At 59.6% G+C, this 112,732-nt stretch carries 101 protein-coding genes, 4 tRNA genes, 2 pseudogenes and 1 riboswitch (2 of these 108 cut by a window edge); of the genes and pseudogenes, 61 read left to right on the top strand and 46 right to left on the bottom strand.

Annotation, left to right across the window (positions count from 1 at the left end; translation table 11 throughout):
- Positions 1-504: the 3' portion of a methyl-accepting chemotaxis protein gene (locus ACEN8Z_RS25395; protein ID WP_495598195.1), read on the top strand. Its footprint begins 36 nt before the window's first position; the window shows 504 of its 540 coding nt (coding positions 37-540); its start codon lies off the left edge, out of view; the stop codon is at positions 502-504.
- Between the two features lie 237 nt (positions 505-741).
- On the opposite strand, the gene ACEN8Z_RS25390 is transcribed toward ACEN8Z_RS25395, so the two are convergent.
- Positions 742-1,380, bottom strand: a complete 639-nt coding sequence (locus tag ACEN8Z_RS25390) for a glutathione S-transferase family protein (protein ID WP_007996180.1) — start codon at positions 1,378-1,380, stop codon at positions 742-744.
- A gap of 386 nt (positions 1,381-1,766) precedes the next feature.
- Here ACEN8Z_RS25390 and ACEN8Z_RS25385 point away from each other — a divergent pair, with 386 nt between their 5' ends.
- Positions 1,767-2,015 (top strand): DUF6124 family protein, encoded by a 249-nt coding sequence (locus tag ACEN8Z_RS25385; protein ID WP_007974480.1) that lies wholly within the window; start codon positions 1,767-1,769, stop codon positions 2,013-2,015.
- A gap of 192 nt (positions 2,016-2,207) precedes the next feature.
- Here the strand turns inward: ACEN8Z_RS25385 and gntR are convergent, their stop codons facing one another.
- Positions 2,208-3,239, bottom strand: a complete 1,032-nt coding sequence (gene gntR, locus ACEN8Z_RS25380; RefSeq protein WP_495596033.1) for an HTH-type transcriptional regulator GntR — start codon at positions 3,237-3,239, stop codon at positions 2,208-2,210.
- Between the two features lie 216 nt (positions 3,240-3,455).
- On the opposite strand from gntR, the gene ACEN8Z_RS25375 reads away from it, so the two are divergent.
- The gene (locus ACEN8Z_RS25375; RefSeq protein ID WP_007985173.1) at positions 3,456-3,989 is read left to right on the top strand and encodes a gluconokinase; all 534 of its coding nucleotides are present in this window, start codon (positions 3,456-3,458) and stop codon (positions 3,987-3,989) included.
- An 81-nt stretch (positions 3,990-4,070) separates the two neighbouring features.
- Positions 4,071-5,423 (top strand): GntP family permease, encoded by a 1,353-nt coding sequence (locus ACEN8Z_RS25370; protein ID WP_111279930.1) that lies wholly within the window; start codon positions 4,071-4,073, stop codon positions 5,421-5,423.
- Positions 5,424-6,057: 634 nt separating this feature from the next.
- On the opposite strand, the gene alaC is transcribed toward ACEN8Z_RS25370, so the two are convergent.
- Entirely contained in the window at positions 6,058-7,275 is a 1,218-nt protein-coding gene (alaC, locus tag ACEN8Z_RS25365; RefSeq protein WP_495596032.1) for an alanine transaminase, read from the bottom strand.
- Positions 7,276-7,412: 137 nt separating this feature from the next.
- On the opposite strand from alaC, the gene ACEN8Z_RS25360 reads away from it, so the two are divergent.
- The 3 genes from ACEN8Z_RS25360 to ACEN8Z_RS25350 all read left to right on the top strand — a co-directional run bounded on the left by ACEN8Z_RS25360 (position 7,413) and on the right by ACEN8Z_RS25350 (position 9,214).
- A complete protein-coding gene (locus tag ACEN8Z_RS25360; RefSeq protein ID WP_108228687.1) occupies positions 7,413-8,075 on the top strand; it encodes a LysE family transporter in 663 nt (220 codons plus the stop codon).
- Positions 8,076-8,141: 66 nt separating this feature from the next.
- On the top strand, positions 8,142-8,627 hold the full coding sequence (locus tag ACEN8Z_RS25355; RefSeq protein ID WP_495596031.1) for a GyrI-like domain-containing protein: 486 nt from the start codon (positions 8,142-8,144) through the stop codon (positions 8,625-8,627).
- 98 nt (positions 8,628-8,725) lie between these two features.
- Entirely contained in the window at positions 8,726-9,214 is a 489-nt protein-coding gene (locus ACEN8Z_RS25350; protein WP_495596030.1) for a GNAT family N-acetyltransferase, read from the top strand.
- A 136-nt stretch (positions 9,215-9,350) separates the two neighbouring features.
- Here ACEN8Z_RS25350 and ACEN8Z_RS25345 read toward each other — a convergent pair whose 3' ends face one another.
- A complete protein-coding gene (locus ACEN8Z_RS25345; RefSeq protein ID WP_495596029.1) occupies positions 9,351-9,836 on the bottom strand; it encodes a GNAT family N-acetyltransferase in 486 nt (161 codons plus the stop codon).
- 141 nt (positions 9,837-9,977) lie between these two features.
- Between ACEN8Z_RS25345 and ACEN8Z_RS25340 the strand changes: the two genes are divergently transcribed.
- The 3 genes from ACEN8Z_RS25340 (at position 9,978) to ACEN8Z_RS25330 (ending at position 12,051) form a co-directional block, all read left to right on the top strand.
- Positions 9,978-10,403, top strand: coding sequence for a YybH family protein (locus ACEN8Z_RS25340; RefSeq protein WP_007985193.1), 426 nt, complete (start codon positions 9,978-9,980; stop codon positions 10,401-10,403).
- A 66-nt stretch (positions 10,404-10,469) separates the two neighbouring features.
- A complete protein-coding gene (locus tag ACEN8Z_RS25335) occupies positions 10,470-10,814 on the top strand; it encodes a YciI family protein (RefSeq protein WP_007985194.1) in 345 nt (114 codons plus the stop codon).
- Position 10,815: 1 nt separating this feature from the next.
- A complete protein-coding gene (locus ACEN8Z_RS25330) occupies positions 10,816-12,051 on the top strand; it encodes an RNA polymerase sigma factor (protein WP_495596028.1) in 1,236 nt (411 codons plus the stop codon).
- Positions 12,052-12,154: 103 nt separating this feature from the next.
- Here ACEN8Z_RS25330 and ACEN8Z_RS25325 read toward each other — a convergent pair whose 3' ends face one another.
- Positions 12,155-13,009, bottom strand: a complete 855-nt coding sequence (locus ACEN8Z_RS25325; RefSeq protein WP_007997760.1) for a LysR family transcriptional regulator — start codon at positions 13,007-13,009, stop codon at positions 12,155-12,157.
- A 90-nt stretch (positions 13,010-13,099) separates the two neighbouring features.
- Between ACEN8Z_RS25325 and ACEN8Z_RS25320 the strand changes: the two genes are divergently transcribed.
- A complete protein-coding gene (locus ACEN8Z_RS25320) occupies positions 13,100-13,534 on the top strand; it encodes a multidrug/biocide efflux PACE transporter (protein WP_495596027.1) in 435 nt (144 codons plus the stop codon).
- Between the two features lie 69 nt (positions 13,535-13,603).
- On the opposite strand, the gene ACEN8Z_RS25315 is transcribed toward ACEN8Z_RS25320, so the two are convergent.
- The gene (locus ACEN8Z_RS25315) at positions 13,604-14,362 is read right to left on the bottom strand and encodes an SDR family NAD(P)-dependent oxidoreductase (protein ID WP_495596026.1); all 759 of its coding nucleotides are present in this window, start codon (positions 14,360-14,362) and stop codon (positions 13,604-13,606) included.
- 122 nt (positions 14,363-14,484) lie between these two features.
- Here ACEN8Z_RS25315 and ACEN8Z_RS25310 point away from each other — a divergent pair, with 122 nt between their 5' ends.
- Complete coding sequence (locus tag ACEN8Z_RS25310) at positions 14,485-15,381, top strand: LysR family transcriptional regulator (protein ID WP_495596025.1); 897 nt, start codon at positions 14,485-14,487, stop codon at positions 15,379-15,381.
- Positions 15,382-15,484: 103 nt separating this feature from the next.
- Here the strand turns inward: ACEN8Z_RS25310 and ACEN8Z_RS25305 are convergent, their stop codons facing one another.
- Together ACEN8Z_RS25305 and ACEN8Z_RS25300 are read right to left on the bottom strand one after the other, a co-directional pair.
- Complete coding sequence (locus ACEN8Z_RS25305; RefSeq protein WP_495596024.1) at positions 15,485-17,098, bottom strand: inorganic phosphate transporter; 1,614 nt, start codon at positions 17,096-17,098, stop codon at positions 15,485-15,487.
- Positions 17,099-17,341: 243 nt separating this feature from the next.
- Positions 17,342-18,364, bottom strand: a complete 1,023-nt coding sequence (locus ACEN8Z_RS25300; RefSeq protein ID WP_007985207.1) for a transporter — start codon at positions 18,362-18,364, stop codon at positions 17,342-17,344.
- A 422-nt stretch (positions 18,365-18,786) separates the two neighbouring features.
- On the opposite strand from ACEN8Z_RS25300, the pseudogene ACEN8Z_RS25295 reads away from it, so the two are divergent.
- Together ACEN8Z_RS25295 and ACEN8Z_RS25290 are read left to right on the top strand one after the other, a co-directional pair.
- A pseudogene (locus ACEN8Z_RS25295) lies at positions 18,787-19,479 on the top strand (methyl-accepting chemotaxis protein); the annotation flags it as partial.
- A 54-nt stretch (positions 19,480-19,533) separates the two neighbouring features.
- Positions 19,534-20,412 (top strand): methyl-accepting chemotaxis protein, encoded by an 879-nt coding sequence (locus ACEN8Z_RS25290; RefSeq protein ID WP_495598194.1) that lies wholly within the window; start codon positions 19,534-19,536, stop codon positions 20,410-20,412.
- A gap of 60 nt (positions 20,413-20,472) precedes the next feature.
- On the opposite strand, the gene ACEN8Z_RS25285 is transcribed toward ACEN8Z_RS25290, so the two are convergent.
- Together ACEN8Z_RS25285 and ACEN8Z_RS25280 are read right to left on the bottom strand one after the other, a co-directional pair.
- On the bottom strand, positions 20,473-20,778 hold the full coding sequence (locus ACEN8Z_RS25285; protein WP_007998894.1) for a PepSY domain-containing protein: 306 nt from the start codon (positions 20,776-20,778) through the stop codon (positions 20,473-20,475).
- Positions 20,779-20,985: 207 nt separating this feature from the next.
- Positions 20,986-22,110 (bottom strand): glycerophosphodiester phosphodiesterase, encoded by a 1,125-nt coding sequence (locus tag ACEN8Z_RS25280; protein WP_495596023.1) that lies wholly within the window; start codon positions 22,108-22,110, stop codon positions 20,986-20,988.
- A 211-nt stretch (positions 22,111-22,321) separates the two neighbouring features.
- Between ACEN8Z_RS25280 and ACEN8Z_RS25275 the strand changes: the two genes are divergently transcribed.
- The gene (locus ACEN8Z_RS25275) at positions 22,322-22,648 is read left to right on the top strand and encodes a DUF2025 family protein (RefSeq protein ID WP_495596022.1); all 327 of its coding nucleotides are present in this window, start codon (positions 22,322-22,324) and stop codon (positions 22,646-22,648) included.
- Positions 22,649-22,793: 145 nt separating this feature from the next.
- Here ACEN8Z_RS25275 and ACEN8Z_RS25270 read toward each other — a convergent pair whose 3' ends face one another.
- The 4 genes and pseudogenes from ACEN8Z_RS25270 to ACEN8Z_RS25255 form a co-directional block, all read right to left on the bottom strand.
- Positions 22,794-23,117, bottom strand: coding sequence for an antibiotic biosynthesis monooxygenase family protein (locus ACEN8Z_RS25270; RefSeq protein WP_495596021.1), 324 nt, complete (start codon positions 23,115-23,117; stop codon positions 22,794-22,796).
- Positions 23,114-23,362 (bottom strand): annotated as a pseudogene (locus tag ACEN8Z_RS25265) (hypothetical protein); the annotation flags it as partial. The gene ACEN8Z_RS25270 and the pseudogene ACEN8Z_RS25265, both read right to left, overlap by 4 nt.
- Before the next feature lie 27 nt (positions 23,363-23,389).
- Complete coding sequence (locus ACEN8Z_RS25260) at positions 23,390-23,923, bottom strand: DUF1003 domain-containing protein (protein ID WP_495596020.1); 534 nt, start codon at positions 23,921-23,923, stop codon at positions 23,390-23,392.
- A gap of 127 nt (positions 23,924-24,050) precedes the next feature.
- Positions 24,051-24,659, bottom strand: coding sequence for a TetR/AcrR family transcriptional regulator (locus ACEN8Z_RS25255; RefSeq protein WP_008052662.1), 609 nt, complete (start codon positions 24,657-24,659; stop codon positions 24,051-24,053).
- Positions 24,660-24,875: 216 nt separating this feature from the next.
- Between ACEN8Z_RS25255 and ACEN8Z_RS25250 the strand changes: the two genes are divergently transcribed.
- Positions 24,876-25,934: an MBL fold metallo-hydrolase gene (locus ACEN8Z_RS25250; protein WP_495596019.1), complete on the top strand. Its 1,059-nt coding sequence runs from the start codon at positions 24,876-24,878 to the stop codon at positions 25,932-25,934.
- A gap of 180 nt (positions 25,935-26,114) precedes the next feature.
- Here the strand turns inward: ACEN8Z_RS25250 and ACEN8Z_RS25245 are convergent, their stop codons facing one another.
- Together ACEN8Z_RS25245 and ACEN8Z_RS25240 are read right to left on the bottom strand one after the other, a co-directional pair.
- A complete protein-coding gene (locus ACEN8Z_RS25245; RefSeq protein ID WP_007998876.1) occupies positions 26,115-26,432 on the bottom strand; it encodes a helix-turn-helix domain-containing protein in 318 nt (105 codons plus the stop codon).
- A 119-nt stretch (positions 26,433-26,551) separates the two neighbouring features.
- The gene (locus tag ACEN8Z_RS25240; protein ID WP_495596018.1) at positions 26,552-27,517 is read right to left on the bottom strand and encodes a hypothetical protein; all 966 of its coding nucleotides are present in this window, start codon (positions 27,515-27,517) and stop codon (positions 26,552-26,554) included.
- 277 nt (positions 27,518-27,794) lie between these two features.
- On the opposite strand from ACEN8Z_RS25240, the gene ACEN8Z_RS25235 reads away from it, so the two are divergent.
- Both ACEN8Z_RS25235 and ACEN8Z_RS25230 read left to right on the top strand, forming a co-directional pair.
- Entirely contained in the window at positions 27,795-29,561 is a 1,767-nt protein-coding gene (locus ACEN8Z_RS25235) for a SulP family inorganic anion transporter (RefSeq protein WP_495596017.1), read from the top strand.
- A 173-nt stretch (positions 29,562-29,734) separates the two neighbouring features.
- Positions 29,735-33,238, top strand: a complete 3,504-nt coding sequence (locus ACEN8Z_RS25230; protein WP_495596016.1) for an alkaline phosphatase family protein — start codon at positions 29,735-29,737, stop codon at positions 33,236-33,238.
- Positions 33,239-33,559: 321 nt separating this feature from the next.
- Here ACEN8Z_RS25230 and ACEN8Z_RS25225 read toward each other — a convergent pair whose 3' ends face one another.
- From ACEN8Z_RS25225 to ACEN8Z_RS25200, 6 genes are all read right to left on the bottom strand, one after another.
- Entirely contained in the window at positions 33,560-34,273 is a 714-nt protein-coding gene (locus tag ACEN8Z_RS25225; protein WP_495596015.1) for an HNH endonuclease, read from the bottom strand.
- A gap of 116 nt (positions 34,274-34,389) precedes the next feature.
- Positions 34,390-34,923 (bottom strand): BRO-N domain-containing protein, encoded by a 534-nt coding sequence (locus ACEN8Z_RS25220; RefSeq protein WP_495596014.1) that lies wholly within the window; start codon positions 34,921-34,923, stop codon positions 34,390-34,392.
- Positions 34,924-35,329: 406 nt separating this feature from the next.
- A complete protein-coding gene (locus tag ACEN8Z_RS25215) occupies positions 35,330-36,577 on the bottom strand; it encodes a ribonucleotide-diphosphate reductase subunit beta (RefSeq protein ID WP_007992761.1) in 1,248 nt (415 codons plus the stop codon).
- Positions 36,578-37,103: 526 nt separating this feature from the next.
- Positions 37,104-37,379, bottom strand: a complete 276-nt coding sequence (locus ACEN8Z_RS25210) for a hypothetical protein (protein ID WP_495596013.1) — start codon at positions 37,377-37,379, stop codon at positions 37,104-37,106.
- A 189-nt stretch (positions 37,380-37,568) separates the two neighbouring features.
- Positions 37,569-37,832, bottom strand: a complete 264-nt coding sequence (locus tag ACEN8Z_RS25205) for a DUF2790 domain-containing protein (RefSeq protein WP_495596012.1) — start codon at positions 37,830-37,832, stop codon at positions 37,569-37,571.
- 164 nt (positions 37,833-37,996) lie between these two features.
- Positions 37,997-38,635: a hypothetical protein gene (locus ACEN8Z_RS25200; RefSeq protein WP_495596011.1), complete on the bottom strand. Its 639-nt coding sequence runs from the start codon at positions 38,633-38,635 to the stop codon at positions 37,997-37,999.
- Positions 38,636-38,972: 337 nt separating this feature from the next.
- Between ACEN8Z_RS25200 and acs the strand changes: the two genes are divergently transcribed.
- The 6 genes from acs to argR all read left to right on the top strand — a co-directional run bounded on the left by acs (position 38,973) and on the right by argR (position 45,912).
- On the top strand, positions 38,973-40,928 hold the full coding sequence (acs, locus tag ACEN8Z_RS25195; RefSeq protein WP_007992764.1) for an acetate--CoA ligase: 1,956 nt from the start codon (positions 38,973-38,975) through the stop codon (positions 40,926-40,928).
- 702 nt (positions 40,929-41,630) lie between these two features.
- Positions 41,631-42,407 (top strand): ABC transporter substrate-binding protein, encoded by a 777-nt coding sequence (locus tag ACEN8Z_RS25190; RefSeq protein ID WP_007992765.1) that lies wholly within the window; start codon positions 41,631-41,633, stop codon positions 42,405-42,407.
- A 91-nt stretch (positions 42,408-42,498) separates the two neighbouring features.
- A complete protein-coding gene (locus ACEN8Z_RS25185) occupies positions 42,499-43,188 on the top strand; it encodes an ABC transporter permease (protein WP_007992766.1) in 690 nt (229 codons plus the stop codon).
- Positions 43,185-43,883: an ABC transporter permease gene (locus ACEN8Z_RS25180; protein ID WP_008004231.1), complete on the top strand. Its 699-nt coding sequence runs from the start codon at positions 43,185-43,187 to the stop codon at positions 43,881-43,883. Before ACEN8Z_RS25185 ends, ACEN8Z_RS25180 begins: the two co-directional genes overlap by 4 nt.
- Before the next feature lie 37 nt (positions 43,884-43,920).
- Positions 43,921-44,685: an ABC transporter ATP-binding protein gene (locus ACEN8Z_RS25175; protein ID WP_007971015.1), complete on the top strand. Its 765-nt coding sequence runs from the start codon at positions 43,921-43,923 to the stop codon at positions 44,683-44,685.
- Positions 44,686-44,931: 246 nt separating this feature from the next.
- On the top strand, positions 44,932-45,912 hold the full coding sequence (gene argR, locus ACEN8Z_RS25170) for a transcriptional regulator ArgR (protein WP_008004229.1): 981 nt from the start codon (positions 44,932-44,934) through the stop codon (positions 45,910-45,912).
- Positions 45,913-45,915: 3 nt separating this feature from the next.
- Here the strand turns inward: argR and ACEN8Z_RS25165 are convergent, their stop codons facing one another.
- The gene (locus tag ACEN8Z_RS25165) at positions 45,916-50,937 is read right to left on the bottom strand and encodes a dermonecrotic toxin domain-containing protein (RefSeq protein ID WP_495596010.1); all 5,022 of its coding nucleotides are present in this window, start codon (positions 50,935-50,937) and stop codon (positions 45,916-45,918) included.
- A gap of 308 nt (positions 50,938-51,245) precedes the next feature.
- On the opposite strand from ACEN8Z_RS25165, the gene ACEN8Z_RS25160 reads away from it, so the two are divergent.
- The 7 genes from ACEN8Z_RS25160 to astE all read left to right on the top strand — a co-directional run bounded on the left by ACEN8Z_RS25160 (position 51,246) and on the right by astE (position 59,131).
- Positions 51,246-52,466, top strand: a complete 1,221-nt coding sequence (locus ACEN8Z_RS25160) for an aspartate aminotransferase family protein (RefSeq protein ID WP_008004227.1) — start codon at positions 51,246-51,248, stop codon at positions 52,464-52,466.
- A 196-nt stretch (positions 52,467-52,662) separates the two neighbouring features.
- Positions 52,663-53,682: an arginine/ornithine succinyltransferase subunit alpha gene (gene aruF, locus ACEN8Z_RS25155; protein ID WP_007992774.1), complete on the top strand. Its 1,020-nt coding sequence runs from the start codon at positions 52,663-52,665 to the stop codon at positions 53,680-53,682.
- A 73-nt stretch (positions 53,683-53,755) separates the two neighbouring features.
- Positions 53,756-54,781 (top strand): arginine N-succinyltransferase, encoded by a 1,026-nt coding sequence (astA, locus tag ACEN8Z_RS25150; RefSeq protein ID WP_008004226.1) that lies wholly within the window; start codon positions 53,756-53,758, stop codon positions 54,779-54,781.
- On the top strand, positions 54,778-56,247 hold the full coding sequence (gene astD / locus ACEN8Z_RS25145; protein WP_495598193.1) for a succinylglutamate-semialdehyde dehydrogenase: 1,470 nt from the start codon (positions 54,778-54,780) through the stop codon (positions 56,245-56,247). Before astA ends, astD begins: the two co-directional genes overlap by 4 nt.
- Positions 56,248-56,409: 162 nt before the next feature.
- On the top strand, positions 56,410-57,756 hold the full coding sequence (gene astB, locus ACEN8Z_RS25140; RefSeq protein WP_218427269.1) for an N-succinylarginine dihydrolase: 1,347 nt from the start codon (positions 56,410-56,412) through the stop codon (positions 57,754-57,756).
- Between the two features lie 61 nt (positions 57,757-57,817).
- A complete protein-coding gene (locus tag ACEN8Z_RS25135) occupies positions 57,818-58,108 on the top strand; it encodes a hypothetical protein (RefSeq protein WP_007992779.1) in 291 nt (96 codons plus the stop codon).
- Between the two features lie 12 nt (positions 58,109-58,120).
- Entirely contained in the window at positions 58,121-59,131 is a 1,011-nt protein-coding gene (gene astE, locus ACEN8Z_RS25130) for a succinylglutamate desuccinylase (RefSeq protein WP_008004223.1), read from the top strand.
- Between the two features lie 131 nt (positions 59,132-59,262).
- On the opposite strand, the gene ACEN8Z_RS25125 is transcribed toward astE, so the two are convergent.
- On the bottom strand, positions 59,263-59,772 hold the full coding sequence (locus ACEN8Z_RS25125) for a 6,7-dimethyl-8-ribityllumazine synthase (protein ID WP_008004222.1): 510 nt from the start codon (positions 59,770-59,772) through the stop codon (positions 59,263-59,265).
- Positions 59,773-59,875: 103 nt separating this feature from the next.
- A riboswitch (FMN riboswitch) is annotated at positions 59,876-60,046 on the bottom strand.
- Positions 60,047-60,242: 196 nt separating this feature from the next.
- On the opposite strand from ACEN8Z_RS25125, the gene ltaE reads away from it, so the two are divergent.
- From ltaE to ACEN8Z_RS25090, 7 genes are all read left to right on the top strand, one after another.
- Positions 60,243-61,247, top strand: a complete 1,005-nt coding sequence (ltaE, locus tag ACEN8Z_RS25120; protein WP_495596009.1) for a low-specificity L-threonine aldolase — start codon at positions 60,243-60,245, stop codon at positions 61,245-61,247.
- Positions 61,248-61,393: 146 nt separating this feature from the next.
- Positions 61,394-64,015: an alanine--tRNA ligase gene (gene alaS, locus ACEN8Z_RS25115; RefSeq protein WP_495596008.1), complete on the top strand. Its 2,622-nt coding sequence runs from the start codon at positions 61,394-61,396 to the stop codon at positions 64,013-64,015.
- A gap of 91 nt (positions 64,016-64,106) precedes the next feature.
- Entirely contained in the window at positions 64,107-65,348 is a 1,242-nt protein-coding gene (locus tag ACEN8Z_RS25110) for an aspartate kinase (RefSeq protein WP_007971040.1), read from the top strand.
- Positions 65,349-65,536: 188 nt separating this feature from the next.
- Complete coding sequence (gene csrA, locus ACEN8Z_RS25105) at positions 65,537-65,725, top strand: carbon storage regulator CsrA (RefSeq protein WP_002554426.1); 189 nt, start codon at positions 65,537-65,539, stop codon at positions 65,723-65,725.
- A 62-nt stretch (positions 65,726-65,787) separates the two neighbouring features.
- Positions 65,788-65,878 (top strand) — tRNA-Ser (locus ACEN8Z_RS25100).
- A 107-nt stretch (positions 65,879-65,985) separates the two neighbouring features.
- Positions 65,986-66,062: transfer RNA gene (locus ACEN8Z_RS25095), tRNA-Arg, on the top strand.
- 72 nt (positions 66,063-66,134) lie between these two features.
- A tRNA-Arg gene (locus ACEN8Z_RS25090) sits at positions 66,135-66,211 on the top strand.
- Between the two features lie 19 nt (positions 66,212-66,230).
- On the opposite strand, the gene ACEN8Z_RS25085 is transcribed toward ACEN8Z_RS25090, so the two are convergent.
- Positions 66,231-66,749 (bottom strand): cell envelope protein SmpA, encoded by a 519-nt coding sequence (locus tag ACEN8Z_RS25085; protein ID WP_495598192.1) that lies wholly within the window; start codon positions 66,747-66,749, stop codon positions 66,231-66,233.
- A gap of 321 nt (positions 66,750-67,070) precedes the next feature.
- On the opposite strand from ACEN8Z_RS25085, the gene mgtE reads away from it, so the two are divergent.
- Positions 67,071-68,513 (top strand): magnesium transporter, encoded by a 1,443-nt coding sequence (gene mgtE / locus ACEN8Z_RS25080; protein WP_007971042.1) that lies wholly within the window; start codon positions 67,071-67,073, stop codon positions 68,511-68,513.
- A 521-nt stretch (positions 68,514-69,034) separates the two neighbouring features.
- On the opposite strand, the gene ACEN8Z_RS25075 is transcribed toward mgtE, so the two are convergent.
- Positions 69,035-69,361, bottom strand: a complete 327-nt coding sequence (locus tag ACEN8Z_RS25075; protein ID WP_003178899.1) for an Arc family DNA-binding protein — start codon at positions 69,359-69,361, stop codon at positions 69,035-69,037.
- 109 nt (positions 69,362-69,470) lie between these two features.
- On the opposite strand from ACEN8Z_RS25075, the gene ACEN8Z_RS25070 reads away from it, so the two are divergent.
- The gene (locus tag ACEN8Z_RS25070; RefSeq protein WP_495598208.1) at positions 69,471-69,680 is read left to right on the top strand and encodes a hypothetical protein; all 210 of its coding nucleotides are present in this window, start codon (positions 69,471-69,473) and stop codon (positions 69,678-69,680) included.
- Positions 69,681-69,771: 91 nt separating this feature from the next.
- On the opposite strand, the gene ACEN8Z_RS25065 is transcribed toward ACEN8Z_RS25070, so the two are convergent.
- Positions 69,772-69,951 carry a PA3371 family protein gene (locus ACEN8Z_RS25065; RefSeq protein ID WP_008004211.1) on the bottom strand — a complete coding sequence of 60 codons (180 nt, stop codon included), beginning with the start codon at positions 69,949-69,951 and terminating at the stop codon, positions 69,772-69,774.
- 23 nt (positions 69,952-69,974) lie between these two features.
- The gene (locus ACEN8Z_RS25060; RefSeq protein ID WP_495596007.1) at positions 69,975-70,196 is read right to left on the bottom strand and encodes a hypothetical protein; all 222 of its coding nucleotides are present in this window, start codon (positions 70,194-70,196) and stop codon (positions 69,975-69,977) included.
- A 291-nt stretch (positions 70,197-70,487) separates the two neighbouring features.
- Between ACEN8Z_RS25060 and ACEN8Z_RS25055 the strand changes: the two genes are divergently transcribed.
- Positions 70,488-70,564, top strand: a tRNA-Arg gene (locus ACEN8Z_RS25055).
- A 750-nt stretch (positions 70,565-71,314) separates the two neighbouring features.
- Entirely contained in the window at positions 71,315-76,831 is a 5,517-nt protein-coding gene (locus tag ACEN8Z_RS25050) for a DUF5801 repeats-in-toxin domain-containing protein (RefSeq protein ID WP_495598191.1), read from the top strand.
- Positions 76,832-77,124: 293 nt separating this feature from the next.
- On the opposite strand, the gene ACEN8Z_RS25045 is transcribed toward ACEN8Z_RS25050, so the two are convergent.
- Both ACEN8Z_RS25045 and ACEN8Z_RS25040 read right to left on the bottom strand, forming a co-directional pair.
- Positions 77,125-77,838: a response regulator transcription factor gene (locus tag ACEN8Z_RS25045; protein ID WP_495598190.1), complete on the bottom strand. Its 714-nt coding sequence runs from the start codon at positions 77,836-77,838 to the stop codon at positions 77,125-77,127.
- Complete coding sequence (locus ACEN8Z_RS25040) at positions 77,838-78,101, bottom strand: hypothetical protein (protein ID WP_495596006.1); 264 nt, start codon at positions 78,099-78,101, stop codon at positions 77,838-77,840. The genes ACEN8Z_RS25045 and ACEN8Z_RS25040 overlap by 1 nt, the downstream gene beginning before the upstream one ends.
- 595 nt (positions 78,102-78,696) lie before the next feature.
- Between ACEN8Z_RS25040 and ACEN8Z_RS25035 the strand changes: the two genes are divergently transcribed.
- The 4 genes from ACEN8Z_RS25035 to ACEN8Z_RS25020 all read left to right on the top strand — a co-directional run bounded on the left by ACEN8Z_RS25035 (position 78,697) and on the right by ACEN8Z_RS25020 (position 83,889).
- A complete protein-coding gene (locus ACEN8Z_RS25035; RefSeq protein WP_495596005.1) occupies positions 78,697-80,301 on the top strand; it encodes a response regulator in 1,605 nt (534 codons plus the stop codon).
- Complete coding sequence (locus ACEN8Z_RS25030; RefSeq protein ID WP_495596004.1) at positions 80,298-80,990, top strand: sensor histidine kinase; 693 nt, start codon at positions 80,298-80,300, stop codon at positions 80,988-80,990. The genes ACEN8Z_RS25035 and ACEN8Z_RS25030 overlap by 4 nt, the downstream gene beginning before the upstream one ends.
- A 201-nt stretch (positions 80,991-81,191) precedes the next feature.
- Positions 81,192-82,436, top strand: a complete 1,245-nt coding sequence (locus ACEN8Z_RS25025) for a glutamine synthetase family protein (RefSeq protein ID WP_495598189.1) — start codon at positions 81,192-81,194, stop codon at positions 82,434-82,436.
- Positions 82,437-82,506: 70 nt separating this feature from the next.
- On the top strand, positions 82,507-83,889 hold the full coding sequence (locus tag ACEN8Z_RS25020; RefSeq protein WP_495596003.1) for an MFS transporter: 1,383 nt from the start codon (positions 82,507-82,509) through the stop codon (positions 83,887-83,889).
- Positions 83,890-83,952: 63 nt separating this feature from the next.
- Here the strand turns inward: ACEN8Z_RS25020 and ACEN8Z_RS25015 are convergent, their stop codons facing one another.
- The 4 genes from ACEN8Z_RS25015 to flgA all read right to left on the bottom strand — a co-directional run bounded on the left by ACEN8Z_RS25015 (position 83,953) and on the right by flgA (position 86,561).
- Entirely contained in the window at positions 83,953-84,699 is a 747-nt protein-coding gene (locus ACEN8Z_RS25015; RefSeq protein WP_007994895.1) for a flagellar brake protein, read from the bottom strand.
- Between the two features lie 93 nt (positions 84,700-84,792).
- Positions 84,793-85,260: a flagella synthesis protein FlgN gene (locus ACEN8Z_RS25010; protein WP_495596002.1), complete on the bottom strand. Its 468-nt coding sequence runs from the start codon at positions 85,258-85,260 to the stop codon at positions 84,793-84,795.
- A gap of 48 nt (positions 85,261-85,308) precedes the next feature.
- Entirely contained in the window at positions 85,309-85,635 is a 327-nt protein-coding gene (gene flgM / locus ACEN8Z_RS25005; protein WP_007994591.1) for a flagellar biosynthesis anti-sigma factor FlgM, read from the bottom strand.
- Between the two features lie 167 nt (positions 85,636-85,802).
- Positions 85,803-86,561, bottom strand: a complete 759-nt coding sequence (gene flgA / locus ACEN8Z_RS25000; RefSeq protein WP_442096910.1) for a flagellar basal body P-ring formation chaperone FlgA — start codon at positions 86,559-86,561, stop codon at positions 85,803-85,805.
- An 83-nt stretch (positions 86,562-86,644) separates the two neighbouring features.
- Between flgA and ACEN8Z_RS24995 the strand changes: the two genes are divergently transcribed.
- From ACEN8Z_RS24995 to flgE, 6 genes are all read left to right on the top strand, one after another.
- Positions 86,645-87,610: a chemotaxis protein CheV gene (locus ACEN8Z_RS24995; protein ID WP_007994596.1), complete on the top strand. Its 966-nt coding sequence runs from the start codon at positions 86,645-86,647 to the stop codon at positions 87,608-87,610.
- 12 nt (positions 87,611-87,622) lie between these two features.
- Entirely contained in the window at positions 87,623-88,450 is an 828-nt protein-coding gene (gene cheR, locus ACEN8Z_RS24990) for a protein-glutamate O-methyltransferase CheR (RefSeq protein WP_007994597.1), read from the top strand.
- Between the two features lie 366 nt (positions 88,451-88,816).
- Positions 88,817-89,224, top strand: a complete 408-nt coding sequence (flgB, locus tag ACEN8Z_RS24985) for a flagellar basal body rod protein FlgB (protein ID WP_007988729.1) — start codon at positions 88,817-88,819, stop codon at positions 89,222-89,224.
- 3 nt (positions 89,225-89,227) lie between these two features.
- Positions 89,228-89,671, top strand: coding sequence for a flagellar basal body rod protein FlgC (gene flgC / locus ACEN8Z_RS24980; RefSeq protein WP_007980123.1), 444 nt, complete (start codon positions 89,228-89,230; stop codon positions 89,669-89,671).
- 15 nt (positions 89,672-89,686) lie between these two features.
- Positions 89,687-90,409: a flagellar hook assembly protein FlgD gene (flgD, locus tag ACEN8Z_RS24975; protein WP_495596001.1), complete on the top strand. Its 723-nt coding sequence runs from the start codon at positions 89,687-89,689 to the stop codon at positions 90,407-90,409.
- A gap of 31 nt (positions 90,410-90,440) precedes the next feature.
- Positions 90,441-91,784, top strand: coding sequence for a flagellar hook protein FlgE (gene flgE, locus ACEN8Z_RS24970; RefSeq protein ID WP_495596000.1), 1,344 nt, complete (start codon positions 90,441-90,443; stop codon positions 91,782-91,784).
- 116 nt (positions 91,785-91,900) lie between these two features.
- Here the strand turns inward: flgE and ACEN8Z_RS24965 are convergent, their stop codons facing one another.
- Entirely contained in the window at positions 91,901-93,511 is a 1,611-nt protein-coding gene (locus ACEN8Z_RS24965; protein ID WP_007994601.1) for an ATP-binding protein, read from the bottom strand.
- Positions 93,508-94,230: a response regulator gene (locus ACEN8Z_RS24960; RefSeq protein ID WP_495595999.1), complete on the bottom strand. Its 723-nt coding sequence runs from the start codon at positions 94,228-94,230 to the stop codon at positions 93,508-93,510. The genes ACEN8Z_RS24965 and ACEN8Z_RS24960 overlap by 4 nt, the downstream gene beginning before the upstream one ends.
- A gap of 740 nt (positions 94,231-94,970) precedes the next feature.
- Between ACEN8Z_RS24960 and ACEN8Z_RS24955 the strand changes: the two genes are divergently transcribed.
- Positions 94,971-97,862 carry a ribonucleoside-diphosphate reductase subunit alpha gene (locus tag ACEN8Z_RS24955; RefSeq protein ID WP_442096905.1) on the top strand — a complete coding sequence of 964 codons (2,892 nt, stop codon included), beginning with the start codon at positions 94,971-94,973 and terminating at the stop codon, positions 97,860-97,862.
- A 215-nt stretch (positions 97,863-98,077) separates the two neighbouring features.
- Here ACEN8Z_RS24955 and ACEN8Z_RS24950 read toward each other — a convergent pair whose 3' ends face one another.
- Both ACEN8Z_RS24950 and ACEN8Z_RS24945 read right to left on the bottom strand, forming a co-directional pair.
- Positions 98,078-98,803: a 4'-phosphopantetheinyl transferase family protein gene (locus tag ACEN8Z_RS24950; protein ID WP_495595998.1), complete on the bottom strand. Its 726-nt coding sequence runs from the start codon at positions 98,801-98,803 to the stop codon at positions 98,078-98,080.
- Between the two features lie 99 nt (positions 98,804-98,902).
- Positions 98,903-99,694 carry a dienelactone hydrolase family protein gene (locus ACEN8Z_RS24945; RefSeq protein WP_495595997.1) on the bottom strand — a complete coding sequence of 264 codons (792 nt, stop codon included), beginning with the start codon at positions 99,692-99,694 and terminating at the stop codon, positions 98,903-98,905.
- 144 nt (positions 99,695-99,838) lie between these two features.
- Here ACEN8Z_RS24945 and ACEN8Z_RS24940 point away from each other — a divergent pair, with 144 nt between their 5' ends.
- The 3 genes from ACEN8Z_RS24940 to ACEN8Z_RS24930 all read left to right on the top strand — a co-directional run bounded on the left by ACEN8Z_RS24940 (position 99,839) and on the right by ACEN8Z_RS24930 (position 102,582).
- Entirely contained in the window at positions 99,839-100,441 is a 603-nt protein-coding gene (locus tag ACEN8Z_RS24940; protein ID WP_495595996.1) for a hypothetical protein, read from the top strand.
- A 120-nt stretch (positions 100,442-100,561) separates the two neighbouring features.
- Positions 100,562-101,239 (top strand): response regulator, encoded by a 678-nt coding sequence (locus ACEN8Z_RS24935; protein WP_108231731.1) that lies wholly within the window; start codon positions 100,562-100,564, stop codon positions 101,237-101,239.
- The gene (locus ACEN8Z_RS24930; protein WP_495595995.1) at positions 101,236-102,582 is read left to right on the top strand and encodes an ATP-binding protein; all 1,347 of its coding nucleotides are present in this window, start codon (positions 101,236-101,238) and stop codon (positions 102,580-102,582) included. Before ACEN8Z_RS24935 ends, ACEN8Z_RS24930 begins: the two co-directional genes overlap by 4 nt.
- A gap of 123 nt (positions 102,583-102,705) precedes the next feature.
- Here the strand turns inward: ACEN8Z_RS24930 and ACEN8Z_RS24925 are convergent, their stop codons facing one another.
- Complete coding sequence (locus ACEN8Z_RS24925; protein WP_495595994.1) at positions 102,706-103,704, bottom strand: AraC family transcriptional regulator; 999 nt, start codon at positions 103,702-103,704, stop codon at positions 102,706-102,708.
- 338 nt (positions 103,705-104,042) lie between these two features.
- Between ACEN8Z_RS24925 and ACEN8Z_RS24920 the strand changes: the two genes are divergently transcribed.
- Together ACEN8Z_RS24920 and ACEN8Z_RS24915 are read left to right on the top strand one after the other, a co-directional pair.
- Positions 104,043-105,377 carry a dicarboxylate/amino acid:cation symporter gene (locus ACEN8Z_RS24920; protein WP_442096896.1) on the top strand — a complete coding sequence of 445 codons (1,335 nt, stop codon included), beginning with the start codon at positions 104,043-104,045 and terminating at the stop codon, positions 105,375-105,377.
- Between the two features lie 144 nt (positions 105,378-105,521).
- A complete protein-coding gene (locus ACEN8Z_RS24915) occupies positions 105,522-106,703 on the top strand; it encodes a CaiB/BaiF CoA transferase family protein (protein WP_495595993.1) in 1,182 nt (393 codons plus the stop codon).
- A gap of 42 nt (positions 106,704-106,745) precedes the next feature.
- On the opposite strand, the gene ACEN8Z_RS24910 is transcribed toward ACEN8Z_RS24915, so the two are convergent.
- Positions 106,746-107,240, bottom strand: coding sequence for a SprT family zinc-dependent metalloprotease (locus tag ACEN8Z_RS24910; RefSeq protein WP_108231725.1), 495 nt, complete (start codon positions 107,238-107,240; stop codon positions 106,746-106,748).
- 156 nt (positions 107,241-107,396) lie between these two features.
- Entirely contained in the window at positions 107,397-107,999 is a 603-nt protein-coding gene (locus ACEN8Z_RS24905; protein ID WP_008003560.1) for a Yip1 family protein, read from the bottom strand.
- A gap of 283 nt (positions 108,000-108,282) precedes the next feature.
- Here ACEN8Z_RS24905 and ttcA point away from each other — a divergent pair, with 283 nt between their 5' ends.
- Both ttcA and ACEN8Z_RS24895 read left to right on the top strand, forming a co-directional pair.
- The gene (gene ttcA / locus ACEN8Z_RS24900) at positions 108,283-109,107 is read left to right on the top strand and encodes a tRNA 2-thiocytidine(32) synthetase TtcA (RefSeq protein ID WP_015096458.1); all 825 of its coding nucleotides are present in this window, start codon (positions 108,283-108,285) and stop codon (positions 109,105-109,107) included.
- Between the two features lie 128 nt (positions 109,108-109,235).
- The gene (locus tag ACEN8Z_RS24895) at positions 109,236-109,910 is read left to right on the top strand and encodes a DNA-3-methyladenine glycosylase I (protein ID WP_495595992.1); all 675 of its coding nucleotides are present in this window, start codon (positions 109,236-109,238) and stop codon (positions 109,908-109,910) included.
- 118 nt (positions 109,911-110,028) lie between these two features.
- On the opposite strand, the gene ACEN8Z_RS24890 is transcribed toward ACEN8Z_RS24895, so the two are convergent.
- From ACEN8Z_RS24890 to arsC, 3 genes are read right to left on the bottom strand one after another with little or no spacing between them, the layout of a single operon-like run.
- Positions 110,029-110,454 carry a DUF2069 domain-containing protein gene (locus ACEN8Z_RS24890; RefSeq protein WP_008003643.1) on the bottom strand — a complete coding sequence of 142 codons (426 nt, stop codon included), beginning with the start codon at positions 110,452-110,454 and terminating at the stop codon, positions 110,029-110,031.
- A gap of 1 nt (position 110,455) precedes the next feature.
- Positions 110,456-111,052 (bottom strand): NAD(P)H:quinone oxidoreductase, encoded by a 597-nt coding sequence (gene wrbA / locus ACEN8Z_RS24885; protein ID WP_495595991.1) that lies wholly within the window; start codon positions 111,050-111,052, stop codon positions 110,456-110,458.
- Positions 111,049-111,402, bottom strand: a complete 354-nt coding sequence (gene arsC, locus ACEN8Z_RS24880) for an arsenate reductase (glutaredoxin) (protein ID WP_108231721.1) — start codon at positions 111,400-111,402, stop codon at positions 111,049-111,051. Before arsC ends, wrbA begins: the two co-directional genes overlap by 4 nt.
- A gap of 114 nt (positions 111,403-111,516) precedes the next feature.
- On the opposite strand from arsC, the gene ACEN8Z_RS24875 reads away from it, so the two are divergent.
- On the top strand, positions 111,517-111,984 hold the full coding sequence (locus tag ACEN8Z_RS24875; protein ID WP_008003648.1) for a TlpA disulfide reductase family protein: 468 nt from the start codon (positions 111,517-111,519) through the stop codon (positions 111,982-111,984).
- A gap of 92 nt (positions 111,985-112,076) precedes the next feature.
- On the opposite strand, the gene ACEN8Z_RS24870 is transcribed toward ACEN8Z_RS24875, so the two are convergent.
- Positions 112,077-112,481: an META domain-containing protein gene (locus tag ACEN8Z_RS24870; protein WP_116261868.1), complete on the bottom strand. Its 405-nt coding sequence runs from the start codon at positions 112,479-112,481 to the stop codon at positions 112,077-112,079.
- Positions 112,481-112,732, bottom strand: partial view of a hypothetical protein gene (locus ACEN8Z_RS24865; RefSeq protein WP_007988765.1) — the 3' portion only. Its footprint extends 183 nt past the window's final position; 252 of the gene's 435 nt are visible here — the last part of the coding sequence; its start codon lies beyond the right edge, outside the window; its stop codon occupies positions 112,481-112,483. Before ACEN8Z_RS24865 ends, ACEN8Z_RS24870 begins: the two co-directional genes overlap by 1 nt.

Genomic DNA, 112,732 nt, shown 5'->3' with positions numbered 1-112,732 from the left:
AGCACCTCGGTGCAAAACGACGACTGTGCGCGCAAAGGTTCCGAGGTGGTGCAGCAGACCGTGCAGATCATCCAGGACATTTCCCGGGACCTGAATGAAGCGGCACTGAGCATCGATGCCGTGAGCAAACAGTCCGACATCATCGGCACCATCGTGCAGACCATTCGCGGCATTGCCGATCAGACCAACCTGCTGGCGCTCAACGCGGCGATTGAAGCGGCACGGGCCGGTGAGCATGGGCGCGGGTTTGCGGTGGTGGCCGATGAAGTGCGCAGCCTCGCGGCGCGCACCAGTCAGGCGACGCTGGAGATTGTCGAGGTGGTGCGCAAGAACCACGATTTGTCACTCAGCGCGGTATCGAGCATGCAATCGAGTTTGAGTCGAACCGGCCTCGGCGTGGAACTGGCGAACGAGGCGGGGGAGGTGATCCTGGAAATCCAGCAGGGTTCGCGGCATGTGGTGGATGCGATCAGTCAGTTCAACTCGACGTTGCAACTGAACTAGTCGTGGCAAATGAAAAAAGAGGGTAACGCCAGCCAGTCAAGCGCTAATGCGATCTGTAGCAGCTGCCGAGCCCGCGAGGCTGCGTTCGGCTGCGAAGCAGTCGTGAGTCCTGCTAACGCGGCCTGCCTGACGTACCGCAATGACTGATTTTACGACTGCTTCGCAGCCGAACGCAGCCTCGCGGGCTCGGCAGCTGCTACAAAGGGTGTCGCGGCTGAAATTGCTTAACTGACTGGTTCAAGGCAAGCCGTTGCAGCAATGCTTCAGGAAACCGGGGTGTTGCGCCAGGCGTTTGAAATACTCATCGACGGCGGGGTAGTCCGGACGCTCGATCGGGGTCATCAGCCAGCGGTTGACCGACAGGCCGATGACGATGTCGGCCAGGGTAAACCGCGGTCCGGCGACATAGGCCTTGGTGGTCGCAAGTTGATGTTCGAGGATGCCCATCTTCTGGTTCCAGCCGCGGATGCCGACTTCAAGGCTATGCGGGTCCTGGAATTCCGGGTCCTTGCGCACCAGTGCCATGAACGGGTATCTCCAGGACGGATTGAGTTCGGTGGCTTGCCAATCCATCCACTGCTCCACCCGAGCGCGGGCGGCCGGTTCAGTAGGCAGCAGCTCGGTATGATGGTGATGGTGTTTGCCGACCAGGTAGCGGCAGATGGTATTGGACTCCCATAACACCCCGGCTTCATCGATGATCACCGGCACCTGCGCGTTGGGATTGAACCGGAGGAACTCCGGGCTGTGGGTCGAGGCAAAGCCGCTGCCCCAGTCCTCGCGCTCGTAGGTTATGCCCAGTTCCTCGCAGGTCCACAGGACTTTTCTGACGTTGATGGACGAAGCTTTGCCGAGAATCTTCAGTGCATGTTCCATGGTCTGCTCCAGCGAGAATGACGTACAGGCAATTGTAGGTGGTGGCATATAGGAAGGCGCTGTAGGAGAGCGGCTTCAGATGAGTTTCGCAGATTACGGTTTCTTGCACCCTTGCCTACAACTACGCCAGAATCCGCCGACTTGTGCGCCTGGTATCCGGACTCTATCGTTCCGTGTCGCTGCAAATTCAGCGATCGGGTTTCGCAGCCCGGGTATCTCTAGACGCATAGCGTCCACCATTCGTGATCAGTTCACATTATGGCGGCTGTGCGTGGGAGACCTTCGGGTCTACCGGGTTCTAGAGTCCCGGTCTGCGACCCGCGTACAGCTGCCACCCTTCGTATCGCAGCGAGACTTGGCAGCTCCATCACTCTAGGAGCATCACCATGTTCAAACCCACGCCCAACCCCCCACGCAATCCCAGCCCGATGTTCTCCATCTCACCCGGCATCAATAACGAAACGCTGTTGGCTCACGCCTGCGAGTCGCTGGCCTCGGCGAGTGTGATGACCAATGACTTTGCTACGTTTCTGGAAGGCAGCCAGCGCAACACGGCATTGGCGATCGCACAGATCATCATGCTGGCCGAGCTGGCGGTGAATCGGGTGCTGGATAACCTCGATCCGCAGGATTAATCGCCGAACCTGTAAAGAAACGCGGTCTGTAGCAGCTGGCGAAGCCTGCGTTCGGCTGCGAAGCAGTCGTAAAATCAGCCGACGCGGTCATTCAGGAAGATCGAGTGCCCGGGTTTTACGACTGCTTCGCAGCCGAACGCAGGCTTCGCCAGCTGCTACACAACAGTGTGTTCAGCGAGCCTGCTCGCTACATCAGGTACTCTCGCGCACCTTCAACTCAAACCCCATGTCCTGCACCGGTATGGCCACGGTATTGCCGGCCATCAGCGTCAGCATCTGTTCCGCGGCGCGACGGCCAATGGCTTCGCGCGGGGTGTTGATGCTGCTCAGGCGCGGGACCATGTGTTCTGACATGGGCAAGTCGTTGAAGCCGAGAATCGCCACTTGCTCGGGGATCTTGATTCCGTGTCGCATCGCTTCGAGCAGCGCGCCCTGGGCCAGGTCGTCGTTGCCGAAGAAGATCGCATCGACATCCGGGTGGCTGGCGATCATCTGCAAGAACAATTCGCCGCCCAGGCCAACCGAGGAAGAGCGGGGCGTCAGCACTTCCAGCGCCGGGTCATACAAACCGGCTTTTTGCAGGGCTTTGCGGAAGCCTTCGCCGCGCAGCAACGTACGCTGATCCAGCTGTGCGCCGATGTAGGCCAGGCGTTTGCGACCGCGAGACAGCAAGTGTTCGGCTGCCGTTTCGCCGGCGGCCAGTTGCGAGAAACCCACGCAATTGAGCCCGGCCGCACTGTCCAGCTCCATCATGTACACGCAAGGAATGTTGCTGGCTTCGATCATCCGCCGCGAACTTTCGGTGCGGTCGAAACCGGTCAGCAACAAACCGCGCGGCTGATACGCCATGTAATTGCGCAGCAGGTTTTCTTCTTCATCGCGCGAATAGTGGTAGTTGCCGATCAGCACTTCGAAGCCCTTGGGCCGCAGGACCTGATGAATGGCTTCCAGGGTATCGATGAACAGCAAATTGGATAATGAAGGCACCAGCACCACGACTGACTGGCTCTGGGCCGAGGCCAGGGCACGGGCGGCGGGGTTGACCACATAGTTGAGTTCCAGCGCCGCTTTCTGGACTTTTTCCACCAGTTCAGTGGCCACCGTGCTGACGCCACGCAGGGCGCGGGACGCGGTAATCGGACTGACGCCGGCCAGGCGGGCCACTTCGTTCAGGGTAGGGCGGCCAGTGGTGCGGGTATTTTTATCGTTCTTGGTTGGGTTCATCGACGGCTTGCCAAACAAAATTCAAGGCACTAAGGTAGCGCTGTCTCGATGCAGCTGCAAATGCGTGAGCGGGGGTTCGCCTGATCCTCGCTTTTTGGCATTGGGAAACGAACCTGCTGCAACCCTTAAAATGACAAGAAAGGCGTCGGCAACTTCTGCTTTTGGTCTAGTGTCATAACTGGCAAAGGTAGCGCTGTCTGCGCGCTGAGGTGTTACATGAATCATCCCATCACCGCCCTGGTCATCATGGGCGTTGCCGGTTGCGGCAAAACGTGCGTCAGCGAGGCCCTGTGCCAACTGAGCGGCGCCACGGCCATTGAAGGCGACTCTTTCCACCCTGCCGCCAATATCGAAAAGATGAGCGCGGGGATCCCCCTGAACGACGAAGACCGCGCCGGCTGGCTCGACAGCCTGTGCGATGAACTGCGCCGTGTCGACGCCAAGGGCCAGCGCCCGGTGCTGACCTGTTCGGCTCTCAAACACATCTACCGCGAACGCTTGCGCAGTGCCTTGCCGGGCCTGGGCTTCGTGTTCCTTGAGCTGACCCCCGAAGTGGCTGCCGACCGTGTGTCCCATCGGCCAGGCCACTTCATGCCGTCGACCCTGATCGCCAGCCAGTTCGCCACCCTCGAATCGCCCGTGGGCGAGCCGTTGACCCTGGCGCTGGATGCTTCGACCCATAGCGTCGAGCAACTGGCTGCGCAGGCTCATGTCTGGTGGCAGGCGCACGGCCTGAAGCAGGCGGTATGACTGTGTTTACAAAGACAGCGCTGTCCTCGCGGCTTCTGACTAACCCGCTTCAATAACAACAACAACCAGGAGACACCCCCAATGTTTGGCATGTCCCACGAGACGTTCCTGCTGCTCGATGCAGTGGTCACGGTGATCGGGCTTATCGTCCTGATCACCAAGTTCAAGTTCCACCCGTTCATTGCCCTGACCATTGCCGCCGCTTTCCTCGGGCTGACCTCCGGCATGCCGATCGGCACCATCATCAAGGCGTTCCAGGACGGCTTCGGTGGCGTACTCGGTTTTGTCGGCATCATCCTCGCGCTGGGCACGATGCTCGGCAAAATGATGGCCGAATCGGGCGGTGCGGATCAGATTGCGCAAACGTTGATCCGCGCCTTCGGCAAGGACAAGGTGCAGTGGGCGATGATGTTCGCCGCATTCCTGGTCGGCATCCCGTTGTTCTTCGAAATCGGCTTCGTGTTGCTGATTCCGCTGGTGTTCATCGTGGCCCGCCGCACCGGCGTGTCGATCATCAAGATCGGTATCCCGTTGCTGGCCGGTCTGTCCGCGGTACACGGCCTGGTGCCGCCGCACCCGGGGCCGTTGCTGGCCATCGGCGTGTTCGGTGCCGACATCGGCAAGACCATTCTGTACGGTCTGATCGTGGCGCTGCCGACCGCTATCATTGCCGGTCCGATCTTCGGTACGTTCATTGCCAAGCACATCCCCGGTCATCCGAATCAGGAACTGGTGGATCAACTGGCGCGCGAGTCGGATTCCGCCGATCTGCCGAGTTTTGGCATCACCCTGGTCACCGTGCTGTCGCCGGTGTTCCTGATGTTGCTCAAGACCTTTGCCGACGTAGTGCTGCCGGACGGCAACTTCTTCCGCACCTTCATGGACCTGATCGGTCACCCGATCTCGGCGCTGCTGCTGGCGTTGCTGCTGTCGCTGTACACCTTCGGCCACAAGCAGGGCATCGGTTCCCAACAGATCCTGAAATGGCTGGATGCGAGCCTGGCGCCGACCGCCGCGATCATCCTGATCATCGGTGCCGGTGGTGGCTTCAAGCAGATGCTGGTGACCAGCGGTGTGGGTGACGTGATCGGCCACATGGCAGTGGCCGCGCAGATCTCGCCGATCCTGCTGGCCTGGCTGGTGGCGGCGGTGATCCGTATCGCCACCGGTTCGGCGACCGTGGCGACCATTACCGGCGCCGGCATCGTGGTGCCGGTGGTGGGGATGATCCCGGGCGTGAACCGTGAGCTGCTGGTGCTGGCCACCGGTGCCGGTTCGTTGATCCTGTCCCACGTCAACGACGCCGGTTTCTGGCTGGTGAAGCAGTACTTCAACATGACCGTGGCCGAAACGTTCAAGACCTGGACCGCGATGGAAACCATCCTGTCGGTGGTAGGCCTGGGCTTTATTCTGTTGTTGTCGCTGTTCGTCTAAGCGATTCAGCAGGCACAAAAAAACCGCAGCGATGCGGTTTTTTTGTGGGTGATCGATTTAAAGACTGAACACAATTCAAATGTGGGAGCGGGCTTGCTCGCGAAGGGGGAGTGTCAGTCAACCAAGATGTTGTTTGATATACCGCATTCGCGAGCAAGCCCGCTCCCACAAAGTTATGTGTTGTCAGTTAGGCCTGGGCTTTATTCTGTTGTTGTCGCTGTTCGTTTAAGCGATTCGGCAGGCACAAAAAACCGCAGCGATGCGGTTTTTTTGTGGGTGATGATTTTAAGACTGAACATAGAACAAGTGTGGGAGCGGGCTTGCTCGCGAAAGCGTCGTGTCAGTCAACCAAATGTTTTTTGAAATACCGCATTCGCGAGCAAGCCCGCTCCCACAATGTTATGTGTTGTCAGTTAGGCCTGGGCTTTATTCTGTTGTTGTCGCTGTTCGTCTAAGCGATTCAGCAGGCACAAAAAAACCGCAGCGATGCGGTTTTTTTGTGGGTGATCGATTTAAAGGCTGAACACAGTTCACTGTGGGAGCGAGCTTGCTCGCGATGAGGGTATCAAATCCAACAACAATGTTTTCTGATCCACCGCCATCGCGAGCAAGCTCGCTCCCACAGGATTTTGTGTCAGGCGTTGGTTTTTGGTGCCAACCCATCCGCCCGAAACATCCCGCGAATCCCGCGGACGGCCTGGCGAATCCGGTCCTGGTTTTCGATCAGTGCAAAGCGCACATGATCATCGCCGTACTCGCCAAACCCGACACCCGGCGAGACACACACCTTGGCTTCGGCCAGCAGTTTCTTGGCGAACTCCAGCGACCCTAGATGTGCATAGGCCTCGGGAATCTTCGCCCAGACGTACATCGAGGCTTTCGGGTTTTCCACCATCCAGCCCAGTTCGTGTAAACCCTTGACCAGCACGTTGCGGCGCTGCCGATACTGCTCGGCGATGTCGCGCACGCATTGCTGATCGCCTTCCAGCGCCGCAATCGCCGCCACTTGCAGCGGGGTGAAGGTGCCGTAGTCGTGGTAGCTCTTGATCCGTGCCAGGGCGTTGACCAGTTCCGGGTTGCCGACCATGAAGCCGATGCGCCAGCCCGCCATGTTGTAGCTCTTGGACAGGGTGAAGAACTCCACCGCAATGTCCTTGGCCCCCGGCACCTGCATGATCGACGGGGCTTTCCAGCCGTCGTAGACGATGTCGGCGTAGGCCAGGTCGTGCACCACCAGCACGTCGTACTGCTTGGCGAGGGCGATGACGCGCTCGAAGAAATCCAGCTCCACGCACTGGGCGGTGGGGTTGGACGGGAAGCCGAGAATCATCATCTTCGGTTTCGGGATCGAGCCGCGAATGGCCCGTTCCAGTTCAGCGAAGAAGTCCACGCCAGGAATCAGCGGCACCGACCGCACCTGGGCGCCGGCAATCACGGCACCGTAGATGTGGATCGGGTAGCTCGGGTTCGGTACCAGTACGGTATCGCCCTGATCCAGGGTGGCCAGCATCAAATGCGCCAGGCCTTCCTTGGAACCGATGGTGACAATGGCTTCGCTTTCAGGGTCGATGTCGACCTCGTAGCGGTCCTTGTACCAGTTGGAAATCGCCCGGCGCAGGCGCGGAATACCCTTGGAGGTGGAGTAGCCGTGGGTGTCTTCGCGCTGGGCCACTGTGACGAGTTTGTCGACAATGTGCGGCGGCGTGGCGCCGTCGGGGTTGCCCATGCTCAAGTCGATGATGTCTTCGCCACGACGACGGGCGGCCATCTTCAGCTCGGCAGTGATGTTGAAAACGTAAGGGGGGAGTCGATCTATGCGCGCAAAGCGGCGCGGCGAACCTTGTTCGGCCATTGTTGCCTCGGATAACGTAAGCGCCCGGAACCGTCCGAGCGACGCAGGTCAGCGGTGACCTGTGGCGGAATGTACGGGCAGCTGTGGCAGACTGTCCAGCCTCAAAGTAAACAAATTTTTCCGAAGGATAGGGTTCGATGGAATTTACCAGCGGCTTCTTGCTGAGCCTCTCGCTGTGCCTGGATATCGGCGTGGCCAACATCGCGATGATCACCCTGGCCATGCAGCGCGGCTATTTCCAGGGCTTTGCCCTGGGCCTCGGGACCTGCGTCGGCGACCTGATCTACGCGGTGCTGGCGCTGGCCGGCATGACCGTGTTGCTGCAATACGAAAGCGTGCGTTGGGTGTTGTGGATCGGTGGTTCGGCGCTGCTGGTGTACTTCGCGGCGAAGATGATCTATTCGGCGATTCACCACGAGGCGGTGCTGGCGCAATCGGCCGAGGTGGGGCACAACTCCCATCGCAAAGAGTTCTTTCGCGGGATTTTCCTGGCCATGTCGTCGCCCAGTGCGATTCTCTGGTTCGCTGCGGTGGGCGGTACGCTGATCGCTCGTTCCGGTGGCGGTGGTGCCCTCAGTTCGGCGCTGTTTCTCGGCGGTTTTCTCTGCGCGGGGATTCTCTGGTGTGTCGGGCTGTGCTTTGCCGCGAGCCACGGCGGCAAGTTGCTCGGCGACAAATTGCTGCGTTACTCCTACATGGCATCGGCGGCGATCTTCTGCTATTTCGCGGTCTACGTGATTCTATCTGGCTATAACGAGTTCGTCGGTGCCGCTGCCGTCGAGCAATTGCACGCGCTGTAATTGGGCGAATCGGGTTTGGCTTCTATACTCCCAGCCGAACCCATTTTATGTGTCAGGAGTCGAGTCATGGATGAGTTAGCACGCGTCGAACTGACGCAACCGCGCTTCGAACACGGGCACTTCCTGCTGATTGCAGGGCTGGGCGGTCGATTCACCCAGCAAACCACCCAAGGCATTCCCGAACTCTGGGAAAAATTCATCCCGCATCTGGGCCTTATCCCGGGGCAAAAAGGCGAAGTGACCTACGGCGTCTGCTGCAATTTCGACGGCAAGGGCGGCTTCGATTACATCGCTGGCGTCGAGATCAGCAAACTCGACGACTTGCCGGAAACCTATCGCTGGGTTGAAGTGCAGCCGCAGCTATACGCGGTGTTCGAACACAAGGGGTCGTTGGACACCTTGCCACAGACCTTTCGCTACATCTTTGACACCTGGCTGCCACAGTCCGGGCACCAGGTGCTGGACGCCCCGGAATTCGAACGCTACAGCGAAGACTTCAACCCCAAGCTCAACACCGGCAAGCTGGAAATCTGGCTGCCGATCAAGGCGTGACACGTGCATCGAGAGGCGGATCAGCCGATTCGTCTCTCGATGTCCCACGGCGGCTGATTTATCATCCCCAGCCTTTCCCACGCTGATCCCGAGCTGCCATGAACACCGTCATCCGCAACGTCACCCCCGCCGATCTGGACCGCTGCTTTGCCATCGAAACCGTTGCCTATGAAGGTGACGAAGCCGCCACCCGCGAGAAGATCGCCACCCGCATCGCCACCTGGCCCGAGGGTTTTATCGTGACGGAAGTGGACGGCGTGGTCGCCGGTTTCATCAATTCCGGTGCGGCGTTTCAGGTGGAAATGTCCGACGAGGCGTTCAAGGAACTGATCGGCCACGACCCGGCCGGGCCGCACGTGGTGATCATGTCGGTGGTGGTGCACCCGGATTATCAGGGGCAAGGCCTGGCCAAGCGCTTGATGGGCGAGTTCATCGAGCGCATGCGCGCGATGGGCAAGGTCAGCATCAACCTGATGTGCAAGGAGCGGCATATTCCGTTGTATGCCGGTTTTGGCTTTGCCTACGTCAAGCCTTCGGCGTCCGACCATGGCGGCATGGCTTGGCATGAGATGGTGCTCGAACTCTGACCCGACATAGATTCTCTGTGGGAGCGAGCTTGCTCGCGATGGCGGCGTAACATTCAACAGAGATGTCGACGGATCATCCGCTATCGCGAGCAAGCTCGCTCCCACAGTGGTTTTGTGGTGTTGGTGGGGGCCGTGTTCAAAACACCAACCCCATCCGCCGCTCATAGCCGATCCGCCCCTTGTACGCCTCGCCGCTGTCGACAAAGCCAAACCTTTCGTACAGGGCGATGGCAGCCTCGTTGTCGGCATCCACCGACAACTCCAGCCCCCTGATTTCCGGCCAGGCCAGGCGCGCCGCTTCGGGCAGCGCTTGCAGGCAGGCTTTGCCGAAGCCATTGCCTTGGGCACGTTGGTCGACTTGCAGGGCATGCAGCGTAGCGCTGTGTTCATCGGCCCAGGCCGGCAACACCGGCGGGCGCTTGAGCAGCAGGAACGCGACGGGCACATCCTCGGCCAGCAGGGCGAAGCCCTTGACGCCGGGGCCGGGCCGGGACAACAGGGTGTGCAGGGCGCCGTGGATATCACCGGAAAACCTGATTTGCTCCGGATGCACTTCGATGGCCTCGACCTGTTGGCGCTGCAGCGTGTTCAGGCTTTCATAGGGCACGAGTCGGGCTGTCACTGGAGTGTCCTTTTTCCTACATAAATGAGTCTCGGATTCTAGCGAGTCTGGTCGTTTGGATTATTTTTATTTCTTCTGTCGATTCGCCGGATCGCCAGACGACTAAGGGTGTCTTCACTATAAAAACCACGGAGAACCACCATGAACTCGCAAACCCAGATCCACAACCTCATCGAGAACTATCGTCAGGCGGTCATGGCCAAGGACATTGAAAAAGTCATGGCCCTGTATGCCGATGACATCGTCTCCTTCGACGCGGTCAAGGCCCTGCAATTCAAAGGCAAGCCGGCGTATCGCGCGCATTGGCAGGCCTGCATGGAAATGTGCCCCGGCCCGCACATCTTCGAATTCCACGAAATCACCATCGAGCCGTCCCAGGAAATTGCGTTCGCTCACTGGCTGGCCCATTGCGGTGGCACCAACGACAAGGGCGAAACCCAGGCCTGCTGGATGCGTGTCTCGCAGTGCTATCGACAGGAAGCCGGGCTGTGGCAGATTGTCCACGAACATTGGTCGGCGCCGTTCGACATGACCAGCGGCGCGACGCTGTTCGATCTCAAGCCCTGATCGTCGGGAAGCCGAGCCGGAATGCCAATCAGCGACCATAGTTGATCGTTCGATAAGGAGAGCGTGATGAAGTACTTATGCCTGGTCTACAGCGATGAGCGCCTGCTGCATTCGCTGCCGGAAAGCCCGAAGGACGAAGAGTGCATGGCCTATGCCGAGTCGATCCAGGGCAGTGGCCGGATGGTCGCCGCCGAGGCGCTGGAGTCGGTGCAGACCGCCACCACCGTGCGCATGCGCAACGGCAAGATGTCGATCACCGACGGGCCATTCGCTGAAACCAAGGAGCAGTTGGCCGGCTTTTACCTGATCGATGCCAGGGACCTCAACGAAGCCATCCAGGTCGCCGGGAACATTCCGGCGGCCCGGGTTGGCAGTGTCGAAGTGCGCCCCGTTCGGCAGTTGAATCCTTAAGATGCCGGGGCTGCCGGTTCAGGCGCAGGTCGAGCGGGTCTATCGCGAAGAGTCGCGGCGGATTCTTGCGACCCTGATTCGTTTGTTGGGGGATTTCGACCTCGCCGAAGAAGCCTTGCACGAGGCGTTTTTCATCGCGGTCGAACGTTGGCAGCGTGACGGCGTGCCGGACAATCCGCGGGCCTGGCTGGTGTCCACCGGGCGCTTCAAGGCCATCGATGCCTTGCGTCGGCGTGCGCGTTTTGCCGCGTCGCAGCCCTTGCTGATCGCGCAACTGGAAGAGCTGGAGCAGGCAGACTGGAGTGATGAAGACGTGGAAGACGATCGCCTGCGGCTGATCTTCACTTGTTGCCACCCGGCCCTGGCGGCGGACGCGCAAGTGCCGCTGACGCTGCGGGAAGTCTGCGACCTGACCACGGAAGAAATCGCCCGTGCCTTTCTCTCGGCCCCGGCCACCATCGCCCAGCGCATCGTGCGCGCCAAAGCGAAGATCCGCGACGCGAAAATCCCTTATCAAGTGCCGACGCTGGCTGAGTTGCCCGAGCGCCTGGACAGTGTATTGCGGGTGATTTATCTGGTGTTCAACGAGGGTTACTCGGCGTCCGTCGGGGTCGAACTGATCCGCGAGGAATTGACCCGCGAAGCGATCCGTCTCGGTCGGTTACTGGTGGAACTGTTGCCGGAGCCTGAGGTGATGGGGTTGCTGGCATTGATGCTGCTGCACGAGTCGCGACGCCCGGCCAGGACCTCGGCGAGCGGCGAGCTGATTGTCCTGGACGAGCAGGACCGTTCGCTGTGGGACGCCGGGTTGATCAGCGAAGGCTGCACGCTGATCGAACGGGCGCTGACCATGGGACGTTTCGGACCCTATTGCCTGCAAGCGGCGATCGCGGCGGTGCACGCCGAAGCCTCGACGGCGGGGGAAACCGATTGGCCGCAGATTGTCGGCCTGTATGACGTCCTGCTGCGGGTGGTGCCGTCACCGGTGATCGAGTTGAATCGTGCGGCGGCGATTTCGCAACGGGATGGACCGCTGGCGGGGCTGACGTTGGTCGACGCCATTCTGGGGCGGGGTGAACTGCTGGATTACCACCTGGCGCATTCGGCGCGGGCGGAGTTTTGTCGGCAACTGGGCCGCAAGCAAGAAGCGCGAGACGCGTGGGAACGGGCGCTGGAGTTGACCCGGCAAGAGCCTGAGCGGCGGTTTATCGAAGAGAGGCTCAAGGCGTTGGAATGATGTTGAATGTTATGGCCTCATCGCGGGCAAGCCCGCTCCCACAGGGATTTGTGAACAACACAGCCCCCTGTGGGAGCGAGCTTGCTCGCGATAAGGCGCGCCGCTATTCCAGCATCTTGCCCAGCAACCAGCTCCCCGCCGGCCCCGGCGGATTCAGCCGCGACCACAGCGCGTCCACCGACACCGTTTTCGGCCAGCCGCGCACCACCAGTTCCTGCAAGGAGCCGGGCCCGAAGCGTTCCACCAGCCAGCGGGGCAACGGCGCCCAGCCGAATCCGCCCTGAGCCATTTCCAGCAGCATCAGATAACTCGGCGCCGACCAGACGCGGCCCTTGGCCCGACTTTCATAGGGATTGATGATGGTAGCCAGACGCAGCTCACGGTGCTGCTGCAGTACGTCCTGATCGACGTAGTCCAGCGTCGCCAACGGGTGTGCCGGGGACACGAACAAGGCGATTTCCGTGCGCTCGTCCACCGTCGAGCTGACCAGGTCCGGCGGGTAGCTGTCCTGCATTTCGGCAAAGGCCATGTGCGCCCGGCCGCTTTGCACCAGGGACATCAGGTCATCGCATTCGGCGATCAGGCATTCCAGTTCGAGGTCGGGGTAACGCTGTTCGAAGGCGCTGAGTGACGCCTCGAAGCGGTCCGACTGATAGGTGTCGGACAGCGCCACCGTCAGTTTCGCTTCCACCCCTTGGGACAGTTGGCGGGCGGTCATTTCCAGGCGACTGGTGGCGGCCAGGATGTCTTCGGCCCGTTGCAGCATGACGTGCCCGGCCGGGGTCAGTCCGGGCTTGCGGCTGCTGCGGTCGAACAGCGTCAGGTTCAGATCGATTTCCAGGCTGGCCACTGCCGCGCTGATGGTCGACTGGCTGCGGCCCAGCTTGCGCGCCGCAGCGGAAAACGAGCCTTGGGTCGCCGCTTCGACGAACGCCAGCAACACTTCGTGAGACGCCATGAACTATCGCCTTGATCGATGGTTATTGGTTATGAAGTATCGGCGTGATGACAGATCATGGCAACCACAGTCACTCAAGGGAGTCTGGCCATGAGCGCCAACAAGTCCATTACTGAACGTATTTTCCAAGCCATCGGTTTCGAACTGCTGGCCATCCTGATCTGTACCCCGTTGCTGGCCTGGATCATGAAGAAACCGATGCTGGAAATGGGTACGGTCACCGTCCTCATCGCCGCTCTGGCCCTCGCCTGGAACGTGGTCTTCAACGGTATGTTCGACCGGGTGCTCAAGCGCTTGGCCATCGCCCACAACGCCTGGGTTCGTGTCGTGCATGCCTTGTTGTTCGAAGGCGGACTGGTCGCCCTCGGCGTGCCGCTGATTGCCTGGTGGCTGGGTGTCAGCCTGTGGCAGGCGTTCCTGCTGGATATCGGCGTGTTGCTGTTCTTCCTGCCGTACACCTATGTCTACCACTGGGGGTATGACGTGGTTCGGGAGCGGGTGTTGATGACTCGCGAGGTTTGCTAAGTACCGTTTTTGTGGCGAGGGAGCTTGCTCCCTCGCCACAGGGTTTTCCAACAGCCGTCGTTACTCGTGTTACAAAAACATCCCCCCCGAAGCCTCGATACGCTGGCCATTGATCCACTGGCTGCCCGGCGCCAGCAGCAGCGCAATCGCGGCGCCGATGTCATCCGGCAAACCGGCGCGACCCAGGGCGGTGTTGTTCGCCACCAGGGTGTTCAACCCGGGGTTGTCGCGCACGGCGCCACCGCCGAAATCGGTTTCAATCGCGCCGGGTGCGAGGATATTCACCGCGATGTTGCGGGCGCCGAGTTCCTTGGCCTGGTAGCGGGTCAACACTTCCATCGCGCCTTTCATCGCCGCGTAGGCGCTGTGGCCCGGCAGGCTGAAACGGGTCAGGCCACTGGAAATGTTGACGATGCGGCCGCCGTCATTGAGCAATGGCAACAAGGTCTGCGTGAGGAAAAACGGCCCCTTGAGTTGGATGTTCACCAACAGGTCGAACTGTTCGACGGTGGTGTCGACGAAGTTGGCGTGCAGGCCGATCCCGGCGTTGTTGACCAGAAAGTCGAAGCGCTCGCGCCCGAAGTGGCTCTGCAGGACCTTCGCGGCTTCGCTGCCGAAGGCGCTGAAATGCTCACTCCGGGCAACGTCCAGTTGCAGCATGGCGGCGCGACCGCCCAGGCTTTCAATCTCGGCCACCAGAGCCTGCGCCTCATCGGCGCGGCTGTTATAGGTGCCGATGATGTCGATGCCTTGGGCGACCAGATGCAGGGCTGCGTTTTTGCCGAGGCCGCGGCTGGCGCCGGTGATCAGTGCGATTTTACGGTTCATGGGACTTCCTCAGGTGCAGTGGGCGGTTGATGTGAGGAAGTTTATTTATCCGCTGAGGGGTGATAAACAGAGTTAAACCGGAATCACTGGTCGGATAATCCGAACAATTAATGAGCAGGCTGATGAACAAACTGGAACTGTTGCGCACCTTTATCCGTGTCAGCGAGATGTCGAGTTTCACCCTGGCCGGAGAAAGCCTGGGCCTGCCTCGATCAACGGTGTCCGAGCATGTGCAGGCACTGGAGGCACTGCTCGGAACACGGCTGTTGCAACGCACCACGCGTAAAGTGCAGGCGACCCAGGATGGCCTGGTGTTGTATGAGCGCAGCAAGGACCTGTTGTCGCACATGGACGAAATCGAGGGTTTGTTTCGCCAGGACGAGGCGTCGCTGGTCGGGCGCATTCGCATCGACCTGCCGAACATTCTCGCTCGTCGGGTGGTGATGCCGCGCCTGCCGGAGTTCATGGCGCGGCACCCGCTGCTTGAACTGGAAATCAGCAGCACCGACCGCCGGGTCGATCTGCTCGCCGAAGGCTTCGATTGCGTGCTGCGCATCGGCGCCCAGCCGGATCAATCGGTGGTAGCGCGACACCTGTGTGACTTCACCATGGTCAACTGCGCCAGCCCTGCGTATTTGCAGCGCTATGGCGTGCCCGAGCGGCTGGAAGATCTGGCGCAGCATCGGCTGGTGCACTACGTCGGTGTGCTGGGCGCGCGTTCGGAAGGCTTTGTGTACGTCGACAAGGGGCAGGTGCAGCGACTGCCGATGGCCGGCAGTGTCACGGTCAACAGCACCGATGCGTATGAGGCTGCTTGCCTGGGTGGTTTCGGCCTGATTCAGGCGCCGCGGATGGGCATGCGGCAATACCTGCAAAGCGGTGAACTGGTCGAGGTGTTGTCGCCGTTCAATGCACCGTCCATGGAGGCGTCGCTGCTCTATGCCCGGCAGCGGCATTTGCCGTTGCGGGTGAGGGTGTTCATGGACTGGCTGGGGGAAGTGATCCGCTCAGAAGTCTGAGACCAGGCTTTTTGTGGGAGCGGGCTTGCTCGCGAAAGCGGTGTGTCAGACAACAGAGTTGTTGAATGTACCGGCCTCTTCGCGAGCAAGCCCGCTCCCACATTCAGAACAACTGCGTGAACAACCAGTACAAGCTACCCGACAGCAGGATCGCCGCCGGCAAGGTCAGCACCCAGGCCATCAGCAGGTTGCGGATGGTCTTCATCTGCAAGCCGCCGCCGTTGGCGACCATGGTCCCGGCCACGCCCGAGGACAGCACGTGGGTAGTCGACACCGGCAGGCCGAACATGTCGGCGGCGCCGATGGTCAGCATCGCCACGGTTTCAGCCGAGGCGCCCTGGGCGTAGGTCAGGTGGGTCTTGCCGATTTTCTCGCCGACCGTCACCACGATGCGCTTCCAGCCGACCATGGTGCCCAGGCCCAGGGCGATGGCCACGGCGATTTTCACCCACAACGGAATGAACCGCGTGGAGTTGTCGATCTGTTGCTTGAACAATTGCAGCTTGCCGTTGGTGTCGGCGTCGAAATTGCCGACCTTGTTCTTGTCCATCAGGCGAATGGTTTCGCTGCTCAAATACATGTCGTTACGCACGTTGCCCACGGCCTCGGCCGGGACTTTCGACAGCGAGCCATAACCCTTGACCTGGGCACCGATGCTGCCGGTCAGCGCAGCAAGCGCCGGCACCAGTTGCGAGGTCGCTTCCTTGCTGCGCACGTAGTCGGACAGCACCGCGCGCGGGTCGGCCGGGGCCGGCAGGGGAGCCGCCTTGACCAGCGCTTGCTGGGTCACTTCGGCGACCGCCGCGAACTGTAGCGCTTGATCGGCCGGCATGGTGCGGTTCAGTGCGTAAGCCATCGGCAGCGTGCCCACCAGAATCAGCATGATCAGGCCCATGCCTTTCTGGCCGTCGTTCGAACCGTGGGCGAAGGACACGCCGGTGCAGGTCACGATCAGCAGGCCGCGAATCCACCATGGCGGCGGAGTCTCGCCCTTTGGCTCCTTGTACAGCGCACGATTCTTGACGAACGCGCGCAGGGCCAGCAACAGCAGCGCGGCACAGCCGAATCCGACCAGTGGCGAGAGCAGGAGCGCGTAACCGATCTTGGTCGCTTGCGCCCAGTCCACACCGCTGGTGCCGTCGCGGCCGTGCATCAGGGCGTTGGCCACGCCGACACCGATGATCGAGCCGATCAGGGTGTGGGACGACGACGCCGGCAGGCCCAGCCACCAGGTGCCGAGGTTCCACAGGATCGCTGCGATCAGCAGGGCGAAGATCATCGCGAAACCGGCCGACGAGCCGACTTGCAGGATCAGCTCCACCGGCAGCAGGGCAATAATGCCGAACGCCACCGCGCCGCTGGACAGCAGCACCCCGAGGAAGTTGAAGAAACCGGACCAGACCACCGCAACGTTCGGCGGCAGCGAGTTGGTGTAAATCACCGTGGCCACGGCGTTGGCGGTGTCATGGAAGCCGTTGACGAACTCAAAGCCCAGGGCGATCAAAAGCGCTACGCCCAGCAGCAGGAACGGCGTCCAGGTGGTCACCACCGTGCCGAGTTCGTTCATGTCGTGCATCAGGCTGTAAGCGGTAAACAACAAGCCGATGGCCAGCACGGCAAAAAACACCACGATGGTGAGCAGGCCGGGTTTTTTGTCGAATTGCGGTTTGGCACTACTGGCCGGCGCCGGGGCGGCGGTGAAGGAGGGCGTAGCCATCACGGACATTCCTGAGGAGGGAGGTGTATCAGTGATAATCGTTGCCAATTGTTACAGGGAGACTGCTCTGGATCAGTGTTTGGGTATTTTGCAGCCGCTGATCTGAAGCCGAGCACTTAACCCTGTAGGAGCGAGCTTGCTCGCGATGACGGTCTTTCATTCAACATCTCTGTTGGCTGACAGGGCCTCATCGCGAGCAAGTCGGATCGCCGCACCGTCGCTCCCACAGGTTTTCGGACGGACTCAATAATCCTGCTGCTTGCGAAACGCCCAGCGCCCGGCAATCACGGTAAAGGTCGCGACCAGAGCCACCAGGATCCAGAAACCTTCCGGATCACCGGCCAGCGGAATGCCGCCGACGTTCATGCCGAAGAAACCGGCGATGATGTTGATCGGCAGCGCCAGCACTGTCACCACCGTCAGGGTGAACAGCGTGCGGTTGGTCTGTTCGTTGATATTGGCGGCGATCTCTTCCTGCAACAGCTTGATCCGCTCACCCAGCGCTGTGAGGTCGTTGATGATCAGCGCAAACTCTTCGGTGGATTTGCGCAGCTCCTTCACGTCTTCCTTTTGCAGCCATTGCGGCGGCCGGTTGAGCAGGCGCAGCAACGAGCCCGGCTCCAGCGCCAGCAGCCGTTGCAAACGCACCAGCACCCGGCGATTGGCGCCCAGTTCCGCGCGGTTGGTCGACAGCCGCGAGGAGAGCAATTCATCTTCGATCTGATCCACGCTCTGGCTGGTCTTGCGCACGATCTGGGTCAGCACTTCACCCTGGTCGCGCAGCAGATGCACCAGCAGCTCCAGCGGGGAGCGAAAGCATTCCCGGGCCTTCACCGACGAGCGCAACTTGTCCACCGAGTGCAGCGGTTGCAGGCGGGCGCTGATGATCAGCCGGCTGCGGGCGCATACCCACAAGGTCGAGACATCTGACGAGACCAGGTTGCTGAGGTTGAACACCACGTCGTTGACCACCGCCAGCAACGCGGAGTCGACATGCTCGATGCGCGTCGAGCGTGAGCCTTCGTGCAGCGCTTCGAAAAACTCCTCGGGCAATTCCAGATGACTCTTCATCCAGCGTTCGCACGCAGCATGGGCGAGGTTCAGGTGCAGCCAGAGAAATTGCTCGTCGCTTTGCGGTTGTTGCAGGTACTGCAAGGCCTCGGCGGAATTGATTTCCCGACCGGCCTCACCGGGGCGAAAGCTGAAACCGTAAAGCAGGCCGAACAGATCCGTGTCGCGATGGCTTTGATCGATGCTGTGGTTCATGAGGACTCGCAAGGGGAGGGCTCTATCGCTCTTGTGTAGCAGCTGGCGAAGCCTGCGTTCGGCTGCGTAGCAGTCGTCAACTTGAACACGCGGTCTTCCAATGGAAATGCATTGCCTGATTTCACGACTGCTGCGCAGCCGAACGCAGGCTTCGCCAGCTGCTACAGGGCACGTTGTGGCTGGTTTACAGGTTCACTTGAGCGGCATCATCGCAAGGTCGGATGACTTTTTTATGACAGGAAAATAACGCTAACGAATGCTCTACCGGCGGTCGGAATGCTCTCAAGAACCGCTCTGTCTCGCCGATCACGCTTGGGTTGAGTTGCGCGGCGCAGGCTTCGGCCGAGATCGCAGACAGGGATGTCCGGACACCTTTCACGCCTTACCGGGGCGTGCCTCATTCCTGTCATGAGTACCATCCGATGCTTTTGCAAAAGTCCCTGAGAGCACAAATTCTCGCCCTGCTGAGCGGCAGCCTGCTGGCGATGCTGTTGATCGCCCTGGCGTGCTTTCACTTCCTGTCCAGCGGCGTGCAGAGCTACGCCAATCTGATCGAAGGCCCGTTGCATACCTCGCAATTGATCGATGAAGCCAACCTGCAATTCAAGGTGCAGGTGCAGGAATGGAAAAACGTCCTGTTGCGTGGCAAGCAACCGGCGGACCTGAGCAAGTACTGGGGGCAATTCGAAGACCGTCAGCGTGATGTGCAAAGCATCCTCAGCGAGCTGGCTTCGCAGAAGGGCATCGAGCCGTCACTCAAGAACCGCATCGAGCGCTTGCGTGACGAACATCGTCAGTTGGGCGCGGCGTATCAGAAGGGTCGGGACGCGTTCGTGGCCGCCGGTGGTGACCCGACGGCGGGCGACACGGCGGTCAAGGGCGTGGACCGCGCGGTCAGCGATCAGATGAGCGAGCTGGTCAGCGAGCTACGCAAGCAGGGCGCCGAGCAATCGACATTGATCAATGCCAGTGCCGATCGCACGGTATTGCTGGGGCTTGTTGTGATGCTGGTGTCGGGGCTGCTGATCGGTCTGCTGAGCCTGTGGCTGGTCAACCGCAACCTGGTCGAGCCGATCCGCAAACTGATCGAATACGTGGCGCAACTCAGCCAGGGTCGTTTTGCCGAGCGCGTGGCCAGCACCCGTCAGGACGAGTTGGGCAAACTGGCGATGGCCGCCAACACCCTGCGCGATTTCCTTGCCGAAACCTTCAGTCGTTTGCAGCGCAGCGCCTCGGACCTGGACAGCGCCAGCGGTGAGTTGAACTCGATCGCCACCGTGATGGCCGGCGGTACCAACGAGCAGTTCAACCGCACCGACCAGGTGGCCACGGCGATGAACGAAATGTCCGCTACCGCCCAGGAAGTCGCCCGTCATGCCGCCGAAGCGGCGCGCGCGGCCGACGATGCCGACCAGTCCGCCCAGCAAGGCGAGAAAGTCATGCAGGGCACCATCCACACCATCACCCAAATGCGTGGCGAAATCGCCAACACCGCCATGGTCATCCGCCAACTGGAAACCGATAGCGGGCGCATCGGCAAGGTCCTGGAAGTGATTCGCGGTATCGCCGAGCAGACCAATCTGCTGGCGCTCAACGCAGCCATCGAGGCAGCTCGTGCCGGTGAGGCCGGACGCGGTTTCGCGGTGGTGGCCGATGAGGTGCGTAGCCTGGCCCAGCGCACGGCGGCGTCGATCATCGAGATCAACCAGATCATTCAGACCGTGCAGACCGGTGCAATCGAAGCGGCCCAGGCGATTGAAAGCGGTCAGTCGCGCAGCGAAGAAAGCGTGCAGCAAGTGACCGAGGCCGGCGCCATGCTTGAACGCATCACCCTGGCCGTGGAGGCCATCCGCGACATGAACCGCCAGATCGCCACCGCTGCCGAAGAACAGACCTCGGTGGCCGAAGACATCTCGCGCAACCTCACCGAGATCACCAGCATCGCCAGCACCAACCTGGACAACGTGCAGCGCACTGAAGCGGCCAGCAATAACCTGCACGGTTTGTCGGGGCAGTTGAACGAGGTGACGGCGCGCCTGAGCGCTTGAATCCAGGATGCACAAAAGCCGCACGACTTCTCAATCGTGCGGCTTTTGTGCGTTTCAGGATTAAGTGTCCTGTTTGTTTTTCAGGACCTTGCCGTTGGAGGCATCGATGTCCACATCCCACTCGAGGTTCTTGGCGTCACGCAGTTCGACTTCGTACTCGTAACCGTTGAAGTAGTTGTCCAGTTCGGTTTTGGTGATCGTTGCACCCGGGTGCAGATCCAGTGCGATCTTGTTCAGATCTTCCAGCGGCTTGATCTTGCCGTCCTTGACCAGTTGCGGGATCTCATCGACCCGGACATCGGCCTGGGCCAGACCCGCGATGAGGGTCAGGGTTGCAGCGGTAAACAAAGCAGTCAGGGTCTTCATGGGCTTCTTTCCTTGGGTGATCTGTTCAAGTGGGATCAGGCTAGCTTGTGTAACTTAATCCACCCTTAAAACCCTCTGCATGTCCTGCATCAATACCTGTGGGAGCGTGGCTTGCCCGCGAAAGCGGAGTGTCAGTCAACGTGGATGTTGAAGCTGATGGCCCTTTCGCGAGCAAGCCCGCTCCCACAGGTTTTGCGCAATTCTGGATCAGTAGCCGTTGTTCTGTAGCACCTGCGCCACACTCGCCGCCGGGCGTTTATAGAACTTCAACAACTCGCTGGCGCGATTGGTGAAAATACCGTCTACACCGGCGTCCATGACTTTCTGGTAATCCACGGCATCGTCGATGGTGTAGACGTGCACCAGCAGGCCCTGGTTGTGGGTGTACTGGTTCATCCACGGTTGCACCAGGTCCGAGTAACTCTGGTCGCCACCCTGGGTCAGTGCGGCGGACGGGCCGGTGCCGATTGCGCCCTGGGCCTTGGCGTAGTCGACCCATTGCTGGAATTCGGCGTTGTCCTTCGGTTCCTGGCTGGCGTAGTAGGCGGCTTTATCCTTTTCGCCGGACTCGGCAAAGGTCACTTTGGACCTGGGCTCGATACTGCCTTCACCCACCCACAGCAAAAGGATTTTCGGCACCTTCGGCATCTCTTTTTGCAGCAGTTCGAGACTGCTCTTCTCGAAGGTTTGCAGGACCACCTTGCCATTGCCCTGACCGACCGCCAGCTCGCTTTTTGCCGGTTTCGATTCGTTCGGGCTCAGCCAGCCTCGGGCCTGAAGTTTTTCCTTGAGGTCGTGTTCGATGCCGGGAAACTGCTTGGGCTCCTTGGTCTCGATGTACAGCCCGGGCTTGTGCAGGGCGTTGCCCTCGGCGATGTCGATGATTTCATCAAGGGTCAGAATCTTCAGGCCGGCGAAGGCAGGTCGTGCGCGATCCGGGTGCGCGGCATTGAACCAGCTGCCTGCATCCAGGGTTTTCAGTTCGGCCATGGTGAACGCGTTGGCCGGGCTGTCTTTGCGCTCGGGGAATTTGCTGGCGACATCGGTGGTGCGTTGCAGGTTGTTGTCGTGCAGGGCAAACAGCACGCCATCCTTGCTGCGCTGCAGATCCAGTTCCAGGTAATCGGCGCCCAGGTCGCGGGCCAGTTTGTAGGCGGCGGCGGTGGATTCCGGCGCATCGAACGATGCGCCACGGTGAGCGATCACCGCCGGATGCGGAATACCCAAACGGGTTGCCAGTGCCGTGGGACCAGGTTCGCTGGCGGCCTGTGCGTGGCCGAGGCCGAGCAACAGGCTCAGTAACAAGATGTTTTTAGTAAAGGTTGCGGGCATGGTCGAGATCCTTTCGCAATGAATGTGCGGTCCCTTTTAACAACTGATCTTTGCAGGCGCTATCGCGAGACCGACATAAACCTGTTTAAAGCTGATGTTCGTCAGCGTTTTCGTGCGCTTGTTTGCAGTACGCTTGGGCCCTGCAATTTCCCCGGCAGAGGGAAACGCAGGCCCTGCGTGTAAACCAACGATCACCATTGCGGGGTTTAACATGCGCATCACTTCCCGGCTCATCTGCCAGGCTGCCGACCAACTCAAAGGCTTCGTCGGCCTCAACCGCAAGACCGGCCACTACATCGTTCGCTTCAGCGAAGACTCGTTCGGCATGGACGTGGCGGACGACGGCATCATCCCTGCCAGCGAATTCGTCTGGGCCGCGGGGCCCGAGCAGACCATGACCCTCAAGCGCGAATTGATTCAGTTGTTGCTGGACCAGAACATCGATGACCGGATCAACATCACCGAGCCGTTGCGGGTGTACATGAACCGGCGGGAAGTGCCGGAGATTTCGGCGGTTCGCAGTTTGGTTCAGGGTTGAGTTTTTGCGGTGATTTGACTGGCCCCATCGCGAGCAAGCTCGCTCCCACAGTAGATCTTTGTCGCGCACAAATGTTGTGACCGACCGGGATCAAAATGTGGGAGCGAGCTTGCTCGCGATGGCGATCTGAAAAACACTAAATCACTCACTGGTTAAACCCATAAGCCCGCTCAACCCGGCACACCCGCGTATGACACCGCGCATACCAGGTCGAGCGCCCACGCTCGCGAATCGCACTGTGTTCCGGATGATGCTTCCACGCCAGGATTGCCGCTTCACTGGCCCAGTACGACACGGTTATTCCCAGCCCATCTTCGCCCCGAGCCGATTCCACCCCGAGAAACCCCTGCTGTTCACGGGCCAGTTCCAGCATTCGCGCAGCCGCTTCGGCGTAACCCAAATCGCCCTCGGTGCGCAGCGAAGTGAAGATCACCGCGTAATAAGGCGCCGCAGGCGTATCGGCGATCATGACGAGCGCCCCGCACAGGCTTCGACAAAGGCGCTCACCAACGGCGGCAAGACGCCCTTGAGCGCTGCTCGTTCGGGCTGGAACAAGGTCGCGACAAAGAATGGATGGCCGCTGAGTTCGACCGCGCGCAGTCCCTTTTCCGAATCGTGGCCGACGGCGTGCAGCTCGCGCTTGAGCAGCTCCCCTTCGAACTGTGGATTCACCCCATAGCGACAGCGATAGCCTTCATGAATCTCGGACGTTTCAGGGCGCTGAAGTTGTCGTAAGTGCAGTCAGGTCTTTGGTTCATCCTTGCGCACGAAGTGTTGATGCATTTCCGAAGTCAGGTTTTCGATGCGTTCGGTCAGTTCTTTGGTCATTTGTGTCAGGCGGGTGTTTTGCTCAAGCAGTTCCAGCAGTTGCGCGGTGTTTTTCGCGGCTTCTGCCTGTCGTTCAGTGTTGGCGATCGCCAGCGCTTCGCGGTGCTGCGCATCGGCTTCGGATTGAGCTTTGTCCCGCGCGGCCTGACGGGTCTGGGCCAGCAGAATCAATGGCGCGGCATACGCCGACTGCAGGCTGAAGGCCAGGTTGAGCAGGATGAACGGGTAAGCATCGAAATGAGTGAAGCCGGAAAGATTGAGGCACACCCAGGCGACGACGATCAGCGTCTGCGCACCGAGAAACGTCGGTGTTCCGAAGAATCGCGCAAAGGCTTCGGCGCGCAGGGCAAACTTGTCATTGCCAAACGTCGGCGCCAAGTGGGCGTGAGGGCGATGGAAACGCAGGTGATCGACGGGGGTGGTGGCTTCGGTGGGCGTGGTGGTCATGGTGTTCTCTGCATGGCGCTGGGACTGAGGCTCACTATAGCCCCGGCGCCAGTTTCATTCTGAAACACATGGGCCGTTCAAATCAGAGCCATCAATTGTTCGACACTGCCGTCGACGTTGTCATTTATTACACCTGATAGCAGGCCAGAAACATGTCCAGCGCGGATTCAGCCACCTGGTGTTGTTCATCGGGTGGCAAGCCCGGCTTGCCCATGGAAATCTGCGGCCAGAATGCAAAAGACTTGAGCAGGCCATGGATCTGTTGAGCAGCGAATTCGGGAGCCACGGCCTTCAATCGGCCATCTGCTTGAGCGGCCCGAATCCACACCGTCAGCCCCTCTTCGCGCTCACCCATTCGGGCCACCATATTCTGCGCCCGCTCCGGGGAATGAATCGTCGCCGCTATCGCCACCCGTGCCAGGTCGAGAAAATTGTCATCGCCCAACATTTGCAGCTTGGCCTTCAACAACCCGCGCAATTGGTCGCGCAACGGCAAGTCGGGACGGTAGGACGTTTCCTGTTCTGCCGTCACCCGGATCCATAACTGATTGAGGATTTCGGTGAACAACTCTTCCTTGCTGGGGAAGTGGTTGTACACCGTGCGCTTCGACACGCCGGCAGTGGCAGCAATCTTGTCCATGCTGGTGATTTCGAAACCGTTGTCACGGAATTCGTTGATCGCGGCTTGAATGATCGCTTGGCGTTTTCGGTCGGTGAGGCGCTGTGGAGCTGTCATAAGTACGCTTCGGCAGGAAGTGGGGGAGAATTACACTCAGCAGTTTACTTGTCATCGACTTTGATGCAACCTAGAAACTACACTGTGCAGTGTAATGTTTTGTTAATCCTGCCCAGTAAAAAATAGAAAGTCCGGCTGATGCGTGCGTGCCTTGGCCATTTATCGTCCCAAAGCGGAGAATCGCGTGATACGCGGTTTTTCTGGAGTCATTCAGTCATGGCCAATTCAACTTCCTCCCCGGCGGACAACGCCTCCACACTTGAAGCGTCCCGACAGGCTCAAGGGCAGTATCAAAACTTCACGCCCGTTCAACGTTTGAGCTTTGGCAAAACCATGGGCATCCTGTGGAACGCGCTGTTCTACAAACCGCAAAACACCCGCCCGAGCGCCCCCGTCCCGGTGCAAGCCCTGACTCAAGCCGCGCTGATCGCAGCGCCCAACCACAGCGTCTATCGTCTGGGCCACTCCACGGTGTTGCTCAAGTTGCGCGACAAGTTCTGGATCACCGACCCGGTCTTCGCCGAGCGTGCCTCGCCCGTGCAATGGGCCGGCCCCAAGCGTTTCCATCAGCCACCGATCAGCCTGGAACAATTGCCACCGATTGAAGCGGTGATCCTGTCCCACGACCACTACGACCACCTGGATCATCAGGCCGTGCTGAAGCTCGCGGACAAGACCAAATACTTCCTTACGCCACTTGGCGTAGGCGATACCCTGATCAAGTGGGGCATCGACGCCAGCAAAGTCCGCCAACTGGATTGGTGGCAAGGCACGGAAGTCGATGGCATCCAGTTCGTCGCCACCCCGTCGCAGCACTTCTCCGGCCGTGGCCTGTTCGACAGCAACAGCACCCTCTGGGCCTCGTGGGTGATGATCGACGGCGACACACGCATCTTCTTCAGCGGCGACAGCGGCTACTTCGACGGCTTCAAACGCATCGGCGAACAGTACGGTCCATTCGACCTGACCCTGATGGAAACCGGTGCCTACAACGTCGACTGGCCGCATGTGCACATGCAGCCCGAACAAACCCTGCAAGCCCACCTCGACCTCAAGGGCCGCTGGCTACTGCCGATCCACAACGGCACGTTCGACCTGTCGATGCACGCCTGGTACGAGCCTTTCGATCGCATCCTGGCCCTGGCCTGGGAGCGCAGTGTTTCAATTACCACGCCGCAAATGGGCGAGGCGTTCAACCTGATGCATCCGCAGCGGGGTGGGGCGTGGTGGCTGGCGGTGGAAGGGGAGAGTGATCGAGTGGTGCAGAACGCTTAGCGTGATGGGCCCTGTAGGAGCGAGCTTGCTCGCGATGGACGTTAACGATAACGCGCATCTCCTGACTAAACAGGTTGCCCTTTAGTCCATCGCGAGCAAGCTCGCTCCTACAGGGGGAGTGTCAGATTTTTTGTGTGCGGGCCCGACAGGAGGCCATTTATCGTCAATCAATGAATTGGCTCACTCCACCATCGCAAAATCCGCCCGCCCAACCGGATTCGGCGTCGACCCTTTCACATTCATCCCTCGACCCGGCGCAAACCCGGGGAAGAACACCAACCCTTCCGATTCGAACCGATAGGCCAGCGCCAGGCGCGTGACATCCAGCACCTCCTGGCGTGCCTCAAAGCGTTGAATGGCATCCACCGAGACTCGGGACTCCCGCGACAGCTCTTCCACACTCCAGCCCAGCATCGCTCGGGCCTGGGCGCAGTGGGCCGGGGTGAATTGGAAGAGGGCGATACGTTCCAGGGTGATTTTCATCGCTTGAGAGGCCATGGTGTTCTCCGGGCTCGAGAGTGTTGGTCAAAATATACTGTGTTTTTGTACAGTTGTTTTGAGCCCGGATCAAACGCATTTTTTGATTTGTCTTTTCAGACAGACGAACGGTGCAGCGTTTATTTGCCCGCCAACCCCGGCGCCTCCCGCACAATAAAGTGATCCAGATTCTCAATGTTGGCGCTGAATACCCCGAACGTCTGCTCGGGGTTTTTCTTGCTCGGCACCTGCTTCAACTCCGGTGTCACGCCATAGAAGAAGCAATACAGTTCCCGCCCGCTCTCGATGGCATGCTTGATCTCTTCGAGGAACGCCTTGCGCTTGCGGTAGCTGTCGATCAGCTTCTTGCTCAGGTAAACATTGACCGAGTACGGCTTTTTCTCGAACCAGACCTTTTTCTCGAAGTCGATGCGAAAGCTCTGGGTGTAGTCCTTGATCTCCTTGATCTTGCCCCAGTAGATCAGCCCCTTGTTGTCTTGCAGGTATTCGATCTTCTTGAAAAACGAGGCATAAGGCGCGGTGTGCTCGCCAATCTTCAGCGGCACGCGCTTGAGCAAGTCCTTATCGTCGAAGTTTGAAACAAAGCATTCCACCGGGTGGGCAAAGATGCTGGTCTTGTCCGGTGCCGATTCCCTGCCCGGTTGTTCGACATTGCCTGCCACCGAGGGCGTTAGCGACTCATCACGCATCCCATCCGCCGCGACCTTCGGACTGGACGGCTTACGCACATACTCACGTCGAACCAGTAACAATTCCGATGGGAAATTTTCCTCGCGACTGTCATCCGTTTCCGCCTCATCCACACCCGACGCCGGCGTCTTCAAGCTGACATAAGGGCAGCCCTCGACATGCCGCGTACTCGGCAGGTTCTTGAAGTGCGGCGTACGCACGTAATTCACATTCTTGGCGTTGAACGTGCCCAGCTCATTGGCCGCATCGAACGCCAGGCGACAGGCATCGTTGGGGCACTGGAAGTGTTCCCTGGCGGAGTCGAAATCCATCGTCTCGTCGAAATTCAGATCCCGAACGTCGTAGATCGACAACTTGTCGTTGAGGCTGAGGCAGTAGGCGAGGTCGAATTTCATGTCGGCTTCCAAATCCTTTAGATGAACAGCTTCCAGTGATGGTGCATTCGAAGCAATAGCTACACTGAGATCACTTCGATATCGCCGAGTCTGCACAGCCCATCATCGAGGGAATGCTCCATTGTAGGAGCGAGCTTGCTCCGGGCGGCGATCCGACGATGGTCGTTAACGATGCCGCGTGTTTACTGACTAAACGCGGCGCTCTTGAGTCCATCGCGAGCAAGCTCGCTCCTACAAAATTTTTAAATGAACAGCATTACATCAAAGAGGGCGGTTTATGAGCCATTCAGATGCTTCGCCCCCCCTCCCGGAGCCGGGCCGGATAGCCCGCCGGGATGAACAGACCGGTTGGCGCCGCTGGCTACCGGGACTGGGCATGCTGCGCGAATACCAATTGACATGGTTGCGTTACGACATTGTGGCCGGCCTTGTGCTGACCACGATGCTGGTGCCCGTCGGTATCGCCTATGCGGTGGCATCGGGGGTGCCCGGCATTTATGGCCTCTACGCGACGATCGTTCCGCTGCTGTTCTATGCCTTGTTCGGCCCCAGCCGAATTCTGGTGATGGGGCCGGACTCCTCCCTGGTGGCCGTCATCCTTGCTGTCATCATTCCACTCTCCGGCGGCGACCCGCAGCGTGCCGTCGCCCTGGCGGGGATGATGGCGATCGTGTCGGGAGCGGTGTGTATCCTGGCCGGTATGGCGCGCCTGGGTTTTATTACCGAGCTTCTGTCCAAGCCGATCCGCTACGGCTACATGAACGGCATCGCACTGACCGTATTGATCAGCCAGTTGCCCAAGCTGTTCGGCTTTTCGATTGAGTCCGCCGGTCCATTGAGAAACCTGTGGGCCATCGCCTCAGCGCTGATGGAGGGAAAAGCCAACTGGACCGCCTTCATGGTCGGCGCGCTCACCCTGGCGGTGATCCTGCTACTCAAAAGATGGCCGCGACTGCCGGGCATCCTGATCGCTGTGGTAGGCGCGACGGTCGCTGTGGGTGTACTCGATCTTGCGGCACGCGCCGGTGTGTCGGTCCTCGGTTCGCTCCCCCAAGGCTTGCCCGGGTTCGCCATCCCCTGGATCACCACCGCCGATATAGTCCCGGTTTTGATTGGTGGTTGCGCCGTCGCACTCGTCTCGTTCGCCGACACCAGTGTGCTGTCGCGGGTCTATGCGGCCCGGACCCGAACCTACGTCAACCCGAATCAGGAAATGGTGGGCCTCGGTATCGCCAACCTGGCGGCCGGTTTTTTCCAGGGCTTCCCGATCAGCAGCAGCTCGTCGCGGACGCCCGTGGCCGAGGCTGCCGGAGCCAAGACCCAAATGACCGGTGTCGTCGGCGCATTGGCGGTTGCCTTGTTGCTGGTGATGGCGCCGGACCTGCTGCAACACTTGCCGTCCAGCGCACTGGCGGCGGTCGTGATCGCCTCGGCCATCGGCCTGATCGAGATTACCGACCTGCGGCGGATCTATCGCATCCAGCGCTGGGAATGCTGGCTATCGATTGTCTGTACGGTCGGCGTGGCCGTATTCGGCGCGATCGAGGGCATCGGCCTGGCCATCGTGATCGCGATCATTGAATTCCTCTGGGATGGCTGGCGCCCGTACTCCGCGGTATTGGGACGCGCCGACGGGGTCAAGGGCTACCACGACATCAAACGCTATCCCGACGCACGGCTGATACCCGGCCTGGTCCTGTTTCGCTGGGATGCGCCCTTGTTCTTTGCCAATGCCGAGCTGTTCAACGACCGAGTGCTGGACGCCGTGGCGGCATCGCCCACACCCGTGCGCTGGCTGGTGGTCGCCGCAGAGCCGGTCACCAGCGTGGACGTGACCTCCGCCGACATGCTCGCCGAACTGGACGACACCCTGCACGCGGCGGGTATCGAGTTGTGCATTGCCGAGATGAAAGACCCGGTCAAGGACAAGCTCAAGCGGTTCGGGTTGTTTGCGCGATTGGGGGAAACGGCGTTTTTCCCTACGGTCGGGACGGCTGTGGATAGCTATGTTGCGATGTATTCGGTGGATTGGGTGAAAGGATAGGTGCTCCCGCCATTGGACAAGCCCCCATCGCCTGACTAGCGTTGTCTGGCCGATCGAATCGCCGCATGCCTCATGCTCAAGCGCCGGGCCAAGCGGATTGTCCAGCCGTCCAAGCCTTGATTGCGGTGAAACCCAAGAGGTCGAAATCGAGACTTCACAGCAAGGAGCGCACCATGCCGAACAACTGGCCCGCCGGGATTGAGCACGTTGTTGTGTTGATGATGGAAAACCGGTCATTCGATCATTTGCTGGGGGATTACACCCGCATCAACCCGGCGTGTGACGGTATCAACCGTAATGCGCCCAGCACCAATCCGTTGAAGCTGGCCAATGGCAATTCGACGGTGATCACCCAGGCGTCGGAGTTCCCGGAAAACTACAGCTTGTGGGCGCCACCGCCCCCTCTACCTCCCGCGCTACCGCCGAGCAACAGTGAGGGTTTCGACCTTGGCCATGAGTTCGTCAACGTAGAGAAACAGTTGGGCGTCTCGTTCAAGACCAGCCCGGCCAACCCCAAGCTCGATGGTTTTGCCCAGGATGCCTACGACAAGGCCCGCACGGACCTGAAGGTGTACAAAACCTGGTCGCAATCCATGGCCCAACGGGCGATGAACTACATTCCGTTCGGTGCCACGCCAGCGGGCGATACGTTGCCGGCAATCCAGGGACTGGCGCGCAATTTCACCGTGTGTGATCGCTGGTTTTCCTCGGTGCCAGGTCCAACCTGGCCGAACCGTTTTTTCGCCATGCTCGGCAGTTGCAATGGCCACTTGCTGATGCCCTCGACCGGCACGGTACTGGCCGGTATCAAAAGCCTGATCGCACAATTCGGCAGCGAGAGTATTTTTTCGCTGCTGCGCAACAACGGCCACGACGCGCGCATTTATTCCGACGGTGCGGTTCCACTGGCGGCGCTGGTCAAGGGTGGTTTGCAGCACCTGAGCATCGATGATTTCAAGTCGGACGTCGCCGGTGACAAACTCCCCGAACTGTCCTGGATCGAGCCGAGCTATGGCCTGCTCAACGGCAAACTCGGGCCCAACGTGTCCCATCATCCACCGGAGGACCTGCGCTTTGGCGATCAGTTTGTCGGTGAGGTGTTCAACGCCTTGTCGGCCAATACCGCGGTCTGGAATAAAACCTTGTTCGTGCTGCTGTACGACGAACATGGCGGTTTCCATGACCACGTGGTGCCACCGACTTGCGTGGCGACCGGTTCAACGGTCGATGTGCCTTGGAAAAATCCCTTCACCCGTCTCGGCGTCCGTGTTCCGGCGATCCTCGCTTCGCCGTGGCTCAAGCCAGGCTTGATACCCTGGACGGGCAACGTCCAGGCGCAGCATTACGATCACACCAGCCTGCTGGCGTTTCTTTGCGATCACTTCAAATTGCCACGCAGTGCCCTCGGCCCACGGGTGATCGCGGCGCAGCACTTTGGCAATGCGCCTATCTGGCGCGCGGCACCGGGCGTAACGGCTGCGCCAAAGTTGGCGGCCACCCTGGTGCCAAGTCGCGCCGGGTTGCCATTGATCGAGTCCGAACTGGCGACCCAAAGTCGGCAGGTGGTGGACAGCGCCACCGGTTACCTCGACGGCCTCGATCCAGAACAGATCTGGAAGAGCAGCGCCCAATGGGTCAGCGGTTTTCTCGGCAATCGCAGCCGTGCCTTGGCTGATCCGGCTCAGGCCGCGCTGACGCCCGCCGCGCCCAGTGCGGACAGCCTGGAGGCGAAACTGCGGCGCCTGCAGGATTTAATGGTCACTGCCCAAGGGCAAGCCGTTCGCCCGGTTGCGGTGCCTGCCAGCAAAGCCTTGGCAGAACCGGGAGCGGAAGTTGCGCCAGCGCGGCTGCGCGTCCTGTGCCTGCCCGGTGTGGGGTTCACGCCGGCCAGCCAGGGGCTGGGCGGCATCGATGGGAACTGGCAGGACCAATGGCGCACATTGATCCGCAATCAACTGGCGCAGAACGGTCGCCCCATCGATGACCAGGACATCGACTTTCTGTCCTTCGATGAGCAACTCAAGGAAGGGCCGGATTTCGCCCAGATCACCCGAGGCCTGGCGATGCTGAGGGCCGACGCAAGCGGCAAGGCCGACGAGAACTTCGGTAGCTGGGGCCTGCCGGTCAATCAGATGCTGCGCACCACGGTGGGCGCCATCGTGCAATGGATCGAAGACGCCGAGTTGCGCACTGAGTTGACTCAACATCTGTTGGCGAAGATCGAGGCATTCAATCCGCAGATCATCTTCGCCCAAGGGCTGGGCAGCCTGATCGGCTACGACGCCCTGCGCAGGTCGGTAGCGAAAAAAGGTTCGGCACTCAAGCGCATTGATGGCCGCGTGTTCGTCAGCTTCGGCTCACCGATTGCACTGCCACTGGTGATGCGCGAAGTGTGGGGCGGACGGGTCCTGCGTCTGAGCGAAAACGGCCGAGGCATCCGCCGTTGGTTCCACCTCTACAACCCCAACGACGGCTTGCTGACCCGACCAATCACCTCGCCGGACTCGGCGCGGGTCGACTTGCAAACCGAGTTCAGCGTGCCATTGCGCGATGACCTGCTCGACCTCAATCACGCCGCCCAGGCCTACTTGTCGTCACCCTCCAGCCAGACCAGCCTCTGGCCACAACTGGCCCGCGACGTGGTGGCCGCACGCGCACTGGAAGTGCCGGCGTTCCTGTCCCGCAGTGGTCAACGCAAACGCCGCGCCCTGGTGGTCGGCATCAACGATTACCCCGACCCGAGCGCACGCCTCGACGGCTGCATCAACGACACCTACCTGATCAGCCGCATGCTCCAGGAAAGCGGTTACGACGCTGGCGACATCCGCTTGCTGCATGACACCCGAGCGACCCGGGCCAACTTCGTCGAGCGCCTCGAATGGCTGGTGGAAGGCGCCCGCGCCGGCGACGAGCGCGTGTTGTTCTACTCCGGCCACGGCACTCAACTGCCGGTCTACAGCAGCAGCGGCGAAGCCGACTGCATGGACGAAACCCTGGTGCTCCACGACTTCGACTGGGACGACGAAAGCACCCACTTCACCGACAAACTGTTCCGCCAGTTCTACAGCCACCTGCCATTCGACCCGGACGGCCACGGCGCCAAACTCACCGTCATGTTCGACTGCTGCTACGCCGGCGGCATGACCCGCGGCAACGGCCGCGTGCGCGGCATCACCCCACCCAGCGACATCCGCCACCGCATGCTGCGCTGGGACCCCTACGCCGGCGACTGGGACCGCCGCGTCTACGCCGTCGACGCCGACCGCCGCGACTTCAGCGAACAAGACAACAAAACCCGCGGCCTCACCCGCACCCGCACCACCCAAGGCGCCGCCACCGGCCTGCGCCCCGAGAAAAAAGCCCAACTGCTGCGCCAAGGCAAACTCTACGGCCACCACGGCCCCTACATGCCCCTGATGCTCTACGCTGCGCGGGAAAATGAAAAAGCTAACGAATATGAGGTGGGTTCGAACAGCTACGGCGCCTTCACCTACGCCCTGGTCGAACAACTGCGCAAATTGCATCAGGAGGATGCGACGTTGGGGTTTGACCAGTTGATTGAACGGGTGGGGAGTGTGCTGAGTGCTAGGTCGTTGGGGCAGACACCGGAGATTGTCGGGCCGAGCGGGGTGAGGGCGGCGGTATGTCCATGGCGGATTAGTGGGTTGGGGAAATGATGCTTTAGCGGTATCGCGGGCAAAGAAAAGGGCCGCAGGAAAATCCAGCGGCCCTGATAACACCAACGTTCCCAAGCCAGCCGCCGAACCCCTGTGGGAGCGAGCTTGCTCGCGATTCGCAAGATCAACACAACAACCAAGCCAGCCACCCACCTTGTGGCGAGGGGGCTTGCCCCCGTTGGGCTGCGAAGCGGCCCCAAAATCCGTAACTCGCGGAGTATCAGACAAACCGAATTCTGTGAGTTGACGACTGCTGCGCAGCCGAACGGGGCGGTTCGGCGCTCCGACAAGCCCCCTCGCCACGGGTTCTGTTTTGCTCGGTTATTCGGGTTTCAGCCGTTTCACCTTTGTATAAAGCGAAGCGGTGAACTCCGCCCGATCACTCGAATGGTGACAACGTCGATGACAGTTCGGGCAGAGCGCCACAGCATTGCTCGGACGGTCCGAACCTTCCTGGGCCAAATGCTTAACGTGGTGAACCTCAAGAAATGGCCTGCCCGACTTTTCAAACGGAGCAGGCTTGCCGCAGCCTTCGCATTTACCTTCAGCCTGCTGGCGAACCCAAGCCCTTACTTCAGGATCACGAACATAAGACTTTCCGCTGGACTGAGTCTGCTCTGGTTTCTCAATTCCCTTCGGCTCATCTTTAATCGGTTGTCGCTCAAGCTTTGCAGCTCGCTGCTCCAGCGTCGCCTCGTCTGCTGTAGGGGCGAAGTCTTCGGGAGTTACTGGACCCGGAGCATTGAGTGCTTCACGAATGCTCTTCGAAACATTGGCGCCGACATTTTTGGCGGGTTTGTAGCCCTCAATGCGGTCACGCCCGAGTTCAACCAACACGGTAGAAATGTTCTGCATCCGAAACTCAACAGAACCTTTGGTCCGACCAGCCAAAGCCCCCTCGCGCAGGACGCGATTTTCATGGGCCTTGTTGATCGCCTGACCGTTCTGCTCGCGAGAAAGCATGCTGAGATAGGCATCGACTGCAGCCTGAATCTCTACCTCACTCCAATCGCCGTTGCTCTTTTCCGTATCCATACAATCGCCGAGGGTTAAATACCCTCGGACGATACTGAGTGGCCACTACGACTGTCTACGAAAATTCCTACACAAAGAAGAGAAGGTTCTTGCGGTTGGTCCTACAAGCACGTTACCTAACCCATCGAATGCTTCGACGACTGAAACACCCGCGCAACCTTCCGCCACCAAGGTTTAACCACCGGCATCCGCCGTTGCGTGTGATCGAGCAACAGGTAAGGCATGTCCCGCAGCCGAATCCAACCTTCATCCTGCCAATGCAGCAGACTCAGCGACATCTCCGGCCAATCCAACAAACTCAGCATCGGCCGATCCGAATTGTCCGACTGCTCCGCATCACGTAAGGCCGGCACCACTTGATGGGTGATCCACTCACGCAGCAATCGATTTCCTGGTGCGTAGTGATAGACCAACAGCGCATAAACACCGGACTCACTGAGCATCAGCTGTTTTTCCGGTTGCCGGTAATACTCAATCCACAACGGGCGGTGTTGGTCCTTGTCCAGTTTGTTGACCATGCGTTCACTCAGATGGAAACCCATCAAGCGGCCGATATCGCGGGCGCAGAACCACGGTTGGTTTTCCAGGAGGAGAGCATGGAGAGGGAGATTGTGGCGGGTGAAGACTGTTACAGAAAAGAGATCAGACATGGCCGATCTCCATGGTTCGGAAAGTGACGAGAAGGTTGTGTTCAGGCATATCCATTACCTCTACGTTTGGACTCTGGCGGGCCTGACCCCAACGTAGAGTGGACATAAGAAGCTCCAACGAGCAAAAGCCTCACACAGCCGTACGATAAATCACCAAGGGTGACTGCTCGTCTGTGTAATTGGCTAGCTTTCTACGTTGGGCGTTTCTTAGGCACCTGCAGTAAAGCTTAGGGCCGCATGGAATGGCCCTCAATACAGAAGGTACTGGAATACATGTAGGAGGTTTAACTACTACTGAGATTGCGAGTAAGAGTTTTCCTACCCCACAAAAAAGCCCCGATCAGATCGGGGCTTTCAGATGTTCGATTTGTCGATTCAAGTCGTCAAATCGCGGCTAGCTTGGGAATTAATCCCAGCTAAGCGCACCACCAGTTTGGTACTCAATTACACGAGTCTCAAAGAAATTCTTCTCTTTCTTCAAGTCCATAATCTCGCTCATCCAAGGGAACGGGTTCGTAGTCCCTGGATACTCTTCCTTCAAACCAATCTGGCTCAAACGACGGTTAGCGATGAACTTCAGGTAGTCCTCCATCATCGCCGCGTTCATGCCCAACACCCCACGAGGCATGGTGTCACGAGCGTATTCAATCTCCAGCTGAGTACCTTGCAGAATCATCTGCGAAGCTTCTTCCTTCATTTCAGCATCCCACAAATGCGGGTTTTCGATTTTGATCTGGTTGATCACGTCGATGCCGAAGTTCAGGTGCATGGATTCGTCGCGCAGGATGTATTGGAACTGCTCGGCGACGCCGGTCATTTTGTTGCGGCGGCCCATGGAGAGGATTTGGGTGAAGCCGCAGTAGAAGAAGATGCCTTCCAGGACGCAGTAGTAGGCGATCAGGTTGCGCAGCAGTTCTTTGTCGGTTTCGACGGTGCCGGTTTCGAACTTCGGATCGGAGATCGAGCGGGTGTATTTCAGGCCCCAGGTGGCTTTTTTCGCGACCGATGGGATCTCGTGGTACATGTTGAAGATTTCGCCTTCATCCATGGCCAGCGATTCGATGCAGTACTGGTAGGCGTGGGTGTGGATCGCCTCTTCGAAAGCCTGGCGCAGGATGTACTGGCGGCATTCCGGGTTGGTGATCAGGCGGTACACGGCCAGGACCAGGTTGTTGGCAACCAGGGAGTCGGCGGTGGAGAAGAAGCCGAGGTTGCGCATCACGATGCGGCGCTCGTCGTCGGTCAGGCCTTCCGGGTTTTTCCAGAGGGCGATGTCGGCGGTCATGTTGACTTCTTGCGGCATCCAGTGGTTTGCGCAGCCGTCCAGGTACTTCTGCCAGGCCCAGTCGTACTTGAATGGCACGAGTTGGTTGAGGTCGGCGCGGCAGTTGATCATGCGCTTTTCGTCAACGGCGACACGGGCGGAGGCGCCCTCGAGTTCGGCGAGGCCTTCGGCGACGTCGAGGGAATCCAGGGCAGCCTTGGCGCGGGCAACGGCGGCGGAGTCAGACGCGGTCACGGCACGGGCTTCCAGGGCGGCGGCACCGCCGGCGCTGTCGAGACGGTCCATGTTGGCTTCGGTGGCGTGGCCAGCGTTGGCGCTCTTGACTGCTACTTCCGTGTCTTCTTTGTCGAATTCGTCCCAGCTCAGCATGACGTGTCGTCTCCTGCGTGAGGGCCAGTGTGCCCGTGTGAAAATCTATAGGTCGGTTTTTCACACGGCCTTACTGGCCGCGTTGGATCTAAAGGAATCGTTTTTTGCAGCAGCTATACGCAGGCATCAAACAGAATTTTGTACGGGGTTCCGAGAGCCACTGATGGGCGCAGCAAACGGTGAACGCTTGTGCGGGGCTTCAGACTGGCTTTCATCCCTGTAAGGGAATATTGCAGGCCCGTTTAAGGCCGCATTATAGGGAAGTTTTGCGTGCTGTGGTGCGGCGAAATGGCTCACGGATCGGTCGACGGCGACCGTTTTTCGGTCAGAGTGAGGGTTTACAGGGCTTTGAACGACGTTGGCGGGGGAAGATTTTTTTTCCTGATTTTTTGCCCTGGATTATTTTTGCTCAAGAAATAACCAAAAAAGGCTTTTTTCACTACATCTTGTGTTTCGGTGGGGTTTTCTCTGGCTCCAGACACAACTAAGCCCGACCGAAGCCGGGCTATGAAGTCACGCTGGCGGATCAGCTCAGGCGAGCGGCACCGACGTGATCAGTGCCATCGGCGGCGAGGCGGTCGGCACCGGTGTGATCAGAGCCGTCGGATGCGAGTTTGCCGGCGCCAATGTGGTCTGTGCCATCGGCTGCAAAGGACGCCGAACCGGTGTGGTCGTAACCGTCGGAAGCGACAGCCGCTTCGCTGGTGTAAGCGGCAGAACCGGTGCGGTCGTAACCATCAGCGGCGAAGGTGTTGGCAGCCAGGACGGAGAGGGTCAGGGCGAGGATCAGTTGGGTTTTCATGGTCATTGCTCCAGTTTCGTAGGCGTTGTTTGTCTTGGGTTGCAATTGATTCTACGCCTGCTAATTCGATTAAAAAGCGCAAATAAATGCTTAAACTAATCGATTAAATCGATAATTAAGGTTCGGCGCTTCATCTGCCTGATCGCGGCGGGTGGGTCGAACCTTTTGGGGGAGGGGTGAAGCAGGGAGTCAGCCGTTAGAGCAACCGTTGCCCATCATGCTGTAGCGCAGGATATGCTGTTGACCGTGGGAATCTTCGTATTCCATTTTCATCGGCACAACTTCACAAACGTTCGGGGCTTCGCTCATGGAGATCACTTTGGCGATGTCCAGATTCATTGAGTAAGTGTATTCCTCAACGGGCGGTTGTTGCTGTGCGACATCAGTCGGGACCTCGCCTGCCATGGCGGTTACGCACACGCTGCCGAGGGCCAGAACCAATAAAGCTTTCATTTAAGTTTTACCTTTCCAAGGTCGAGAGGGGGCACGCAATCCTTTTGAGATTGCGTGTGGAACTTCAGTACCAGAGTGTTTGATTAACTGCCTTCGTGGGGGCTGCAACTTGGTTAATCAGATTGCCTTGTTGGCGTGGCAGATTTTAGGGGCGGCGGATACGTTCATATAGACGTGGTTTTGATAAACACCTTTGACAGATCCTGTAACAATCCCCGAATAGCCGCTTCTTTTGTAGGAGCGAGCTTGCTCGCGATGAGCCAGAGAGCACCGCGGGGTGTCAGATTGGGCGCGTTATCGTTGACGACCATCGCGAGCGAGCTCGCTCCTACAGGTACCGCTTTTGTAGGAGCGAGCTTGCTCGCGATGAGCCAGAGAGCGCCGCGGGGTGTCAGGTTGGGCGCGTTATCGTTGACGACCATCGCGAGCGAGCTCGCTCCCACAGGTACCGCTTTTGTAGGAGCGAGCTTGCTCGCGATGAGCCAGAGAGCACCGCGGGGTGTCAGATTGGGCGCGTTATCGTTGACGACCATCGCGAGCGAGCTCGCTCCCACAGGTACCGCTTTTGTAGGAGCGAGCTTGCTCGCGATGAGCCAGAGAGCGTCGCTGGGTGTCAGGTTGGGCGCGTTATCGTTGACGACCTTCGCGAGCAGGCTCGCTCCTACAGGTACTGCTTTTGTGGGAGCGAGCTTGCTCGCGATGAGCCAGAGAGCGCTGCGGGGTGTCAGATTGGGCGCGTTATCGTTGACGACCTTCGCGAGCAGGCTCGCTCCTACAGGTACCGCTTTTGTGGGAGCGAGCATGCTCGCGATGAGCCAGAGAGCACCGCGGGGTGTCAGATTGGGCGCGTTATCGTTGACGACCTTCGCGAGCAGGCTCGCTCCTACAGGTATCGCTTTTGTGGGAGCGAGCTTGCTCGCGATGAGTCAGAGAGCACTGCGGGGTGTCAGGTTGGGCGCGTTATCGTTGACGACCTTCGCGAGCGAGCTCGCTCCTACAGGTACCGCGGCGGTAGTGGGTTTGACGGTTTTTCACGACATTTTGTAGGGGCTTGTTACTACCATCGTCGAATGGTTCTATAGGCCCGGCCCGGCTACAACGGGGTCATACAAAAACAACTATTCCACCGAGGTAAGAAAGATGAGTGCGGCTTCCCTGTATCCCGTTCGTCCCGAGGTTCTGGCTAACACGCTGACCGACGAGGCGACCTACAAGGCCATGTACCAGCAGTCGGTCGTCAACCCGGACGGCTTCTGGCGCGAGCAAGCCAAGCGCCTCGACTGGATCAAGCCTTTCACTACGGTGAAGCAGACCTCTTTCGACGATCACCATGTCGACATCAAATGGTTCGCCGACGGCACCCTGAACGTTTCCTACAACTGCCTCGACCGTCATCTGGCAGAGCGCGGGGACCAGGTCGCGATCATCTGGGAAGGCGATGACCCTGCCGAAAGCCGCAACATCACTTATCGCGAACTTCACGAGCAAGTCTGCAAGTTCGCCAACGCCCTGCGTGGTCAGGACGTGCACCGCGGCGACGTGGTGACTATCTATATGCCGATGATCCCCGAAGCCGTGGTCGCCATGCTGGCCTGTACCCGGATCGGCGCGATTCACTCGGTGGTGTTCGGCGGGTTCTCGCCGGAAGCCCTGGCCGGTCGCATCATCGACTGCCGCTCGAAAGTGGTGATCACCGCCGACGAAGGCATTCGTGCCGGCAAGAAGATCCCGCTCAAGGCCAACGTCGACGACGCGCTGACCAATCCGGAAACCAGCAGCATCCAGAAAGTCATCGTGTGCAAGCGCACCGGTGGCGACATCAAGTGGAACCAGCATCGCGACATCTGGTTCGAGGACCTGATGAAAGTGGCGGGCACCGTTTGCGCGCCGAAAGAGATGGGTGCTGAAGAAGCGCTGTTCATCCTTTACACCTCGGGCTCCACCGGCAAGCCGAAGGGCGTGCAGCACACCACCGGCGGTTACTTGCTGTATGCAGCGATGACCCACGAGCGCGTGTTCGACTACCGCCCGGGTGAAATCTACTGGTGCACCGCCGACGTCGGCTGGGTCACCGGCCACAGCTATATCGTCTACGGCCCGCTGGCCAACGGCGCGACCACGTTGCTGTTCGAAGGCGTGCCGAACTACCCGGACATCACCCGGGTGGCGAAGATCGTCGACAAGCACAAGGTCAACATCCTCTACACCGCACCGACCGCGATCCGCGCCATGATGGCCTCGGGCACTGCCGCTGTTGAAGGCGCCGATGGCAGCAGTCTGCGTCTGCTCGGTTCGGTCGGCGAGCCGATCAACCCGGAAGCCTGGGACTGGTACTACAAGAATGTCGGCAAGTCCCGTTGCCCGATCGTCGACACCTGGTGGCAGACCGAAACCGGCGGCAACATGATGAGCCCGCTGCCGGGCGCTCATGCCCTCAAGCCGGGCTCTGCGGCGCGTCCGTTCTTTGGCGTGGTGCCGGCCCTGGTGGATAACCTGGGCAACATCATCGAAGGCGAGGCCGAGGGTAACCTGGTGATTCTCGATTCGTGGCCAGGCCAGGCGCGTACGCTGTTTGGCGACCATGACCGCTTCGTCGACACTTACTTCAAGACTTTCCGTGGCATGTACTTCACCGGTGACGGCGCGCGTCGCGATGCCGATGGCTACTACTGGATCACCGGTCGCGTGGACGACGTGCTCAACGTTTCCGGCCACCGCATGGGCACCGCCGAGATCGAAAGCGCGATGGTTGCGCACCCGAAAGTCGCCGAAGCGGCGGTGGTTGGTGTGCCGCACGACATCAAGGGGCAGGGCATTTATGTCTATGTCACCCTTAAAAACGGTGAAGAGCCGAACGAGCAACTGCGTCTGGAGCTGAAAAACTGGGTGCGTAAGGAGATCGGGCCGATTGCGTCGCCGGATGTCATCCAGTGGGCACCGGGCCTGCCGAAGACTCGTTCGGGCAAGATCATGCGGCGGATTCTGCGCAAGATTGCGACGGCGGAATATGACGGGTTGGGGGATATCTCTACCCTGGCTGACCCGAGTGTGGTGCAGCATTTGATTGATACGCACAAGACCATGAATGTCGCGTAGGCGGCGGTTGTGAGTCACTGAAAGCCCTGTCAGGTGTTGAGCCTGGCAGGGCTTTTTTGTGCCTGAGGTTTTTGTGTTGGCTGGGCTGGCCTCTTCGCGGGCAAGCCCGCTCCCACAGGGATTTGCGGTGTATATGCGATCTGAATCACACCACAAAAAACTGTGGGAGCGAGCTTGCTCGCGATAGCGGTTTGGCAGGCGCTACAGCAACATCTACCAATAATTATCGGGTTCCTCTGTCGGCTTTTTCCTACTGTTACCTGTGTTCTTTCAGGTTACTGAATGTGTAACCGCATCGCTTCAATACGGGGCATTGGGAAACGCCAGGCCCCACATCAGGGTTGAAAAGGCACCGCTGAAAAATAAGACTCCACGCTGCGCTTGCCGGATTAGAAGGGTTTGCCAATAATAGGCCCGCAATTTGCAATATAGATCGGTTCAATGTCTTTTGCTCTCGCATGAATTTGCAGGGCTGTCAACGTGCCAAAACGGCTTTCTCGGTGCTTCTGTAATTAGTTGTCGCATTGAAGAAATATCGGCCTCGGGCCTGTCGTTAGAATGCCGATCACTCGCTCGTCGTTGCCCGTGTTGAATTTAAACACCGGCTTCCCAGGACGCAGCACTGCTTTGCGGTTCAACTCACTCGCATATTGGGCTGTTGCTCACTCTGCCGTTTTTGCCCATTACCGATGGAGTCCCAAGATGAAGAAACTCGTGCTGCTTGGCGCCCTGGCACTGTCCGTGCTGTCCCTGCCAACCTTCGCCGATGAAAAACCTCTGAAAATCGGTATCGAGGCGGCTTACCCTCCGTTCGCGTCGAAAGCGCCGGACGGCAGCATCGTTGGTTTCGACTACGACATCGGCAACGCTTTGTGCGAAGAGATGAAGGTCAAGTGCGTGTGGGTCGAGCAAGAGTTCGACGGCCTGATCCCTGCCCTCAAGGTGCGCAAGATCGACGCGATCCTGTCGTCCATGTCGATCACTGAAGACCGCAAGAAGTCCGTGGACTTCACCAACAAGTACTACAACACCCCGGCTCGCCTGGTCATGAAGGCCGGCACTCAGGTCAGCGACGGCCTGACCGAGCTCAAGGGCAAGAACATCGGCGTGCAGCGTGGTTCGATCCACGAGCGTTTCGCCCGTGAAGTCCTGGCCCCGCTGGGTGCCGAGATCAAGCCTTACGGTTCGCAGAACGAAATTTACCTCGACGTGGCCGCCGGCCGCCTCGACGGCACCGTGGCAGACGCTACGCTGCTGGATGACGGCTTCCTGAAAACCGACGCCGGTAAAGGTTTCGCGTTCGTCGGCCCTGCGTTCACCGACGTCAAGTACTTCGGCGACGGCGTAGGTATCGCGGTTCGCAAGGGCGACTCGGCTGAGTTGGGCAAGCTCAACGCCGCCATCGCCGCCATTCGCGAGAACGGCAAGTACAAGCAAATCCAGGACAAGTACTTCGCCTTCGATATCTACGGCAAGTAATACGTCCCGGCGACAAGTCCGAAATGGCGCAAGCAACAGGATCTCTGAGGTTTGCGCCATTTTTTCATCCCAACTTTCGAGGACCTGAATCATGTTGAAAGGCTACGGGGCTGTCATCCTCGATGGCGTTTGGCTGACGCTTCAGCTCGCCTTGTCGTCCATGGCCCTGGCCATTGTCCTGGGCCTGATAGGCGTGGCATTGCGTCTGTCGCCGGTACGCTGGCTGGCCTGGCTGGGCGATCTGTATTCCACGGTGATCCGCGGTATTCCCGACCTGGTGCTGATCCTGCTGATTTTCTACGGCGGCCAGGACCTGCTCAATCGCGTCGCTCCGATGCTCGGTTATGACGAGTACATCGACCTGAACCCGTTGGTGGCCGGTATCGGCACCCTGGGCTTCATCTTCGGTGCGTACCTGTCGGAAACCTTCCGTGGCGCCTTCATGGCGATCCCCAAAGGTCAGGCCGAAGCTGGCATGGCCTACGGCATGAGCAGTTTCCAGGTGTTCTTCCGGGTGTTGGTGCCACAGATGATTCGTCTGGCGATTCCGGGTTTCACCAACAACTGGCTGGTATTGACCAAGGCCACCGCGCTGATTTCGGTGGTGGGTCTGCAAGACATGATGTTCAAGGCCAAGCAGGCGGCCGATGCCACCCGCGAGCCTTTCACCTTCTTCCTCGCAGTGGCGGCGTTGTACCTGGTGATCACCAGTGTCTCGTTGCTGGCATTGCGTCACCTTGAGAAGCGCTACTCGGTAGGCGTAAGGGCGGCTGATCTATGATCTTCGACTACAACGTCATTTGGGAGGCCTTGCCGCTGTACTTCGGCGGCTTGGTGACCACCCTCAAACTGCTCGCACTGTCGCTGTTCTTCGGCTTGCTGTGTGCATTGCCGCTGGGCCTGATGCGCGTCTCGAAGAACTCGGTGGTCAACATGTCCGCCTGGCTCTACACCTACGTGATTCGCGGCACGCCGATGCTGGTGCAGCTGTTTTTGATCTACTACGGTCTGGCGCAGTTCGAAGCGGTGCGTGAGAGCTTCCTCTGGCCGTGGCTGTCCAGCGCAACGTTCTGTGCGTGCCTGGCGTTCGCGATCAACACCAGCGCCTACACCGCCGAAATCATCGCCGGCAGCCTGCGCGCCACGCCGAACGGTGAGATCGAAGCAGCGAAGGCCATGGGTATGTCGCGCTTCAAGATGTACAAGCGCATTCTGCTGCCGTCGGCCCTGCGCCGGGCACTGCCGCAGTACAGCAACGAAGTGATCATGATGCTGCAGACCACCAGTCTGGCGTCCATCGTGACCCTGATCGACATCACTGGTGCTGCACGCACGGTCAACGCCCAGTTCTACCTGCCGTTCGAAGCCTACATCACGGCCGGCGTGTTCTACCTGTGCCTGACCTTCATGCTGGTGAAGCTGTTCAAGATGGCCGAGCGCCGCTGGCTGGGCTACCTGGCCCCGCGCAAGCACTGAATACCACTGACTGACTGTTTTTGTGAGAACCGACCGCATGTACAAACTTGAAGTCCAAGACCTGCATAAACGCTATGGCAGTCACGAAGTGCTCAAGGGTGTGTCCCTGAAAGCGGCAGCCGGCGATGTGATCAGCATCATCGGCTCCAGTGGCTCCGGCAAAAGTACTTTCCTGCGCTGCATCAACCTGCTGGAGCAGCCGCACGCGGGCAAGATCCTGCTCAACAACGAAGAGCTGAAGCTGGTGGCGAACAAGGACGGCGCGTTGAAAGCTGCTGATCCGAAGCAGCTGCAGCGCATGCGTTCGCGCCTGTCGATGGTGTTCCAGCATTTCAACCTGTGGTCGCACATGACCGCGCTGGAAAACATCATGGAAGCGCCGGTGCATGTGCTCGGCGTGTCCAAGGCCGAAGCCCGTGAAAAGGCCGAGCACTACCTGAACAAGGTCGGCGTGGCCCATCGCAAAGACGCGTACCCGGGCCATATGTCCGGCGGCGAGCAGCAGCGCGTGGCGATTGCCCGTGCGCTGGCGATGGAACCTGAGGTGATGCTGTTCGACGAACCGACCTCGGCCCTCGACCCGGAGCTGGTCGGCGACGTGCTGAAGGTCATGCAGGCCCTGGCCCAGGAAGGCCGGACCATGGTTGTGGTGACCCACGAAATGGGCTTTGCCCGTGAAGTGTCGAACCAGTTGGTGTTCCTGCACAAAGGTGTGGTCGAAGAAAGCGGCAACCCGCGTGAAGTGCTGGTGAACCCGCAATCCGAGCGTCTGCAGCAATTCCTCTCGGGTAGCCTGAAGTAAACCGAGCTCCCGTTGTGCCCCGGGATAGTGCATGCTTCGCGATCTGGAGGCCGGCCCCTATCCCCTGTGGGAGCGGGCTTGCTCGCGAAAGCGGTGGGTCAGTTTGCTTCTATGCCACAGACACACTGCCTTCGCGAGCAAGCCCGCTCCCACATTTGATCTTTGCCGGTTTTAAGATTTGCGTTCATTTACGGGCTAGCATTGGCCCATGCCTTCATCATTGTTCTCCGCTTCGGATTGCCCACCATGACTGCCCATCGAATTGGTTTCCTGATTTGGCCCAGCACTAAAGCACTGACGCTTGCGCTGGCTGAGGAGGCCTTGCGTGTTGCCCAGCGTGTGCATCCGGACGTGGTATACGAACTGTCGTTCCTGCAGGCCGAACCTCCGAGCGAAAGCGCCTGGCAATTGCCCGGTGAAGCCTGGACCGGCAAGCTCGAGAACTTCCAGAAACTGTTCCTGCTCGCTGACGAACCGCCGACTGCACTGGCGCCGGCGCTCAGCAGTGCGCTCAAACAGCTGGTGCGTTCCGGTTGCGTGATCGGTGGTCTGTCGGCCGGTGTGTACCCGTTGGCGCAACTCGGATTGCTCGACGGTTATCGCGCAGCCGTGCATTGGCGCTGGCAGGACGATTTTGCCGAGCGCTTTCCGAAGGTCATCGCCACCAGTCACCTGTTCGACTGGGATCGCGATCGCCTGACCGCGTGCGGCGGCATGTCGGTACTCGATTTGCTGCTGGCGGTGCTGGCCCGCGACCACGGTGCGGAACTGGCCGGTGCGGTGTCCGAAGAACTGGTGGTCGAGCGCATTCGTGAAGGCGGTGAACGTCAGCGTATTCCGTTGCAGAACCGTCTCGGCTCTAGCCATCCGAAGCTCACGCAAGCCGTGTTGCTCATGGAAGCCAACATCGAAGAACCGCTGACCACCGACGAAATCGCCCAGCACGTGTGCGTGTCCCGTCGGCAACTGGAGCGCATCTTCAAGCAATACCTCAACCGTGTGCCGAGCCAGTACTACCTGGAGCTGCGCCTGAACAAGGCCCGGCAGATGTTGATGCAAACCAGCAAGTCGATCATCCAGATCGGCTTGTCGTGTGGCTTCTCCTCGGGGCCGCATTTCTCCAGCGCCTATCGCAATTTCTTCGGTGCCACGCCGCGGGAAGATCGCAACCAGCGGCGCAGCAGCAGCCCGTTCGAGTTGTCGTCGGTGCCGTCCGAGCGCGGTTGAGGCTCACTCGTCAGGCTCGGAATCCTCCGACGTCGACACCTCCATTTCCACTCGTTGGATGACGGCCTCTACACTAAAATCCGTGGTGGTTTTTTTGCAGTAGGCGATAAGGATTTGCAGGCTCTGTTCGTTTAGCGGATTGCCTCGCAGATTGATGCTTTCGGCGATTTCCAGCGGCAGTTCCAGAATGTCGCTGGGGATGTGAACGATCTGGTTGTCACTCAAATCCGCCAACCCCAATGACTTCAATTGCAACATGCCAGCGGGCAGTTCACTGATGCCGGTGTCGTTCAAGATCAACGCTGCGAGGTCGGACATCTGGCTGACGTCCGGTGCAAGTGCAAGCGGATTGTCACTCAAATCCAGATAGTCGAGGCGTTCCATTCCCGCCAATCCCTGGATGTCGTTCGTGCTCAGGGTGAGATTGCATTCGCTGAGCGTCAGCGCCGTCAGATCGCCCATTTTGAAAATTGCGTCTGGAATTTCCTGCAGTGAGTATTCGCGCAGGGTCAGGCTCTTGAGGCGTGAAAAGCCTTGCAGAAAAGGTCCGGCACCCGACGTCATTCCCGCGTCGCTGCGCAGGCTCAAGGCCGTGACATGACTGAAGTCGGCGCTCAGCGCGGGTAGATCACCGGTGATGACCGTGTTCAGGTTCATCTCATAAGTGAGTTCGGGCGATTCATTGAAGTCGTCCAGATCGGTTTCCCGGCGCCAGCAGCGTTCCATCAACAGCTTGAACTCATCGCGGTTGAGGTGCTCGAGCAAAAGTTGTTGAGCGGTGAAGGGTTGGCCGCTGTCGGGATGAACGGCCGGGACGTCGGCCGTCCAGGCCGCCAGTTCGTTGCGCAAGGTGTCGTACTCGGTTTCCAGGCGTGCCAGTTCGGTTCTACCGTCGGCGAGCGTACCGGGCAGGCGATAGATGAAGTCGCTGGCTTGCTCTTTATCCAGCCCTGGATAAAGCACTTGCAGGCGCTGGATGTCAGCCTGGCCGGCAAAGATGCCAAAGTCGCGGCGAGTCTGATTGAAGAGGATTTTAATCCGCTCGCGACCGGCAGCGGAAATCGGGTTGCCACCCAGGGCGAATCCTTCCTGCACGCTGTTCGGCAAACTGAACAGCGCGGCGGGAAGTTCTGTGATCTGGTTGTCGTTGAGCAGCGCGGTACGAAGGCGGGGGCGCGACATCAATCCGGGTGGCACTTCGGACAGGCCGGTACCGGAAACATCGATGTAGTTCAGGTCTGGCATGTTCTCCAGAGTTGGAACCAACCCAAGAGGGTTTTTATAAAGGTCGAGCACCTGAAGATTGTTCAGGGAGGCCACCACGGTCTGGCTTCGTGCGTTGAGGGTGACTGCGCAGTTGCTCAGGATCAGCCCATTGAGTTGTGGCCACTGCTCAATGGCGTCCGGCAGTTGACCGAGGTTGAAATTGCGCAGCGTCAGCCGATGCAGGCCGGAAAATCTCTTGAGGAATTCGTTCACGCCGTGGGTGGTGCGATGACCCTCCAGCATGACGTTGTGAACTTGCGCAAAATCGACGCTCAGCCTGGGTAGCTCCCCCCATATTGGCTGGGAGAACTGGAAGGAAACCTGTGCGTCATTGGCGCTATCCCAGGTGGACTGGCGACGCCAGCAGTCCAGCAATTGTCCCATCAGCTGGCGACGGATGTGTTGCTGGTTGCGTATTTGGTCGGCGCTGAAGTTGACTTGCATGTCCGGAGCGAACCGTGGGACTTCAATGAGCCAGTTATTGAGCTCTTCAAACAACTGCACGTGCTGGTTGATCAGTCGGTGCAACTGCGCACGGGGGCCGTCGGGATGCTGCTGCAAGCGCTCAACGAAGCGTTGCAGTTGCTCTGGCGTCAAATGCGGAAACAGTGAGTGAGTCCGGGTTTGGAGCGAGGGGGTATTGAGGGGCATCTGCCGATAGCCATCGGTGCCGCCAAGCAAACGCATCACGGTGGGGTCGTAGGTGGTTTTAAGGATCGGGTGCTGTGCGAGCAGCAAACGCAATGCGTCACGATCCAGTGCGTGTTCACGAATCATTTGCTGGAGTCTTTCACCCTCGCCGATGTTGACGTTCAAGGCGATTCGCTCGCTGTCGGGCAACGCCTGCAACAGGCTTGAATACAGTGTGTCGGCATTGTTCAGAGGTTCTCCGTCAGCACCAAAGGCTTCATAGGCGCCTTCGGCGTTCAATGCCAGCACCTTGCGTGACGCAGCCTCTGGATTGCCGATGCTGTCGATCAGTGGACCGTCTTTTGTGTAGTTGCGGATTTCCAGCCGGACTTGTCCCGACCAGCCTGGCAGGCGTTCCAGCGAATGCAGGGCCAATCGATGGGTGTCAGTGTTGTGGGATGTCGATGGCAGATCGAGCCCTTCGCAGGCACGTGTAATCCGCACTTGAAGGCTTGCCTGCTGCGCCATATCGCGCAGGCGTATTGACACTTTTCCATTTTCGATCTGACGCCGCTCTGCGGTATTGGCACTGTCGAGCAGCGCCTCGGCAACACTGGTGGGCAGGCCCGGTTCAGCGTCTTTGATGTGTTGCACCGACGAACTGACGCCATGTTCAAGCCTGCGGTAGCGTTCTTCGAACAAAATGTGCCTTTTTGTCTGCGCCAGCGTTGCCAGGTGTTGGCGCAAGGTTCGGGCCCGGTTTGCAAGGCTGGGCGTGGGTGCACCGAACTCCTCCTGCATCAGTGTCCTTGCTTCGCTATCGCTCAGGGTTTGCAACACAGTCTGCAGCAAGTCGTTATCAACCAGTTGTGCCAGGTCGATCTGCACCAAAGGCTGGTCTGCGGCGACGCGCTCCCAAACGGTGTTCGCCCCGTCAACCAGGCGCAGCCCTTGATTCGCCGGCCAGTAACCGTAATCGCAGAGCAGTTCCAGTTGTGTGGCCGGGTCGGCACTGAGGTAGTCGTCGGCGCGTTGACTGTCGATCCGCTCGATGAAAATCTGAAGATCCTGATCAATCTTGAAGCGCTCGAGCGTGTCGGCCAGCAGTGGCGGCAGTTGTCCATTGCCCACATGCATTTTACGCAGGGCATTTTCGTGGCAGCCGCTGATACTCAACATGCGTTCGCGCTCGCTCGATGAAAAGCGCTGCATGTCGGCACCGATGCGCCGCAGCAGGGTGGTCTTGTCCCAGGTCAGTGGTTGGTCGAGTACCGTTTGCCAGGCGCCTTGGCCGTTGTGCGCCAGGGCAGGTTGATAGGCGTCGGAGCGAGTGGGGTGTTCGATGCGATGCTGGCCGGTCAGCGGATCGTCAGTGACGGAATATTGTTTGCCTTCCAGCGAGAGCACGGTTTTGCCCTGGTGCCGATGCAGTCCCAGCGCATCAGTCTTTGCCTGCTCGGGCAGCGCGATGGATTGCTGGTACGTCGTCAGGTCCGGCTTCCAGTAACGGGCTTCGCCATTCGGCCGTTTGACTGAGTTGAAACGATCGATGAACTGTACGATTTCCCGTGGCAACACTGCACGAAATTCACCTGCTGCGATCACGCCGCCCGCAGCAAAGGTGCCCACTTGCACGGCGGATTCAACGGCGCCGATCAAATGCCCTATGGCTTCCCGGCCCTGGCCTTCGGCCCAGTCGATGACACCTTCGAAGGTTTCATCGAGTAACTGGTACGCCATGTAAGCCATCATCAGCTCGCCAAGAAACGGTACGAACGGCAGCGCGATAAACGCTGCAATGTTCAGCAGTGCCGAGGCGATTTCGGTGAAGGAGTCCCACAGTGCCCAGCGCGCCTTGCGGTCGACTGTGGCGGTGGAAACGGCGATGACCCGTGCATCGTTGAGGATCTTGTCGAGTTTGCGCTGGTACAGATGAGTCCACAGGTCACCCACGATCGGTGCCGATCTCAGTCCCAGGTTCGCGCGCGGATTTGTGGACTCTCTCCAGGTCGGGCGTGAATCACCGGGTTCGACCGGTTGCCATGTAACAGGCGTGAGCGATTGGTTCAATTGCGAGAAAAAATACCCGCGATCTTCATGGTTGATGAAGCGACTGAAAAACTGTTGATAGGCCGGGTCACGCAGGCGCTCGCCGAGTTCCAGCGCGAATGCCGCAGAAGAGGGATAGGCCTTGATCGGATGCAGCGGGTCATCGGGAATGTAGGCCACCACACTGACCGTTTCGCGAGCACTCTGCAGATCCGGCGCAAACATCACAATGCCCGTCAGGCGGGCATTCATGAGCGTCAATTCGTGAGCGCCCCATGCTTGACCGTGCAACCGCAAGTTCGGTAGCCCGTCGATCAGGCCCAGGATCAGGCGCTGGATACCGCTGCCCAAAAATTTTTGCATGTGCGCCATGTGCAAGGCCGCTGTCAGCGCTGTTTTCTGGCTCTCGTGAATTTTGGGCTGCAGGATGGCTGCGACTACCGGGTTGCTGATGCCCAGATTTTCTTCCAGATAGGTTTTATAGCGCTCGCCAATGTCCAGGTCCCGGCACAGGCGGGTAAACGCCACGATGGGCATCTTTTCCAGAATCGTTGGCAGGGTGGTGAACTGCCCGTTGGAAGAGGGTGGTGTGATGTAGGTCGAGGCGGGTTCAAAGGCGTCAGTTTCGGTTTCAGCGTTTTCGAAATTGTGCAGCGCCGCGTCCAGCAACGACACGGTCCAGGTGCGTGCAGCCCCGGACTTCATGCGCAGCCAGGGGATGTGTGCGGGAATATAAAGGCGCAGAAAGATTTTGCTGACGTCCAGTTCCAGGCCGAAACGACTCTTGAGTGTCGCTTTCAACAGCGGTTCGGCGAAGGCTGAGGGATTCCGCAGATTCGCCAGGGTCCGATCAACCCGACCCTGGCTCAGCGCATGGGTGGAAATCAGTTGGCCGAGTTCAGCGTGTTGATCTCGCGAGGCATCCTTGAGGCTGGCCGCCATTTTCGGATTGACGTTGCCTAGCGCTTCACGACGTTGTGGGGTTGCCTGGCGCAGCCAGGAAGGAATGATATTGAGCAGATGCTGATAATGCGCATCGGGCCTGGAAGCCTCGAAGCTGTCGCTGTGGTCGGTATTCATGGGGATAGGGGCCGTCGATGTTGAGAGGCGCCTAGGAAAACCCGTAAACACGAGCGACGTGCGGTACATATTTACTGCGCGGGTCGAATCGGCATCGGTATCGACGATGCAACCTGCCGCAAACCTGCGCCGCCAGTTAAACTGCGCCTTTGCGACCCTATATGTCGCATTGCCGTAAACCCGGGAAAATCCGGGGTTTGCGCTATAAGAAGTTGTCGCTTGGCGGCAAGGCCGGGCTGAAAACTGTCCTTACAATCCTCACCAAGCTCGCCAGTTTCAGGCGAGTGTTTTCTCTTCAGGAGACTCCGATGTCCGTTGAGCACGCTGCGGTACAACGCGCCGATTTCGATCAGGTAATGGTTCCCAACTATGCGCCTGCCGCATTCATTCCTGTGCGTGGCGCCGGTTCCCGCGTCTGGGACCAGTCCGGTCGCGAGCTGATCGACTTCGCCGGCGGGATTGCCGTTAACGTATTGGGCCACGCGCATCCGGCGCTGGTCAGTGCCTTGACCGAGCAGGCGAACAAGCTGTGGCACGTGTCCAACGTGTTCACCAATGAGCCGGCCCTGCGCCTGGCGCACAAGTTGGTCGACGCCACCTTTGCCGACCGCGCCTTCTTCTGCAACTCCGGCGCCGAAGCCAACGAGGCCGCTTTCAAGCTGGCCCGTCGCGTCGGCTTCGACCGTTTCGGCAGCGAGAAGTACGAAATCATCGCCGCGCTCAACAGCTTCCACGGCCGTACCCTGTTCACCGTGAACGTCGGTGGCCAGTCGAAGTACTCCGATGGCTTCGGTCCGAAGATCACCGGCATCACCCATGTGCCGTACAACGATCTGGCCGCACTGAAAGCCGCCATTTCCGACAAGACTTGCGCTGTGGTTCTGGAACCGATCCAGGGCGAAAGCGGTGTCATCCCCGCCGAACTCGAATACCTGCAAGGTGCCCGCGAACTGTGCACCGCGCACAACGCGCTGCTGATCTTCGACGAAGTGCAAACCGGCATGGGCCGCACCGGCCACCTGTTCGCCTACCAGCATTACGGTGTGATCCCGGACATCCTGACCAGCGCCAAGAGCCTGGGCGGTGGTTTCCCGATCGCCGCCATGCTGACCACCGAAGACCTGGCCAAGCACCTGGTCGTCGGCACTCACGGCACCACCTACGGCGGCAACCCGCTGGCATGCGCTGTCGCGGAAGCTGTAATCGACGTGATCAACACCCCTGAAGTGCTGGCCGGCGTCAACGCCAAGCACGACAAGTTCAAGGCGCGCCTTGAGCAGATCGGTGAGAAGTACGGCCTGTTCACCAAGGTTCGTGGCATGGGCCTGCTGATCGGTTGCGTCTTGAGCGATGCCTGGAAAGGCAAGGCCAAGGACATCTTCAACGCCGCTGAAAAAGAAGGCCTGATGGTCTTGCAAGCCGGCCCGGACGTGGTGCGTTTCGCCCCGAGCCTGGTGGTGGAAGACGCCGATATCGATGCCGGTCTGGACCGCTTCGAACGTGCCGCAGCAAAACTGACGCAAGCCTGATAGACCCTTCGACGCCTGAAATCCGGGCGTCGAACCCAATTTTGTATGCCGGCCCCGCTTTCTGTAGGAGCGAGCCTGCTCGCGATGGTGTGTCAGTCGACACCAATGTTGCTGACCCACCATCGCGAGCAGGCTCGCTCCTACAAAGGGGCCGGCTTATTTTCCTCATAGAGTTTTTCGAAAAAGGAGTGACACCATGCTGGTGATGCGCCCCGCGCAAATGGCTGATCTGGGCGAGGTACAGCGTCTGGCTGCGGACAGCCCGATTGGTGTCACTTCCTTGCCGGATGACGTTGAACGCCTGAGCGACAAGATCGCGGCAAGCGAAGCTTCGTTCGCCGCCGAAGTGAGTTTCAACGGTGAGGAAAGCTATTTCTTCGTCCTCGAAGACTCTGCCACCGGCAAGCTGGTCGGTTGCTCGGCCATCGTGGCATCGGCCGGTTATTCCGAGCCGTTCTACAGCTTCCGCAACGAAACGTTCGTGCACGCTTCGCGTGAGCTGAAAATTCACAACAAGATCCACGTGCTCTCGCAGTGCCATGACCTGACCGGCAACAGCTTGCTGACCAGTTTCTACGTGCAGCGCGAGCTGGTGGGTTCGCCTTGGGCCGAACTCAATTCCCGTGGCCGTTTGCTGTTCGTGGCCAGCCATCCGGAGCGTTTTGCCGATTCCGTGGTGACCGAGATCGTCGGTTACAGCGATGAAAACGGCGACTCGCCATTCTGGGATGCCATCGGGCGCAACTTTTTCGACCTCAACTACGCTGAAGCCGAGCGTCTGTGCGGCCTGAAGAGTCGTACGTTCCTCGCCGAACTGATGCCGCATTACCCGATCTACGTGCCCCTGCTGCCGGACTCCGCGCAAGAAGCGATGGGCCAGGTGCACCCGCGGGCGCAGATCACCTTCGACATCCTGATGCGCGAAGGCTTCGAGACCGATCACTACATCGATATTTTCGACGGCGGCCCGACCCTGCATGCCCGTGTCTCTGGGATCCGTTCGATCGCCCAGAGCCGTGTGGTGCCGGTGAAGATCGGCGAGCCGGTCAAAGGTGTCGGTCGCCAGTACCTGGTGGCCAATGCCCAGTTGCAGGATTACCGCGCTGTGATGCTCGAGCTCGATTACGCGCCGGGCAAACCGGTGACCCTGGATCTGGAAGCGGCCGAAGCCCTGGGCGTCGGTGAAGGTGCCAGCGTGCGCCTGGTGGCGGTTTAACACCTGCTTTAAAGAATGCTTAGAAAGCAGCGAGTTTCACGGGTGGCGCAAGCGGCCCGTTTGAGGAGATAGCATGATCGTTCGTCCCGTACGCAGCAGCGATTTACCCGCTCTGATCGACCTGGCCCGCAGCACCGGCACCGGCCTGACCACCTTGCCGGCCAACGAAGAACGTCTGGCCCATCGGGTCGGCTGGGCCGAGAAGACCTTTCGCGGCGAAGCCGGGCGGGGCGACGCGGACTACCTGTTCGTGCTCGAAGATGACAACGCTCGCGTGGTGGGCATTTCCGCCATTGCCGGCGCCGTCGGCCTGCGTGAGCCCTGGTACAACTTCCGGGTCGGTCTGACCGTTAGCGCCTCCCAGGAATTGAACATCTATCGTGAAATCCCGACGCTGTTCCTGGCCAACGACCTGACCGGTAACTCGGAGCTGTGCTCGCTGTTCCTGCACGCCGATTACCGCAGCGGCCTCAACGGTCGCATGCTGTCCAAGGCGCGGATGCTGTTCATCGCCGAATTCCCGCAACTGTTCGGCAACAAGATCATTGCCGAAATGCGCGGTGTTTCCGACGAAGCCGGGCGTTCGCCGTTCTGGGAAAGCCTGGGGCGACACTTCTTCAAGATGGAATTCAGCCAGGCCGATTACCTGACTGGCGTGGGCAACAAGGCGTTCATCGCCGAACTGATGCCGAAATTCCCGCTGTACACCTGCTTCCTGTCGCCGGATGCGCGCAACGTGATCGGTCAGGTTCACCCGGACACCGAACCGGCGCTGGCCATGCTCAAGAGCGAAGGTTTCAGCTACCAGGGCTACGTCGACATTTTCGACGCAGGTCCTGCGATCGAGTGCGAAACCGGCAAGATCCGCGCCGTGCGCGACAGCCAGGCGCTGGTGCTGGCCGTCGGTACACCGGGTGACGATGCCACGCCGTTCATCATTCACAACCGCAAGCGCGAAGACTGCCGCATCACTGCTGCGCCGGCACGTCTGGCCGCCGGCACCCTGGTGGTCGATCCGCTGACCGCCAAACGTCTTCAACTCAACGCAGGCGATCAAGTGCGCGCCGTGGCGTTGTCCGCAGCTCGGGAGTCGAAATAATGAAGTCGCTTTACATTGCAGGTGAATGGCTGGCAGGTCAGGGCGAAGCCTTCGAGTCGCTGAACCCGGTGACCCAACAGGTGTTGTGGTCCGGCGTCGGTGCCACCGCCGCTCAGGTCGAGTCGGCTGTGCAAGCTGCGCGTCAGGCGTTCCCGGGCTGGGCGCGGCGTACCCTGGAAGAGCGTATCTCGGTGCTGGAAGCCTTTGCTGCCGCGCTGAAAAACCATGCGGACGAACTGGCCCGCACCATCGGCGAGGAAACCGGCAAGCCTTTGTGGGAAGCGGCGACCGAAGTGACCAGCATGGTCAACAAGATTGCCATCTCGGTGCAGAGCTACCGCGAACGTACCGGCGAGAAGAGCGGCCCGCTGGGCGACGCCACCGCTGTGCTGCGCCACAAGCCCCACGGTGTGGTGGCGGTGTTCGGTCCTTACAACTTCCCGGGTCACCTGCCGAACGGCCACATCGTGCCGGCACTGCTGGCGGGTAACAGCGTGCTGTTCAAGCCAAGCGAGCTGACGCCGAAAGTGGCCGAACTGACGGTCAAGTGCTGGATTGAAGCCGGTCTGCCGGCCGGCGTGTTGAACCTGCTGCAAGGCGCTCGCGAAACCGGCATCGCCCTGGCGGCGAACCCGGGCATCGACGGTCTGTTCTTCACCGGTTCCAGCCGTACCGGCAATCACCTGCACCAGCAATTCGCCGGTCGTCCGGACAAGATCCTGGCGCTGGAAATGGGTGGTAACAACCCATTGGTGGTCGATCAGGTCGCCGACCTCGATGCCGCGGTGTACACCATCATCCAGTCGGCCTTCATCTCTGCCGGCCAGCGCTGCACCTGCGCCCGGCGCCTGCTGGTGCCGCAAGGCGCCTGGGGCGACACGTTGCTGGCACGCCTGGTGGCGGTCAGTGCGACCATCGAAGTCGGTGCCTTCGATCAGCAACCAGCGCCGTTCATGGGCTCGGTGGTTTCCCTTGGCGCTGCAAAAGCACTGATGGATGCGCAGGAACACCTGCTGGCCAATGGCGCCGTTGCGCTGCTGGAAATGACTCAGCCGCAGGCCCGGTCGGCCTTGCTGACCCCGGGTATCCTGGATGTGACCGCCGTTGCCGATCGTCCTGACGAAGAGCTGTTCGGCCCGTTGCTGCAAGTGATCCGCTACGCTGATTTTGATGCGGCGATCGCTGAAGCCAACGACACCGCGTACGGCTTGGCCGCTGGTCTGCTGTCAGACTCCGAAGCGCGCTACCAGCAGTTCTGGCTGGAAAGCCGCGCCGGTATCGTCAACTGGAACAAGCAGCTGACGGGTGCTGCGAGCAGCGCGCCATTCGGCGGTGTCGGCGCCTCGGGCAACCACCGCGCCAGCGCCTACTACGCGGCGGACTACTGCGCGTACCCGGTGGCCTCGCTGGAAACGCCGAGCCTGGTGTTGCCTGCGGCACTCACGCCTGGCGTGAAAATGGCGTAGCGCCCATTCGCGGGCAAGCCCGCTCCCACAGTGGTTGAGTGGAACACAAGATGTGTGAACACCACCGAACCTGTGGGAGCGGGCTTGCCCGCGAAGGCCGCGCCTCGGTCTCAAATCTAGTTACTGAAGCCTATAACAACAGATCCTCGTGGAGCCTCGCTGATGAAATCCTATGAAGTCAATTTTGACGGTCTAGTGGGGCCGACCCATAACTACGGCGGCCTGTCCTACGGCAACGTCGCGTCCCAGAGCAACAGCCAGCAGTCTTCCAACCCCAAGGAAGCGGCGCTGCAAGGCCTGGCGAAGATGAAAGCGCTGATGGAAATGGGTTTCCAGCAAGGCGTGCTGGCACCGCAAGAGCGCCCGGATGTGGCCGCGCTGCGTCGCCTGGGCTTTGGCGGCACCGATGCGCAGGTGATCGAGCGCGCTGCCAAAGAGGCGATGCCGTTGCTGGTGGCCAGTTGCTCGGCCTCGAGCATGTGGGTGGCCAACGCCGCCACGGTCAGCCCGAGCGCCGACACCGCTGACGGTCGCGTGCATTTCACCGCTGCCAATCTCAACTGCAAATATCACCGCAGCATCGAACACCCGACCACCAGCCGCGTGCTGGGGGCGATGTTCGCTGACCAGAAACACTTCGCTCACCATGCTGCCTTGCCAGCCGTGGCGCAGTTCGGTGATGAAGGCGCGGCCAACCACACGCGTTTCTGCCGTGAATACGGCGAAGCCGGCGTCGAGTTCTTCGTATTCGGTCGCAGTGCATTCGACACCCGCTACCCGGCACCGCAGAAGTACCCGGCACGCCAGACCCTCGAAGCGTCCCAGGCCGTTGCCCGCTTGCACGGCTTGAGTGATGACGGCGTGGTCTATGCCCAGCAGAACCCGTCGGTGATCGATCAGGGCGTGTTCCATAACGACGTGATTGCGGTCGGCAACGGCGAAGTACTGTTCTATCACGAGGACGCGTTCCTCGAGACTGAGCAGATGCTGGCTGAGCTGCAGAGCAAACTCGCCAAAGTCGGTGGGAAGTTTCAGTCGGTCTGTGTACCGCGTTCCGCAGTAAGCGTGGAAGACGCGGTTCGTTCCTACCTGTTCAATAGCCAACTGCTGTCGCGTCCTGACGGCTCCATGCTCTTGATCGTGCCGGAAGAATGTCGTGGCAACGAGCGTGTCTGGCAGTACCTGCAGGGTTTGACCAGCTCCGGCGGCCTGATCCGCGAAGTGAAAGTCTTCGATCTCAAGCAGAGTATGCAGAACGGCGGTGGCCCGGCTTGCCTGCGGTTGCGCGTCGCACTCAACGAAACCGAGCTGGCGGCCGTCAATCAAGGGGTTATCATGACGGCGCCGTTGTACGGCACACTGACCGAATGGGTCGAGAAGCACTACCGCGACCGCATGACCGAAAACGATCTGGCGGACCCGCAATTGCTGCTTGAGTGCCGGACGGCACTGGATGAACTGACGCAAATCCTTAAACTGGGCGCGGTTTATCCATTCCAGATCAATTGATCGACGGCGCGCCGCCCTCTACGGCAGCGCGCTGCTTCATCTCAAACGAGAGCGTTAAGACATGAGCGATACCCTGCAGCTGATCCTTGAAGACACCGACGGCACGCAACTGGAGACGTCCTGCACCCGCGTCGCGGTCATGTGGCAAGGCAAAGAGCTGTGGATCCAGCAGGATGGCCGCGGTCAGCTGCTGATCGGCGTGGACGTCGAAGAGGGCGACGCCGAGTACGCCAACCTGCTGTTGCGCCCATTGGCGACTAATCTGGTAAGTCTGCAACTGGAGATGGAACCGGCTGACCTCACCGACGACGAGGAACACGTTCACGGCCCGGATTGCAACCACGACCACTAAGGAAACCGCTCTATGCTCGCCCTCGGCAAACTGCTTGAACTGACCCTCGCCGGCCGCGAACCGGCGGAGAAGACTCAACTGACTGTCGAAGGCGTGCGCATGCGCTGGTTGAGCGAAGGTGCGCTGGAAGTCCGGCCACCTGAAGCGCGTGACAACGGCCTGGACCTGCTGCTGTCGGCGGGGATCCATGGCAACGAAACAGCGCCGATCGAGCTGCTCGATCGCCTGTTGCACGACATTGCCCGCGGCGACCTGAAGCCGCGCGCACGTATTCTGTTCCTGTTCGGCAACCCCGAAGCGATTCGCAAAGGCGAGCGTTTTATCGAGCAGGACGTCAATCGACTGTTCAACGGTCGTCACGAACAAAGCAGCGGTTCCGAAGCCTTGCGTGCTTGTGAACTGGAACGGCTGGCGGCGAGTTTCTTCAGCCTGCCGGACCGTCAGCGCCTGCATTACGACCTGCACACGGCAATTCGTGGCTCGAAAATCGAGCAGTTCGCCTTGTACCCGTGGAAGGAAGGCCGCCAGCATTCGCGCCTGGAACTGGCTCGCCTGCGTGCCGCCGGCATGGAAGCGGTGCTGCTGCAGAACAAGCCGTCCATCGTGTTCAGCGCCTACACCTACGACAAGCTCGGTGCCGAGGCCTTCACCCTGGAGCTTGGCAAGGCACGGCCGTTCGGGCAGAACGCCGGGGTCAATGTCTCGCTGCTGGAGAGGAGCCTCAAGCAGATCATCGAAGGCACCGAGCCGGAACTGACTGGAGAGGCACTGGACGGTTTGCAGCTGTACAGCGTGGCACGGGAAATCATCAAGCACAGCGACAGCTTCCGCCTGAACCTGCCGGCGGACATCGAGAACTTTTCGGAGCTGGAAGTGGGTTACCTGCTGGCGGAAGACATCGCCAACACCCGCTGGATCATCGAGGAAGAGGGCGCCCGGATCATCTTCCCGAACCCCAAGGTGAAGAATGGTTTGCGTGCCGGCATCCTGATCGTGCCGACTACCGACGAAAACCTGGCCTGACAAACCCCTCTAACCTCTGTAGGAGCGAGCTTGCTCGCGATGAACCCGAAAACGCCGCGGGGTGCCAGGCTTCCCGCGTTATCGTTGACGACCATCGCGAGCAAGCTCGCTCCTACAGTGGGGGGCTGTGTTTAGACAGCTACTGCACGCGGCTCGCTACGACGCAGGCTACGGATCTTCAGCAGCGTATCCGCACACGTCTTCGCCGCTTCCTGGCCTTTATGCACGAAATGCTCGAAGAAGAACTTCTGGTGCTCTTCGCCGGCATGGAAGTGGTGCGGGGTCAGGGACACCGAGAACACCGGCACTTCGGTTTCCAGTTGAACCTGCATCAGGCCGCTGACCACCGACTGGGCGACGAACTCGTGACGGTAGATGCCGCCGTCCACCACCAGGGCTGCCGCGACGATACCGGCATAACGACCGGTCTTGGCCAGCAACTTGGCGTGCAGGGGCATTTCAAAGGCACCGCCGACTTCGAAGAAATCGATGTCGGATTCCTGATAACCCTGGGCAATCATTTCGGCGACAAAGCCTTTACGGCTCTGATCGACGATTTCCTTGTGCCAGCAGGCCTGGATGAACGCTACGCGCTCGCCCTGATGGTGTTTGCTTTTGCTGTCGATTGCGGTGGGTTGCATGTTCTGACTCCTGTTTGTGTGAAAAACAGGGCGTTATGAATCGAAGGGGATTTTAGGGTACGCACGCTCGCACGAATGCCGGCGGACGGCCCTTTGGTGCCAATCCCGTTCTCTCTTCATCCGGACTATGACCGTCGGCCCCGGGATCACACCGGGTCTGCTGACCTTGCCGCCAGGCACCGCCGAAGCCGTGCTGTCACCAAGCGCTCGCGGGCTATGCGCATTGCGCGCAATTACCGCCGGTGGGGAGTTGCACCCCGCCCTGAGAACGTTTTTGCCGCCGGAATGTTTGGCGGCGCAGCGTTTTTATCACATATTTCCAGTATGCGCATGGCCCCTTTTGGATGATTGTCATCGACTTTTCCGTTGGTTTAATCGGCCTTTTCCTGCGCAAGGGTTGATTAATCGTCGTCATGCCCGCAGTAATTCCTTCATGAAAGGGATTTCCCCTGCTAACCGAGGCCAGATTCATGAGTGTTATCGATCTTCGCAGCGACACCGTCACCCAACCCTCCGCCGGCATGCTCGACGCGATGGCCAAGGCCTCCACCGGTGATGACGTGTATGGCGAAGACCCGACGGTCAATCATCTGGAGGCTGAGCTGGCCACGCGCCTGGGTTTCGCCGCGGCGCTGTTCGTGCCGACGGGCACCATGAGCAACCTGTTGGGTTTGATGGCCCACTGCGAACGCGGTGACGAGTACATCGTTGGCCAGCAGGCTCACACTTATAAGTACGAAGGTGGCGGCGCAGCGGTGCTCGGTTCGATCCAGCCGCAGCCGCTGGAAGTACAGGCCGATGGTTCGCTGGATCTGGCGCAGGTCGCTGCTGCCATCAAACCGGATGATTTCCATTTCGCCCGCACCCGTTTGCTGGCGCTGGAAAACACCATGCAAGGCAAAGTCCTGCCGCTGGAATACCTGGCCCGGGCGCGCAGTTTTACCCGCGAACATGGCTTGCAACTGCACCTGGACGGCGCACGCCTGTACAACGCAGCAGTGAAGCTGGGTGTCGATGCCCGGGATATTACCCAACATTTCGATTCCGTCTCGGTGTGCCTGTCCAAAGGGCTGGGCGCACCGGTCGGTTCGGTGCTGTGCGGCTCGGCCGAGCTGATCGGCAAGGCCCGGCGCCTGCGCAAGATGGTCGGAGGTGGCATGCGTCAGGCCGGGATTCTCGCGGCGGCAGGCCTGTATGCACTGGATCACAACGTAGAGCGCCTGGCCGATGACCATGCCAATGCACAATTACTGGCCGAAGGCCTGCGTGCAGCGGGCTTCGAGGTCGAGCCGGTACAGACCAACATGGTTTATGTGCAGATGGGCGACAAGGCTGAGGCCATCAAGGCCTTTGCTGCCGAGCGCGGGATCAAGCTCAGCGCCGCCGCGCGTCTGCGCATGGTCACGCACATGGACGTCAGCCGGGCGCAAATCGAGCAAGTCGTCGCGACATTCGTCGACTTTTCTGGCAAGTGACGGCGTTAACCGTCTAAATGAGTGTTTGCAACGTACAAACACACTGTACCTAGTCACTAACGCCGATATAATGCGGCCCTTTGCCGTCGCTTCGTCTGTTGACGTTTCGAACAGGCCTTTGGCCGCAGTCTCCGTGGAAGAACCTAATGAAAAGCGCAGAAATCCGTGAAGCCTTCCTTCGCTTCTTCGAAGAGCAAGGCCACACTCGTGTAGCCTCCAGCTCTTTGATTCCGGGCAACGACCCAACCCTGCTGTTCACCAACGCGGGGATGAACCAGTTCAAGGACTGCTTCCTGGGCCAGGAAAAGCGCGCGTACACCCGCGCGGTCAGCAGCCAGAAATGCGTGCGCGCCGGCGGCAAGCACAACGACCTGGAAAACGTCGGTTATACCGCCCGTCACCACACCTTCTTCGAAATGCTGGGTAACTTCAGCTTCGGCGATTATTTCAAGCGTGATGCCATCAGCTACGCCTGGAACTTCCTGACTTCCGACAAGTGGCTGAACCTGCCGAAGGAAAAGCTCTGGGTCACTGTTTACGCCAGCGATGACGAGGCGTACGACATCTGGACCAAGGAAATCGGGGTTCCGGCCGAGCGTATGGTGCGCATCGGCGACAACAAGGGCGCACCTTACGCCTCCGACAACTTCTGGACCATGGGCGATACCGGCCCGTGCGGCCCTTGCACCGAGATCTTCTATGATCACGGCGCCGACATCTGGGGTGGCCCACCGGGTTCGCCGGAAGAAGACGGCGACCGTTACATCGAAATCTGGAACAACGTGTTCATGCAGTTCAACCGCACCGCCGATGGCGTGTTGCATCCGCTGCCAGCGCCGTCGGTCGACACCGGCATGGGCCTGGAGCGGATCAGTGCCGTGCTGCAGCACGTTCACTCGAACTATGAAATCGACCTGTTCCAGAGCCTGCTGAAAGCTTCGGCCAAGGCCATCGGTTGCACCAACGATGCCCAGGCTTCGCTGAAAGTGGTGGCCGACCACATCCGTTCCTGCGGTTTCCTGATCGCCGACGGCGTGCTTCCGTCCAACGAAGGCCGCGGCTACGTGCTGCGCCGGATCATCCGTCGCGCCTGCCGTCACGGCAACAAGCTGGGTGCCAAGGGCAGCTTCTTCTACCAGATCGTTGCGGCCCTGGTTGCCGAGATGGGTGAAGCCTTCCCAGAGCTGAAATCCCAGCAGGCGCACATCGAGCGCGTGCTGAAAGCTGAAGAAGAACAGTTCGCCAAGACCCTGGAGCAAGGCCTGAAGATCCTCGAGCAGGATCTGGCTGAACTCAAAGGCGACGTGGTGCCGGGCGACGTGGTGTTCAAGCTCTACGATACCTACGGCTTCCCGATGGACCTGACCGGTGACATCGCTCGCGAGCGCAGCCTGACCATTGATGAAGAAGGTTTCGAGCGTGAAATGGAAGCCCAGCGCGTCCGTGCCCGCTCCGCCAGTTCCTTCGGCATGGACTACAACAGCCTGGTCAAGGTCGATGTGGACACCGAATTCACCGGTTACACCGCTCACAGCGGTTCCGCCAAGATCGTTGCGCTCTATAAAGACGGGCAATCGGTTGACGTACTGAGCGAAGGCGAAGAGGGCGTGATCGTCCTCGATAAGACGCCGTTCTATGCGGAGTCCGGTGGTCAGATTGGTGATTGCGGTTTCCTGCAGGCTGGCGCTGCACGTTTCGACGTGCGCGACACCACCAAGACCGGTGGTGCGTTCCTGCACCACGGCGTGCTGGATTCGGGCAGCCTGATCGTAGGTACTCCGGTGGAGACTCATGTCGATGCCGAAGTGCGTCACGCGACTTCGCTGAACCACTCGGCTACTCACTTGCTGCACGCTGCATTGCGCCAGGTACTGGGCGACCACGTCCAGCAGAAAGGTTCGTTGGTCGACAGTCAGCGCCTGCGCTTTGACTTCAGCCATTTTGAAGCGATCAAGCCTGAGCAACTCAAAGCGCTGGAAGACATCGTCAACGCCGAGATTCGCAAGAATTCCGAAGTTGAAACCGAAGAAACCGATATCGAAACCGCCAAGCAAAAAGGCGCCATGGCGCTGTTCGGCGAGAAGTACGGCGATAGCGTGCGCGTACTGAGCATGGGCGATTTCTCCGTCGAGCTGTGCGGCGGTATCCACGCCAACCGTACCGGCGACATCGGCCTGCTGAAAATCATCAGCGAAGGCGGTGTGGCATCGGGTGTGCGTCGTATTGAAGCCGTCACCGGTGCTGTGGCACTGGCCTACTTGAACGCGGCGGAAGAACAACTCAAGGAAGCGGCCAGCCTGGTCAAGGGCAGCCGCGATAACCTGATCGACAAGCTGTCGGCTGTGCTGGAGCGCAACCGTCTGCTGGAGAAGCAACTCGAGCAGTTGCAAGCCAAGGCTGCCAGTGCCGCAGGCGACGATCTGTCGGCCCAGGCGCTGGACGTCAAGGACGTGAAAGTGCTGGCCGTGCGTCTGGACGGTCAGGATGGCAAGGCGCTGCTGGCGCTGGTCGATCAACTGAAAAACAAACTCGGCCGCGCAGTGATCCTGCTCGGCAGTGTCCATGAGGAAAAGGTCGTTCTGGTTGCAGGCGTAACCAAAGACCTGACTGGCCAACTCAAAGCCGGTGATTTGATGAAGCAAGCCGCTGCGGCAGTGGGCGGGAAGGGCGGTGGTCGTCCAGACATGGCGCAAGGCGGCGGTACCGACGCTGGCGCACTGGATGCGGCACTGGCCCTGACCGTTCCGTTTGTAGAGCAGGGTCTATAAGGCAGTACTTGCGGCTCGTAGTCTAGTGGCGGGCCGCAATGCTGTTTGAGTGATTATTTGGGCGCCCTTCATGGGCAGAGGCGGCTTTGAAATGGCTTTGATCGTACAGAAATTTGGAGGCACCTCGGTCGGCACTGTCGAGAGAATCGAGCAGGTCGCCGACAAGGTTAAGAAATTCCGCGATGCCGGCGATGACCTGGTGGTTGTGCTGTCTGCAATGAGCGGCGAAACCAACCGTCTGATCGATCTGGCCAAGCAAATCAGTGGCGACGGTCAACCGGTTCCGCGCGAGCTGGACGTGATCGTTTCCACCGGTGAGCAGGTAACGATTGCCCTGTTGGCCATGGCGCTGATCAAGCGTGGCGTGCCGGCGGTGTCGTACACCGGCAACCAGGTGCGGATTCTGACGGATAGCGCGCACAATAAAGCGCGTATCTTGCAGATTGATGACCAGAAGATTCGCGGTGACCTGAAGGCAGGTCGTGTGGTGGTTGTCGCCGGTTTCCAGGGCGTCGACGAACACGGCAATATCACCACCCTCGGTCGTGGCGGTTCCGACACCACCGGCGTGGCGCTGGCGGCAGCCCTGAAGGCTGACGAATGCCAGATCTACACCGACGTCGACGGCGTCTACACCACTGACCCTCGTGTGGTGTCCGTGGCTCAGCGCCTGGACAAGATCACCTTCGAAGAGATGCTGGAAATGGCCAGCCTCGGTTCCAAGGTGTTGCAGATCCGCGCGGTCGAGTTCGCCGGCAAGTACAACGTTCCGCTGCGCGTACTGCACAGCTTCAAGGAGGGTCCGGGCACCCTCATTACTATTGATGAAGAGGAAACCATGGAACAGCCGATCATTTCCGGTATCGCTTTCAACCGCGATGAAGCCAAGCTGACCATCCGTGGCGTGCCAGACATCCCGGGCGTTGCATTCAAGATTCTCGGCCCGATCAGTGCCGCGAACATCGAAGTCGACATGATCGTGCAGAACGTCGCGCACGATAACACCACCGACTTCACCTTCACCGTGCACCGCAACGACTACCAGGCGGCGCAAGCCGTGCTGGAAAAAACCGCTGGCGAGCTGGGTGCCCGTGAGGTCGTGGGCGACACCAAGATCGCCAAGGTGTCGATCGTTGGCGTTGGCATGCGTTCTCACGCAGGTGTGGCCAGCCGCATGTTCGAATCCCTGGCCAAGGAAAGCATCAACATCCAGATGATCTCGACTTCGGAAATCAAAGTCTCCGTAGTGATCGAAGAGAAGTACCTGGAACTGGCTGTGCGCGCTCTGCACACAGCTTTCGAACTGGACGCGCCGGCCCGCCAGGGCGAGTGATGCGTTTGCCAAAAGGCGCGGTCTGACCGCGCCTTTTGTTTTTTTGAATGGCGGGGCTCCCGAGCCTGTTCTTTTGCTCGCGCTAGTCAATACTCAGGCATGTAGGGCTGCGACCGCTCCGGTTGTGGGTCGAGTGCCTTTTTTTTGCAGACTGTTGTCCCTGAAATGAAATGCGTGAGGAGAAAGGTATGCTGATTCTGACTCGTCGGTGCGCAGAAAGCCTGATTATCGGTGATGGCGAAATCACCGTGACCGTGCTCGGCGTCAAAGGAAATCAAGTGCGCATCGGTGTTAATGCTCCCAAAGAGGTGGCTGTTCACCGGGAAGAAATTTACCTGCGTATCAAGAAAGAGAAGGACGAAGAACCAAGCCATTAATTTTTATCGTTTTTTATGTTTGCAAACGGGGAAGAAGCTGGTTAATATACGCCCCGTGTTGCGGAGAGCTGGCCGAGTGGCCGAAGGCGCTCCCCTGCTAAGGGAGTACACCTCAAAAGGGTGTCGGGGGTTCGAATCCCCCGTTCTCCGCCATTATTTGCGTAGTACGTTGTAATCTGGCTTTTTCGGTAAGTTGTTGAAATTACTAGAAAAAGTGTTTGACATAGAGATTAGACGGCCTATAATGCGCGGCAACAAATGCACTCGTAGCTCAGCTGGATAGAGTACTCGGCTACGAACCGAGCGGTCACAGGTTCGAATCCTGTCGAGTGCACCATTTAAGAGTTAGTTACAGCAATGTAAGTGACTTGGCTCCAACCAGTTGTGATCTGGTCTAAAAACACAAACTGCACTCGTAGCTCAGCTGGATAGAGTACTCGGCTACGAACCGAGCGGTCACAGGTTCGAATCCTGTCGAGTGCACCATACAACAGAAAGCCCGCATTTAATGCGGGCTTTTTGCCGTCCGGGATTTGGCTTTTCCTTTCGTGCATCCCCTCTCGTCGAACTCCACCTGTGCGCTGCGACCTCGCAGGGTGTTGTAACGATAGCTCGTGGCTGAATTGCGAATACTGATCTTGTCTGGCTTGCCGAGGGCGCTTTCGACGTCTTGCTGGCTCATGCCGGCGAGTACTCGCTGATTGATGATTGCTTCCCGGCGCTCCCTGGCACTGATCAGGTTTCCACATTTGTCCTGCGTCTGGCCGACCACGGTCGGCTCTCTCCTTTTGATTTTCATGCCTGATGTTTCATGGGCTTCGGCTTCCGGCATAAGCGCCATCGTGCTGCCAGGTGTAAAGGTACGGACATCCTGAAGTGAAACGTTTTCTCCTGCGGCACAGCTCAGCGTGGTGAAGGTAATGCGCCCATTGGCCGCCTCGCAGCGGTGAACGGTGGCGGCGAGCGCCAGGGGCAGGGGGCTGAGCAGGCTGAGCAGTAAAAGGAGTGGTGGAATTGATGGCATCAGGCGTCCTCCATGACGTTGCTTTTCAAGGGTAGTGGCTACAATTTTCGAAGGGGGGTGTGTTTTCTTTTCAGAATGCGTCGTCGCATTTTCATGGATCAGGACGATGCTCAAGTTTGTTGTGCAAGCGCTTGTTTCAGCCAAGATTTTTTAACGTTTAAAACCGTCAGGCGGTGTATCATTGCGCCCGTCAGCCCCGCCGGGGCTTGTGGAATATCTCCATGGACTTACCCAGTAGTTACTCAGTACCCCGTTTTACCAATCATGAATTGACTGATTGATCCTTCCGGCGTGCCCCGCTGCTGGGAGTGGAGTTCGCCTATGTCCGAAGTTGAAGTAAAGAAAACGCAGGAAAGCTTGCAGGATCGCCTGGCTCAGGTGGTTGAATTGCTGCAGCGCCAGCGAGTAGTAGAAGACCTGACTCACCGCCAGGAAGGCCCGCATCATGACCGGGTCGAGAACCTGGTCCACCGGCAGAACCTTGTCGAGTTGCAACGCAAGCTCGATGACCTGCACTCCGCCGATGTCGCCTACATCCTTGAAGCCTTGCCGCTGGACGATCGTCTGACGCTCTGGCAACTGGTCAAGGCCGATCGCGACGGCGACATCCTTCTTGAAGTATCCGATTCGGTCCGTGAATCGCTGATTGCCGACATGGACGATCACGAGCTCCTGGCAGCGGCCAAGGACATGGATGCCGACGAACTCGCTGACCTGGCCTCCGAGCTGCCGCGAGACGTCGTCCATGAGCTCATGGAGACCCTCGATCAGCAACAACGCGAGCGCGTGCGTTCGGCACTGTCCTACGATGAGGAACAGGTCGGTGCGTTGATGGACTTCGAGATGGTGACCATCCGCGAGGATGTCAGCCTTGAAGTGGTCTTGCGTTATCTGCGCCGTCTCAAGGAATTGCCGGGCCATACCGACAAACTGTTCGTGGTCGATTACGACGGCGTCCTCAAGGGCGTGTTGCCGATCAAGCGTTTGCTGGTCAACGATCCGGACAAACAGGTTTCCGAGGTGATGGCCAGCGATCCGGTGAGTTTTCACCCGGACGAAGACGCCTACGATGCCGCCCAGGCGTTTGAACGTTACGACTTGATCTCCGCACCCGTGGTCGACAAGAACGGCAAGCTGATCGGCCGTCTGACCATCGATGAAATGGTCGACCTGATCCGTGAAGAGAGCGAAAGCGAAGTTCTCAACATGGCGGGTCTGCGTGAAGAAGAAGATATTTTTGCGTCGGTCTGGAAATCCCTGCGTAACCGTTGGGCCTGGTTGGCGATCAACCTGATTACCGCGTTCGTGGCTTCCCGGGTCATCGGTTTGTTTGAAGGTTCGATCGAGAAGCTTGTGGCGCTTGCGGCTTTGATGCCGATCGTTGCAGGGATCGGTGGTAACTCGGGCAACCAGACCATCACCATGATTGTTCGGGCCATGGCGCTGGACCAGGTGAGCACCGGCAATACCTCGCGTCTGATGCGCAAAGAGTTGGCGGTAGCGCTGATCAACGGTGTGATCTGGGGCGGGGTGATCGGTGTGGTTGCCTACCTGCTCTATGGCAGCTGGTCTCTTGGCGTGGTGATGACCGCCGCGATGACGCTCAACCTGTTGCTGGCGGCATTGATGGGGGTCTTGATTCCGATGACCCTGGCGAAGATGGGGCGCGATCCGGCAATGGGTGCCAGTGTGATGATCACGGCCATGACCGACAGCGGAGGCTTTTTCATCTTCCTTGGGCTGGCGACAATCTTCCTGCTCTGATGTCCTGCTCACTGAAAACCCGCCTATTGGCGGGTTTTTTGTGCCCGGATTTCAGGCAAAAAAAGGTTCTTCGCGCAATCCCGGGAAACTGTAGGAGCCAGCCTGCTGGCGATGGACTCAAGTGCACCGCGTTTATCCAGTTCACACGCGTTATCGTTAACGACCATCGCTGGCAAGCCAGCTCCTACAGGGGGGGGGGCGTCTGTAGGAGCCAGCCTGCTGGCGATGGACTCAAGTGCGCCGCGTTCATCCAGTTCAAACACGTTATCGTTAACGACCATCGCCAGCAGGCTGGCTCCTACAAGGGGTCGTGCCCACGTTCAAGCCGGTGGTTCAGGCAATCCCGGGAAACTGTAGGAGCCAGCTTGCTGGCGATGGACTCAAGTGCGCCGCGTTTATCCAGTTCACCCGGGTCATCGTTAACGACCATCGCCAGCACAAGGGGGCGTGCCCATGCTCAGGCCAGTGAAATAACCAAAAAAAAAGCCAGCGATCAGGCTGGCTCGAGCTTTCTGGCTGAATCAGGACGCGTCGGCGGCCATTTCAGCGTCATGAGCGATCAGCGAAACCAGGGCATTCTGCTGTCGATGGGAGAGTTGGCGGAAGCGTTGCAGCAGCTCCCGTTCGTGCAAGGAAAGCTCCGGGCTGTCCAAGCGCATGCTCAACTCTTCTCCCAGTGCGCCTTCCTGAATGAGACTCTGCTCAAGGCGCGCAATGATTTCGGAGTTCATGCTGCGATGATGATTGCGAGCCACCTCGGCAATGCGTTCACGCATTCCGTCTGGCAGACGTACGACGAACTTGTCAGCCGTACGGCTGGAATAAATTGCCTGTTTCAATGGGCGCATATATTTAACCGGTTAGTTCAGGGGAGCGGTTTCGGGATTGGCCGCAGGATGTCTGGTAGGACAAGCGCTCTGACCAAATGTTCAACCTGAATTGATAGAGGCGCGCATCATGCCTCAAGCAAGCCAGATCCTTGGCGTCAATTCTGTGACAAATATTGAACTGTATAAAGGCTTTCTGCCAGCACCAATTATCAGAAATGCAGACTGGTTTGAAAAGTTCGACCGGGCCGTATCGCTTGGCGCTTTCTCCGCCCGACGAAGGTTTCTGATGGGCAGCAAAAGCGGACTCGATCCCTGCTCCTTGCCTTTTACAGAATAGTGGCAAATGGCCGATTTACTAGGGGAGGTCGTATTGAGGGGGAAATTCAGGATGGATGGCAGAGCCTTGCGCCAGATCTGCCATACCCGGATTAACGTAGCACCGGATCAAATTTGATCTTGCGCCCGGCTATCAATGCGAGCACGAACAGCGCGGTGAATACACCACAGGCGATCAAGGGGAGGGTGACGATCATGTCCTGGGTCAATGACAGATGAAAAATGCCACTCAACAAGGCGAGGATGAAGAAACTCGCGGCTGATCTGGACATGCAGTGCTCCTGGTGGGGGTCATTCAAAATATCAAGCGTTCGGCAGACAGAGCCGGCACCAGGATGTTTTCCTGGCTGACAAAGCTGTGCTGGTCGCTCATCACTGCCAGTTGTGGCGCCTTCTGCAACTGAAGGTAATGCGGCATTCGCTGGGCAACCTGCGTGGCACCGCTCTCGGGGGTAAAGTAAAAACCCGGCAAAACCGTCAGGGCGATTGCATTCGAGAGTAAAAGGGCGCTGTTCATGGCGCGGGCCTCGGTTGTTCTGTGAGAACAGTAGACGCAGCTCGCATGCCAGAGTCTATCGGCAATTAAATTCTTTAAAAACAATGAATTAAGTTATTTTTGGTAAAGCTCCATATTGCATTTTGCAATGATGGCTTTTTGCACTGATGCAATTTGCGCGGTAAACAAGTCCGCGCCCGGCCAAGGCGACTGCCTACACTTAAAAAGCCATACGGACGACATGACAAAAGCCAGCCCGGCCGTTAACATGCACGCCGTCCATCGCACCGCGTTTCGTCGCGGTCAACTTGTGTCTCAGTAGCTCAATTGGATAGAGCATCCCCCTCCTAAGGGGAAGGTTGGCAGTTCGAACCTGCCCTGGGACACCATATTTTGCAGCCCCCCCCCCTGTTTCAACGCTTCATTTTCACGACTTGTAGACAAAGTTCGACAAACTCAGGTGCCTGGGATTTATCGAATCCATCAACTCTACTTTCGCGACTTTCCGTCTCCCCTCCAAATAGTCTGAAACTCCCAGCCCGCCTGGGAGTATCGGCCGATGTGCATCCTCCGGTGCCTGTTCATAGTTGTGACCAATAGAACCGAAAATGGTCCAAGGTCGACCTCCGATGACTGGACCCGCTCAGGAGAAAGTCATGACTATGCGCAAGAAAACTTCATCGCCAACGAGTGACCTGACCAATAACGCCGATGCCCATCTTTCACCCGTCAGCCACGACTGGACTTTTACCTATGTAAGCGATCCACCCCGTCCATACACTCCGTTCGTCACCACCGACCTTAAAGACTACGCACCCGGCAGCACCGCCATGATCACGGCCAGCGGTTTCGCCGCCGGCAGCACCGTGACGCTCGAAGTGGACCACGCCATCGGTGCCGGCGCGGATGGTGTGTGGGGTACGTCCGACGACGTGCTCGATACCAACACCGGCGAGGGGCATGAGCCCTGGTCCGTGACCGACGGCGGTGCTGGCGATCTCGACGGCCAGGTCAACGGCAGCGTCACCACCTCCTGGTACGTGAATCCCGACGACTCGGCAGGCGCAACGTTTCTACTCACTGCGGCCTCTGCGGGCGCCGATGGTGTGGTCGGCACCGGTGACGACGCGGTGGCGACAATGTCGTTTACGGACAGCGTTTTGGGCGTCGTGGCGACCGGCGAGGACGTTACGCTGGATGAAACGGCCGGGTTGCAGAACAGCACTGCCACTCCAGGCCCTGCGGGGGACGCTGACGACAACGACATTCTGGTGGCGTCCCTGCCCTCGATCTTCTCTACCCGTTTGACTGCACTGGGGGCCGGTACCGCAACGGGTGCGGCCTTGAGCGGCTATACCGGTGCCGTGGGCAACACCGGCAGCAATGCATTCACCATCACCGCTGACCCCGGAGCAAGCATTACCGATATCAGCTTCGTCGGTGTCTCTGGCGCACCGCTCAATGGCGTGGACAGCGGACTGGTTACCCTCGAAGGCACCAGCATCCTTCTCTATACGGATACGAACAACAACATCGTCGTGGGCCGAGCCGGAAGCGCAACCGGTGCGATCGTGTTCGCTGCCTATATTGAAGAAACCGGATCGCCGGTCACGGGCGGCAAGATCTGGACCGTGGAGTACCAACCGCTCAAGCATCCCGATATGACGAACGCCGATGATTCACTCAATCTGCTGAACAAGGTTTTCATCGGAGCCAGTCAGGACATGGAATTCAGTCTGGCCAATGCGCCCTCCGGTCAGAACCTCTTCTTGATGTTCACGAAGGCGAACCCGACTGTTTTCAACGACGGTGGTGTGTTGCGGATCACGGATCCCACGATTATCGCCACCGGCAAGGACCCCGCTGATCAGTCAAGCGGCGCCAATATAACGACTGGCGACACGATCAATACCAGTCAGGCGGGGGGGCCGACCACCTTCGGCACCAACAATCAGATGATTGTGGAGCAAGAGGGCATCCGCTTTTCGTTTGTCACGGGTGCCAGGCAGAATGTGACCATTCCCAACCTGGACCAGAACGAAGCCGATGTAGAATCCAACGTCGATTTTACCGGCGTCTTCAATGCGAAATCGGCCAGTTTCGATGTCGTGCAGTTGCAAAGCGGCAAGAGTGCGGTGGTAAGAGTCAGCGCATTCAGCACCGCTGCTGAGCCTGGCGCGAATTTCATCAATGGGTATGCGAATGATGCGTCGGTGGCCATCACCAATGTTCGCGTCTTCAACAGTACCGGGCAGGTGATCGAGAATTCAAACGGCTCGGTGAATGATCCGGCCATCACCATCAGCTTTGCAGCAGGGGTTGCAACAATCACCGGCGTTAAAGCCGGCTACCAGATTGAATACTCCACTACGTCGGACCACAACCGCGTGCTCGTCGAGAACGGGGCGGCCGTCACTGCCAAGGGCAATGAGCACGCCGATTTTGATATCGGTGGTTTCACGCTGGTCCAGGCCTCTATTTCGAAAACCGAAATCGGCTCCAGGATCATCTTCGACGACGACGGGCCGAGCATCAGCACTACCGGCACGGAGCCGACGCTGACGGTGGACGAGACGGTACTGGCGACCAACGCTACCCAGAGCTTTGCCGCCAACTTCAACTCGGCGTTTGGCGCCGATGGTGCTGGCACGCTGACCTATGCGTTGGGCGTGGTGGCGGGGGCCTCCGGGCTGACGGATACGGCCTCGGGCGAGGCGGTGAACCTGTCGCTCAATGGCACCGTGGTCGAAGGGCGTACGGCCCTCAGCGGCCTGCTGGTGTTCACGGTCAGCGTCGCCGCCAATGGCAGTGTCACGCTCGACCAGCTCCGGGCCGTGGTGCATCCCAACGCCAGCAATCCGGATGATTCGACGAGCCTGACCTCGGACAACCTGGTGACGCTGACAGCCACCAAGACCGACAAGGACGGCGACAGTGCCCAGGCGACCCTCAACATTGGACAGAACCTGGTGTTCAAGGACGACGGGCCGAACATCAATACCACCGGCGTGGAGCCGACGCTGACGGTGGACGAGACAGTACTGGGCACCGACGCCAACCAGAGCTTTGCCGCCAGCTTCAATTCGGCGTTTGGCGCCGATGATGCGGGCACGCTGACCTATGCGCTGGGCGTGGTGGCGGGAGCCTCCGGGCTGACCGACACGGCCACGGGCCATGCGGTGATCCTGTCGCTCAACGGCACCGTGGTCGAAGGCCGCACGGCCACGAGTGATCTGCTGGTGTTCACGGTCAGCGTGGCCGCCAATGGCAGCGTCACGCTCGACCAACTCCGGGCTGTGGTGCATCCAGACGCCAGCAATCCCGATGATTCGACGAGCCTGACCTCGGACAACCTGGTGACGCTGACAGCGACCATTACCGACAAGGACGGCGACAGTGCCCAGGCAACCCTCAACATTGGACAGAACCTGGTGTTCAAGGACGACGGGCCGAGTATCACCACCACCGGCACGGAGCCAACGCTGACGGTGGACGAGACGGTGCTGGCGACCGACGCGACCCAGAGCTTCGCCGCCAACTTCAATTCGGCGTTTGGCGCCGATGGTGCCGGCACCCTGACCTACGCGCTGGGCGTGGTGGCCGGAGCTTCCGGGCTGACCGACACGGCCACGGGCCATGCGGTGATCCTGTCGCTCAACGGCACCGTGGTCGAAGGCCGCACGGCCACGAGTGATCTGCTGGTGTTCACGGTCAGCGTGGCCGCCAATGGCAGTGTCACGCTCGACCAACTCCGGGCGGTGGTGCATCCCGACGCAACCAATCCGGATGATTCGACGAGCCTGACCGCGGACAACCTGGTGACGCTGACGGCAACCAAGACCGACAAGGACGGCGACAGCGCCCAGGCGACGCTGAACATCGGGCAGAACCTGGTGTTCAAGGACGACGGACCGAGCATCAACACTACCGGCGCAGAACCGACGCTGACGGTGGACGAGACGATACTGGCGACCAACGCTATCCAGAGCTTTGCCGCCAACTTCAACTCGGCGTTTGGCGCCGATGGGGCTGGCGCCCTGACCTATGTGCTGGGCGTGGTGGCCGGAGCCTCCGGCCTGACCGACACGGCCTCGGGCGAGGCGGTGAACCTGTCGCTCAATGGCGCCGTGGTGGAAGGGCGTACGGCCCTCAGCAGCCTGCTGGTGTTCACGGTCAGCGTGGCCGCCAATGGTAGTGTCACGCTTGACCAGCTCCGGGCCGTGGTGCATCCCGACGCCACCAATCCCGATGATTCGACGAGTCTGACCGCGGACAACCTGGTGACGCTGACGGCAACCAAGACCGACAAGGACGGCGACAGCGCCCAGGCGACGCTGAACATCGGGCAGAACCTGGTGTTCAAGGATGACGGACCGAGCATCAACACTACCGGCGCAGAACCGACGCTGACGGTGGACGAGACGATACTGGCGACCAACGCTATCCAGAGCTTTGCCGCCAACTTCAACTCGGCGTTTGGCGCCGATGGGGCTGGCGCCCTGACCTATGTGCTGGGCGTGGTGGCCGGAGCCTCCGGCCTGACCGACACGGCCACGGGCGAGGCGGTGAACCTGTCGCTCAATGGCGCCGTGGTGGAAGGGCGTACGGCCCTCAGCAGTCTGCTGGTGTTCACGGTCAGCGTGGCCGCCAATGGTAGTGTCACGCTTGACCAGCTCCGGGCCGTGGTGCATCCCGACACCAGCAATCCCGATGACTCGACGAGCCTGACCTCGGACAACCTGGTGACGCTGACCGCGACCATTACCGACAAGGAGGGCGACAGCGCCCAGGCGACGCTGAACATCGGGCAGAACCTGGTGTTCAAGGACGACGGACCGAGCATCACCACCACCGGGGTGGAACCGACACTGACAGTGGACGAGACGATACTGGCGACCAACGCTACCCAGAGTTTCGCGGCCAACTTCAATTCGGCGTTTGGCGCCGATGATGCCGGCACCCTGACCTATGCGCTGGGCGTGGTGGCGGGAGCCTCCGGGCTGACGGACACGGCCTCGGGCGAGGCGGTGAACCTGTCGCTCAACGGCACCGTGGTCGAAGGCCGTACAGCCACGGGCAACCTGCTGGTGTTCACGGTCGGTGTCGCCGCCAATGGCAGCGTCACGCTCGACCAGCTCCGGGCCGTGGTGCATCCCGACGCCAGCAATCCGGATGATTCGACGAGCCTGACCGCGGACAACCTGGTGACGTTGACCGCGACCAAGACCGACAGGGACGGCGACAGCGCCCTGGCGACGCTGAATATCGGGCAGTACCTGGTGTTCAAGGACGACGGCCCGGCACTCACTTTCGGCAATCTGATCGGGACCGGTAGCGTCCTTGCGCAATCCGGGTTCTGGAATATGGCGACGGGAGCCGACGGGCTGGGTGCGGCCGGTCTGGATATTTCGTTGGTCAATAACCAGTTCACCCTCATCAGGCCAGACAACACGACCACGACCGGGACCGGCACGCTCAACGAGCTGTCGCCATCACCGGATATCAATGGCGCGTACCACTTCGCAGGAACGCTGACCGGTGATTTCGACAACAACGCCGCAACGGCGAATACCACCGTCGACTACACATTGACCGCCTATGCCGATGGTCGCTATGCACTGGATCTGGTGCAAGGCTTCATTTCGACGATAGTGCTCAGCAGTGCCAATGGCTCGCTCGCTGCCGGTGGCCCGGATTCGGTGCGCACGTTGTTAATTCCGCAGACGAGTAACCCGGCCATTCCTTCGACATCCGAGGAGATTGTGTTCTTTTCCGCGAAGGCGCTTGCGTCGACTGCGGACATCCTGAGCGGCATCGGGCTCGGAGCACCCGACCCGACCGAAGCCGCGCTACAGACCAACCCCCTGCCATCGTACATAGACCCGGCGGCCATGAACGTCAGCACGTCCGGCATCGGCGTCGCCAATAACCTGTTCCAGGGCGATAACCTGGCGGCAATCAGCGCCGCCGATGAAAGTTTCGTCATCAATCCAGAGAGTCTGCTGACGGGAATGAAGGTGTTCATCGACAACTCGGTGGCGGGTTACAACACGGCGACCGAGGACCTGTACTACAGGATCTACTACGCGGATGGCACGTTCTCGAACCGCGTCGAGGTGAACACCGTGACGCCGGAGGCTGGCGGGCAGGTGTCCTTCCTCGTCCAGAAGGAGGGTACGGTACTGATCGACGCTGTCCAGCTGACGATGGGCCGGGGCGATGTCAAGATTCCGGTGATCCAGTTCATTCAGCAGAGCGAGAGTCTGGCCAGCGATGTCCAGTTGGCGTTCAGCGCGACGCTGACGGACAAGGATGGGGACTCGGCGACGAGTACGTTTGCCGCCAACCTGTTCGCCAACGACCCGGCCAACGCATCCTTCGACTTCTCGCTGGTTGGCACGATCGGTAAGCAGGATGCGTTCAACATCGATCTGTCAGTCAATGAGAACCTGTACCAGGTTACCGGCTTCGATGTGGGCTCAGGCGTGCAAGACAAGCTGGTGCTTAACGGCGACCCGAATGCCGTTGTCCAATCGATCAACAACACCGGCGCAGACAGCGTCGTGACGGTTGCCGAGTCTGGCGGACAAACAACGACCATCACCTTGGTCGGGGTCGATGTTCAGAGTACCGACATCTTTTTTGGCAGTGCTTGAGGTTTTGCGCGCGTGAACGGATGCGAGGGTGGCCCAGGAAATCACCCTCGCATTCTTTTTGCGGTTCTGACACGAGATCGGCATGATCGCATCCGCTGTGAACTGGCGAGCAGCACAAGGCTTAAAGAGCGCGGCGGGGTAGATACAGGTTAACGCAGCAGGATATACCGAGAACCACATCAGCATTCCGGTCACCCTGTTCCAGGCTACCGACAGGAATGGCGACACGGTGATGGCCTACCCCCCCCTTTTTTTGAAAGTGAGGGGCAGACCGTCTTGTATTGACTTGAAATTCAATCCAGTTCCACCCAGGTGGAGGGTGGTGCTTCGTTGTTGGTAAGCCCGTGTTTCAGTGCATACATCAGCAAGTCGATGCGGTTGATGAGATTGAGCTTTTGATAGATGTTGCTGAGGTGGTTGTGCACAGTGTGCTCGCTGATCCCCAGGCGTCCGGCAATGCTCACATATTTGGCGGACGGTTCGCCCACGATGGCGCGAATCAGTTCTCTCTCGCGTAGCGTCAACCGCGCCTGTTTCGCCTGCTCCCGATTGCATTTCAAGGGTATATGCCCGGCCGCGGTATAGCCGGCAAGGCCGCCAGCCCAGGCTCTATCCATTGCGAAGTCGCTATGATGGACCTTGAGGATGGCCTGGATAATCGATTCCGTCGGGTCTTCCGCCAGCACGATGCCACGAGCGCCAGCCTCTATCGCCTGGGCCGCGGGGACGGCTTCGTACAGGCCCTTGAGCAGCAGCACTTTCATTTCGGCGCTACGGGTGAGTCCCGCGACGACCTCCAGAGGATTCAGTGCATCCGGAAAGAAACTGAAAAAAATGACATTGGGCCGCAACTGATCGGCAAGATTCAGCGCATTGGTGTAGGTGGTGGCCTGGCCTGTCACTTCCATTCGGGGCTTTCTGGAGTCAATCAAGTCGTGAAGGCCCTTGAGCACGAGGGGGCGACAATCGATCAACATCACGCCTATTGGCTTTTCCTGGTCAGTCATCATCTTCCTGACCCCCTTGAAAAACCAACGATGGCCTCCACCCGCCGGCCTTCCTGGGTCAGCAACTTGCTCACTGGGTCGCCGTGATTGAAGGACAGATTTGAACGCCGGGAGGCCGTGATGGTGCCCGCCCAGGCATCGGCAACCAGCGGCCCCGGGGTCGTTTCCATCAACAGCGCCGGCAGGAGGGGCGAACGTTTCCAAAAGGCAGGCAAAGCTCGAGAGAGTAAATAAATACGAATAATGATCAACAGAATACGCATGATGATGTGCTCCCGCATGCCTCTCAACGGAGTCTAGGTCAGCCCGGAGCGCTGCCATCCTGACCATCCGTCAGTCCTCGATAAAAGCCCCGTGCGGGTAGGCCTGGCTGATGATTTCAAGGAAGGGGGTAACCCTCGAAAATCAAGGTATTAGACTCGCCACAGTTGGCATGCAACCAAAGTCTGATCCTGATCAAAATCGTCAATTAACCGACAAATGGTGTGCAGTTAGGAGGGCTAACTTCGACTTAGTCAATTTGTCGGCGAAACCTGCCTGGCCGAGCCACCTGCAAGCCGGAGCTTGAAGAAATCAGTGAGCAGCACTGGCCGCTCTCGTTTTCAGTAACGCTTTCACATATTCAGCGTGAGCGTTGGGGGAGGTTCTCAAGGGAATGCCATGGCTGGCCGATAACCCGGACAGTTACCCGCTTCTTCGTCTCTCGCGGTCGATGCATGTACTGATTGGCGATGAGAAGGCGTTTGCTGGCTAAGGGCTACCAGCTATCATCTGCGCGCCAAATCAAGGGCTGCGAAGCTGAGTCCGTCTGTGTATTTGCCTTTGGGTTCTTCTTCTTAAATTGCCTGGAAATCTTCGATGCTGTCGTATCACCAAAAGCGTTTTCTGATCGTCGATGATTTCTCGGACTTCCGCAGTTCGGTTCGCTCGATGCTGCGTGAACTGGGCGTCAAGGAAGTGGACACTGCCGATACCGGCGAACAGGCGCTGAAAATGTGTTCGCAGAAGCAGTACGACTTCATCCTGCAGGACTTTCATCTGGGCGACGGCAAGAAGAATGGCCAGCAGGTGCTCGAAGACCTGATGGAAGAAAAGCTGATCAGCCATGAAGCGGTGTTCGTCATGGTCACCGCCGAAACCAGCCAGGCCATGGTGCTCAGTGCGCTGGAGCATGAGCCCGATGCCTATCTGACCAAGCCGTTCAACCGTTCCAGCCTGGCCCAGCGCCTGGAGCGCCTGGAGCAGCGCAAGACCCTGCTCAAGCCGATCCTGCAGGCCCTCGATCGCGGCAAGCCGATGGAGGTGCTCAACGCCTGCATCGCCCTGTGCAAGCAAGACATCCGCTATTCGCCACTGTGCCTGCGCTATCGCGCCGATGCCCTGCGCGACCTCAATCAGAACGAAGCGCTGGAGCGGCTGTACGACGGCATCATCGCCGACCGTCCATTGCCATGGGCGTTTGCCGGGTTGGGCAAGTTGCTGTTCAAGCGCGGTCAGATCGGGCAGGCCAAAGGCATTTACGAAAAAGCCCTGAAGGTTTTCCCGATGATGCCGTCGTTGTATGACGGCATGGCCGACGTACTGGTCGCCGAAGGGGACACCAAGGGTGCACAGCGCGTTCTCGAAGAAGCGATTCGCCTGTCGCCGCTGGCGGTGCGCCGGCAAGCGTTGCTAGGCAAGCTGGCAATGACCAACGAGGACTTCGATACCGCTTCCAAAGCCTATCGTCAGGCTGTAGCCCAAGGCGCGCAGTCACGTTTCAAGGATCCTGAAAGTAACCTCGGCCTGGCTCACGCCTTGATCAGCAAGGGCAGCGCCAGGGGGCTGGATACCCGCACCCGACTGGAAATCAATACCACGCTGAGCGCAGTGGCCAAGGACAACCCTGGCGACCCTGGCCTGCAAATTCGTGCGCGCTTGATGAAGGCCACCAGTCTGCTGATCAACGATGCGGAAACGGCTGACAAGCTCACCGAGCAAGCCTTGTTGCGCCTCGATGGCATGGAGCAATTCATGAGCGCCGAAGCGGCTTTGCTGGTGGCCAAGCAACTGAAAATGCTCGGGCAGACCGAGGCCGGCACCGCGATGCTGAAAAACTGCGTGGAAATCTACGGCGACGATCCGACGGTCATGAAGGACATCGCCAAGCAGACCGACGACCCGACCATCCTCAACTCCGGCAACGCCGCCGCGGAGCTCAACCGTCAGGGTGTACGTGTGTACAAGACCGGCAACCTGGTGGAGGCCCGCCAGGTATTCCGCAAAGCCCTGGCGATGCAACCGAAGAACATCAGTATCGCCCTGAACATGGCGCAGTCTTTGTTGCACGGCACCGATACCGGCGTTCCTTCGGCGGAGCTGGAAGAATGCCGGGCCTGCCTGAAAATGGTCGGCCTGATGCCCGATACCGACGCGCGTTATCCGCGTTACCAGAAGCTGAAAAGCAAGGCGTTTGGCCAATGAACGACAACGAACAGGCACTGGATTTCTCCACGGTGATCGCCTCTACCGTGCACGACATGAAGAACTCGCTGGCCATGCTGATGCAGGCCCACAGCCAGTGGCTGGCGCGATTGCCGGAGTCTGCGCAGCAGGTGCCGGAGCAGGGCGTGATCGACTTCGAGTTCGCCCACCTCAACGGCATGCTGGTGCAGTTGCTGGGGCTGTACAAGCTCGGCGTCAACCAGATGCCGTTGCAGCCGGCCTACCATGAACTGGACGACTTCATCGAAGCGCAACTGGCTTGCCATCAGGAGGTGTTCGCCAGCCGCGGCATCATGGCCACCTATGAAGTGGATCCGCTGAGCCCTTTGGGTTTCTTCGATCGTGAGTTGATCGCGTCGGTATTGGCCAACTGCATCAACAACGCCATTCGCTTTGCACGGCATGCGGTTTTGATCAGTGTCAGCGACGAAGCCGGGCAACTGGTGTTGACCATCAATGACGATGGCGAAGGCTATCCGGCGCAGATGATCGAGCGTCAGGCCGATTACGTGCAGGGCATCAATCAGAGCACCGGCAGCACCGGGCTGGGCCTGTACTTTGCCGGGCGAATTGCCGCGCTGCATCAACGCAACGGCGTGGGCGGGCGCACTGAAATCAGCAATGGCGGTCCGTTGGGCGGTGGGGTGTTCCGCCTTTACCTGCCCTGAGAGGCAGCATATTTATCGACGCTGCTTGAAATTCTGAACACGCGGAGCCTATTTTGTACGGTCGCCGTTCGCGGCCCGCACAATAACAAGGATTGCGTCATGAGGACCGTTGGCCTGAGTTCACTCGCGCAGCGATTGACGGGCATTAATGAAGTTGAATGTGTCACGCCGGATTTGAACGGCGTACCACGGGGCAAAGTGATGACCTGCGAGGGCTTTCTCGACGGTCGACGTTTGCAGATGGCGCGGGGTGTGCTGCTGCAATGCATCATGGGCGGATACCCGCCAGCGCGGTTTTACGGCAGCGACGATGGCGACCTGGCGCTGATCCCGGACCCTGCGCAAATCCACCGCTTGCCCTGGAGCAATCCACCGCGGGCCTTCGCTATTTGCGATGCGGAGGAACTGGGCACCACCACCAGTTGCGGCCTGTCGACCCGTGGTCTGCTCAAAGCCGTGATTGCCCGTTACGCGGCCCGCGGCCTGGCGCCAGTCGTGGCGACCGAGCTCGAATTTTTTGTCTTCGCCCCCAACACCGATCCGACCCAGGCATTTCAGCCGCCACTGGGGCTGGACGGTCGTCGAGAGGATGGTCAGTCGGCGTTCAGCGTCAGCTCCAACAATGGGCTGTGCCCCTTCTTCAATGAAGTCTACGAATGCATGGCGGCGTTGGGCTTGCCTCGCGATACCTTCATGCACGAAATGGGCGTCAGTCAGTTCGAGATCAATCTGCTGCATGGTGATCCGCTGTTGCTGGCCGACCAGACGTTCCTGTTCAAGCACTTGCTCAAGGAGGTTGCCCTCAAGCACGGGCTGAGCGTGGTGTGCATGGCCAAGCCGTTGGCGCATACGCCGGGCAGTTCGATGCATATTCACCAGAGCGTCGTCGAGATCGATTCGGGACGTAACGTGTTCAGTGATGAGGCAGGGCAGGAGACGGCAACCTTCCACCATTTCATTGCCGGCCAGCAGGCTTGCATGGCCGACTTCACCGCGTTGTTTGCGCCGAACGTGAATTCCTATCAACGCTTGTGCCACCCTTACGCCTCACCGAATAATGCCTGCTGGTCCTATGACAACCGGGCGGCTGGCTTGCGCATTCCAGCCAGTTTGCCGGTGGCCCGTCGGGTCGAGAACCGCTTGCCGGGTGCCGACGCCAATCCGTATCTGGCACTTGCCGCAAGCCTGGCGGCGGGGTTACATGGCATCGAGAACGCGTTGGAGCCGAGCGCGCCGATCCAGGGTGAGTTCGAAGTACCGGAAAATCTTTCGTTGCCGTGTACCTTGCATGCGGCACTCGAGCGTCTGAAACGTAGCCAGTTGGCCAGGGAACTGTTGGGCACGGAATTCATCGAAGGCTACATCGCTTCGAAGACTCTGGAGCTGAGCAGTTTTTATGATGAAATTACTCCCTGGGAACGGCGTGTTTTAGCAGCCCAGGCCTGACGATCCGTCGACATCCGGCTATCGTTTAGCGGTAGCCGATTCTCACTGCAAGGAGCCGCTCGGAACGCCGATGCGCCAAATCTGGAAATCCTTTCGAGCGCTGTATTTCGCCTCGCTGATGATGTTGATCGGCTCGGGCCTGTTGAGTACTTACCTGGGCCTGCGCCTGGCGGCCGACCATGTCGACAGCCTGTGGGTGGGTGCGTTGATGGCCGCCAACTACTTCGGCCTGGTGCTGGGGGGCAAGATCGGTCACCGGTTGATTGCCCGGGTCGGGCATATCCGGGCCTATTCGGCTTGTGCCGGGATTGTCGGCGCGGCGGTGTTGGGCCATGGCCTGGTCGATTGGCTGCCGGCCTGGCTGTTCCTGCGGGTGATCGTCGGCCTCGGCATGATGTGCCAGTACATGGTGATCGAGAGCTGGCTGAACGAACAGGCCGAAGCCAGGCAGCGCGGGTTGGTGTTCAGCGGTTACATGATTGCCTCCTACCTGGGGCTGGTGATGGGGCAACTGATTCTGGTCATGCACCCCGCGCTGGGGCTGGAGCTGCTGATGCTGGTCGCTCTGTGTTTCGCCCTGTGTCTGGTGCCCGTGGCCCTGACCCGGCGGATCCACCCTGCACCGTTGCATCCGGCGCCGATGGAGCCACGGTTCTTTATCAAGCGCGTGCCGCAGTCATTGAGTACGGTGCTCGGGGCAGGCCTGATCGTGGGGTCGTTCTACGGTCTGGCGCCGCTGTATGCCTCGCAGCAAGGGTTGTCCACGGAACAGGTCGGCCTGTTCATGGGTAGCTGCATTTTTGCCGGGCTGCTGGTGCAGTGGCCGTTGGGCTGGTTGTCCGACCGCTACGACCGGGCGGTGTTGATCCGTAGTTTCGCGTTCAGCCTGGCACTGGCCGCGCTGCCGCTGGCGATCATGCCGCAGGTGCCGCTGGAGGTTCTGTTTCTCGCCGGTTTTGTCTGTTCGCTGGTGCAGTTCTGCCTGTATCCATTGGCGGTGGCGTTCTCCAATGACCACGTCGAAGGTGATCGCCGGGTGTCCCTGACGGCGATGTTGTTGGTGACCTATGGTGTGGGTGCGAGCATTGGGCCGCTGGTGGCCGGGGTGCTGATGAAGCTGTTCGGCAGCCAGATGCTCTATGCGTTTTTCAGCTTCTTTGCGTTGGTACTGGTGTGGCGAATTCGTCCGAAAGCGGTGACCAACCTGCACCAGGTGGAAGATGCGCCGCTGCATCACGTGGCCATGCCGGACAACATGACGAGTTCGCCGCTGGTAGCCTGCCTCGACCCGCGGGTCGATGAGCAGGTGGTGCAGGATCAGATGACCGGTCCGGTCGGTCACGGCCCGGAGCCAGAACCTGAATCCGAAGCCGAAGCTGCGCCTGAAGCCGATCAGCCGCCAGAAGACCCGGATACAGGACGAGATCCCAGCTTGAGCGAGGCCAGGCCTTAAATCCAGGGCACAAAAAAACGGGCAGTCACCGCAAGGGACTGCCCGTTTTTTATTGACGCTCTGTCAGAGGTCGTCTTTGTCGAAGCGACGCGCTTCGCGTTGCAACTGGTAGACGAAGCGTTCGACCTGACGCTGCACCAGCCCGCTCATGTTGTGGAAGCGAACGCCGGCGAAGGTGGTGGAGATCTTTTCTTCGAAGTGCAGATAACGCAACTCGACCGGCGCGGTCATCTTGCCGAAGGGCAGTTCGGCGCTGAAGCGGTCGTAGACCTGACCCAGTTGCAGGCTGCCGGTGATGTCGCCGTCGAAACGCAGTTTGCAGCCGGTAGCGGAAATATCCAGCAGTTTGCCGCTGATCGAAGTCTTGAGCTTTTCGCCGTCCAGGTTGACGTTGACCAGTTGTGCCAGCTTCAGCGCGGCGCGGAACGCATTACGACGCTGGTGGTACACCACTTCATCGGGCAGGCTGCCGCGGTAGCAACGGCTGCCGCCGGATTCGTCGATGGTCAATTGGCCGTTGCTTTCCCAGGCGATGCGCACGCCTTCGTGGAAGCCTTCGACCTTGAACGGTTCGCCCGCCAGCAGGTAGCGCTCGCCATCGCGGGGGATCATTTCGTCCAGGGCAATCATGTTGCTTTCACGGTCCAGCTCCACCAGATAGCTCTGGAAGCGCTGGCTGCGCTCGTGGAACGTGATGATCAGCGGGTCATGGCTTTCGAGCAGCTGGCGCAGGTTGCCGGAGATTTCCAAGGGCGTGGAGAGCACCTTGGGTGGCTGCGGAGCATCATCCACGGATAAGGCATTGGACACGGTTAATCAATCTCCAGACAAAATTTGACTACGGCTAGCCAGCATTTTGCCAGCATCTTTCGCGTCTTGGATAGAGCGGGCTCATCGACCGGCCTAAGCCTGACTGAGCGGGCGTGGCTTAGCAAGCTTGGAGAAGGTTCCACTGGCATCGTAAAGCGCCGGGGTTTCACCGCCGTTAAGGATTTTCAGCTGGGTGGCTGTAGCGGCTTGCTGAGTGAGGATCGACTGGCCGTTGTTGGCATTGATGGCCTGGCACTGGGCCAGGAGATCGCTCAGCACATCACTTTGCGCCAGCAACTGGTCACCGATGCTCGACTGGCTGGCCAGTTGCTCCAGACCGGTACGGTTGGTCGGCAGGTTGAGGCTGGCGAGAATTTCACTGCGCTTGCGGCCATGCTGTTCGAGCAGAACGACCAATGCCTGTTTCTGCGCCAGGATGCCCTCGAGCAATGGCATGTCGCGGCCATGCAAGGCGAGGGATTCGGTCTGCAGTAACTCCAGCAAGTGTTGCGCTGGAGCAAAGTCGTCGGTGATCAGTTGCAGTAAATGAGTGTCGTGCATGGCTGGCCTTGGGTTTTAAGCGTCCAAAAGCCTGGCGCCGGCGGTGGCCTAGCGCTGGGCTTCGAAGTTGAGCAGTTTGCTGGCTACACGGTTGCTGTCGACTTTATAGCTGCCATCGGCAATCGCTGCTTTCAACTCGGCCACGCGGGCTTTGTCGACGGCAGGCTGATCGCGCAGCTTGTCAGTGACCTTCTGCAACTGTTGAGCCTCATTGCTGAGATGTACCGATTCCCCGCTTTTGACGGTACCGGCCTGTTCGGCCGCGGACTCCAGCGGCGCGGATTTGTCGGCTTCGGCGCTTTCCTTGCTGGCGCTGGTACGTGTACTGCCCGTAAGGGACGAGGAGCTGTTCAAACGGCTGAAATCGATGACCATGATAAAAAACCTCTGGGAATTTGGACGCTTGCCATGGTTTCGGCCATTCCCTGGAAAACTTTAGGCTCATTTATCAATGAACCTCGCGCGCGTCAGCGCTTGCCCTGCATGGAGCACAGTCTAGGGAACCGCCGCGGCAAGCGCCACATTCCGATGAACAGTGAGCTTTACATGGACACTTCCACCTGCCCCGGCGCCATCACCTGCGCCTTGATGACTCGCTGGGAATTGAGGTTTTTCACCCGGATCTGTTCGCTCAGGCTGCCGTTCGACAGGGCTTCGCCCGGCATGCGCACGCTGAGCGTACCGCTGCGGGCGGTAATCACCACCTGATCACCCTTGCGGATGACCTCGGCCTGTTCGATATGCACCAGGGTAATCACCTGGTCGGCGACCATTGGTCGGGTCAGTCGCTGTCCAACCGCCTGGTCGAGGGTGGTCAGGTAGCCCTGGCCGATCAGGCTGATATCGCGCTCGCGCAGGATTACATCCCCAGGCTCGACAATGGCGGCGCGGCGCAGTGGCCGGGCGGTGGTCACGACATCGCGAAACAGGCGGACTTGAGCGGGTACGAACACTGTCCAGGGGGAAGCGCCCTCGCAGCGGACCTTGACCGTGACCCGTCCCAGCGGCTTGGGACTCTCAAGGGTCGCTGTCAATTCCTTGTCGCACATGGGCATGTGCATGCGCGGGTCGAGCGGGTTGACCTGGATTTCGTAGCGACCTTCCGTTTGACTGGTGGCCAGATAGTCTTCTACGGTGAATTCAAGAAAGCCCTGAGTGACGCCGATAAGCATGTCAGGCAAGGTAACCGCGTCAGCAAGGGCAGGGCTGCCAGCGTTGAACAGGCAAACGGCCGCCAGCACGCCGAGCAATTTTCGGCAGGGTGTGGTCAAGTGTCGGAAAAATGTCGGTTCTGTGTTCATAACGATTAAAAAAGCAAGCGCCGTGCCGTTCAGTGATGAAGGCGCGTCGCAACAACACTTGGCGTTGGTGTAGGAGTCTGGGCATGGCTGGTGTAATGGATTCGGTGAACCAGCGCACGCAACTGGTGGGGCAGAATCGCCTTGAGCTGTTGTTGTTCCGTCTCGACGGCCAGCAGCTGTACGGGATCAACGTTTTCAAGGTTCGGGAGGTGCTGCAATGCCCCAAACTGACTCTGATGCCCAAGTCCAGTCCTGTCGTGTGCGGCGTGGCGAACATCCGGGGGGCGACCATTCCGATCCTTGATCTGGCGATGGCGACCGGCTCCGGTGCTTTGAAGGACAAGAACAATCCCTTCGTGATCATCACGGAGTACAACACCAAGACCCAGGGTTTCCTGGTTCGCTCGGTGGAGCGCATCGTCAACATGAACTGGGAGGAGATCCATCCGCCACCCAAGGGCACCGGACGCGATCACTACCTGACGGCGGTGACGCGGGTCGACAATCAGTTGGTTGAAATCATCGACGTCGAGAAAGTGCTGGCGGAAGTGGCACCGACGCCGGAAGCGATTTCCGTGGGTGTGGTGGATGTCGAAACCCAGCACAAGGCGCTTTCGTTGCGAGTGCTGACGGTCGACGACTCGTCGGTGGCGCGCAAGCAGGTCACGCGTTGCCTGCAAACGGTCGGTGTCGAAGTGGTGGCGTTGAACGACGGTCGGCAAGCGCTGGATTACCTGCGCAAACTGGTCGACGAGGGCAAGAAGCCGGAAGAAGAGTTCCTGATGATGATCTCCGACATCGAAATGCCGGAGATGGACGGGTACACCCTGACGGCGGAAATCCGCAACGACCCGCGCATGCAAAAGCTTCATATCATCCTGCATACTTCGTTGTCGGGAGTGTTCAATCAGGCGATGGTCAAGAAGGTCGGTGCCGATGACTTCCTGGCCAAGTTCCGTCCTGATGACCTGGCATCCCGGGTAGTCGACCGGATCAAGGCAGCAGATATCAGCCAGGGGCCTGCACCCCTGGCAGTCAACACGATTTAAGAGGCGGCATCATTGTCTACGGGTAATTTGGATTTCGAACAGTTCCGGGTATTCCTGGAAAAAGCCTGTGGCATTTTGCTCGGTGAAAACAAGCAGTACCTGGTCTCCAGCCGTCTCAACAAACTGATGGAACAGCAAGGCATCAAGTCTTTGGGTGAGCTGGTTCAGCGCATGCAGACCCAGCCGCGCAGCGGTTTGCGCGAACAGGTGGTGGATGCCATGACCACCAACGAAACCCTGTGGTTTCGAGACACCTACCCGTTTGAAGTCTTGAAGAACAAGGTACTGCCCGAAGCGATCAAGGCCAGTCCCGGCCAGCGCCTGCGCATCTGGTCGGCGGCGTGCTCGTCGGGGCAGGAGCCGTATTCGCTGTCGATGTCCATCGACGAGTTCGAGCGGGTCAACCTGGGCCAGTTGAGGATGGGCGTGCAGATCGTTGCCACCGACCTGTCCGGCACCATGCTGAACAACTGCAAGACCGGCGAATACGACAGTCTGGCCATCGGTCGCGGTCTGTCGCCTGAGCGCCTGCAGCGTTATTTCGACCCGAAAGGGCCGGGGCGCTGGGCGATCAAGGCACCGATCAAGAGCCGGGTGGAATTCCGTTCGTTCAACCTGCTGGACAGCTACGCGAGCCTCGGCAAGTTCGACATCGTGTTCTGCCGCAACGTGCTGATCTACTTCTCCGCCGAGGTGAAGAAGGACATCCTGTTGCGCATCCACAGCACGTTGAAGCCGGGCGGTTACCTGTTCCTCGGTGCTTCCGAAGCACTGAACGGTTTGCCGGATCATTACCAGATGGTCCAGTGCAGCCCGGGGATCATTTACCAGGCGAAGTGATTCTGCTGGCGTCGGCAAAAAAACGGGAGTCCTCAGGTGCTCCCGTTTTTCATGCCTGTTGATTTCTCACGGGCACCACCTACTCCCTGTGGGAGCGGGCTTGCCCGCGAAAGCGGTAGATCAGAAAAGTCATATCGGCTGACACGACGCCTTCGCGGGCAAGCCCGCTCCCACAGGGTCAAGTGTTGTCCTCCAAATCAAGTAAGGCGGCAGAAAAGCGACATCCGGCGGAAAACCGTTGCCGCTTTTCTGGCATTGCCGCGTTGCCATGGCCGGCAAAGCCCCGGTTTCCGGGCTTTTTTGAATTGGCATGGGGCTTGCTAAGTTGATCCTACGAAAAATCAGGTCACCCGAAGGTTTCCCGACATGAGCATCAGCTTCGATAAAGCGCTCGGTATCCACGAACAAGCCCTGGGCTTCCGCGCCCAGCGTGCCGAAGTCCTGGCCAACAACATCGCCAACGCCGATACCCCGAACTACAAGGCTCGGGACCTGGACTTCTCGAAGGTACTCGCCGAGCAGAACGAGAAAACCAAAAACGGCACCTTCGCCTTGAACATGACCAACAGCCGTCACATCGAAGCTGAAGGCCTGGGCAATGGCGACGAGTCGTTGCTGTATCGCACGCCGATGCAACCGTCGATCGACCAGAACACCGTGGACGCTCAGCTGGAACAGTCGAACTACGCGGAAAACGCGATCGGCTTCCAGGCCAGCTTCACCCTGCTCAATAGCAAATTCAAAGGGCTGGTGTCAGCCCTGCGCGGAGAGTAAGCCATGTCTCTATCCAGTGTTTTCAACATTGCCGGTAGCGGCATGAGTGCGCAGACCACGCGTTTGAACACCGTCGCTTCGAACATCGCCAACGCCGAGACGGTGTCGTCGAGCATCGACCAGACCTACCGCGCGCGTCACCCGGTGTTCGCCACCATGTTCCAGGGCGGCCAGAGCGGCGGCAGCGACTCGCTGTTCCAGAGCCAGGACGCGGCCGGTCAGGGCGTGCAGGTGTTGGGTGTAGTCGAAGACCAGAGCAACCTCGAGGCGCGCTACGAGCCGAACCATCCGGCGGCCGATGCCAAGGGTTACGTCTACTACCCGAACGTCAACGTGGTGGAGGAAATGGCCGACATGATTTCCGCGAGCCGTTCGTTCCAGACCAACGCCGAAATGATGAACACCGCCAAAACCATGATGCAGAAAGTCCTGACCCTCGGTCAGTGATAAGGGGCGACTCAGATGAGTGTTACCGATTCCACCAGCGGTTTGAGCCTCAACGACATCCTGGCCAATTCCTCGATCAAGACCAACCCCACGACTGATGGTCTGGCGTCGGCAACCGGCAAGTCTACGGGCAGCCAGGCCCTGGGCAAGGATGCGTTCCTGCAGTTGCTGGTGACCCAGCTGAAAAACCAGAACCCGCTGGAGCCTCAGGACAACGGCGCGTTCGTGGCCCAGTTGGCACAATTTAGCAGCCTGGAAGGCATTACCACGCTCAACAACACCGTGAGCGGCCTGGCCAGCAACTACAACTCGTCTCAGGCCTTGCAGGCGTCGTCGCTGGTGGGTCGTTCGGTTATTGCTCCGGGCGACAAGGCCGTGGTAGACACTACCAAGAGCCTCAGCGGCACGGTGGTCGTGCCGACTTCGGTGGCGTCCGCCACCCTGAAAATCACCGACGCAACCGGCAAGACCGTGCGCACCATCGACCTGGGTTCGCAGAAGGCCGGCAACGCCAGCTTCATCTGGGACGGCAAGAACGATGCGGGTGAGACGGTACCTGCGGGCACCTTCGCCTTCGGCGCCACGACCTCCATCGATGGCAAGTCCGTCGCGTTGATCACCAACCTGCCCGCGACCGTCAACAGCGTGACCATCAGCCAGACCGGCGGGGAGTTGATGCTCAACCTGGCCGGGCTGGGCAGCGTTGCCCTGTCCAAAGTACAAACCATTGGTATGTAAAGCCGACTAATACGGCACAAAGGAGTGGATGATGTCTTTCAATATCGGCCTTAGCGGTCTCTTTGCAGCCAACAAGCAACTGGACGTGACCGGCAACAACATCGCCAACGTTGCGACCACCGGTTTCAAATCGTCCCGTGCAGAATTCGAAGACGTGTACTCGGCGACCCGCCTGGGTACCGGCAGCAAGACCGTCGGCAACGGCGTGCGTCTGGCCAACGTTTCCCAGCAGTTCACCCAGGGTGACGTGAGCAATACCGGCAACGTGCTCGACATGGGTATCCAGGGCAACGGTTTCTTCGTCCTGAACAACAATGGTTCGCTGACTTACACCCGTGCCGGTACTTTCAAGACTGACAAAGAAGGTTACGTTACCAATAGCGACGGTACGGCCCGTTTGCAGGGTTACGGTGTAGATGCCAATGGCAAGATTCTCAATGGCGTGTTGACCGACCTGCAAATCGACACCTCCAACCTGGCCCCGAAGGCCACCAACACCGTTTCGTCGACGATCAACCTGAATTCCACGGCTGCGGTGATCGATCAGACTGTGGCTACCAACAAGTTCGATCCGAGCAAGCCCGCCACTTACACCAAGCAGTTCACTACCCCGGTTTTCGATACGCAGGGTAACCAGCACCCCATGGACCAGTACATGGTCAAGACGGGTCCGAATACCTGGGATACCTACACCCTGATCGATGGTCGCAACCCGGATGGCAGCGACCCTGCCGTGACGGCTCCGATCCCTTCGACCATGACGTTCGATTCGAGCGGCAAACTGGTTTCGGTCAGCACGCCGGTACCGCCGACTGTTCCGCCGACCGTTCCGGCACCTGCACCGGTTATCGGCAATGACCTGAAAATCACTGGCTGGACTCCGGGCTCCGTGACCGGCGGCGTCTGGACCCCCAACGGGGCAAGTGCCGACCCGGCAGGTGTGACCATTTCAATGGCCAATACCACGCAGTTCAACGCCGACACCGCGCGTTCGATTCCTGCGCAGAACGGCTACGCGACTGGCCAGATCACCAACCTGACCATCGACGGCAGCGGTGTGTTGCTGGCCAACTTCAGCAACAACCAGACCAAGGCGATCGGCCAGATTTCCCTGGCCAGCTTCACCAACGAACAAGGTTTGCAGCCAGTAGGCGGCACCAGCTGGAAGGAAACCTATGTGTCGGGTATTCCTGGTTACGATGCCCCGGAAACCGGCACCCTGGGTTCGATCGTTTCCAACTCCCTGGAAGAGTCCAACGTCAACCTGACCAACGAACTGGTCGACCTGATCAAGGGGCAGAGCAACTACCAGGCGAACGCCAAGACTATCTCCACCCAGAGCACCATCATGCAGACCATCATTCAGATGACCTGATGCTGGAATGTGCTGTGCAAGGAGCCCCTCATCAGAGGGGCTTTTTTGTGGCCTGAGATTTTGTGTTGGATATGATGGCCTTGCCCGCGAAGAAGTCATCACAGACTACACAGACCTCAACGCTTCTCCTGATTGCGCGGCCAGCTCAGGCTGAAACATGCCCCACCCAGACTCTTGCTCTTGCCGATCAATGCACGCCCGTCGTGCCAATGGATGATGCGTCGCACGATCGACAACCCCAGTCCATGCCCGCCCGACGCACGGGTGCGGCTGTCGTCGAGGCGCAGGAACGGCGTGAAGATCTTCTCCCACGCCGACTCCGGCACCCCCGGCCCGTCATCCTCGATATCCACCCGGCAGCGCTGCTGCCCCACCTGATAGCTGATGGTCACCCGTGATTGCGCATGGCGCATGGCATTGCTCACCAGGTTCTGGATCGCCCGGTGCAGATAACGCGGTTCGGCCTCGACCCAGGCATCGTCGTTATCAGCGGCCGACAGGCACAAACCCCGCTGTACCGTGACGTCGGCGCGCAACGGCGCCAGTTCCTCAATCACCTGGTTGACCAACGCATCCAGATCGATCCGCTGGAAATTCAGTGCCGGAGAACCCTGTTCGAGCCGCGCGTAGGTCAGCATCTCGTCCACCAGCCGGTCGAGATCCTCGATGTCGTTGTCCATGCCCTGGCAGTATTTTTCCAGGGCTTGCGGCGTGGTGGCCGAGCCGATCATTTCCAGGCCAAAGCGCAGACGCGCCACCGGTGTGCGCAACTCGTGGGACACTGCGCGCACCAGTTCGCGCTGAATCGCCAGCAACTGTTGCAAGTGCTCGGCCATGCCGTTGAACGCCGAGGCCAGCCGCCCGACCGAGTCCGCGCCGCGCGCCGGCACGCGGGTTTCCAGGCTGCCCTTGGCAATGCGCGTGGCCGCCGCTTCCAGGCCACGCAAGCGCCGCTCCAGCTGACGCACCAGCAGATAGACGATCAAACCGATCAGCGTCAGGCCCAACGCAGCAATCAGTACCAACCACTCCGGCGGATAAGGATTCATCTGGTACAACGGGCCGATTTCCAGGACCCACGGCGTGCCGACCATGCCGGCAAACACCCGGATCGAATCGCCTTCCTTGCCCAGCGCCATCACGGTGTCACCCTCGGACACCCGGCGGCTCTGGTCTTCGTCCATGTCCGCCTCGTCAACCGTGACCAGGCGCAGGTCGAAGCCGAAGCCCTTGTCTTGCTTCAATTGCGCCAGGCGCAAGGGCTGGTCGGCTACCGGGGTGCGCACCAGCTCATCGGTCAACAGGTAGATGGTCGCCCGGGCCAGTTGTTCGCTGATCTGCTGCACTTCCCCGGTGAGCATCAACTGCTCCTTTTCACTGAGCAGCTTGTAGACCTTCGCCGCGTGCGGTCCGGTCTGCTCCACCAATGCCTGGCCGCGCAACACACGAGTGCGTTGAGTCAGGTCAAGGTCAGTCTCGGCAAAGGTTTTCAGCGCCAGCGGAATCCCCAGCAGCCGCTCCCACACCAGCAAGGCCCGGTGGCGCTCGGTCTGGTTCATCGGCTGCAGGTTGTCGGCCATCAGCGAAAACGTGCCGTGGGCCAGGCGCTCGCGGTATTGCTCGCTGCGCACCTGATTGAGCAAGTGCAACGCCAGCACACCGAGCACCGCCACCAGAATCAGCGCGGCGCACATGCCGCCATAGATACGCAGGAAGATCGAGTTCACAGGGTCTGGTCTACGCAAGCCTCGGGAACGAACAGATAGCCTTTGCTGCGTACGGTCTTGATCAGCCGTGGATGCTCCGGGTCATCGCCGATCTTCGGGCGGATGCGCGAGATGCGCACATCGATGGAACGGTCCTGGCCGTCATAGCCGATGCCCCGCAGCGCGGTGAAGATCTCTTCCCGCGAGAGGATACGCCCGGCATTGGCCACCAATAGCCAGAGCAAGTCGAATTCGGCACTGGTCAGCTCGATGCCGTTGCCCTGCAGCCAGGCTTCGCGCAAAGCGTTGTCGACGATCAGCGGGCCGAACTGTAGACGCCGCTGTTTTTCCGGGGCGACGTCGGGCGTTTCACTACGGCGCAGCAGGGCCTGGATGCGCGCCAGCAGCAGGCGCGGGCGCACCGGTTTGCACACATAGTCGTCAGCGCCCAGGTCCAGGCCGAGAATCTGGTCGGTGTCGTCGGTGCGGGCGGTGAGCATCAGGATCGGGCCGTCATAGCGGGCGCGGACCTTGCGGCAAATGCTCAGGCCATCTTCACCGGGGAGCATCAGGTCGAGGATCACCAGATCCGGTTGTTCCTTGATGATTCGGTTCGCAGCGAGCGCACCATCTCCTTCGATCGATACACGCAGGCCATTGGCTTCCAGGTAATCGCGGGTCAGTTCGGCCAGTCGCTGGTCGTCCTCCACAATCAATACCTGCCAGGCTTCTTGCTCCACGGGTGACCTCTGCTTGCCAAAACCACTAATAAGGAAGGATCCGCCCGTTTTTTTGTAATGATTCGGGGGGACAAATATGTATACACGCTGGGCCGATTGTATAAACGCCGCCCGTCGAGAACACAAGCGGGGAAATACGTTCGGACGACACGGTTTTTTGTGATAGGGTTCGCGCCCTTAAAAATCCGCCCGAGCGTTTTCGATCGTAGAAAATTGCTGAAAAAAGGTCCGGTCCAGCAGCATCGCGGCCTACACGCCGGTTCCTTCTTTCACACACAATTTACGCACAGGTTTATCCACAGGCAGTACGTTGCAATCGCCCCCCAAAACGCATTATCTTGTAGCCCGGCGCTAAAAAAACCCTAGATATAGGGTTTTGCGCGAAAAACCAAACACAAACCAGACATCAATTTCAAGCGCTTTTATTGCCTCTGTCCGGTTGAGCCAAACGTATTTTCGAAAGACCAAACCGCGCGTGCGGATGGCTACTGTATTTCGGCCCCGAGTGGTGAAAACGGTACGGGTGTTGCAGTCCCAACTGTCACCTATAACGGACCCCGGTTTCAGGCCCAAGGCGTGAGACCAAAGACTTCGGCATGGAAGCGGCGCCCGATAAAGCCCCCTTCCTACTGTCCCGAAGTTGTTATGCCCGGCGCTCGCCGGTTGTAGTGCTTCAGGACGGAACGGTGGGCACCGTGATGGTGCCCAAACAAACATAGAGAATGTGGAGACACTCCCCCATGCAAACCGACACAACTCGCGAGAACCCGCAGGGCACCTTGCCGCAGGCCGCTGATTCGAATTCGGATCTGTCCGCCACCGCGCCTGGCCAACTGCGCGTGATCAAGCGTAACGGCACTGTCGTTCCCTACACCGATGACAAAATCACCGTCGCCATCACCAAAGCGTTTCTCGCAGTTGAGGGCGGCACCGCTGCTGCCTCGTCGCGAATCCACGACACTGTTGCCCGCCTGACCGAACAGGTCACCGCGACCTTCAAGCGTCGCATGCCATCGGGCGGTACCATCCACATCGAAGAAATCCAGGACCAGGTCGAACTGGCCCTGATGCGTGCCGGCGAGCAGAAAGTCGCTCGCGACTACGTGATTTACCGTGATGCCCGTTCCAAGGAACGTGCCGTTCGTACCACCGAAGAGCCGGTACAAGCGCACCCGTCGATCCGCATCACCCGTGCCGACGGCAGCCTGGCGCCGCTGGACATGGGCCGCCTGAACACCATCGTCACCGAAGCGTGCGAAGGCCTGGAAGAAGTCGACGGCGACCTGATCCAGCGCGAAACCCTGAAGAACCTGTACGACGGCGTGGCCCTGACCGACGTCAACACCGCCCTGGTGATGACGGCCCGTACCCTGGTCGAGCGCGAGCCTAACTACTCGTTCGTGACCGCGCGCCTGCTGATGGACACCCTGCGTGCCGAAGGCCTGGGCTTCCTCGGCGTCGCCGAAAGCGCCACTCACCACGAGATGGTCGACCTGTACGCCAAGGCGCTGCCGGCCTACATTGCCAAGGGTATCGAATACGAGCTGCTGAACCCTGAGCTGGCCTCCTTCGACCTGGAAAAACTGGGCAAGGCGATCAACCACGAGCGCGACCAGCAATTCACCTACCTGGGCCTGCAAACCCTGTACGACCGTTACTTCATCCACAAGGATGGCGTGCGTTTCGAACTGCCGCAGATCTTCTTCATGCGTGTGGCCATGGGCCTGGCGATCGAAGAGAAAGACCGCGAAGCCCGTGCCATCGAGTTCTACAACCTGTTGTCGTCCTTCGACTACATGGCTTCGACCCCGACCCTGTTCAACGCCGGTACCCTGCGTCCACAGCTGTCGAGCTGCTACCTGACCACCGTGCCGGATGACCTGTCGGGCATCTACCACGCGATCCACGACAACGCCATGCTGTCGAAATTCGCTGGCGGCCTGGGCAACGACTGGACGCCGGTTCGCGCGCTGGGTTCGTACATCAAGGGCACCAACGGCAAATCCCAGGGCGTGGTTCCGTTCCTGAAAGTAGTGAACGACACCGCCGTTGCCGTTAACCAGGGTGGCAAGCGCAAAGGCGCTGTGTGTGCCTACCTGGAAACCTGGCACATGGACATCGAAGAGTTCATCGAGCTGCGCAAGAACACCGGTGATGACCGTCGTCGTACCCACGACATGAACACCGCCAACTGGATCCCTGACCTGTTCATGAAGCGTGTCTTCGATGACGGCAAGTGGACCCTGTTCTCGCCATCCGAAGTGCCGGACCTGCACGACCTGACCGGCAAGGCCTTCGAAGAGCGCTACGAGTACTACGAAGCCCTGACCGAATACCCGGGCAAGGTCAAGCTGTTCAAGACCATCCAGGCCAAAGACCTGTGGCGCAAAATGCTGTCCATGCTGTTTGAAACCGGCCACCCGTGGCTGACCTTCAAGGACCCGTGCAACCTGCGCAGCCCGCAGCAGCACGTCGGTGTGGTCCACAGCTCGAACCTGTGCACCGAGATCACCTTGAACACCAACAAGGACGAGATCGCCGTTTGCAACCTGGGCTCGATCAACCTGCCGAACCACATCGTCGACGGCAAGCTGGACACCGCCAAGCTGCAACGCACCGTGAACACCGCCGTGCGCATGCTCGACAACGTGATCGACATCAACTACTACTCGGTGCCGCAAGCGAAGAACTCCAACTTCAAGCACCGTCCGGTCGGCCTGGGCATCATGGGCTTCCAGGACGCGTTGTACCTGCAGCACATCCCTTACGGTTCCGATGCTGCTGTCGAGTTCGCCGACAAGTCGATGGAAGCGGTCAGCTACTACGCGATCCAGGCTTCCTGCGACCTGGCTGACGAGCGCGGCGCCTACGAGACGTTCCAGGGTTCGCTGTGGTCCAAAGGCATTCTGCCGCTGGATTCGCAACAGATCCTGATCGAGGCCCGTGGCCAGAAGTACATCGATGTCGACCTGAACGAAACCCTGGACTGGGCACCGGTTCGCGCCCGTGTACAGAAAGGCATTCGTAACTCCAACATCATGGCCATCGCACCGACCGCGACCATCGCCAACATCACCGGCGTATCGCAGTCGATCGAACCGACCTACCAGAACCTGTATGTGAAATCGAACCTGTCGGGCGAATTCACCGTGATCAACCCGTACCTGGTTCGCGACCTCAAGGCTCGCGGCCTGTGGGACTCGGTCATGATCAACGACCTGAAGTACTACGACGGTTCGGTGCAGCAAATCGAGCGCATCCCGCAAGAGCTCAAAGAGCTCTACGCGACTGCCTTCGAAGTGGACACCAAGTGGATCGTCGACGCCGCCAGCCGTCGTCAGAAGTGGATCGACCAGGCTCAGTCGCTGAACCTGTACATCGCTGGCGCTTCGGGCAAGAAGCTGGACGTGACGTACCGCATGGCCTGGTACCGTGGCCTGAAAACCACTTACTACCTCCGTGCCCTGGCTGCGACCAGCACCGAGAAGTCGACCATCAACACCGGCAAGCTGAACGCTGTTTCCAGCGGCGGCAACCACGGTGAAGATTCGGTCCTGGCAGCGCCTGCCGGCCCTGCTCCAGTGCCGAAGGCTTGCGCCATCGACGAGCCGGATTGCGAAGCTTGCCAATAAGCTGAGCCGGTAAGCGCCGCAAGGCGCTTACTCGAAACCCCCGATCAGCCTCTGGCAGGTCGGGGGTTTTCTTTTGCCTCAAGGAAAGCGGTGACCGATCTGACGCTTTCGCGGGCAAGCCCGCTCCCACTGGGGACCGAGTCTTTCCAGATAAACACGATCAACTGTGGGAACGGGCTTGCCCGCGATGGGGCCATACCAAACACCGAAAATCGTCAGGCCTTGATGCTGACCAGACTCAGCAACTGTCCGTCCTTGACCCCGAACTGCGCATCCAGCTCGGTGCCGCTGCGCCATTCGCTGGACAAATCAGTGAGCAGTCGCAACCGCACCTCACCCGACTCACTCCACTCCAGTACTTCAGCGTGTTCGAAATAAAAGCGTTGCTGAACGATCGGATAGAGCGCCTTGAACAGACTTTCCTTGACCGAGAAAGTCAGGGTGACCAGCAACGCCCGGTGATCGTGTTGACCGGCCGCCATGCGCTGTAGCTCCGGCGGATTGAGGATTTCCCCGGCCAGGCGTTCAGCCCGTTCGGGGTTGAGCAGGTTTTCCAGGTCCATGCCCAGGCCGCGCCAATGGCTTTTGTTCGCCACGATCGCCGCGGCCCGGCCAGTGCTGTGGGTGATCGAACCAGTGATGTGCGCAGGCCAGACCGGTGCCCGGTCTTCACCGATGGCCGGGCTGAAGTCCAGGCCTTCCAGCTGTAGCAGCGCGGCCCGTGCACAGACTCGCCCGGCGAGGAACTCCGCCTGCCGTTTGGCCACAGAGCGCTGGATGCTCGCCGGCGCCTCGACGGCGCTGCGCTGAAAATCATCGCTGGCCAGTCGGGCGCTATCGAAGTGAGTACTCAGCAGGACCGTACCGGGCAGCACAAACGGCAGCGGCCAATGGTCATCGAGGGGCGTGCAGCAGACGGGCAGGGCGGGGGTGGCATTCATGTCTGGCATTTTGCCGGGTTGCCTTGGGACTGGGTAGTAGCAGATGGCTTTTGTGGCGAGGGAGCTTGTCGGAATGCCCCCTCGCCACAGATGTCAGGGTTAACCAAAGATCTTTTTGAAGAAAGCCTGCATGTCCGCCCAGGATTTTTCATCCGCAGCCTTGTTGTAGCCAATGTCGGGCCCGCCATGATCGCCATGGCCCAACCGATCGGCATCCGGATTGGTGAAACCGTGCTTGGCGCCGTCGAGACTGACGAATTTATAGTCGGCCCCGGCCTTGTCCATCTCGCTCTTGAAGGCGCTGATGTTCTCCGGGGTGACGATGCTGTCCAGCGCCCCGTGCTCCACCAGGATCTTCGACTTGACGCTGCCCGGCGTTGCCGGCGTATTGGTTGCCAACGCACCATGGAAACTCACCACACCCGCCAGCGGCACACCCTGGCGTGCGGCGTTGAGCACCACGCCACCACCGAAACAGTAGCCGATGGCGGCGATTTTGTTCGGGTCGGTTTGTGGCTGTTTCTTCAGCAAGTCGAGCCCGGCGTTAAACCTCGCGCTGCCCACGGCACTGTCTTTCGTCACCGCTTGCATAAAGGCCATGGCGTCTTTGGGGTGTTCGGTATTTTTGCCGTCACCGTACATGTCGATGGCCAGGGCGCTGTAGCCCAGGCCGGCGAGATCCCGGGCGCGACGCTTGGTGTAGTCATTCAGCCCCCAGAACTCATGCACCACCAAGACCCCGGGGCGCGGGCCTTTGATGGCATCGTCAAAAGCGTAATAGCCGATCATTTTCGTGCCGTCGGCACTTTGGTAGGGAATTTCCTGAGTCTTGATGGCGGCCTGACTGAGCCCGCTCAGGGCCAGTAGGAGGACGGCTAAGAACATGCGCATGGTCGGAACTCCTTTGAAACGTGTCGAAACATTCGGGAGGGGGCGGTTCAGCCCAGGTTCAGATTGCGTTCAGGGGGAGTTCAGGGCGCGGTGCGTAACCTTGCCCCGTACCCAAAAAACAAACGGCACATGAGGAACTCCCCAATGACTGGATTCAAAAAACTGCTTCTGGCGTTCACCGTTCTGGGCGCGAGCACCGCGGCCTTCGCGTCTGACGACAACTTCGCCAGCCTTACTCTTGGACAGACCAGCGACAAAGTCAAAAAGTCCCACGCTCTGAATGACAACCTCAATCACCCGAACGCCGATGGCGTGATCGGCAAGGACACCACCTGGGGTGTGCGTCTGGGCCGGCAGAATAGCCAGGGCCGTTACTACGCCACTTACGACAACGTGTCGGGCTCGCACAACGGCATTAAACTGCGTCAGGAAAACCTCCTGGGCAGCTACGATCTGTTCTACCCGGTGGGCGGCAGCACCAAATTGTTCGGCGGCGCCACGGCCGGCCTGACCAAAATGACCCAGGAGTCGCCAGGCTTCAGCCGCGACAGCGATATCGGCTATGCCATCGGTGGCCAGGTGGGTGTGCTGCAACAGGTTTCGCAGAACACCTCGGTTGAACTGGGTTACCGTTACCTGCGCAGCAACGCGAGCACCGAGATGAGTGAGCGCGGTGGCAGCAAGCAGGGTTCGCTGGACCTGACCAGCAGCGCCCAGACTTACCTGTCGGCCAACTACGCTTTCTGACAAGCGTTTCGTGAGCGGCTTGCGCCGGATCAGCCCGAGTGACTGATCCGGCGTTGCCATGTTAGCTATTGAGGTGCGCCGTTGCGCCTCTGGAGATGTTGATTTGCCCGGGAGAGCGTTATGAAACTGCTGGTCGTCGAAGATGAAGCGCTGCTGCGTCATCACCTGAAAACCCGCCTGACGGAGAGCGGCCACGTGGTCGAGTCCGTGGCCAACGCCGAGGAGGGGCTGTACCAGACCGCGCAGTTCAACTTTGACCTGGCGGTGATCGACCTCGGTCTGCCGGGCATGAGCGGGCTCGACCTGATCCGCCAGTTGCGCTCAAGTGGCAAAACCTTCCCGATCCTCATCCTCACCGCGCGCGGCAACTGGCAGGACAAGGTCGAAGGCCTGGCCGCCGGCGCCGACGATTACGTGGTCAAGCCGTTTCAGTTCGAAGAGCTGGAGGCCCGCCTGAATGCTTTGCTACGCCGCTCCAGCGGTTTTACCCAATCGACTATCGTTGCCGGTCCCTTGCTGTTGGACCTCAATCGCAAGCAGGCGTCCCTCGACGACCAGCCGCTGGCACTGACCGCGTACGAATACCGCATTCTCGAATACCTGATGCGCCATCATCAGCAGGTGGTGCCCAAGGACCGCTTGATGGAACAGCTCTACCCGGATGACGACGAGCGTGATCCGAATGTGATCGAGGTGCTGGTCGGCCGTCTGCGCCGTAAGCTGGAGGGGCCGGGTGGGTTCAAACCGATCGACACCGTGCGCGGCCTGGGCTACCTGTTCAATGAGCGTTGCACTTGATCCGTTCGCTGCGCATTCGCTTGATGCTCGCCGCCACGCTGTTGGCGGTGTTGTTCATGCTGGCGTTGCTGCCGGCGATGCAGGGGGCCTTCAGCCTGGCGTTGCAGGACTCCATCGAGCAGCGTCTGGCATCGGACGTGACCACGCTGATCTCTGCCGCCCGGGTGGATAACAACAGCTTGCAGATGCCGGAGCAATTGCCCGACGAACGCTTCAACCTCACCGACAGCCGATTGCTCGGCTACATCTATGACCGTGAAGGGCATCTGGTCTGGCGTTCGAAGGCGACCCGGGAAGAACACATCAATTACACGCCGCGCTACGACGGACGTGGCAACGAGTTCGCGCGGATCCGCGAAGCCAATGGCCAGGAGTTCTTCGTCTACGACGTCGAGGTCAAGTTGCTCGGCGGTAAAAGTGCGGCGTTCAGCATCGTGGCGCTGCAACCGGTTCGCGAGTACGAACTGACCCTCGAAGGACTGCGGGAAAATCTCTATCTGGGTTTTGGCGCGGCACTGCTGGTGTTGCTGGCGTTGCTGTGGATCGGTCTGACCTGGGGCTTGCAGGCATTGCGGCGCTTGAGCCAGGAGCTGGACCAGATCGAAGGTGGCACCCGCGAAAGCCTCAGTGAAGAACATCCCCGGGAATTGCTGCGCCTGACCGGCTCTCTCAACCGCTTGCTGCACAGTGAGCGTGAGCAGCGCAGTCGCTACCGTGATTCTCTCGATGACCTGGCCCATAGCCTGAAAACGCCGCTGGCGGTGTTGCAAGGCGTCAGTGAAGACATGGCCCAGCGTCCTGAGGATCGGGATCAGGCCTGGGTGCTGCAAACCCAGATCGAACGCATGAGCCAGCAGATCGGCTACCAGTTGCAGCGCGCCAGCCTGCGCAAAAGTGGTCTGGTACGTCATCAGGTGCACTTGCGGCCGGTGCTGAAAAGCCTGTGCGACACGCTGGACAAGGTCTATCGCGACAAGCGCGTGCACGTCGCGTTCGATTTGCCCGACCCGTGTTACGTACCGATCGAGCAGGGCGCTCTATTGGAGATGATGGGCAATCTGCTGGAAAACGCCTATCGCCTGTGCCTCGGCGAAGTACGCATCAGCGTGCGCGAAACCCTCGGCGGCACCGAGTTGTGTGTCGAGGACGACGGCCCCGGCGTGCCACAGGATCAGCGCGCACGGATTCTCGAGCGTGGAGAGCGTCTGGATCGCCAGCACCCGGGGCAGGGCATCGGCCTGGCGGTGGTCAAGGACATCATCGAAAGCTACAGCGCCCAGCTGACGCTGGGGGATTCGCCAATGGGCGGGGCGGCGTTCCGGATTCACTTTCCGGTGGTTTAGTGGTGTTTTATCGGACGCCATCGCGAGCAAGCTCGCTCCCACAAAGGGTTGCGATAAACCTGTGGGAGCGAGCTTGCTCGCGAAGAGGCCAGTGAATACTTCAAAAAAAATCGGCCTTGGAAATCAGTTTTCCTGCGCTCGATAGGCTCCCGGTGTCAATCCGGTCCACTTCTTGAACGCCCGGTGAAACGCCGACGGCTCGGAAAACCCCAGCTGCTCGGCGATCTGTTGCAACGACAGGTCGGCGCGGCTCAAGTGATAAATCGCGATGTCCCGGCGCAGCTGGTCCTTCAATTCCTGAAAGCTCGAACCCTCTTCCCGCAGATGCCGGCGCAAGGTTTGCGGGCTGATGTGCAGGTGGGTGGCCACGGCTTCGAGGTCGGGCCAGCGTGAACTGTCGCGGCTGAGCAAGCGCCGCAAGCGGCTGCTCAAACTGTCGCCGTCGTCCGGGCGCGAGAGCAGGTCGGCGGGGGAGCGTTCGAGGAAATGCTTGAGGGTGCGTTCGTCCTGCAACAGCGGCATGGCCAGGTAACGGCTGTGGAACAACAGGCTGCTCTGGGGCCTGGAAAACTCAAGCGGGCAGGAAAACAGCAGGTCGTACTCGGTGCCGTGTTCGGGCCTGGGGTAGCTGAACGTGGCCTGCTCCAGGCGAATACGCTGGCCGATCAGCCAACTGCCGAATCGATGCCAGATCACCAACAGAGCCTCGCTCAGAAAGTGGTCCGGGTCCCAAAGTTGCGCGTCGTCCAGGCTCAGGCGGACCCATTCGTCCTCGCGGCTCAGGGTCAAACGCGGAGCTCCGGGGAATAGGCTATAAAACAATAAGCCACGATTGAGTGCCTTATCCAGATTGCGGCAGTGGATCACGGCATGACCCATCATCGCGAAGCTACCCGGTTTGCTCGGGGCTTGCCCGAACCCCAGGTACTCGTCGTCCAGTGCCAGCCATAAGGCCTGAATCAGTCGGGTGAACTGCTCCGGAGCGATACGCGCCCGCGGCTCGTCCAGCAACTCGGGGCTGATTCCCAATTGCTGGAGCAGGCCCGAATAGTCATAGCCGTGCCGACGCGCACCACCAAGGGCGGCGCGGGCGAAATGACTGGCGATGGTGCGTTCGCGCATGGCAGCAGATCTGACCGTTGATCGACGGATGGTAGCTGCGCACTGCGGGCATGAACAGGGCGGATATCCGCCAAATTGCAGGGCGACTATTAGTGGAAGGGCGGAAACCCGCCACATGCTTGTAACCGTTCGGTGACAAGGAATTCGCTGCAACCCCTGATATCAAAAGGCTTGCAGGATTTTTACGGAAGGTGGCACGGGCCTTGCGATACAACGAGCAGATGCCTGCCGTAGCGCAGCTCGACAAAACAAATCCCTCCAGTGCAGGAGGGTTCGCAATTGCGGTGTTGCGGGCAACAGATGGATGTTGTCACCGGGCACCCTTGAGGAACTTTGCAATGACGACTCGTCAGCCACTGTACAAATCCCTGTATTTCCAGGTGATCGTTGCAATTGTCATCGGTATCTTGCTCGGTCACTTCTATCCGCAGCTCGGTGTGGCGGTAAAGCCGCTGGGTGACGGGTTCATCAAACTGATCAAAATGATCATCGCCCCGATCATCTTCTGCACCGTCGTCAGCGGTATCGCCGGCATGCAGGACATGAAAGCGGTCGGCAAGACGGGCGGTTACGCACTCCTTTACTTTGAAATCGTTTCGACCATCGCTTTGCTGGTGGGTCTGGTCGTGGTCAACGTCGTGCAGCCAGGCGCTGGCATGCACATCGACGTGAGCACACTGGACGCTTCCAAAGTCGCTACCTACGTCGCGGCCGGTGCCGATCAAAGCGTTGTCGGCTTCCTGCTCAACGTGATCCCGACCACCATCGTCGGCGCGTTCGCCACGGGCGACATCCTGCAAGTGCTGATGTTCTCGGTGATCTTCGGTTTCGCCCTGCATCGCCTGGGTGCCTACGGCAAGCCGATCCTCGACTTCATCGATCGCTTCGCCCACGTGATGTTCAACATCATCAACATGATCATGAAGCTCGCGCCAATCGGTGCCTTCGGTGCGATGGCGTTCACCATCGGTGCCTACGGTGTCGGCTCGCTGGTGCAGTTGGGTCAGTTGATGGCGTGCTTCTACATCACCTGCCTGCTGTTCATCCTGATCGTGCTGGGCTCCATCGCTCGCATGCATGGCTTCAGCGTGCTGAAGATGATCCGCTACATCCGTGAAGAATTGCTGATCGTACTCGGCACTTCCTCTTCGGAATCGGTGCTGCCACGCATGTTGGTCAAGATGGAGCGTCTGGGCGCGCAGAAATCTGTCGTGGGTCTGGTGATCCCGACCGGTTACTCGTTCAACCTCGACGGTACCGCAATCTACCTGACCATGGCGGCCGTGTTCATTGCCCAGGCCACCGACACCCACATGGACATCACGCACCAGATCACCCTGCTGGTGGTATTGCTGCTGTCGTCCAAGGGCGCTGCGGGCGTGACTGGTAGCGGTTTCATCGTACTGGCTGCCACCCTGTCCGCAGTGGGCCACCTGCCGGTTGCCGGCCTGGCGCTGATCCTCGGCATCGACCGCTTCATGTCCGAAGCCCGTGCCTTGACCAACCTGGTCGGTAACGCCGTGGCCACCATCGTTGTGGCCAAGTGGGTCAAGGAACTGGACACCGACGTGCTGCAAGCGGAGCTGGCCTCGGGCGGTCGCGGCATTGCCGACGAGCCTAAAGACGATGTTCTGGGCCACGTCGAAGGGGCAACCCCGACGAACGCCAAGTAAGCCTTGTTGTAATGAAAAACCCGCTTCGGCGGGTTTTTTCATGCCCGGCGTTTGAGCGTAACGGTCACTGCACGTGGCGTATAAGGTGATTGCTGCAAAGCAATCGGCTGCCTAGGCTGTGGGCATCGTAAAGGGAGAACGCTCATGCTCGGTCCACTGGCATCACTCAAGGTTCTGGATTTCTCGACACTGCTGCCGGGGCCATTCGCCTCGTTGTTGCTGGCGGACATGGGTGCCGAAGTGCTGCGCATCGAATCACCGATCCGCCTGGATCTGCTGCGGGTGTTACCGCCCCACGATCAAGGAGTGTCGGCCAGTCATGCCTACCTCAACCGCAACAAGCGCAGCCTCGCCCTGGATCTCAAACAGCCTGAGGCGCTGGAGGTGATCGGGACGTTGCTGCAGGACTACGACATCGTGCTCGAGCAGTTCCGTCCGGGTGTCATGGCGCGTCTGGGCCTGGGCTACGAAGCCCTGAAGGCGATCAATCCGAAACTGATTTATGTGTCGATCACCGGCTACGGCCAGACCGGCCCCTACAAGGACCGCGCCGGCCATGACATCAACTACCTGGCCCTGTCCGGGCTGGCGAGCTACACCGGCCGTGCCGACAGTGGGCCACTGCCGTTGGGCATGCAGGTGGCGGATGTCGCCGGTGGTTCGCTGCACGGGGTGATTGGCTTGCTGGCGGCGGTCATCGCCCGGCAGCAAACCGGTCAGGGCCAGCACTTGGATGTCAGCATGACCGACTGCGCGTTCAGCCTGAATGCGCTGGCGGGTGCGGGATATCTGGCCTGTGGCGTCGAGCCGGGGCCGGAAAACCAAGTGCTCAATGGCGGCAGCTTTTACGATTACTACCGTTCCCGGGATGGGCGCTGGTTGTCGGTGGGCAGCCTGGAACCGGTATTCATGAAACAGTTGTGCACGGCGTTGGGGCTGGAGGAACTGGCCGGCCTCGGCCTGTCACCGCAACCGGCAGATCAGAAACAGCTTAAAGACGCGCTGAGGGTCGAATTTGAAAAGCATGACTTTGCCGAGTTGTGCGCGTTGTTCGCCGAACTGGATGCTTGTGTCGAGCCGGTGTTGAACCTGGGAGAAGCGCTGCGTCATCCGCAGTTGCAGGCCCGGGAGCTGGTGACCAACGTGCCGCGGGGCGATGGTTCAACCCAGGTGCAGATGGCGTGTCCGCTGAAGTTTTCGCAAGGGCTGCCTGAGCCTCGGCATATTGGCGCGGTGCTGGGGCAGCATACGGATCAGGTGTTGGGGGAGTTGGGGTTCAGTGCGCAGCGGATTGAGGAATTGCGGCGGGCCAAGGTGATTCTCTAGGGCCTGTCAGGTCGCCATCGCGAGCAGTCACCAAAAAAACAACTATTCGACCCGCATCTCCCCACTGAACACCAAGGTATGGCGACACCGCCGGCACAAATACCGCCGCCCTTGGCGAACCAGGCTGTGGCGCTGGGCCGAGAACGGGAAGTCGCTGTCGGCGCACGGGCACTTGTAGATGTAGCGGGTCACGCTGCGGCGTTTGACGTCATAGGTGTGGCAGCGGTTGGGCGGCAGTTCGTACACGCCGCGCATGATCAATTGCCACTCTTCGCCATGGGGCTGGATGCGCTCGCCGAACAGCTGATGGGCGATCAGGTGCGCGACTTCATGGGCCACGGTCTGCTTGAGGAAATCTTCAGTGTTTTCCCGGTACAGCTGCGGATTGAAGCGCAGCAGGTTCTCGTGCAAATGCGCGACACCGGCTTTCTGCCCGCGCAGCTTGAGGCTCACCACGGGGCGCTTGAAAGGTCGTTTGAAAAAGGATTCGGCTAGTTGGAAACAGTCTTCGACGCGGGTATTGAGTTGCTCGGGCATGCTTGATGGATCTCCAGAGCGCTCGAGTATGCCGCAACCCTCGGGCCTTGCGAATCACCAGGTTGCCGAATGGTCGTGTGCCTTCTCGTTCTTGAAGATGAAAAGGCCGCCTTGCGGCGGCCTTTATCGGCAGTTCTGATTTTCAGTGATGTGCGGCTAACTGGTGTAGACCGGCCCCACGCCGAGTCCCCAGACAATCACGGTGAACGCCATGATGGCGACCAGCACCACCAGGCCTACGGCGAGCACCGAACTTGAAAACAGGAAGCCCTCGTCAGATGGAATGTTCATGAATGTCGGTAAGCCCACATACAGCAAGTACACCGTGTAGCAGATGGCTGCGGTGCCGACGATCATCCCCAGCCACAAGTGCGGGTACAAGGCGGCGAGGCCGCCGATGAACAGCGGTGTAGCGGTGTAGGTTGCAAACGCAATGCAGCGGGCGAGGCTTGGGTTGGCGTCATAGGTGCGGGCCATCCAGTGGATGAATGCGCCCATTACCGCTACACCGCCGAGCATCGCCAGGTACGACATGATCGTCATCCATACCGCGCTTTCTACGGTCAGCATCACGGGAGGCCGATTGCCGATGACCCAGCCGACCTGTGTGGTGCCAATAAAGGCAGACACGGCGGGGATCGCCGCCAGGATCAGCGTATGGGTCAGGTACATGTGGCTGATGCTTTCCTCCTGGTCGCCACGGATTTCTTTCCATTCTTGGTCAGGGTGGGTGAAGAGCCCCACTACGTGATGGATCATGCCAGTCACTCCTCTTGTTTTTACCGTCGCCCCCCAGTGGAGCGCCTACAGGCCAATGCGGCCAGGCAAGTCATAGGTCTGAAGATAATATGCGACCTTATGTCGCAGTATAGGGAGGAGTTTCCTCAGAGGGAGTAGGGGCATTAGAGCAAATCGCGCTGTAAACCCGGTTGTTAATCGCCGTCGGGTCTGTGCGGTATGACACCTGTGGCGAGGCACTTCGCCCCTGAAGCGTTTTTGCGTAAAATGCGGGCCTTTCGTCACACCTCACGGATTTCGCGTCATGGGCACTCTCACGGTCAACCAGAACAAACTGCAAAAGCGCCTTCGCCGACAGGCCGGTGAGGCGGTTGCCGATTTCAACATGATTGAAGACGGCGACAAGGTCATGGTCTGCCTGTCCGGTGGCAAGGACAGCTACACCATGCTCGATGTGCTGATGCACTTGCAGAAGGTCGCGCCGATCAAGTTCGAGATCGTGGCCGTGAACATGGACCAGAAGCAGCCGGGTTTCCCGGAACACGTGCTGCCGGCCTACCTGAAAGAACTGGGTATCGAGTACCACATCGTCGAGAAAGACACTTACTCGGTGGTCAAGGAGCTGATCCCGGAAGGCAAGACCACATGCTCGCTGTGCTCGCGCCTGCGTCGCGGCACGCTCTACACCTTCGCCGACGAAATCGGCGCGACCAAGATGGCCCTCGGTCATCACCGCGACGACATCGTCGAAACGTTCTTCCTGAACATGTTCTTCAACGGTTCGCTCAAGGCCATGCCGCCAAAACTGCGCGCCGACGATGGCCGCAACGTGGTGATCCGCCCGCTGGCCTACTGCAACGAAAAAGACATCCAGGCCTACTCGGACTTCAAGCAATTCCCGATCATTCCGTGCAACCTCTGTGGTTCCCAGGAGAACCTGCAGCGTCAGGTGGTCAAGGAAATGCTCCAGGACTGGGAGCGCAAGACTCCGGGCCGTACCGAGAGTATTTTCCGCAGTCTGCAGAACGTCATCCCGTCGCAACTGGCGGACCGCAACCTGTTCGACTTCACCAGCCTAAAGATTGACGAAAGCGCCGCTTCGCGATTCGTCAACGTGGTCAACCTCTGATTAAAACAGTGGGAGCGGGCTTGCTCGCGAATGCGTAGTGTCAGTCGACATCAATGTTGAATGACGCACCGCCTTCGCGAGCAAGCCCGCTCCCACTTTGGTTTTCGTTTCAATCCTCAGGAGAGGGCATGCGCGATTACAAGTGGCTCAATGAATACTGTCTGAACCGCTTCGGTTCGGCGGCTGAACTGGAAGCCCATCTGCCCGTTCCCAAGACTCCGGCGCAACTGCGCAAGATCAGCGACGATCGCTACCTCTCGATGATGGCGCTACGAGTATTCCGCGCCGGGCTCAAGCACAGCCTGGTGGATGCCAAGTGGCCGGCTTTCGAAGAAGTGTTCTTCAAGTTCGACCCGGAAAAAGTCGTGCTGATGAGCGCCGAACACCTTGAGCGCCTGATGCAGGACACGCGGATCATCCGTCACCTTGGCAAGCTCAAGAGTGTGCCGCGCAACGCACAGTTCATACTCGATGTGGCCCATGAAAAGGGCAGCTTCGGTGCACTGATCGCCGACTGGCCGGTGACCGATATCGTCGGGCTCTGGACGTTCCTGAAAAAACGCGGCCATCAGTTGGGTGGGCTGTCAGCCCCGCGCTTCCTGCGCACGATCGGCAAGGACACTTTTGTACCGAGCTATGACGTGGTGGCGGCGCTGAATGCGCAGGACATCATCGACAAGGTGCCGAGCAGTCTGCGCGACCTGGCGTTGGTGCAGGACGTGTTCAACCAGTGGCATGAGGAAAGTGGCGGGCGGCCGATGAGCCAGATTTCGATGATGCTGGCTTATACCGTCAATCATTGAGACCGCGTCGCCCCCTTCGCGAGCAAGTCGAATCGTCGCACCGCCGCTCCCACATTTGAAATGCGATCAAATGTGGGAGCGAGCTTGCTCCGGGCGGTGTTCCGACGAAGGCGATGTATCAGGCGACAGAGATTTCGCCTTCGCCCGCCAGCTTACGGTTCAACTGGTACCGCCAGCGCACATACAACAGCGCCGAGCAGAACACCGCCAGGCTCGCGCCCATCTCCAGCAAGCCGAAGATTTGCCGGTTCGGGTCATAGGCAGCCAATGCGCCCTTGATGAAATACAGGTTCACCACAAAGCACATCCATGAATGCCCGCGCGGGCTGCCGACGATCATCCCCGGCGCCAGAATCAGCAGCGGCACCAGCTCGATCAACAGAATCACCCAAGGGCGTGCACCGTGCAGGTCGGCGACCGCCAGGTAGTAAACGCAAAGCAGCCCCACCAGGCCGAAAAAACACAGCAGGCTGATGACGCGCATCGCCTTGACGCGTGGTTCGAGCCATTCGAGGGCGGGCAGGATCTTCGGCTTCTTGGCCACCTCAGCTCTCCAGTTTCTGTGCAGTCTTGGCCAGGCGAATGCCGAGTGCCCGGCACAGCGCCACTTCATGGGAGTCCAGGCCGCTTTTGCCATCAGCACCGGCGTGGTGGCTGGCGCCGTATGGCGTACCGCCGCCCTGGGTTTCCAGCAATGCCGATTCGCTGTACGGCAGGCCGGTGATCAGCATGCCGTGGTGCAACAACGGCAACATCATCGACAGCAGCGTGGTTTCCTGGCCGCCGTGCAGGCTGGCCGTAGAGGTGAACACACCGGCCGGTTTACCGACCAAAGCGCCGGTCAGCCACAGGTTGCTGGTGCCATCGAGAAAGTACTTGAGCGGCGCCGCCATGTTGCCGAAGCGGGTCGGGCTGCCGAGCGCCAGGCCGGCGCAGTTCTTCAGGTCGTCGAGGCTGGCATACAGCGCACCTTCGTCGGGAATTTCCGGCGAAACGGCTTCGCACTCGGTGGAGATCGCCGGCACGGTGCGCAGGCGGGCTTCAAGCCCGGCCTGTTCGACGCCACGGGCAATCTGCCGGGCCATTTCGTTGGTCGAGCCGCTGCGGCTGTAGTACAGAACCAGAATGTACGGTGCACTCATGGCAACAGTTCCAGGATCTGCTCCGGTGGGCGGCCGATGACGGCTTTGTCACCGACTTCGAGAATCGGTCGCTCCATCAGTTTCGGGTGGGCGGCGATGGCGGCGATCAATTGCGCTTCGCTCAGGCTGCTGTTGGCCAGGTCGAGGGTTTTGTACTCGTCCTCGCCGGTGCGCAGCAATTGCCGGGCGCTGATTCCGAGTTTGCCCAGCAGACTCTGGATTTGCGTGGCGTCCAGCGGAGTCTCCAGGTAACGGACCACGGTCGGCGTCAGGCCACGGGCTTCAAGCAGTTCGAGCGCACCGCGGGATTTCGAGCAGCGCGGGTTGTGATAAAGCGTCAGATCGGTCATGAGCGGGTCGCATCTTGCGTAAGGTGGCGGCTATTCTAACTGTGCAGCGCGCAATCCAGAACCGTGAGAGGCGATGGGTCGCAGGCGCATTCAATTTTTGACAAGGAACACGACATGACAAGGCGACTGGCAGCGGCATTGGCGATCATCGGGACGTTGATGCTGGGGGGCTGCGGTAATGACTATGGCATCGATCAGAATGGTCAGAAGGTCGTCGCCGATCGACTGGACGGCAAATGGCTGGTGCTCAACTACTGGGCAGAATGGTGCGGACCGTGCCGTACCGAGATTCCGGAGTTGAACACTTTGGCCGAGCAGCTCAAGGACAAGAAAATTGGTGTGTTCGGGGTCAACTTCGACAACGTCCAGGGGCAGGAGCTGAAGGGCGCGAGCGAGAAACTGGGGATCAGGTTCACGGTGCTGGCCCAGGACCCTTCCGAACTGTTCGAGCTGCCGCGCAGCGAGGCGTTGCCGGTGACGTACATCATCGATGACAAGGGCAAGGTGCGTGAGCAGTTGATGGGTGAACAGACGGCGGCGGGGGTGCTGGCGAAGCTTGAGGCGTTGCAGGCTAAAAACTGATCAGGTGATCGTTGTCACTGTGGTGATCGGGCTTTTGCGGCGAGGGCAAGCCCCTCGCCACAGGTTTCACTTGAATGGAAATGGGGGGGGTATCACCCCTCCTCAAGCCACCAACGCAGCGGCTTGCCTTCGGCTGGCCAGAAGCGTATCTGCTCGATCGGGGAGACGTCCCAGCGCTGGACATTTTCCAGCGCCTGAAGGAAGCGTTTTTCCTGTTCCATCAGCGCCGGCGCGCACAGTTTGCGGGTGCTGCCGATTTTGCCGAAGGTCAGTTTTTCACCCTCAAGGGTGTACGGCGCGAACCAGTGGTTGCAGCCACCGTTGCCGTAGGCCCGGCCATCTTCGCCGAGGGTGATGGTCAGGTGGCTGTAGTCCATCAACGGCCGCTCGCCGATCCATTCCAGAATGTAGCTGCGATTGTGTTCAAGCTGCACCGGCTCGGCGGCGCAGCCCAGCAGGCTGGCGCCGACCGTGGCGGTCAGAGCGAGGCGTTTCATCACGCAGGCTCCTGGCATTTCGGGCACAGGTGTTTCTCGCCGACGGTGGTCCAGCCCAGCTCGGCAATCCGCGCGGTGGCGGCAGGTTTTTCGGCCTTATTGCCCAGCTTGGCGTCGACGGCGAACTCGAAGCTCAGCTCTTTGGCGCAACTGTCGCAGTTCACTTGCCAGGTGTGGATGGCCAGTTCGCCGAACACCGGGCCACTGGCCACCGCGACCCATTGACCAGGCGGGTTGATCAGGTGGCGAAC

It is taken from the genome of Pseudomonas sp. Pseusp10 (assembly GCF_059492225.1).
The sequence above is the reverse complement of the archived record's forward strand: the minus strand, read 5'-3'. Positions and strand labels throughout refer to the sequence as shown.

What these genes read in the sequence shown, in the direction of transcription:
- ACEN8Z_RS24940 (WP_495595996.1), top strand. Translation starts at nt 99,839, where the DNA reads ATGACTGGATTCAAAAAACTGCTTCTGGCGTTCACCGTTCTGGGCGCG.
- ACEN8Z_RS25320 (WP_495596027.1), top strand. Translation starts at nt 13,100, where the DNA reads ATGAGCGCCAACAAGTCCATTACTGAACGTATTTTCCAAGCCATCGGT.
- ACEN8Z_RS25205 (WP_495596012.1), bottom strand. Translation starts at nt 37,832, where the DNA reads ATGAAAGCTTTATTGGTTCTGGCCCTCGGCAGCGTGTGCGTAACCGCC.
- ACEN8Z_RS25050 (WP_495598191.1), top strand. Translation starts at nt 71,315, where the DNA reads ATGTCGTTTACGGACAGCGTTTTGGGCGTCGTGGCGACCGGCGAGGAC.
- flgM (WP_007994591.1), bottom strand. Translation starts at nt 85,635, where the DNA reads ATGGTCATCGATTTCAGCCGTTTGAACAGCTCCTCGTCCCTTACGGGC.
- ACEN8Z_RS25245 (WP_007998876.1), bottom strand. Translation starts at nt 26,432, where the DNA reads ATGGCCTCTCAAGCGATGAAAATCACCCTGGAACGTATCGCCCTCTTC.
- ACEN8Z_RS25230 (WP_495596016.1), top strand. Translation starts at nt 29,735, where the DNA reads ATGCCGAACAACTGGCCCGCCGGGATTGAGCACGTTGTTGTGTTGATG.
- ACEN8Z_RS24920 (WP_442096896.1), top strand. Translation starts at nt 104,043, where the DNA reads ATGACGACTCGTCAGCCACTGTACAAATCCCTGTATTTCCAGGTGATC.
- ACEN8Z_RS25385 (WP_007974480.1), top strand. Translation starts at nt 1,767, where the DNA reads ATGTTCAAACCCACGCCCAACCCCCCACGCAATCCCAGCCCGATGTTC.
- ACEN8Z_RS25235 (WP_495596017.1), top strand. Translation starts at nt 27,795, where the DNA reads ATGAGCCATTCAGATGCTTCGCCCCCCCTCCCGGAGCCGGGCCGGATA.
- ACEN8Z_RS25225 (WP_495596015.1), bottom strand. Translation starts at nt 34,273, where the DNA reads ATGGATACGGAAAAGAGCAACGGCGATTGGAGTGAGGTAGAGATTCAG.
- ACEN8Z_RS25165 (WP_495596010.1), bottom strand. Translation starts at nt 50,937, where the DNA reads ATGAATACCGACCACAGCGACAGCTTCGAGGCTTCCAGGCCCGATGCG.
- ACEN8Z_RS25275 (WP_495596022.1), top strand. Translation starts at nt 22,322, where the DNA reads ATGCGCATCACTTCCCGGCTCATCTGCCAGGCTGCCGACCAACTCAAA.
- flgA (WP_442096910.1), bottom strand. Translation starts at nt 86,561, where the DNA reads ATGAACACAGAACCGACATTTTTCCGACACTTGACCACACCCTGCCGA.
- ACEN8Z_RS24905 (WP_008003560.1), bottom strand. Translation starts at nt 107,999, where the DNA reads ATGATCCATCACGTAGTGGGGCTCTTCACCCACCCTGACCAAGAATGG.
- ACEN8Z_RS25305 (WP_495596024.1), bottom strand. Translation starts at nt 17,098, where the DNA reads ATGGCTACGCCCTCCTTCACCGCCGCCCCGGCGCCGGCCAGTAGTGCC.
- ACEN8Z_RS24915 (WP_495595993.1), top strand. Translation starts at nt 105,522, where the DNA reads ATGCTCGGTCCACTGGCATCACTCAAGGTTCTGGATTTCTCGACACTG.
- ACEN8Z_RS25160 (WP_008004227.1), top strand. Translation starts at nt 51,246, where the DNA reads ATGTCCGTTGAGCACGCTGCGGTACAACGCGCCGATTTCGATCAGGTA.
- ACEN8Z_RS25340 (WP_007985193.1), top strand. Translation starts at nt 9,978, where the DNA reads ATGAACTCGCAAACCCAGATCCACAACCTCATCGAGAACTATCGTCAG.
- ACEN8Z_RS25355 (WP_495596031.1), top strand. Translation starts at nt 8,142, where the DNA reads ATGGATGAGTTAGCACGCGTCGAACTGACGCAACCGCGCTTCGAACAC.
- ACEN8Z_RS25370 (WP_111279930.1), top strand. Translation starts at nt 4,071, where the DNA reads ATGTTTGGCATGTCCCACGAGACGTTCCTGCTGCTCGATGCAGTGGTC.
- ACEN8Z_RS25040 (WP_495596006.1), bottom strand. Translation starts at nt 78,101, where the DNA reads ATGCGTATTCTGTTGATCATTATTCGTATTTATTTACTCTCTCGAGCT.
- ACEN8Z_RS25010 (WP_495596002.1), bottom strand. Translation starts at nt 85,260, where the DNA reads ATGCACGACACTCATTTACTGCAACTGATCACCGACGACTTTGCTCCA.
- ACEN8Z_RS25335 (WP_007985194.1), top strand. Translation starts at nt 10,470, where the DNA reads ATGAAGTACTTATGCCTGGTCTACAGCGATGAGCGCCTGCTGCATTCG.
- ACEN8Z_RS25025 (WP_495598189.1), top strand. Translation starts at nt 81,192, where the DNA reads ATGACCTGCGAGGGCTTTCTCGACGGTCGACGTTTGCAGATGGCGCGG.
- ACEN8Z_RS24925 (WP_495595994.1), bottom strand. Translation starts at nt 103,704, where the DNA reads ATGCGCGAACGCACCATCGCCAGTCATTTCGCCCGCGCCGCCCTTGGT.
- ACEN8Z_RS25045 (WP_495598190.1), bottom strand. Translation starts at nt 77,838, where the DNA reads ATGACTGACCAGGAAAAGCCAATAGGCGTGATGTTGATCGATTGTCGC.
- ACEN8Z_RS25180 (WP_008004231.1), top strand. Translation starts at nt 43,185, where the DNA reads ATGATCTTCGACTACAACGTCATTTGGGAGGCCTTGCCGCTGTACTTC.
- ACEN8Z_RS24945 (WP_495595997.1), bottom strand. Translation starts at nt 99,694, where the DNA reads ATGCGCATGTTCTTAGCCGTCCTCCTACTGGCCCTGAGCGGGCTCAGT.
- ACEN8Z_RS25215 (WP_007992761.1), bottom strand. Translation starts at nt 36,577, where the DNA reads ATGCTGAGCTGGGACGAATTCGACAAAGAAGACACGGAAGTAGCAGTC.
- ACEN8Z_RS24935 (WP_108231731.1), top strand. Translation starts at nt 100,562, where the DNA reads ATGAAACTGCTGGTCGTCGAAGATGAAGCGCTGCTGCGTCATCACCTG.
- ACEN8Z_RS25250 (WP_495596019.1), top strand. Translation starts at nt 24,876, where the DNA reads ATGGCCAATTCAACTTCCTCCCCGGCGGACAACGCCTCCACACTTGAA.
- gntR (WP_495596033.1), bottom strand. Translation starts at nt 3,239, where the DNA reads ATGAACCCAACCAAGAACGATAAAAATACCCGCACCACTGGCCGCCCT.
- ACEN8Z_RS24995 (WP_007994596.1), top strand. Translation starts at nt 86,645, where the DNA reads ATGGCTGGTGTAATGGATTCGGTGAACCAGCGCACGCAACTGGTGGGG.
- ACEN8Z_RS24950 (WP_495595998.1), bottom strand. Translation starts at nt 98,803, where the DNA reads ATGAATGCCACCCCCGCCCTGCCCGTCTGCTGCACGCCCCTCGATGAC.
- flgC (WP_007980123.1), top strand. Translation starts at nt 89,228, where the DNA reads ATGTCTCTATCCAGTGTTTTCAACATTGCCGGTAGCGGCATGAGTGCG.
- ACEN8Z_RS25375 (WP_007985173.1), top strand. Translation starts at nt 3,456, where the DNA reads ATGAATCATCCCATCACCGCCCTGGTCATCATGGGCGTTGCCGGTTGC.
- ACEN8Z_RS25030 (WP_495596004.1), top strand. Translation starts at nt 80,298, where the DNA reads ATGAACGACAACGAACAGGCACTGGATTTCTCCACGGTGATCGCCTCT.
- ACEN8Z_RS25110 (WP_007971040.1), top strand. Translation starts at nt 64,107, where the DNA reads ATGGCTTTGATCGTACAGAAATTTGGAGGCACCTCGGTCGGCACTGTC.
- flgE (WP_495596000.1), top strand. Translation starts at nt 90,441, where the DNA reads ATGTCTTTCAATATCGGCCTTAGCGGTCTCTTTGCAGCCAACAAGCAA.
- ACEN8Z_RS25300 (WP_007985207.1), bottom strand. Translation starts at nt 18,364, where the DNA reads ATGAACCACAGCATCGATCAAAGCCATCGCGACACGGATCTGTTCGGC.
- ACEN8Z_RS25065 (WP_008004211.1), bottom strand. Translation starts at nt 69,951, where the DNA reads ATGTCCAGATCAGCCGCGAGTTTCTTCATCCTCGCCTTGTTGAGTGGC.
- ACEN8Z_RS25200 (WP_495596011.1), bottom strand. Translation starts at nt 38,635, where the DNA reads ATGCTCGCTCCCACAAAAGCGGTACCTGTAGGAGCGAGCCTGCTCGCG.
- alaC (WP_495596032.1), bottom strand. Translation starts at nt 7,275, where the DNA reads ATGGCCGAACAAGGTTCGCCGCGCCGCTTTGCGCGCATAGATCGACTC.
- ACEN8Z_RS25020 (WP_495596003.1), top strand. Translation starts at nt 82,507, where the DNA reads ATGCGCCAAATCTGGAAATCCTTTCGAGCGCTGTATTTCGCCTCGCTG.
- ACEN8Z_RS25325 (WP_007997760.1), bottom strand. Translation starts at nt 13,009, where the DNA reads ATGGCGTCTCACGAAGTGTTGCTGGCGTTCGTCGAAGCGGCGACCCAA.
- astA (WP_008004226.1), top strand. Translation starts at nt 53,756, where the DNA reads ATGATCGTTCGTCCCGTACGCAGCAGCGATTTACCCGCTCTGATCGAC.
- ACEN8Z_RS25260 (WP_495596020.1), bottom strand. Translation starts at nt 23,923, where the DNA reads ATGACCACCACGCCCACCGAAGCCACCACCCCCGTCGATCACCTGCGT.
- arsC (WP_108231721.1), bottom strand. Translation starts at nt 111,402, where the DNA reads ATGACCGATCTGACGCTTTATCACAACCCGCGCTGCTCGAAATCCCGC.
- flgB (WP_007988729.1), top strand. Translation starts at nt 88,817, where the DNA reads ATGAGCATCAGCTTCGATAAAGCGCTCGGTATCCACGAACAAGCCCTG.
- ACEN8Z_RS25035 (WP_495596005.1), top strand. Translation starts at nt 78,697, where the DNA reads ATGCTGTCGTATCACCAAAAGCGTTTTCTGATCGTCGATGATTTCTCG.
- ACEN8Z_RS25185 (WP_007992766.1), top strand. Translation starts at nt 42,499, where the DNA reads ATGTTGAAAGGCTACGGGGCTGTCATCCTCGATGGCGTTTGGCTGACG.
- ACEN8Z_RS24895 (WP_495595992.1), top strand. Translation starts at nt 109,236, where the DNA reads ATGCGCGATTACAAGTGGCTCAATGAATACTGTCTGAACCGCTTCGGT.
- ACEN8Z_RS25310 (WP_495596025.1), top strand. Translation starts at nt 14,485, where the DNA reads ATGAACAAACTGGAACTGTTGCGCACCTTTATCCGTGTCAGCGAGATG.
- ltaE (WP_495596009.1), top strand. Translation starts at nt 60,243, where the DNA reads ATGAGTGTTATCGATCTTCGCAGCGACACCGTCACCCAACCCTCCGCC.
- ACEN8Z_RS25175 (WP_007971015.1), top strand. Translation starts at nt 43,921, where the DNA reads ATGTACAAACTTGAAGTCCAAGACCTGCATAAACGCTATGGCAGTCAC.
- alaS (WP_495596008.1), top strand. Translation starts at nt 61,394, where the DNA reads ATGAAAAGCGCAGAAATCCGTGAAGCCTTCCTTCGCTTCTTCGAAGAG.
- wrbA (WP_495595991.1), bottom strand. Translation starts at nt 111,052, where the DNA reads ATGAGTGCACCGTACATTCTGGTTCTGTACTACAGCCGCAGCGGCTCG.
- ttcA (WP_015096458.1), top strand. Translation starts at nt 108,283, where the DNA reads ATGGGCACTCTCACGGTCAACCAGAACAAACTGCAAAAGCGCCTTCGC.
- ACEN8Z_RS25280 (WP_495596023.1), bottom strand. Translation starts at nt 22,110, where the DNA reads ATGCCCGCAACCTTTACTAAAAACATCTTGTTACTGAGCCTGTTGCTC.
- ACEN8Z_RS25360 (WP_108228687.1), top strand. Translation starts at nt 7,413, where the DNA reads ATGGAATTTACCAGCGGCTTCTTGCTGAGCCTCTCGCTGTGCCTGGAT.
- ACEN8Z_RS25350 (WP_495596030.1), top strand. Translation starts at nt 8,726, where the DNA reads ATGAACACCGTCATCCGCAACGTCACCCCCGCCGATCTGGACCGCTGC.
- ACEN8Z_RS25190 (WP_007992765.1), top strand. Translation starts at nt 41,631, where the DNA reads ATGAAGAAACTCGTGCTGCTTGGCGCCCTGGCACTGTCCGTGCTGTCC.
- ACEN8Z_RS24875 (WP_008003648.1), top strand. Translation starts at nt 111,517, where the DNA reads ATGACAAGGCGACTGGCAGCGGCATTGGCGATCATCGGGACGTTGATG.
- ACEN8Z_RS25315 (WP_495596026.1), bottom strand. Translation starts at nt 14,362, where the DNA reads ATGAACCGTAAAATCGCACTGATCACCGGCGCCAGCCGCGGCCTCGGC.
- ACEN8Z_RS25060 (WP_495596007.1), bottom strand. Translation starts at nt 70,196, where the DNA reads ATGAACAGCGCCCTTTTACTCTCGAATGCAATCGCCCTGACGGTTTTG.
- ACEN8Z_RS25330 (WP_495596028.1), top strand. Translation starts at nt 10,816, where the DNA reads ATGCCGGGGCTGCCGGTTCAGGCGCAGGTCGAGCGGGTCTATCGCGAA.
- ACEN8Z_RS24955 (WP_442096905.1), top strand. Translation starts at nt 94,971, where the DNA reads ATGCAAACCGACACAACTCGCGAGAACCCGCAGGGCACCTTGCCGCAG.
- mgtE (WP_007971042.1), top strand. Translation starts at nt 67,071, where the DNA reads ATGTCCGAAGTTGAAGTAAAGAAAACGCAGGAAAGCTTGCAGGATCGC.
- ACEN8Z_RS25075 (WP_003178899.1), bottom strand. Translation starts at nt 69,361, where the DNA reads ATGCGCCCATTGAAACAGGCAATTTATTCCAGCCGTACGGCTGACAAG.
- aruF (WP_007992774.1), top strand. Translation starts at nt 52,663, where the DNA reads ATGCTGGTGATGCGCCCCGCGCAAATGGCTGATCTGGGCGAGGTACAG.
- ACEN8Z_RS24870 (WP_116261868.1), bottom strand. Translation starts at nt 112,481, where the DNA reads ATGAAACGCCTCGCTCTGACCGCCACGGTCGGCGCCAGCCTGCTGGGC.
- ACEN8Z_RS25240 (WP_495596018.1), bottom strand. Translation starts at nt 27,517, where the DNA reads ATGAAATTCGACCTCGCCTACTGCCTCAGCCTCAACGACAAGTTGTCG.
- csrA (WP_002554426.1), top strand. Translation starts at nt 65,537, where the DNA reads ATGCTGATTCTGACTCGTCGGTGCGCAGAAAGCCTGATTATCGGTGAT.
- ACEN8Z_RS25135 (WP_007992779.1), top strand. Translation starts at nt 57,818, where the DNA reads ATGAGCGATACCCTGCAGCTGATCCTTGAAGACACCGACGGCACGCAA.
- acs (WP_007992764.1), top strand. Translation starts at nt 38,973, where the DNA reads ATGAGTGCGGCTTCCCTGTATCCCGTTCGTCCCGAGGTTCTGGCTAAC.
- ACEN8Z_RS25220 (WP_495596014.1), bottom strand. Translation starts at nt 34,923, where the DNA reads ATGTCTGATCTCTTTTCTGTAACAGTCTTCACCCGCCACAATCTCCCT.
- ACEN8Z_RS25070 (WP_495598208.1), top strand. Translation starts at nt 69,471, where the DNA reads ATGCCTCAAGCAAGCCAGATCCTTGGCGTCAATTCTGTGACAAATATT.
- astE (WP_008004223.1), top strand. Translation starts at nt 58,121, where the DNA reads ATGCTCGCCCTCGGCAAACTGCTTGAACTGACCCTCGCCGGCCGCGAA.
- argR (WP_008004229.1), top strand. Translation starts at nt 44,932, where the DNA reads ATGACTGCCCATCGAATTGGTTTCCTGATTTGGCCCAGCACTAAAGCA.
- ACEN8Z_RS25285 (WP_007998894.1), bottom strand. Translation starts at nt 20,778, where the DNA reads ATGAAGACCCTGACTGCTTTGTTTACCGCTGCAACCCTGACCCTCATC.
- ACEN8Z_RS25390 (WP_007996180.1), bottom strand. Translation starts at nt 1,380, where the DNA reads ATGGAACATGCACTGAAGATTCTCGGCAAAGCTTCGTCCATCAACGTC.
- ACEN8Z_RS25210 (WP_495596013.1), bottom strand. Translation starts at nt 37,379, where the DNA reads ATGAAAACCCAACTGATCCTCGCCCTGACCCTCTCCGTCCTGGCTGCC.
- ACEN8Z_RS25290 (WP_495598194.1), top strand. Translation starts at nt 19,534, where the DNA reads ATGGCCGCCAACACCCTGCGCGATTTCCTTGCCGAAACCTTCAGTCGT.
- ACEN8Z_RS25085 (WP_495598192.1), bottom strand. Translation starts at nt 66,749, where the DNA reads ATGCCATCAATTCCACCACTCCTTTTACTGCTCAGCCTGCTCAGCCCC.
- flgD (WP_495596001.1), top strand. Translation starts at nt 89,687, where the DNA reads ATGAGTGTTACCGATTCCACCAGCGGTTTGAGCCTCAACGACATCCTG.
- ACEN8Z_RS25255 (WP_008052662.1), bottom strand. Translation starts at nt 24,659, where the DNA reads ATGACAGCTCCACAGCGCCTCACCGACCGAAAACGCCAAGCGATCATT.
- astB (WP_218427269.1), top strand. Translation starts at nt 56,410, where the DNA reads ATGAAATCCTATGAAGTCAATTTTGACGGTCTAGTGGGGCCGACCCAT.
- ACEN8Z_RS25270 (WP_495596021.1), bottom strand. Translation starts at nt 23,117, where the DNA reads ATGATCGCCGATACGCCTGCGGCGCCTTATTACGCGGTGATCTTCACT.
- ACEN8Z_RS25125 (WP_008004222.1), bottom strand. Translation starts at nt 59,772, where the DNA reads ATGCAACCCACCGCAATCGACAGCAAAAGCAAACACCATCAGGGCGAG.
- ACEN8Z_RS24910 (WP_108231725.1), bottom strand. Translation starts at nt 107,240, where the DNA reads ATGCCCGAGCAACTCAATACCCGCGTCGAAGACTGTTTCCAACTAGCC.